Source organism: Bacillus cereus group sp. RP29 (assembly GCF_040459765.1).
GTDB classification, from domain to species: Bacteria; Bacillota; Bacilli; order Bacillales; family Bacillaceae_G; genus Bacillus_A; species Bacillus_A paranthracis.
Map to the genome: position 1 here is coordinate 2,306,339 of NZ_JARVHN010000001.1, position 115,343 is coordinate 2,421,681.

The following is a 115,343-nucleotide window of genomic DNA, read 5'->3' on the forward strand; positions in this document are numbered from 1 at the left end:
TTTTATCATTAGTACAAAACTGGATTATTGGTCCGGTACTTATGTTTGTGTTAGCAATTATTTTTCTTCCTGATAAACCAGAATACATGGTTGGTCTCATTATGATTGGATTAGCACGTTGCATTGCGATGGTCATTGTTTGGAACGATCTTGCCGATGGGGATAAAGAGTATGCGGCAGGTTTAGTGGCTTTTAACTCGGTATTTCAAATGTTATTCTTCTCCATTTATGCATACGTGTTTGTAACAGTCATTCCAGAATGGTTAGGGATTGAAGGTGCTATTGTCGATATTACAATGATAGAAGTAGCAAAATCAGTGTTTATTTATTTGGGAATTCCTTTTATAGCAGGTATGTTGACGCGCTTTGTACTAGTTAAGTTAAAAGGAAGACAGTGGTATGAAAAGGTGTTTATACCTAAGATTAGTCCACTTACATTGATTGCATTGCTATTTACGATCATTATTATGTTTTCTTTAAAAGGAGAGATGATTGTTAGCGTACCACTAGATGTAGTAAGAATAGCAATTCCATTACTCATTTATTTTATTGTAATGTTTTTTGTTTCTTTCTTTATGGGAAGAAAGATTGGTGCAAACTATCCGGTGACGACAACGTTAGCATTTACAGCAGGTAGCAATAATTTCGAGTTAGCGATTGCTGTAGCAGTTGGTGTGTTTGGTATTCATTCGGGCGCAGCATTTGCAGCTGTTATCGGTCCTTTAGTTGAAGTACCTGTCATGATTGCACTTGTAAACGTTGCTTTTTGGTTTAAACGTAAATATTTTAATGATCAATCAGTCTAAATTTAAAAATAAAGGTGGAAAACAACATGGAGAACAAAAAGACAATCTACTTTTTATGTACAGGAAATTCATGCCGAAGCCAAATGGCAGAAGCATGGGGAAAGAAATATTTAGGAGATAAGTGGAATGTGTATTCTGCAGGAATCGAAGCACATGGAGTAAATCCAAACGCAATTAAAGCAATGAACGAAGTAAATGTCGACATAACAAATCAAACATCAGATATAATTGATGCAAACATTTTAAATCGTGCTGATTTAGTCGTTACGCTTTGTAGCCATGCAGATTCTGTTTGTCCATCTACTCCGCCGGATGTGCATCGTGTTTATTGGGGATTTGATGATCCAGCAGGAAAAGAGTGGTCCGAATTTCAACGTGTTCGTGATGAAATTGGTGAACGTATAAAGCGATTTTCTGAAACAGGGGAATAAATAAAGGAAAGAGTCAATCTTCTATTGTGTTGGAGATTGGCTTTTTCCTTTATTATATATTTCATTGATTTAAAACAACTATTAAAAAGAATAGAGAATATTCTGTCATAGTGTTAAAGTTATAATAAAGCGATTTCAAAAAGGTGGTTTAACTTATGATTTCTGAATTAAGCAAGAATGATTTTTATAAATGTAGTAGTTTAATAAATGAACGAGGTCAATTAGAAGTCAAAGCTGTAATTGCAGGGGTGAATCCTGGTCGAATATTTGTAGATAACGAGACTTCTCCTAATTCGGGACTCATTTGGTTAGGTAATAATGATGGCTTCTTTTTTATTGGAAATGCTGAAAATGAAGAGTTTAATAAAGAAATGAATCATCTTATTAATAATGTAATAAAACCTGAGGCGAAAAAGGTTGGACTAAATTGTTTTGAAGGAATCGGTAATCATTCAAAGTGGAACAAAACAATTGAAAGAATATTTCAGCACCGTAACTTAAAGAGTTGGAATCAAAGAGTGTATATGCTAAGAAAAGAGGATTATGAAAATCATCATGAGCCTAAATTTGAACAGGGATATACTGTGCTAAAAATGAGTAAAGCTCTCTATGAAAATAATAATAACACATTTAAGAACATTGATTTTTTACAATCAAAAATTTTAGAGTTTTGGTCTTCACCAGATTGTTTTTTCAATGAAGGAATCGGTTATTGCATTGTTTATGGTGATCTAATTGTGAGTGTTTGTTTTTCAGGATTTGTATTTGAAAATATACACTGTATAGATATTGAAACAATAGAAGAGCACCAGGGGAGAAAATTAGCTCAAACGATAGCTCATAGTTTTGTGAAAGATTGTTTGGAGAATGACATTACTCCATATTGGGACTGTATGGAATTGAACAAGTCTTCTGTCGCAGTTGTGGAAAATGTAGGATTTATAAATGTATGTAACTATGTAGGATATTATTTTCTATTTGATGAATAATTTGTTGATGCGATGAAACGATAGACATGAGTTAGTTCTATAAGTTTACGAGCCGCAAATGCGGCTTTTTTATTTGTGGCGTAATTCGTTTTAGAATTCTTTTTCGAAAAACTGAATGATTTTTTTAGAATTATCTTCACTTAAATCATAACCTTCACCGTGTGTTTCATCGCTCGTTTTTGCTATTACGATGTCACCATCAGACTCTATCCAAACAAAGAATTCTTGTATAGAATTATCTTGATAAGTAACCTTCATTTTTGAATGTATATAGTTTTTGGCCTCTTGATCTAGAAGGAGTGTTTTTTTCTCTGCGCTTTCCATACTTGTGAAAATTGTTTTCATATTTTCTTTATTTACTACTTGATTACTACTTTTTGAATTTACAGGACTAATCTCAAGTTTTCTCACTTCTTTTTGTTCAAACATAACGTTTTCATATGCAAATTCTTTTTCTTTCACTGCTGTGGGTGCTTCTTTATTGGAAGCTTTCGTCTCATTTGAATTACTTGTACATCCAATTAATAAAGTGATACTTAATGCTCCAATTATACCAAATGTTAATCTCTTCAATAATAGGCCTCCCATCTACTATTTTCTATAATTCTATTTCCTATTTGAAATATCCTAGCTATGCTTAATGAAGTGAAATACATTTTGTTATGGGAAGCGCAATGAATTACATGTACCCTAATTTTTTGTATGGAAGGAGAGAACGTGGTGAAACACATAATAAGAAATGTAGTAATGAATTATTTTAAAGAAATTCATACATTAGCAGTGGAAGAAGAATTACATAAGAACAGTTGGCATACAGATTTACACTATAAAATCATCGTAAATGGAAAGCGATATTCTGCAAGATTTATAAATAGCAAGCGAACAATCAATCCAGCTTTTGGAACGTTATCAAACGAACACCTGAAAGAGCAAGTACGGTTTACGTATTATGTACGCGAACATGGAATTCCTTTTATGCAGATAAACAAGAATAGGGCAGGAGAGCCATTTACACTTGTCGCTTGGAATGAGAAACAATACCGATTTGTCTTGTCTAATTGGATTGAGGGAGAACATATTACACATTGTACAGAAGCTATCGCAAAAGCCTTTGGAAAGGAAGCAAGAAAGATTCATGACATATCTTGCGCATTTCAAAGTTTGATTTTTCAAAAGAAATCACATTTGGATGGGTATGCCCAGTTTATTCATATGTTAGAAAGTAAGGCAAGCGCATGCAAAGAATTACGGGAGTATATAAATCTAGCTACATATCATATAGAGTGTGCATATACGAGTGAATTAAAGTTTATCGTACAGACAGATTTAAATCCTTTGAATGTTTTATGGGACTCAAGTGAGCAGGTAAAAGGAATTGTAGATGTCGAATCGATTGGATATGTTGATCGTATTGAAGGACTAGCCTTTTTACTAAAGTGGTATTCTCGAACAGAAGGAATACATTCGCATGAAGTATGTTCAAGTGTTGCTAGTGCATTTTTAGAAGGGTATAAGGCTCATAAGATTGTAACATCAAATGATTACAAAAGACTTTCTTCGTTACTATGGTTATCCGGTAGTTTAAATTGGAATTTTGTGAAGAAAACACTAAGTGTAATAAGTGATAAGAGGAAATTAGAAGAACATTTGGAAGTTTATAGAGTGAGGGGAGAAAGACTATCTTCATTATTAATTTGTACATAACATGTATTCTCCTAATTTGGGATTCAAATAAGAAACCATAGGAGGTGTTCTAAAAATGAAAATACAAATTGTATTGTTTGACGGTTTTGGAGAACTTGTCTCCTTTGCACCTTTTGAGGTACTGAAAAGAGCGATAGAAGAAGGGGCTCCGTTTACAGTTGAATTCGTTTCAAGTGAACCAAAACAAGAAGTTACTACTTCGTTTGGGGTTACGGTTCAATCACATGAATTTTTACGAATGGATAATCGTCCAGATATGTTCATTTTCTATGTTTAATAATTTGGCTGAATATAACCTAACTTTATTCCCTTTGTGACACCTCCCCAAATCCCATCAGCCTATAAAATAAGGAAAGTTCCACATAATGGACATAAACGATGCTTATAAATATAAAGTAGTATGTTATGAAAATGAATAAAGATTGCAGAGCCTACATAAAAAGGGCCTTAGCTAAACCCAGAATATAAAGTGCTTTTTTGAGGATGAGAAAATATGTATAGGAGGAAGTGACATGAAAGACAATACTCCTAAGAAAATTTTATTTATTCAATCAGGAATTCCTTTTTATTATCCAATGATCGAAGCAGCAATTTTGAATAGTTTACAAAAGATAAACAGCGATACAAGTATGGTGAGTCCAGAAAAAGCTATAAAAACCGCATTGAAAGTGAAACCAGATTTTATTTTGGTATTAAGCGGTTTAAGTGAAGAATTTAATCATATTATGCCATTCTTAAAAAAGGCAGGGTTTACTACTGGACTTTGGCTGACAGATGATCCTTATTATACGGATGTAACACAACATCTTGTGCCGTATTATGATTACATATTTACGCAAGATTTAAATTGTATCAAATTTTATAGAGGGTTAGGATGTAACAATGTGTTTCATCTTCCGTTAGCAGCAAATCAAGATGTGTTTAAACCTTCTCAGAAAGAAGATACATATAAGTATGATCTTAGTTTTATAGGTACAGCATTTGAAAATAGACTTACCTTTGTTGATTCTATTTCAGAGTATTTAGCAGAAAAAAATATAAAAATTGTAGGTTTCGGTTGGGAGAATTTAAAGAGTTATGAAAGGTTAAAGGATAAAATACAAATCTTGCCACTTGCAAAGTATGAAGATGCGTTATATTTTTACGTATCTACTAAAATCAATATAAATTTGCATCGTTCACTAATTGATCAGGAATTGAATTGTAACTCTGCAAATATTCAAGCGTATTCCGTAAATAATAGGACGTTTGAAATTAATGCCGTAGGTTCTTTTCAATTAACTGATATACGTCCAGATGTAGCAAAACATTACATACCAGGTGTTGAAATAGAAACTTTTAATAGTGCATCGGAGTTTATACAAAAAGCAGAGTATTATTTGGAACATGTACAAGAAAGAAAACGTATAGCAAAAAATGGACTGGATAGAACTTTGAAACATCACACATATGATAAACGAATCATACAATTATTAAACTATATTAATTTGAGGGGCGTGAAGGTGTAATCTAGTCATTAACTTACATGAAATAGCATCGATTATACTTGAAGATAAGCATTTAATGCACTGGGATAGACCAGAAGAGATTGCTGAGGACGTTTTAAATTGGTTCATATAAAAAGGTCCGTTGTTCGCATTTGAGCAACGGATTTTCTTTTGAAAAACTGAATCTAAGAGAGATAAGCAAGAGCATTACAGTTCTATCACCAATTCATTTTTTGGTATAATAGATGCGTGGCAGAAAACAGATAGAAAGATACTGCTAGGAATTTATACTTAAATGTTGGGAGATTGAACAGAGTTATGGGGACAGAAAAAGAAATTAGTTCCGCTAAATTAATATGGAAGATGACGCGCCCGCATACGTTAACGGCGACATTTTCTCCTGTAATTTTAGGAACAGTGGCATCACTTTATGTTGCCGAAATTGATTGGCTTTTATTTATTGCGATGATGGTTGCATGTTTAGCATTGCAAATAGCGACGAACTTATTTAATGAGTACTATGATTTCAAACGTGGATTAGATACAGCTGATTCTGTTGGAATTGGTGGCGGAATTGTCCGTCATGGATTGAAACCAAAAAATGTGTTAACAGTCGCACTTTTATTGTATGTAGTAGCAGCAATTATTGGAGTTTATATTTGTATGAATAGTAGCTGGTGGTTAGTCGTTATCGGTTTAATCGGAATGGCGGTTGGCTATTTATATACAGGTGGTCCATTACCAATTGCGTACACTCCGTTTGGAGAATTAGTTTCTGGCTTGTTAATGGGGACATGCTTTGTACTTATTGCTTTCTTTATTCAAACGAATACGATAACGACTGAAAGTGTATTAATTTCAATTCCAATTGGAATTTTAGTCGGTGCAATCAACATGTCAAATAACATCCGAGATATTGAAGAAGATATTAAAGGTGGAAGAAAGACATTAGTAATCCTCCTTGGGAGAGAAAAAGCAATAGTAACACTAGCTGTAGCCTTTTTCATTGCTTATTTATGGATTGCGGTAATTGTATTAATGGGTTATATAAGCCCTTGGGCATTAGTGATGTTCCTAGGTTTAAGAAAACCAATCTCTGCCATTCAAAGTTTCCAAAAAGGAGCAAAGGATCCCGGATATATGCGCATCGCAATGAAATCAACAGCGATGACAAATACGATTTTCGGCTTCTTATTATCAGCAGGATTACTAATAAGTTACTTGTTTTAAATAAAAACCCCCAGTTTCTCAATTTTAATTTAGAGAGATTGGGGGTTTTATTTTGACTTTGCTTCATGTTAAAAACAGTTTCATTTGAAATGAAAATACCAATACATTGCAACTTCATCATTTGTCATATCCAAACCTTTATAAATAAGAAAATCAAATCCACCAATTACAAATCCACATTTTTCATAAAATTTACATGCTGCGACATTATTATTTTGCGTTTCAAGCATAATACCTGGCATATTGCCTTCTTTTGCCCACTGCTTTGCTTGATCAACTAATCTTTTACCAACTCCGAGTGTACGATATTTTTTATCCACTGTTATATCTTCTATGTAAGCATAGTGATTCCAATTCTTTTTCAATACTATGAATCCGATGATTTGGTTATGTAACAGTGCTATGTAAATTACTTGATTCGGTTTATTTATATACTCATTGTACGCCAGTTCTTCATTATCACATTGATTTTGTAAATAACTTTTTTCATAACTTGGAACGTCTTCTACTGTATATTCTATGCGTCTATTTACTTTGGAAAGAGAAAGAATTAACCGAGCATTCACTATAAAACTATCATCAATCTCCGGGAAATTGCCTACATCATTTTTTTCTAACTTTCTAATTAAAAGGTTCATCGGAGTACCTCCCAATAATATTATTTCTTCTGATTTTTTATTTGATTCAAATGAATTGCGATTACAAAATTATAATAGAATTTCAATGGTAAGGCTATCTCTGTATTTTATCTTTATACTAGCATGCTAGTATGAAAATATTGTTTGAAATGAAGCGGATTATTTTCAATTAAACTTCCAAAAAAATCAACGTCTATAGTATCAACAGGTTACTAAAAAATGAGATGATTTCATTAAAGAGTATTTTAGTGAAAGAAGGATTAAAGAAATGATCCTAGTTTTTTCTAAAAGAGTGATTCCATTAAATCAATTCAGAGCATGTTCTGATTTATCTTTCTTCAGAGCATGCTTTTTGGGCTCGTTTCCATAAGTGTATTAGTACCAATTTAACAACTCATCAGTTACAAGTTACTTTTTGGATACCACATTTTAGAATAACTAACTTATAGAAAAAATTGAATAATTTTCATGTGTAAGGAGATTTTAAGAAGGATATAGAGGGGATATTTTCCTGTTGTTTTCTAGCCAAATGATTACTGACCCAAAAACCATGTGGTGGAAAGGTTTCTAAAGCTTTTCTGTCAAGAAATCACTAACACTAAAGTTCAAGTATAAAAACATAAACCATTCGATAAATGGGGTAGTATGATGAAAAAACTTAGTAGAAATCGTTTGAGAAAAGATATTCAGGAACTTGAGAGTGCAAGTATGCAGATCCAACATGATCAAGAGTGTGAACTCAAGCAGAGTGTATGTGCGAATGAAGAAGTTTTGAGACAAGTTTTTGAGAATTGTTCCGATATTGTATTTCGTCCACTTCTCATAAATAGTCAAACTGAAATTCTTTTTATTTATATAGATGGATTAGTTGACACTAAGATTGTGGAACAAGTTGTTTTCAAACCAATGATGTTTGAAGGTTTGCCTAGTGGAGTAAAGAGTGAGGATTCGGTAGGAGAAATTATACAAAAACAGCTTATTGCGGTTTCTCAAGTAAAGACGATTTCAAAAGTTCATGAGGTTATAGAAGCGATATTGAAAGCGAATATCGTCATTTTAACAGAAGGAGAGAGTCAAGCTCTAGTCGCTGATTTAAAAGGGTTTGAAAAACGAGGTATTGAAGAACCGGCTGCCGAGATTTCTGTTCGTGGCCCTCGGGACGGATTTACCGAAACGTTAAGGGTGAATACGAGCCTAATTCGCCGAAGGATTCGGAGTCAAAGACTAAAAATGGAACCTTATTCGATTGGGGAATTATCACAGACAGATGTGGTAATGACCTATATTGAGGGCATTGCACCCGATTCGGTTTTGGATGAAGTTCGCCAAAGGGTAAAGCGAATTCAAATTGATGGGGTGTTGGAGTCAGCTTTTATTGAAGAGTTTATCGAGGATCAACCCTTTTCTCCCTTTCCGCAAATTCAAAATACCGAGCGACCAGACGCGGTTTGTGCAAGTTTATTAGAAGGGAAAGTCGCCATTTTAGTCGATAATACACCTTTCGTTTTAATCGTTCCTATGACATTTTGGACGGGTTTGCAAGCAGCGGAGGATTATTATGAGCGCTCCATCTATACGACTTTTGTTCGATGGATACGTTTAATATTAATTAATATTTCATTATTTCTTCCGTCTCTCTATGTTGCTATTACAACTTTTCATCCGAAATTAATTCCGACAAATTTGCTTATTAGTATTGCAGCTGCGCGAGAAGGTATTCCTTTTCCTGCTGTTATAGAAGCACTAATGATGGAATTTTTATTTGAAGGTTTGAGGGAAGCGGGCGTTCGGTTACCAAAACCCGTTGGATCAGCAGTTAGTATTGTGGGGGCACTTGTTATCGGGCAAGCTGCTGTGCAAGCAGGTATTATTTCCGCACCTTTAGTTATTGTTGTGGCGACAACCGGTATTGCGTCATTTGCGTTCCCGCGCTACAACTTAGGAACAGCTTACCGGATGTTACGCTTTCCTATGCTGTTATTGGCAGGAATGCTTGGGCTATACGGTATAGCAATAAGTACCCTTGCGATTTTGATTCATTTAACTAATATTCGTTCTTTTGGTATTCCGTATTTAAGTCCAGTTGCGCCTCAGACTCCGCGTGATTTAAAGGATGTTTTTCTCCGAACGCCTCGTTGGAATATGACACACCGCCCAATAATGGTATCTGGTGAAGAGAAAGTTCGTTTTCCAGATGGACAAAAGCCAGATGAGAAACGGGGAGGGGAAACAGAATGAGTCTGCACAAGGCGCTCTCTATGATACTGGTCGTTTCATTATGCTTCTTGACGGGATGTTGGGATCGTACGGAGCTAAATGATCTGGCAATTGAATTAGGGTGGGGACTTGATCAAGCGAAGAATAATAAGGTTGAAATTAGTGCGCAGTTTATTATCCCATCAAAAATGGGAATGGGACAGAGCGGAAGAAGTAATACAGGAAAATCGGTTTTTATAGAATCAGGAATTGGAAAGGATACACATGAAGCTGTACAAATGATGCAAACAAAAATGTCGAGAGAAATCTTTCGAGGGCACCAGCGTGTAATATTGATTGGAGAAAAAATGGCTAAAAATGGCCTCGCTTCAGTTTTAGATGCATATAGCCGCGATCCTGATATTCGATTACGAGCAGATGCGTTTGTAATAAAGGGGCATACTGCAAAAGAGTTTTTGAAAGCATCCATCCCCTTAGAATCTATCCCGGCACTTGGGGCACTGAAAGAGCATATGCAAATAGAGGCGTTAGGAGATATGTCTTTATTACATTTTCTTATTGCTAGTACGAGTGATGGAATCACTCCGATTTTACCCGTTATTAAACTAAATGTGTCTCATAAAAAAGGAAAAACTGAGGTCAAAGGGTTTCAAATTGTAGGCGGTGCTATATTTAACAACGATTTCAAATTGGTAGGGTATTTAAACATGCAGGAATGGTTAACTACTCTTTGGATAGTGAATCGTTTAAGTAAACAGACGGTTACAGCAAGCGCCTCTAAAGGAAATGGTAGTGCAAGTTTATATATGACAAAAATCAATAGAAAAATTATACCTACTATACAAGGGAACACAATTAAGTGTGATATTGTTTTTTCTGGTGAAGGAACAATTCAGGAAAATAATACGAATTTAGATCTTACGCAGCCAAAAAATATCACTCTTTTAGAACATGTATTGGAAAAACAATCTGAAAAGCAAGCTCTCCAAACTATTAAAAAGGTTCAAAAACAATACGGAACCGATATCTTTGGATTTGGGGAAGCCATTCATCGAAAATATCCATCCGAATGGAAAGGGCTAAAAAAGAATTGGAGTAAACAATTTCGAAAAGTGCAAGTTTCTGTTCATACAAAGCTTACTATTCGGCGAGTAGGACTGACTGGACCACCGTTGCAGTTAAAGAAAAATGAAATGAAAAAATAAGGAGGAATATAGAGTGTGAGAAATTCAATGAAAATCTCTGGCAGGCAAATCTTTTGGATGATGTTCACATTTGAAGTGGGACAATCACTCCTTCTAGTTATTCCAGCGACGATTCGCACTGCCAAACAAGATGCGTGGATTTCGATCTTGATTGCAGGGGGGATAGGGGTTGTTCTTACTTTTTTGGCAACTACACTTGGTTCGCTCTATCCGAAACAAACGCTAATTGAATTTAGTCAAACCATTCTTGGTAAATGGCTAGGAAAGCTGCTGCTGATTCCTTACTTCTTTGGATGGTACATGATAATTTGGATAACCGTCCGTGAATTTGGTGAGTTCATTATTATCGCTTTGTTTCATAATACACCTTTGTGGGTTATTGTCTTGACTGCGATGTTATTGCTCATTTTTATTATTTACCAAGGCGGGGTGGAGGGGATTGGACGTTTAAGTGAAATTATAGGGCCAATTGTACTTTTAATGATAACGTTTGTAATCATTTTGAATATTGGCAATATGAATTGGGATTATATGCGGCCTATTTATCATGATTCTGGATGGCTTCCCATACTTAAAGGCTCCTATACTCCTGTAGCTGCATTTTTCGGGGAGGCTGTCATGATGATGATGTTCGTTTTCTTTATGGACAAACCAGAACAAGCGTCATCGCGGGCAATGTGGGGAGTAGGACTGGCCGTTTTCATGGTAACGATCGGAACATTAGCGGTCATTTTAACATTCGGTCCGAATCTATCTTCAAGTTTTTTGTATCCGGTTTACGATTTGAGCCGGTACATATCCGTCATGGAGTTCATTCAAAATGTAGATATTTTGATAGTGATTATTTGGTTTTTTAGTATTTTTGTTAAACTGGCGTTATACATGTTTATCGCTTGTTATGGAACAGCACAAATATTTCATTTAAAGGATTGGCGAAAAGTAGCTTTGGTTCTTGCTCCTATTTCTTTCATCATAGCTGTATCAGTTAAAAATATCCAAACATTTACTCATTATTACTACCTATTTTTTGTGATTCCAGTTGCATTTCCGGTTTACATGTTTGGAATTCCCTTTCTGTTATTGGTGGTTGGGAAAATTCGAAGGAAATATGCATAAACCTAATCTGGTAATGTGTTCGAATGAAGGTATGTATAGCTTTTTGACTAAAATAAAAAGAGAACGAGCCTACTCACCAGCGTAGGCTTTTTTTATTTGTATATTACGTTATAAGAGATATCTTATTTTCTCCGGAATGTCCTTTTTAGAAATGTATGCAACAGAGTCCTTATAGTAAGAGTAGCTTATTTGGGATAATCAAAAAAACGTATATTGCAATATAAAAACTTAGTTTAATCCTAAAGGATACCCTACAACGATTCCTATAAATTGTTCTCAATAATTGAAAATAAAATCAATCCAGATTATTATATTGTTATTGTAAATTTATTTTATTGAAGGAGGATACATAAATGAAAAACTCAAAAGGCTCTATTGAGTCAGAGATAAGTAAAGCAATTACGCACTGGGAAAAGGACTACCTAGGACGCGGGTCTATATCCGTTAAGACAGATATATTACGAGATATGATTATCGTAAATTTACAAGGGATTTTAACGCCGGCTGAATATACTGTTTGCGAAACGAAAGACGGTATGCTAACGATAAAGAAAAATCGTTCGGAGTTAGTTGAATCTGGAATTGACGATTTGAAAGAGATTATACTCGAATTAACTGGAGAAAAAGTGAAAAGCTTTCATACGGATATAAGTTCGCGTACAGGTGAGCGAGTAATGATTTTTAAGTTGTTTCATAATCTTGAGGAGAAATTTTAAAAATTAAAATCACCGTAGTGTTAGTGGGAGATAATTAAGAAACCTAAAAGTTTTGCACTTTATTTATAATTATTAACATGATAATAATTAAAAACTTGAAATTATTTACGTATAATGAATTTTGATTGAAATAACGCTTGAAAAAATGGATAAATAAATTGACAAACTGCTTAATATGGTTTATCTTATAATTGTTTTAAAAATTAATAGATGCTTATTTTAACTGTTTGCTATAATTAAGGCTTTAGCATTTTTTTAATATGTAATATTGACTAAATGAAAAAGTTTCTTAATTAAAAGATAGCGCATAACATAAATTGATATATTGATTGCATAATCTAGGAGATCAGAGATATACTGTTATTTTTCATAGGAGTAATACATATATTACTATCCTCTATAAAATGGGAGCTCTTCAAAAAACTTTATTGAAGTTAGTTGAAGTGAAACCGACAATCTCCATAATTCAATGATGATATAAAATCATTGAATTATGGAAGTTGTCGGTTTTTTTTATGGAAAAAACGATGTACGAAAAAGAGTGAATAAAAATTGAAATTAAAAAAACTATCGTAATGAAAAGGAATTTTTATAGGTTATTTTCGTTTGGAAGGGAGTATTTTACATGTTAATTTCGCTAAGTTCATCAACACTGTTAACATTATTTTTTATCGCGCTTAGTGCTTCTTGGCTAAGTGGATTATTGTTTTTACATGCAAGGATGCCTTTACGTTTTGTTCATATCCATATTGGTATCGCTGCTTTGCCTTCATTGGTTTCTTTACTTGCACTTGTTAATCACAATGGAGATAGAGTTGTGGGGCCTTGGCATCTAGATACTTTAGCTTGGTTCATGGCTTTCTTCGTTCTTACAATTGGTTTAATCATTCAGCGTTTCTCTGTACGTTACTTAATGGGAGATCGCTCATATCGAAAATACTTTGCACTTTTTACATTTACTACAGGTGTATCTTCGGTCGCATGGTTAAGTGATGATCTTCGCTTCATGATTATGTGTTGGGGAGCAACTCTTATAGGATTGGTTCTACTCATCGGGCTAAATAAAGAGTGGAAGGTAGTTAGTGAAGCAACAAAAATCTCAGGCTATTTATTTACAATAAGTTGGATTGCCTTGCTATCAGCTATCATTTGGCTGTTTCAAATAACTGGACAGTGGCAGTTAACATCAGTTGTAACGAATGAAAATGTAGCTCAATTTGGAACATTGGAGAAAACAGGAATTAACTTATTGATTATAGTAGCTGTGATGATTCCAGCAGCACAATGGCCTTTCCAAAGATGGTTAATTGAATCAGCTGTTGCTCCGACGCCTGTTTCGGCTATTATGCATGCGGGTTTAGTAAATGCTGGTGGTATCATGTTAACTAGATTTTCACCTCTTTTTCATGATGATATTGCACAAATCATTTTACTCATTTTCTCTAGTATTTCTGTCTTAATAGGAACAGGAATTAGTTTAGTCCAAGTTGATTATAAACGTCAGCTAGTAGGATCCACTATTGCACAAATGGGGTTTATGCTGATTCAATGCGCATTAGGAGCGTATTTAGCAGCTGTTATACATTTAATGTTACATGGTTTATTTAAAGCCACACTGTTTTTACAAGCTGGTTCTTCCGTACAACGTTTTGAGGGAGTGAAGCAATCTAATGAAAAGATGTCCAATTTATGGATGATAGTCGGACGTGTTTTCGGATTATTTATAGCAATTGCTTTCTGGTTTATGACTTCTGGAGAGGGGTATCAATTCGTTAGTGCGTTCATCTTAGGTTGGTCATTATACGTTTCATGGAAACAGCTTGTTGTTTTTGGAGAGGGAAGAATGGGAAGAATTGCTGGCTTAATTGTTTTGAGTGGATTTTCTCTCATTTACTTTACCGTTCATAACTCTCTTTATAAATGGTTGCATACTGACATGTATCAAAATGTTCAACCTTCAGCTCCAGCCGTTATTTTTGTTATAAGTCTCTTATTATTTGGTAGTGTTATTAGTACTCTCGTTACTCGTAATCAATCTTCTACAATATTTGCTGTAATGTATCTTTGGTTCGTTCGAGTAGGTGAAGCGAGACAAAAGTCAGTAGAAAGTCATCCAAGCTATCTGAAACATGATGTATCAAAGGGAGGTAATCAGTGATGAGCATACAGTCAATCGTAACGAAAGAAACTTTAAAAAAGAAAGATACAAATATTGAAATACAAGAAAAGAATATGAATGATTTAGTTGAATCTGCTAGCCGAGTGATTGCACCACTTTGGCCTATCTCAACCTTTGCAGCTCATCACCCTTGGATGGGACTTGAAAAACAATCATTTGAACAAGTTGCAGATTGGTTAAAAGAAGCTCGTAATGTAGATATATATCCTAGTGCCTCCATGATTCATTCGGCAAAGGTGAAAGGGGAGATTGAGGAATCATTTTTACAAATAGGCTTGTCTCGTTGGCTTGATTCACAATCTTTTCATATGCCGCGAGAGACAGCAGAGCGTTTTTGCCAAGAAGCTTTAAAGTTAGAGAGATTACCTTCTAGTTTATTATCATCGCCAGAATTAAATAAATTAGCAGAAGAAATAAGTTATATAAATACAGGGAGTATGGAAGACTCTTCTATGCAACCAATCAGTTCACTTATAGAGAATCAAAAGGGTGACAACCTATCAGATGTTCTTAATTACCATATTATTAAATGGTGTAAATTATATCTTGATGACTCCGGATCAAGTTGGACGATGCCAAACCGAGAGAAAGGTTTGTATCGTGCGTGGCACCACCTTATTACATTTGATCCAGCGCTCAGTAAAAATGAGCGTAAAGTTTTAAAAGATTGGCCAGAAGATGCCCTTATAGCTTTAACAAAAGCATTATCTGAACTAGGAATTTCTGAATCTAACAGGCAAGCTTACCTTGAAGGGCACTTACTTTCTTTGCCTGGATGGGCAGGAATGATACGATGGCGCTCGCAACAATCAATTGAGGAACAGGAACTTCTCATACAATATTTAGCAGTTCGAATTTCTATGGAGCTAGCCATTGTAAAACCGTATTTACCTTTAAAAAATCAAAAGGTTGAGAAAAAAGTTGAGGTTGTCCCACTTATAGCTTCTTGGATCTATTGGGGGGATATTTCAATACGGGAATGGTTACAAATGTCTGCCACTGAACAAAGCGAATTATTAGCATTTGCTTATCGTTTTGATGAAAATATTCGCAGGAAACTTTGGCTGGAAGCTTGGGAACAGACGCATGCTGAGCAATTAAGGGAGAAGATCGCTTCTAAACAACATGCAACGAATGATAAAAAACATGTATTAGCTCAATTAGCATTTTGTATTGATGTACGTTCAGAACCGTTTCGTCGCCACCTTGAAAAATTAGGTCCGTTTGAAACGTTTGGAATAGCTGGTTTCTTTGGGTTACCAATTGCGACTACTGAACTAGGCAGTAATAACAGCCATCCTTCTTTGCCAGTTATATTAAAACCGAAACATCAAATAAAAGAACTCGCGGATGAAAATGAATATAAATCTTATGAGCAACGTAAGAAGATAGACAGCTCAGTAAGTTATACGTTTAAGACGATGAAAAAAAATGTACTGACAAGTATGCTATTACCTGAGGTAAGTGGCCCTTTACTTGGTTTACAAATGATAACAAGGAGTTTTGTGCCAAGAAGAGTAGGCGGCTTCATTCGTAACCTTCGTAAAAATATGTTACAAAAACCTAATACAACATTCTCACTTAATCATGTCCATGATACAAAATGTGAGATACCTATCGGTTTTACGAAAGAAGAAAAAGTGAACTATGTACGTCAAGCTTTAAAAATGGTGGGACTGACAGAAAAATTTGCTCCTTTAGTTGTAATGTGCGGACACAGTAGTCAAAGTACGAACAATCCTTATGCTGCAGCGCTTGAGTGTGGTGCTTGTGGCGGAGCAGCAGGAGGGTTCAATGCAAAAGTTTTCGCTACTTTATGTAATCTTCCAGAAGTAAGAGAGGCGTTGTCTGCCGAAGGCATTAACATTCCTGAGGACACCGTTTTTGCAGCAGCTGAACATAAAACAACAGTGGATGAATTGGAATGGATTTACGTCCCAGAACTTTCGGAAACTGCGCAAGAAGCATTTGATAGTATTGAGTCGATTATGCCGAATGTAAGCCAACATGCAAATAGAGAGCGTTTAATGCAATTACCTCATTTTAAAACGAAAATAAAAAATCCGAGTAAAGAGGCGCACCGATTTGCAGAAGATTGGAGTGAAATACGTCCGGAATGGGGATTAGCTCGTAATGCATCTTTTATTATCGGGCAGCGTGAATTGACTCAGGATTGTGACTTAGAAGGTAGGGCTTTCCTTCATAATTATGATTGGAAACAGGATGAAAATGGCGATATCTTAGCTAGCATTATAGCGGGACCAGGAACAGTAGCGCAGTGGATCAATCTACAATATTACGCTTCAACTGTAGCTCCTCATTATTATGGTAGTGGAAACAAAACAACACAAACCGTTACGGCAGGACTCGGTGTTATGCAAGGAAATGCAAGTGATTTGTTATCAGGCTTACCTTGGCAATCCGTTATGCAGTCAGATAGTGAAACGTATCACTCACCACTTCGTTTACTCATTGTAATTCAAGCGCCTACTAAATATATAGAACGTTTGCTAAATAAGGATTTCACATTTCGAGAAAAAGTTCAAAATGGATGGGTCAGACTTGCAAGTGTTGATTCAGAGGGACGCTGGAAAAACTGGTAGCAATCATGTAATGCATATCAACTATTGTTACTAGCTTAAAAGTTTCATAAATACAATCATGAAGAAGGAGTGCTATATATGAGTTCAAAGCATAAAAAGGTTTTATTGTTAACAGAGATGGAACAAGGAATAGAGCCTATTATCCAACAAGTAACTAACATTCAACAAGAAAACATGTTGACTATACACAGCTACGATTCCGTAATTGTACATCCTTTTGGAGATATAATGAGATCTATTATTATTGCTATTTATGAAGAAAATGTGGAAGAAATTGCTGTTGTCGGAATAGAGGATAAAGAAACTAATGTAGTTAATCTACAAATTCAACGTGATTCCATAAAAAATAACAAGGAACTAGACTATCTCTTTGAAAATTGTATGCCTGAATTTTCAAGTGGTAGCCTTGAGGAATGGCTAAGTGGAAAAGAAAATGTTAGTGAAAATATTGAGAAGAGTATAGATATGATTCGTCATCATCCATTAGTACCTTCTAATGTTAAAGTTCATGGCTTCATAATTGATAAAACAGGTGGAAAAGAAACAGTTGTTAAAATTCCTGCTAACAAAGTAGTTGAACAAGTTAACTAATTTATGAAAGACAAATTAATTCTTATGTATAAATCGCTGTTGTATAATAAATTTTATGATGTTTTAAGAATCAGAAGAGGTAGCTATGCAAAATAAAATCATCGTTATGTTTCAAAAAGATTTTCGTTTATATGATAACCCAGCTCTATTTGAAGCTGCTCAGTCTGGTGAGGTTCTTCCGCTATATGTATATGATGAAACTTTTTCAATAGGAAGTGCGTCAAAGTGGTGGCTACACCATACTATAATAGATGTAAAGAGGCAACTTGAGGCATTGGGATCTACGTTAATAATCCGCAAAGGAAATACAATGGAAGAAATACTTTCTCTCATAGAACAGTTAGGTATAACGGCTGTATATTGGAATATTTGTTATAATCCGGAAAGATTACAATTTAATCAAAAAATGAAAATGATGTTAGAAGATAAAGGTATTACCTGTAAGGAATTTAATTCGCATTTATTATTAGAACCGTGGATTATTAAAAAGAAAGATAACACTGAATATAAGGTTTTTACGCCTTTTTATAATGCATTTCAAAAGCAGGTAATATCTAAACCTATTAGTAAAGTGCAGAGTATAAAATGGGGAAGTTCTTTACCAGCAAGTTTATCTGTTTCAGAATTACACTTGTTGCCGACTATACCGTGGACATCTCATATGGAATCAATATGGGAGCCTACAGAAGAAGGGGCATACAAAACATTCAAGAAATTTTTCTCTAGCAAATTAGTCTCTTATAGTGAAGGAAGGGATTTTCCAAATCAAAATGCTCATTCGATGTTGGCACCGTACCTTTCATTTGGTCAAATATCAGTAAAGCTAATGTATCATTACTTAATAAATAAAAGTAACGAAAAACAATGTAGTCTTTTTGAACAACAAGTGAATAGCTTTATACGTCAATTCATTTGGCGAGAGTTTTCTTATTATTTGCTATATCATTATCCATTTACAGTATATAAACCTCTTAATAAGAACTTTGAACATTTTCCGTGGAATAATGAAGAGGAGTTATTAAGAGTATGGCAGAAGGGCGAAACTGGTTATCCGTTTATTGATGCAGGAATGCGGGAGTTATGGCAAACAGGTTTTATGCATAACCGAGCAAGAATGGCTGTGGCTTCTTTTCTTGTAAAGCATTTGTTAATTCCGTGGCAAGAAGGGGCCAAATGGTTTATGGATACACTATTAGATGCTGATATTGCAAATAATACAATGGGGTGGCAATGGGTTGCTGGAAGTGGGGCAGATGCATCACCGTACTTTCGTATTTTTAACCCGATCACACAAGGTGAAAAGTTTGATAAAGATGGGGAGTATATAAGAAAATGGGTACCAGAATTAAGAGATATGCCTAATAAATATATACATAAACCGTGGGAAGCACCTGAGCATATTTTACAAAAAGCCAATATAAAGCTAGGAGATACATACCCTTTGCCAGTTGTTGATCATAAGGCAGCACGAGAGAGAGCCCTTTGTGCATATAAAAGTATGAAAGAATTTATATAAAATACACGAGTCAATATGAATTTGATATGTAAAGGTTATAATGTCTATTTACGTATTAAAGTTGTATTCATTGAAAGAGCATACGAATCATATAGAGTTTCTAAAACCTTCTATTAAAAAGGAGAATGTTTATGAAAAAATCTAGTATTATAGTATTTTTACTAACATATGGTTTGTTTTATGTTTCTAGTGTTTTATTTCCTATTGATCGTACTTGGTATGATGCGTTAGAAAAGCCGTCTTGGACACCTCATGGTATGACAATAGGAATGATATGGGCTGTATTATTTGGACTTATTGCATTATCAGTTGCAGCTATTTACAACAACTATGGATTCAAGCCAAAAACATTTTGGTTTTTATTCCTTTTAAATTATATATTCAATCAAGCGTTCAGCTATTTTCAATTTAGCCAAAAGAATTTGTTTTTAGCAACAGTAGATTGTTTACTAGTCGCTATTACTACGTTACTTCTCATTATGTTTTCTTCCAATTTATCTAAAGTATCGGCATGGTTGCTAATCCCGTATTTTTTATGGACTACATTTGCTACATATTTATCTTGGACCATTTATAGTATGAATTAAAGACGTAAATGAAAACTTGAGCATAATAAAAATGCTCGAGTTTTTATGTATATGAATGGTAATCTGAAATATAGAATATATACATCTTAGGGAGGTCATCTTTGTGAAGAAATGGATAAAAATTATTCTGTACTCTTTACTAGGTATTTTACTTATAGGAAGTATTAGTTTTTTTGTTTGGTCTCAGTTTAGTTACAAACCGACGAAAGAGGCTTTGTCGTTAGTGGATGATAAAAAAGATGAAGATTATATAGCTTTTGGAGAGAAAGATGCGAAAATAGGTGTTATTTTTTATCAAGGAGCGAAAGTAGAAGCCGAGGCTTATAGTTATTTAGGAGAAGCTCTTGCGAAAGATGGACATTTTGTAGTAATGCCTAAATTACCATTAAACTTAGCGATACTTGGAATCAATGAGGTAGATAGTGTAATTGAAAAGTATCCGGAAGTTCAAAAATGGTATGTTGCGGGGCATTCAATGGGCGGAGCTATGATTTCTAAGTATGCCTTTCAACATGAAGAAAAGGTAGACGGGATTATTTTCTTAGGTTCGTATCCTGCAGATGACTTTTCTACGAAATCGATCCCGATGTTATCAATTTATGGAGAAGTAGATGCGTTAGCAACTGTAGAAAAAATAGAGGACAATAAAAAGTTTATGTCAAAGAATACAACTATGCACATGATAAAAGGCGGAAACCATGCTCATTTTGGCATGTACGGTGAGCAAAAAGGTGATAATGCGAGCTTAATTACGCCAAAAGCACAACGAGATGAAACAGTGAAAGTAATGAAAGAATGGCTATTGAAACAATGATAATCAGTTTAATAAATCGATGGAGATTATATAAAAAAGATTCTTACTATGTAAGAGTCTTTTTTTAGTAATTGCTAGCATTTTTGATGTATATCCAGATCTTGAATGGATCAATTCGCATGAAATAACCTTATTTGGGTATAAATATTAAAAAATTGAAGGAGTTTAATATGAAAAAAATGATAGCGGTTTTGTTTACTTGTAGCTTTCTTTTACTAAGTGTACAAGGGATGGCAAATGCAGAGGATTCTTCAAAAGAGATTTCCTATACAGAAAACAATACAAGTAAAATCTTTGAAAATCCAAAAGTTTTTTATAGTAAGGTTAAAAATCATACGTATCGTTCTTTTTATGTCCCTTTTCATGACGCTGAAAATCATATACAGAAAACAGTTCTATATAAAGATTTACAATCGACTATGAAATCCGAAATAGGACCGTGGATAAGTAAGACAGCGGGTACACAAGAAAATCCTAAAATTAATCCGAATAGACAAATTTACTTAATAGCATCATGGATAGAAACAGAAAAAAAATTCCGAGTAAAATATCTTATCGCTGATGCTGAAACAAAGACGACTCTTTGGACTGGAGAAGATAAGGGAATGAAAAAAATAAGCCGATAAAAAATCAGCTTATTTTTTATTTGTTTACTATTTTTAATTGATCTCTTATTTTCTCCGGAATATCCTTTTCTGCAATAATATCGTAAGAATAAACATATTTTCCTTTTACATGAATCTTTAAGAAAGTTTTTCTAATAAAATCATTAGGGGTGTTCGTTCCAACTTTATATTCTTTTTCATTGTTTAACTCATCAACACCTTTTAGGGCATACATAGCTCGTCCTTTATGATGATAATCCGGAACACCATATCCTTTTGCAACCGCATATACATTTTTTTCTTCAGCAATCGGATTAAATCTGTCTAAATCCCCGCGTAATATGAAAGGTAGTAAGTATATAGGAAGACCTATTCCTATTATGCAAATTACAAATTTCTTCATGATCGTTTCTCCTCTTGTTAAATTACTTATTTTAAGTATAGGAAAAAATTCTTATGAATTTAGAAGTGAATTTCTTAAGTTTTTCTTAAATAGGTGTTTAAAGGAGGGATAACAGTGTATGGTTATTCTTTCATGCAAATCGTATTATTTTTTATCCCGCGAAAATGTTTTTTTCATTAGATAATTACTTTACCAAGAATCGGGATGTTTGCGGATACATTTATTTTTGGGATACATAATTATATTTAGAGAATACCCAGTTACAGTATTTGAACTTTTAATAAGAAGGGATGCGAAGGAATGAACTCACAGAGACAAGGCTATGCAGGCTGGTGGCAAGGCGGACATGGTGGTTGGCCGGGTGGACACGGCGGTTGGCAAGGTGGACACGGTGGTTGGCAAGGTGGACACGGTGGTTGGCAAGGCGGGCACGGTGGTTGGCAAGGTGGACATGGTGGTTGGCAAGGTGGACACGGTGGTTGGCCGGGCGGACATGGTGGTTGGCCGGGCGGACACGGTGGTTGGCAAGGCGGACACGGCGGTTGGCAAGGCGGACATGGTGGTTGGCCGGGCGGACACGGTGGTTGGCAAGGCGGACATGGTGGCTGGCAAGGCGGACATGGATATTAAAAAGATACTATAAAATCATTTTTTTATGCAAAGTTTGTATATTTAGTATGATTGTATATTTTCATTTGTATAGTAAGGATATAATGAAAACAGCAAAAAAATCCTGTGAAGTAAGGATTCTATACGTAAAATGAAAGCAGTGGAAATGTCAAAAGAACAAAAGACACCGCTTTTTATTATTCAAGGAGAACGAGACTATCAAGTTCAATCGAAAATCGAAATCCCTCTTTGGAAAGAACAACTAAAAGAACGAGGTAACGTTGATTATCGACTATATCCAAAGTTAAATCATTTCTTTACAGAGGGTGATGGGGAAATAAGTAAACTAGATGAATATTATGTCCTGCTAATATCCCCGAGTATGTTATAAATGATATTGCTGCTTGGGTGCAAGGAAGATTGCAATTAAATTAGCAACCATATGTTTTAATAAAGACTTTCTTTCTGCGATTAAAATAGAAACATTACTATTAGGTTATATTTTTTAAAAACACTCTTTGAAAAGGAGTGTTTTTTTATTTTTCTAAATAGAAATTTTCTATAAAATAAGGGACATGCCTTTTACACAAATCGTTATTTGTAACACCGCTATCAAAGGAAAGTGCTCGTGACATCTCGTTAATATTGAAAAACATTAATAACCTATTGTGTGAAGTTTTTTGAAAATTTAGGTTTAACATCTTTAAAATAGGTGTATTACATATTACATAACAACTAAATAAGAAAATAAAAAATCTAAAGGGGGAAAAATACAATGCATAAGAATGAAAGAAAACCGGTGGTTCATGAATATGATAATGAACATGAAGTAGTTATGAAAGTAAAAGAGCTAGAATTACAAGGGATTCACCAAGATGACATTTACGTCTTAACACATGAAAAACATCTAACAAAAAAGATTGCGGATGATACAAATATAAATACGATTGGAGTAAAAGAACAAGGATTGGGCACAAGTATTATCAACTTTTTCTCCAAAAAAGGGGACGAGCTCCGAAATCAAATGGAGGAAATGGGGTTGTCGAAGGAGGAAGCTAACTTATATGAAGAAAAACTAGATCAAGGGAGAATCTTACTCCTAGTAACAGCTGAAACACCAACGGCGAGTGATAGGCAACCGCAAAACTATCATTCTCTCTAATAGATTGCAATAGGTAAGGTAATTATTTTAGCTTGTAGCATGAAAGAAAATAAAAGTGGAGAAGGGTGAGAAAAAATGAAACATACAATATTTAAATACGCTATGATTGGGATTACGACTGGAGTTATAGTCTCCTTATTAAAAAAGGAAAATCGGAAAGCGATACAAACAAAAGGAAAAAGCGTAAAAGAAAAATTGCAAGAAGGAAACATAAAGGAAACATTGGAGAAGGTAACCGAAACAAGTAAACAATTCTCTGTAACTGCAGCTAATGTTGCAAAACAAACATTACCACAACTGCTTACAGCCACACCAGTTGTCATTTCTACCATTAAAGATTTAACAGAAAATGAAAATAACAAAAAGAAAAAAGATGAAAAGGATTACGAAATAAATGAAAATAGTAAGGACTTAGACGGAGAGAAAACGAAAAATGAAAAGAAATATAGGAAAGAAGGGAAAGAAGAGAGTGCCTAAATTTAACTCTAAAAATAGAAAGTGAGGAAAAAGGTATGAAATCTCTGTATGCAATTGATGTAGGAATTGGCTTTACCAAGCGGGCATATCGACAGGATGTAGATTCTGAGGTGACGATTAAGAGTGAGGCTTCTACACTAGCCCCTGTACCCAATCATGCTGAAAGTGAAGATTTAACAAAGGTAAGTTTTATAGACTTAGACTTTGCATACTACATGGGAAATGAAGCGCATCAATCTGACGCTTCATTTCTTCCTCCATTTGACGAAGAAATAGAAAATTATTATGAAAGCGAACAGTTTAAACAACAAATATTTGGTTGCATTGCAAAGGATTATAAAGAAAATGTCGTGTTACCTTTAGTTGTTACTGGGCTTCCCGTTACTTGTTTTGGTAGTCAGCATGAGCAATTACAACGTGCACTAAAAAAAGAAACTTCTGTGCAAATTGATGGAAAATTTATTACTATTACGGTGGAAAATGCTTTGATTCTTCAGCAACCGGTCGCTTTACATGCTTATTTCTTAAAAGAGGGAATCATTCAGGAGCGAGATCGTATTTTAATTATTGATGGTGGATTTCGTACATTAGAAATGACAGATATGAAACAGAATGTCATTTTAAATCATTATGAGACAGAGCTAGGATGTAGCAAGCCTTTGAAAAATATTAAGAATATCGTGCAGAATCATGCGGGGGAAAGTAATCAATTGCATATTAACGATATGCCAAACATATTAGAAAAAGGATATGGAGGTCGAGAAGAAGATCCTCAGACAAGTCAGGTTCATACTTTAATTCAAAAAGAGTTGGATGCACACTTCCAAGACGTTATGCGTGTATTACAAGAACAATTTAAATTAGAACAGTACGATACTATTATTTGGACAGGAGGAATAGTAGATCTCCACAAAAAACGAATTGAAAAAATACAAGGTGAAATTTCTTCTTTCCGTATGGTAGACGCTTCGAAAGAGGCTGCACTTCATGGATACTACATGATTGGAAGTCAAGTATTTGACGACATCACCAATCAATCTGTATATGAATCTAAATTATAATAACGACTGAAATGGAGTTCGTTGAATAGACGTGCCAAATTATGTAGCTTCTTTTCCATATATAAAAAATGCTTTATAAGAAAAGATAAAAAGTGCTTGTATAGAGGAAATGTTTAAATTTGAGAATAAAAATAGCTAATATATAGGGGGTCTTCCTTTTAATAGAATAAGACCTCCTATGCCATTTGTTTTGTAATTTAGTTGATCTAAAAACTTTTCCTCCAAGACATGAATACCTACATACAAATTTCATATTACGGATATGATTCGATTAAACATAAAACTGTTCAGAAAGGAAGAATAATATGGAATGCATAAAAATGCCGAAATGGAGTTGGTATCATGTGAAAACTAGTGAGCTTGAAAAACTTTCTTCTATAATTCCTCGTGATGTAACATCTTATTTCTCTCAATTTATAAAGAAAATAAGTTCTCCTTGTGAAAATGGATTATATGTTTATACGTTATCATCAAGTCAAACTTGTGTATATGGTTCGTTTTTATTTGATCAAGATAAAAAGGACGCCAAAATTCAAAAATTTCTTCATTATTTCGTAGCTCATGGAATACTCATAACGGTCCAGGAAAAAGAGGAAGAGGATTTCCAAAAATTAATACATAATTCCTCTTTTAGTGTGAAAAATTGTAATAGTTCCGCTGAAGGATTATGTGCTATCTTATCAATCTTTATATCTCACTACTTGCGAAAGGTTGACTATTTCGAAAACAATTTTAGGAATGTATTATGGGATTTTTATCATCATAATAACATAGCAGTTTTAGAAAGAATTTATCATATTCGTCATGAACTATTTATGAACACACATGTGTTTCGCTTAATACAAGAAGTGTTACAAGGCCTGAAAGAAGCTTGGTTAGAAAACTTAACAAACACTCTTTGTTATAAACAAACAAACGTAAAATTAGAGCGTGGATTACAACTTGTTAAAGAGTACCAAGAAGAATTGGACACGATGATTCATTTACAAGAAGTTGTTTCTTCACATCGTGGGAATGAGATTATGAAAGCTCTTACTGTATTAACTGCTGTAAGTACGCCTTTGACGGCCTTAGGAGCATTGTGGGGGATGAATTTTAAATATATGCCTGAACTAGAATGGAAATATAGCTATTTAATTGCTCTCTTATTTATTATTTTCACAACAGGAGGTATGTATTTGTATATGAGAGTGAAAGGATGGACAGGTGACTTATTACGAGTAAAGAAAAAGAAATCCTTTTTTAAATCTAATTAATCTTGTTTATAAAATATATGATAGATATACGGTTAGTAATATTTATTAATTGGGGTAGTATCATTTCGACTTTACAATAGGGATATCGCTGCTTTCAGCAAAACAGACTTCAGAGGCGATTTAGCCAAGATTAATATACCTACCCTTGTTATTCATGATGATTCAGATGCAACTGTACCATTTGAATATAGTGGGAAATTAACACATGAAGCACTCCTATTATTCTTAAAGGACTGATTAAAACTATATCATTGTTAATTGATACATGATAAATAATTTGCAATTCCATCATATTTTTTCTAATAAATGGAAATACCTAAAGGTGAATAATTTTGAGGAGGTTTTCAATTATGGAAGAAAACCAGGACATGAATTCTCTAGATGAACAAGACGTGAAACGTGAGACATTGACAACACGACAGGGGCACCCTGTGAAGGATAATCAAAATATCCGAACAATTGGGAATCGTGGTCCAGCAACACTTGAAAATTATCATTTCATCGAAAAAATTTCTCATTTTGATCGAGAAGAGGTTCCAGAACGTGTAGTACATGCGCGAGGAGCTGGAGCATTTGGGTATTTTGAAACGTATGGAAAAGTTGGAGATGAGCCGGTAGAAAAATATACTCGTGCGAAAGTGTTTTCGGGGGCTGGCAAAAAAACACCGTTAATGGTTCGTTTTTCTACAGTAGCTGGAGCTAAGGACTCACCAGAAACAGCAAGGGATCCACGAGGCTTTGCAGTGAAAATGTATACGGAAGATGGTAACTGGGATTTAGTAGGGAATAATTTAAAAATTTTCTTTATTCGTGATGCGATGAAGTTCCCAGATATGATTCATGCGTTTAAGGTTGATCCGGTTTCGAATGTGGCGAATCCTCAGAGAATGTTTGATTTTGTTTCTCGTACCCCGGAGGCAACGCATATGATTACATTTTTATTTTCTCCATGGGGTATTCCAGCAACATATCGCCATATGCAGGGATCTGGTGTAAACACTTATAAATGGGTAAATGAAAAAGGCGAAGCGGTATTGGTGAAATATCACTGGGAGCCGAAGCAGGGAATTCGAAATTTAACACAAGAAGATGCAAACAGTATTCAAGCAATGAATGTTAGTCATGCAACACAAGATTTATATGAAGCAATTGAGCGCAAAGATTATCCAGAGTGGGAGCTATTTGTACAAATTATGGAGGATGATTATCATCCAGAACTCGATTTTGATCCTCTTGATGATACGAAGCTTTGGCCAGAGGAGCAGTTCCCCTGGTTACCAGTAGGACGTATGGTTCTTGATCGTAATCCAGTTGATTACCATTCAGAGATTGAACAAGCTGCTTTTGGTACAGGAGTACTTGTTGATGGCATGGACTTCTCAGACGATAAAATGCTACAAGGTCGTACTTTCTCTTATTCAGATACGCAACGTTACCGCGTTGGTGCAAACTATCTACAATTACCTGTTAATGCACCTAAAGCACCTGTTCGTACAAATCAACATCGTGGTCAAATGGATATGCGTAATCCGAAAGAGTCTGGAGAAAATCCGCATATTAACTATGAGCCATCTATGCTGGGTGGTTATAAAGATGCAAAACAAGAAAAGCACCATCCACACCAACCAACTTACAATGCGGCTGCTATGAGTGCACCAATCGATCGTCCTAATAATTATGGTCAAGCAGGTCACACGTATCGTAGTTTTGAGGAGTGGGAACGAAATGAGTTGGTTAAAAATCTATCTGAAGCACTTGCAGTATGTGACAAAAGAATTCAGAATGCGATGATTGAACACTTCACACAAGCTGATGAAGATTATGGCCGTCGTGTTAAAGAAGGTATTGAAAAGAAAATGAAAGAAGCTAAAACGGAAAACAAACTTCCAGGCCGCGAAGTAAGTAAATCAAAATATGGCCAAGGTTCATTAGCTGCAAACGAAGCAACAAAAGATGCAGTAAAGAAAAGCCATGAATCAGATCCTTATTAATTAGACGTAAGCACAATAGGCTTATACTTAGAGGTGCCGTTAAAACGGTTAGGCAGCCTTTCATACGATTACTAAGTAGTTTTGTTTAAAAATATGAGGGGTATTAAATATCATAAGATAGTTGAGAAACAAGTGAAAAATAAAGCTTTATAAAAGATGCTCTTGGATAAATCCAGGAGCATCTTTTTGAATGCGGCGTAGTGCACCACTGTAACCAATTTAAAGAATCGAAATCTTCTATAACGAAATTTTTGCTCATTTTTAAATGTTGATATTGAAATGTTAGGTTGATAAATCTCTATTAGTTTCGAGTTGAATATTTTTCTTAACGGCTAAAATTTATGGATTAGAGTTTTTTTTGTCTCTTAGGTGGATTGCTATATTACTATCAAGATAATATTTTGAATAATCCTCAAAATAAAGAAATGTTTTTGTCAGAAAACGATAAAATCTTATTAATTTTTATAATTAGTAGAATTTTTATAGAAATAATCCTCTTAATATATTAAAATAACATCGTGTTATGTAAGATTTTAATTATTAGGGGAGAGAAATTTTATGTTGAAAAAAATCATTCCAGTTGCTTTAGCATTAAGTACAGTTACTTTTACTAGTGTATTCGCTGTGCCTTCAGCCCAAGCAAGTACAGAACCAAACCGCTACATAGATGTGCAAATGCTCGGTATTAACGATTTTCATGGGCAACTAGACACAGTAAAAAAAATTAACAATAAAGATGCAGGGGGAATCGAGTACTTAGGGGCTTATTTACGCGATCGTGAAAAACAAAATCCGAATACATTAAAAGTACATGCTGGCGATGTTGTTGGAGCAAGTACTCCTGTTTCAGCATTATTACAAGACGAACCTACCATTGAATTTCTAAATGATTTAAAATTCGATGTTGGAACGATAGGAAATCATGAATTTGATGAAGGTGTTGAAGAAATGAACCGCCTTATTTATGGTGGATACCATGAGAAAACAGGGAAATTTAAAGGAGCAAAATTCCCATATGTTGCCGCAAATTTCTATAATAAATCCACCGGTCGTTTATTTTTACCACCATTCACTATAAAAAAGGTACAAGGAGTTCCTGTTGGATTTATCGGAGTCGTAACAACGGATGTGCCTAATCTTGTTATGCCTACTATGCTAAAAAATGTAGAAATTACAGATGAAGTTGAAGCTATTAACAAATCCGTAAAGCAATTAAAAAAACTAGGTGTTAAATCTATCGTTGTTCTTGCACATAACGGGGGGACAACAGATGGGAACGGCGTAACAAATGGTGATATCGTCCGATTAGCAAATGAGACTGATCCAGAAGTCGATGTTATTTTTGGTGGGCATAGCCACACTTATGTAAATGGAACTGTTAATAATAAACTTGTCGTACAAGCAAATTCTTACGGTATGGCTTTTGCTGATGTTGATGTAAAGATTGATCGTAAAACACAAGATATTGTTGAGAAAAAAGCAGAAATTGTTACAACTTACCATGAAGGCATGGAGCCTGATAAAAAAATAAAGAAGAAGATGGAGAAATATCAAGCAAAAATCGCACCTCTTGTTAATGAAGTTGTAGGTAAGTCTATTGCTCCGCTAGATCGCAAACTAAATACGGCTGGTGAATCTACTCTTGGAAATTTAGTTGCTGATGCCCAGCGTGCAACAATGCAATCTCAAATTGCACTTATGAATCCTGGTGGTATTCGTAATGACTTAGATGCTGGTGATATTACATGGGGAGAGATATATGGTATTCAACCATTCGGAAATCAATTAATAAAAGTAAATTTAACGGGTCAAGATATTTGTGATATTTTAAATCAACAATGGCAAAAAGATATAACAAGAATGCTTCAAATTTCAGGGATCCAATACACTTGGGATGCAAACAAACCTAATGGAGAAAAAGTAACAAATATGCGCCTAACTAATGGAGAAGAAATTATTTCTTCTAAAACTTACAGCGTCGTTGCAAACGCATTTCTAGCTTCAGGTGGAGATGGATTTGTATCCTTTAAAAACGGTAAAGATGCTGAAACAGGACCAACTGATTTTGAAGCATTAGTAGATTACATAAAAAAATCAAAAGAACCAATTCAGTCTATTATTGATGGAAGAATTCAAAAAATAAATTAGGTTTTTATTAATCTCAAAAAATAGATTACCTATGCACTATACTTTTTCGTGTGCAGGTAATCTATTTTTTTGATTTGAAATAGAGTTTTACCGTGGCTAATAGGTATACCGTCTAGATGCAGAATGCCGAAAAAAATGAAATTCGTATAATTGCTAATTCATCCGTAACTATCATTGTTTTGTTTGATAGCAATGGAGTACGGCCACACATCCATCAACTTAAGAGTTGGGACTATTCTAGAGATTAAAAGCACGTTAGCATTTTCTTAATTAATGAGAAAGAGTGACATACTTTTTAGGAATATGCATAAAAAACAAGGGGTTTCATTATTTGCCGAAGATTTATCTCAATAAAAGTCTCCCAATACACTTAATCAATTCACTAAATTAGAGTTGAGTTTTTGGTAAGAAGGGAGCCATATGTTTCGAAAGAAATGTAGAAATTTCTATAATAGTTTCCTTCAGTTCCTTATCTAGCTTGAGTGCATCTGGGAGTAGTATCGCCTATCAAATTAAGACCATAGACAAGATGAACTTTCGTCTATTAGAACTGAAATATTCTTAATATAGAGGCATACTAGATTATGATGTTTTTCCGTAACAAATATAGTTAAAAATTTCAGGTTTAGAGAGAATTATAAAGGGTATATATACAATATAAAGAGTTGATTGGAGATGAATTTTATGGTGAATGAGTCTATAAAATTTGTATTCTTACTTTAAATAAAAAGGGGGCTAGTATACATGAATAAATGGTTAATAAATAAAAAAATCCTATTTATTTTGTAAACGAGGGGCGTGTGGAAAATGAAAAATATGAAACGCAAGCTAGGAACCTTTGCACTCACAATGACTGGGATTGGCTCGATTTTAGGGTCTGGCTGGTTATTTGGTGCATGGAAGGCTGCTAAAATATCAGGAGGGGCCGCTATCTTTTCTTGGCTCTTAGGAATGATTGTAATATTATTTATTGCCTTACCATATAGCGAGTTAGGAGCTATGATTCCGGAGGCTGGCGGAATGGTAAAATATACCCAATACTCACATGGAGATTTCGTAGGATTTATTGCTGCATGGGCGAATTGGATAGCCATCGTCTCAGTTATTCCAGTTGAAGCTATAGCCTCAATACAATATATGAGTTCATGGCCTTGGGAGTGGGCAAGTTGGGCCAAGGATTTAGTAGACAATGGGATGTTGACTTCAAAAGGTCTTGCAGCTGCTTCTTTACTTATTATTATATATTTCTTTTTAAACTATTGGACTGTTAGTCTATTTGCAAAAGTAAATTCTCTAATTACTATATTTAAAATCGTAATTCCTGGTCTTACAATTGGTGCATTGCTATTCGTTGGATTTCATGGAGAAAACTTTACTAGTCATCAGGACTTTCATGTATCTAATTGGTCAAATGTATTAACTGCTATGGCAACATCCGGTGTTATTTTTGCATTCAATGGTTTTCAGAGTCCAATTAATATGGCTGGTGAAGCAAAGAACCCAGGGAAATCCATTCCTCGGGCAGTTGTAGGATCTATTTTAATTTCAACTATAATATATGTATTATTACAAATTGCGTTTATCGGCGCTGTAAATCCTAATATGATAATTAACGGATGGTTAAATTTAAATTTCAATTCACCATTTGCTGATTTAGCAATAGCACTAAATATTAATTGGTTAGTTATTGTATTATATTTAGATGCTTTTGTATCTCCTTCGGGGACAGGTACTACTTATATGGCAACCACATCACGCATGCTGTACGGAATGGAGAAGAATGGATATTTCCCTAAAGTTTTTGGGAAATTACATCCTATATATGGTGTGCCTAGATTTGCCATGATGTTTAATTTAATGATTTGTTTTGTTTTTTTATTTTTATTTAAAGGATGGGGTGTTTTAGCTGAAGTGATTTCAGTGGCTACATTAATTTCATATGTTACTGGACCAATAACAGTAATGACCCTGAGAAAAACTGCACCTAATTTTCATCGTTCTTTCTATATAAAAGGATTAAACATTATCGCGCCTTTAGGGTTCATTTTTGCATCATTAACATTATATTGGGCAAGGTGGCCGTTAACAGGAGAAGTAATGTTTATTATACTTATGGGCTTACCTATATATTTTTATTATCAATTAAAAACAAAATGGGTTGGATTTAAGAAGAATTTTTTAGCTGGATTATGGATTGTAGGGTATTTATTATTTATGATTTGTATATCGTACATTGGAAGTGAAAAATTTGGTGGGTTAAATATTATAACTTATGGATGGGATATGGTACTTATTTCAATTGTTTCATTTCTATTTTATAGATGGGCTATAAATAGTGGATTTAAAACAAAAGATCTACAGGTAGCACAGAAGATTAATGGTAGAATTAGTTGAATAATATACATAAATTAGAAAAAATGATTTATTTGAGGAATAAAGAATTTGTATTTATTTAGAAAGTATAGTTAAATGATTTCTTTAAGTAACAGGAGCAGCTAGCAAAGGCTAACTGCTCAACTCTCGACCAAGGGAGCTAGAGTTGGGAAAATATTCAAAGCTGACTTTTAAAAGTCTTATATAGTATCGAGAAAACGTGGGTCGTATTTGTATGAAACATAAAAGAGTAGCTAATAAAAGTTAATTGCTAAGCCTTTGAGTAAGAAGGGAAAACAAAAACTGTATTTGCATTACTAACAGAATGTTGCGTTTTATTTATAGAGAAAATGCATGAAATTCTATATTACATGGGATGAGCGATGTAGCTCTGTTGGAAGAAAGAGTGAATGAATCCCAAAAAATCTAGACAACTTTCTGAACAAACGTTTATCCCGCTTTAATGGACAGTAAGACCCCCACCTGAAAATGCAGCGAAAGCAAAGAATTTAGGTGGGGATTGGGCTGCCCATTAAAGTCCGATTGGTTCAACTAATAATCAGTGGGGGATGAAGAAAATCCCCACTGATTAAAGTTTCACTTTATTAGCGCTTCAAGTACTTTAACGGAATTTGAAATAAAAATTATGGGTTAATGGTATGAATGTATACCAAAAACTATTACGTGAAAAGTATGTATTAAATAGTGAAGGTAAATTAAATGAAAATATATCTTGAACAGAAGACACTATATAGTGTAATACTTATACAAAAACAGTTCATTTAACTAAAAAGGACAGTTAAATGAAATATAACCGTTCCTAATTATAGGAACGGTTATAAATTTATCATGTGCTGGAGGTCAATCCGAATGGCATGGACTACCGTTGCTAAATAGTATGGACATGGAATTTAATGAGTATACGTAATAATAGCAAACAATAATAGTGGAAGCCGTAACGAATTATTAGTTCGTGATGCTGAAAGTGCAATCGATCAAATGAAATATAAAATCGCACAAAACTTCAATATATAACTTGATGGTCGATTCACTCGCTAATTATATAGTGTATGGATTAGAAGGAGGGATTATAATCTCTCCTTTTTTATTGGGAAAAATCTATGCTCAAATGGTTTTCAAGAAATTTTAAGTAAAAGTACAAACTACTCTTCTGGATAGGAAGAACTGAGCTAATAGTTAGAAATTCATTATTTTGATAAGAACATATTTAATAATAAAAAGTAGTTAGCAAAAGCTAACTACTCGGTAACCAATTTGTTCTAAAACAGGTTAGTTATATTTTGGACACATCTTTAAAAAAATATACAACATAAGTGAAAACAGTAATCTATGTTAATTGCTCTAACAAATAAAGCAAAAAGGGTCTAATATTAATTATTAAGTATTCATGATGTTAAAAACATAACAAAAGACATGTTTTATACCAATTTCGCTTCCTAATTGTTTATTACATTTAATAATATAAATAATTTTATTAAAATAAATGATGCAACGCAAATTAATTTAACTGCCGTAGATGTTGAAGAGTTAACTTGAAGGGGTAGGGAAGCTGTTTACTATTGCTTAGAAGAAATATCAGAATAGGTTTTTATAAGGGAAAAGCTTCATTTCGTTTATATCAAAATTTTTTGGGGAAAGAGATAAATGGTAGAAAGAATGAATAGATAAACAAATTCTCAAAAATCATTATTACGTAGGGGGAAATCTATGGATAAGATAATAACGTTAATTTAAAAATTTCTTTTTTTATTTTTAACGTATTATTCTCGGAATAACATAATTCCTCCAAATAAAAGGGGAAATCAAATGTGAAATCATCGATAGATAGTATTCAAAAAAGTAAAAAATTAAAAAATCAAGAAAAGGGAGAGAGAGCAACATGGAAATCAATGTCTATGTTTCTAGTTCCCTTGCTTTTAAGTAACATATTACAATCAGTTGGACAATTATTTGGTATGGTGGTAGTTGGACGATGGCTTGGTGTGAATGAATTAGCTGCCATTTCAGCATTTTTTCCATTATTCTTTTTACTTGTTTCGTTTGTAATTGGGATTGGATCGGGTAGTTCGATTTTAATTGGTCAGGCATTTGGAGCCCGTAATGAAGATCGTTTAAAAGCCATTGTTGGTACGACGTTAACATTTACCTTTATAATAGGCGTTATTTTGGCAATAGCGGGAAATGTATTTGCTCTGAACATTATGCGTTTTATGGGTACGCCAGAGAATATAATTGATATGAGTGTGCATTATGCGCGTATTTTATTTATTTCTATGCCAGTTTTATTTCTATATTTCTCCTATACAACGTTTATACGAGGTACAGGAGATTCTAAGACACCGTTTTATTTCTTAATTGTTAGTACAGTCTTAAATATAATTCTATTACCTATTCTAATTTTTGGTTGGCTAGGAATACCCAAACTTGGTGTGTACGGAGCTGCCTATGCTTCTGTTATCTCGACCGTTGTAACATTTATTGTTATGCTTATGTATTTGAAGAAGAAGAATCATCCACTGCAATTAGATGAGACTGTACGGAAATATCTTCGTATGGATTGGGATTTATTAAAACTATTATTACGCCTTGGAATTCCAGCGAGTATTAATATGATTCTCGTTTCGTTATCTGAGATTGCGGTAATCGCATTTGTGAATCGTTTCGGTTCTGATGCGACTGCTGCATATGGGGTTGTAAACCAGGTTGCAAGTTATGTTCAGATGCCTGCGGTTAGTCTTGGAATTACGGTATCTATTTTTGCTGCGCAATCTATTGGTGGGAAACAATTTAACCGATTAGAGGAAGTTATTCGTGCTGGAATTATTATGAATTATATAATTGGTGGTATATTAATTGCTTTTATTTACTTGTTTTCAAGAGAAATCTTATCATTATTCTTAACGAACACGAATACAGTTGAAATTGCGCATAGTTTGGTGATGATTACACTTTGGAGTTACTTAATTTTCGGTCATGCTCAAATTATTGGTGCGACAATGCGAGCAAGTGGAACTGTATTATGGCCCACTATTATCGGTGTCGTATCAATATGGCTTGTAGAAGTCCCTGTTGCTTATTATCTTTCTTATCATACAAATCTTGGTATAAAAGGAATATGGATTGGATATCCAGCAGCATTTATTGCAAGTTTACTTTTGCAATATGGATATTATAAACTTTCATGGAAGAAGAAACGAATTTCAAGACTTGTTAGTTAGAATGGAAGGTGAAAAATGATATTCTCTTATAAGTTGTCAGTTTTAGGAGTATGACTATAGCATCATCAAACGAATAAAACCGAGTTACCCTCAAACGGGAGTATGTTGGTTGTAATTGTAAATTCAATTTCATCCTTTCATAGTTATCTTTAGAAGTTCAACTCAATTTTTCATGTTGGGGAAGAATATATTTCTTGAATTAATAGGAATAGGACAGATTATATTTCGATTTGAGATTACGGACAATAAGGAGTTAAAAAAGTCAAAACAGCTACATGCTATGTAGCTGTTTTGGCTTACATAAATTTAATTAGTAACCAGAGTCTTCTGAAGTAAGGTTATCTATCATTTTATAATCGTATTTTTGTAATGGTTTCTCAGCAGGCCCTTCAAGTACTTCTCCTGTATATGAGAATCGCGAACCATGGCACGGACAATCCCAAGAACGTTCTCCATTGTTCCATTCAACTTCACATCCAATATGGGTACAAGTTGTATCTACAATATGAAGCTTACCTTCTGCATCTTTATAAGCTCCTTTTCTATGTCCATCAATATCAACGACAGCCCCTTCATCGTTAGATAAATCACGAATACATTTTTGTGGAATCTCTAACTTTCCTTTAATTAAGTGACCAACAACATTGGCATTTTCGACTAAGAAGTTCTTTAAACTTGGATTCATATGGAAACGGGAGGGAGTATATAATTCCCGAAATTTGTTCTTTTCTTTTAATATGATATCTCGGAATAAAAGAGCAGCTGCAGTTCCATTAGTCATACCCCATTTTCTGTATCCAGTGGCAATTAATATGTTTTTTTGATCAGATGTGATTTCACCGATATAAGGAATTTTGTCTAGTGTAATTAAATCTTGTGCTGACCAACGATATGGGATATTTTCAAGGCCGAAAACTTGTTGTCCGAATATTTCTAGTGCTTCATAATGTTTTAATGTTTCGCCGCCTTGTCCCGTTTTATGACTTTCTCCAGAGATAAGAATGAATTCTTCTCCATTAATTGTTGTGGAACGGAGAGAACGTGTCGGTTCATCTACACTAATATACATACCACCTGAATAATTTGTTCTTGTCTTAGCAGCAATTATATAAGATCGGTCTGCATGCATTCTTGTAGAGTAAAGTCCTGCACCTTCATAAAAAGGGAAATGGGAACAAGAGAGAATATACTTCCCTGTAATTTGAGCTCCTCCACGGGTAAGAACCACAGGTTGCTCGCCTGTTTTTATATTTACTGCTGTGGTATTTTCAAAGATGTATCCACCTTTTTCTGTAATTATATTTGAAAGATGGGCTAAATATTTAAGTGGATGGAATTGTGCCTGATTTCTCATAACAAGTGCATTATGTATTTTTAAATCAATAGGAAGTTTGTTTACAAGCTCGCCTTCAATATGAAGCTCTTTATAAGCTTCTGCTTCTTTTTCTAACTTATATGCATATTCTTCTGTTGTGGCATACAGATAAGCATCTTGTTGAGTGAAATCGCAATCGATTTGATGTTTATTAATTGTAGTTTGAATGAATTTTAAAGCATCGATGTTTGCTTCGTAATACAATCTTGCGGTAGTTCTTCCGGTATATCTGATAAGCTCTTCATAAATCATATCATGTTGAGCAGTAATTTTAGCTGTCGTATGTCCAGTCGTTCCATTTAATAATTTGTCTGCCTCTATAACAGCGACTTTTAGACCTTCATTTACTAAAAGATAGGCAGAAGTAATGCCAGTAATTCCTCCTCCTACAATAATAACATCGACCTGCATGTCATTTTCTAAGGAAGGGTATTTTGGCAAATCGATACTGCTCGTCCAATAAGATTCGACATTATGGGGTAATATTCCATCGTAATTATTGTTATTTGTCACTATAAATCCTCCATCTAATGGTTTATAGATCTATTATTTCCATTTATTAGAGAGGTAAACTTTGAGTTTAGAAAACAGCAAATTGTGGTTGGATGGCATGTTCAATTTAGATGTAATTTTGTGTGAATAAAAGTAATTTGTCTATAGCAAATATCTTTAATTAATTATCATGTTCAGAAGGATAAAAAGTAGAAGATCTACATGGTGAAACAAGATACTTCTTGTGTTTGCTTTATAACTCAGAGGGTATTTCTTCTCTATTCTAGACATTGTGTTGCCCTTAAATAAAGTTTAATCAAATTAATACTACATAATCTTGATAAACAATCATAGAAAAGAGTGTGTTTTGAAAAAGGTAAATCAAAACACGCTCTTAATACTTTCAGTTGTTTTATTCTTTTATAAAAAAGTTTGATCATTTCCTATCTGCATGACTACACTATTAGATTCTTTTCTTTAATAAGTTTAAAAGTTAATGTGGAGAATTCAAATGCTCATAAAGAATACTTAGCTAACTGTTCACCCCAAGATGATAATTCAGTTTCAATAAATCCTACTTTTTTATATAAAAATTTAGCTGTAAAGTTTTCAGGAGCATATCCAATCATTATTATAGAAATGTTTGCGTTATTATTTCTTCTTATCTCATCAATAACTAGATGTATAGCTTGCTTACCTATACCTTTCCCTTGAAATTTTTTATCAATCATAAGTCTATAAATCCAATAATTATTATCATCAGAATCTATCCCAAACATAGTAAATCCTATCATTGTTTCATCAAGATAAATACCTTTTGCATAGAAATCATCCAGAAATTGAACTTCTGCGATAGAATAAAGGTTGGATGCAATCAATGTTTGTTGTTCTTTTTTAACAGATAATCTAATTGCTTCTTCCCAATTATTTTTGTCAATTGGCTTTAAATAAATTTTTTTCAATCTGATACTCTCCTTCTAATATTAAAGGGGAACCATGTAGTTTATGTGCTATTGGAACGTTATCCCCTTATTTTTTCGCCCAACCAAATAGAAATAATTTCTCATCGACAACGCCTCCTTAAAGGTATAGTTAAAAACACTATACTCAATATAATTATATTCTTTCCTCTATATTTTTTTGAAGACCTTATTATCCATATCCAATTTCACTGTTAACTTAGTAACGGTTATTCCATTAAATGGCTCTTTAACGGAATAGTTTATTGTCATTTAACGGTTCCTTAATTGCTCTTTCACTATCAGAAGATGTTTTTTTCATTATAAATATGCCCTTTATATCATCAAAAAGGGGAGATAAGGTACAATCATAATTCTAAATAACTGTTAATATAGCAATATTTGACACATTTAAAATGATTAAGGTTTCTTCAAAAAAGTGCTCTTTTTAACTTTTAAACCTTATCTCAAGCTTAAAATTGTTTTGGATTATGAAAAATGTATCTTTAATAGCAACATGTTTTTATATTAGTTAATTGCGTTTGATATACTGCTTTGGCTCAGTGCAACGGATAATGGATTCAATTAAAGGGTATTATCAAAAAGAATACTATAAAACAAAACAATTTCAGAAATAGATAAGGGGTGAACAAGTGGTGGAAAACATGATAAATGAGGATAACTCTGGTTTACAAAGGCAACCTTCTCAAAAAACGGTTGGTCAATATTTATTCGATTGTTTAAAATTGGAGGGAATTACCGAGATTTTTGGTATTGCAGGGGACTATAATTTTACACTTCTTGATACTTTAGAGTGTTATAAAGGTATCCGCTTTATAGAAGGGCGGAACGAACTAAACGCGGGCTATTCTGCAGATGGCTATGCAAGAATTAAAGGGATGTCCGCACTTATTACAACTTTTGGAGTTGGAGAACTCAGCGCTTGTAATGCTATAGCTGGGGCTAATAGTGAGCATGTACCAATCATTCATATAGTGGGTGCGCCTCCCGAAAATGATCAAAAAGAGCATAAGCTGATGCATCACACTTTAATGGATGGGAATTTTGATGTTTTTCGCAACATGTATGTGCAAATTACTGCATACAGCGCGGTGCTTACGCCTGAAAACGCTAAAATTGAAATTCCAGCCGCAATTCAAATTGCTAAAGAAAAGAAAAAGCCTGTATATCTTGTTGTGGCCGATGATTTAGTGACCAAGCCGATTAAAAATCGTGTAGAGCCAACAGAAGAGCGCTCAACATCTAATTTAAAAACCCTTCATGCTGCGGTCAATCATGTCCATAAGCTACTAGATCGTGCGCATCGACCAGTTATACTGGTGGATGTAAAAACCATGCGTTTCGGTCTTCAAGCGGCTGTTCAACAACTGGCAGACACCATGAATGTTCCTGTTGCAACGATGATGTACGGAAAGGGAGGATTCGACGAAAACCATCCAAATTATGTGGGAATGTACTTGGGATCTTTTGGAGATTCTGAAGTTCAAAGTAAGGTGGAAAATGCAGATTGTATCATCGCAATTGGTATGGTATTAGCGGATACTAATACTGCAAGTTTTACTGCAAAACTAAACCAGCTGATAACCGTCAATATTCAACCGGATATGGTTAAAATTGCTGAGGCAGAGTATCCGAATGTTTTTGCAACTGACATGTTACTCGCACTACAGAATGTGGGTTATAAGGGACAAGGTTTGGTAGAAAAAATGTCATTCCCTTACGACCAATTAAATACTAACACCGATGCCCTTCTAATAGCAGCGAACTATTATCCACGTTTTCAGCAGATGCTGAAAGAGGAAGACATTGTAGTTGTCGAGACCGGTACATTCTATTACGGAATGGCAGAGGTGAGACTACCGAGCGATGTAGTATATATTGGGCAAGGTGGTTGGCAGTCCATCGGTTACGCAACCCCCTCGGCGTTCGGTGCTATTATGGCTGTGCCTGAACGCCGAGTGTTTCTGTTTACAGGGGATGGAGCCTTACAACTGACAGCTCAAGAAATCAGCACCATGCTTTATTATGGATGCAAGCCTATAATTTTTGTCTTAAACAATGATGGTTATACGATTGAAAAATATTTGAATGTAAAAACAAAAAATCAAAAGTACAACAAAATTCCTCAATGGTCTTATACTAAGCTAGCGGAAGTTTTTGGAGGCGATGCGCTTACAGCTACAGTCCGTACCTACGGAGAGCTTGATCAGGCAATAAAACAAGCTGAAATAGAAAGTACTGAAAAACTTTGTATTATTGAAATGATTGTAAAAGATCCAATGGATGCATCTAGATATATGAAAAAGATGCGCAATTATATGGAAAAGCAGGAAATGCAGCGTACTCAGCCAATAGTCTTGAATAGACCGGGAAGATAAGTCTAATTTTTTGATAGGAATTATGCAGTAGATAACTCGTTTCCTCACGAATATACAATTCTATTTTTGGGATTTGTTTTTCATTTTGTTTGTTCGGAAAAAGACTGGATGCGTATGGACTATATTTACATTCTGTGTAGCTATTTCTCGTATCTGAGTAGGAGTTCATTATCCTTTCGATGGCGTAACAGGAGTTCTAATAGGGATTTTTTCAGCACTATTTTCGTATTGGGTAACATACAAAATTACACTTATTAAACAATTGTTTAATCTGTACGGAAAAATAGAGCAGAATGTAATATCCTCTAAAAACAAATGGAAAAACTTTTGATTATGCAACACAATAAAAAAGATTACATATACTAATGAATATTTTGTTTCAATATCGTCTATATTAAAGAGCGCTTTTAAAAGCGCTCTTTAATTCTTAAATAAGAATTTTGTTTAATTTTATTAGTTGACCAAGAAATATAGACAAATTTATCAGGAGTGTTAGTGTAAATGTACTTGAAGAGATGATGTTCTAAAAGATGTTAACAAAAATTAGGATTTTTTAGTGGTGATTTATTTATTGATTCTGTTTATATAAAAATTACATAACAGTAGCTGAAATAAAGCCATTAAATAAGACTAAAGGATTAAGGATTGGATTCAGTATGGCTGGAATCCATATAAAGGTTGATGGCCAACCATGAATAAATAGTTGGCCATAATAATCTTAAAGATCCATATCTTTTAATCCGGGACTATGCTCATTTGGCATTTCAGGAAGTTCTGGTACAGGAAAACCTTTTGGCGGTTCCGTTACTGTTAATGTTCCTTTGTTTCTACTTGGTGATTCACCTTGGAATATTTCTCCCATTCTTGTTGGATCTAAGCTGAAATTAAATTGTGCGTTATGGAATCCCATATCTACATACTTTCTGCACTCTGGATATTTATTAATATCATAGTTCGGCACTGGGAAGAGTTTGCCCCATTCAACCCCTAATGTTTCTAAAGCTTTTGCGAAAGCATTTTGATGTGCATTATCACGTACAATTAAAAATGCAAGTGTTTCTCTAAAGGTTTGATTAGAACTCATTTCATAAATTCTAGTTTTTTGAAGTACACCTGTAGATTCAAGTACAACATTATCTAGTAAATCGCTAATTAAGTTTCCATGACTATATACCCAAGATCCATTCCATGGGTTGCCAGCTGCATCAACAGGTAATGAACTTTGAGCCCCTACAATAAAGTGATGAGGATTTGCATGTTTAACCGCTTCGTCAAGTGGTGCTGTGTCAATACCAGCATTTCCAGGCGTAGGTTCACCAGATCCAGTTAATAGTTGATTAATTGTATGTTGTACAAGTTCTACGTGACTTATTTCCTCTAAAAAAACACCTCGAAGTAAATCACGATATTGCTTCTCTTTACCTCTAAAATTTGAACTTTGGAAGAAGTATTGCATCATTGTACGCATTTCACCATAATGCCCACCTAATATTTCTTGTAAAACTTTTGCAGCAGCAGGATCTGGTTTGTCCGGCTTAATCATATTAATTATTTCCTCTTTATAATAAAACATGAAGTACACCTCTTTTAAGTTAGTTAACATTGTTATCGTGTCCGGTAATTGGTTACTTAATACTGGAATTCATTTTTTTACCAAAAACTTTTACCTTAAAATGCAAAGTCTTTTTGAAATAACTATTTTCGATGTGAGATGAAAATGGGGGAAATACTTAGTGTTTTAATAAAAAAGATAAGATTACGAAATGTAATCTTATCTTTTCATTAAGAATAATGAATTATATTTTCAAGGCTTTAAAATGACTTTTATACAATCATCTTCACGATTATTAAAAATTTGATAACCGTAGCTTGCTTCTTCAAGGGGGATTTTGTGTGTAATAATCTCTTTTGGATCAAATTCTTTGTTTGTTATTTTCTTAAATAACTCCGGCATAAAATGAATGACAGGTGCTTGTCCCATTTTCAGATTAATATTTCTAACCCAAAATGCCCCGAGTGGAAAGGCATTATAATTACCACCATAAACACCGGTCATTTGAACTGTTCCATATTTTCTTACGGCTTTCGTAGCGATTTGAATAGGACCGAGGGTACCGCCTTGTAATTTTAATTTTTGTTCCAGAAATTCTAGTGGTGATTTTTTCCCATCCATGCCCACGCAATCAATAACTACATCCGCACCGCCATGCGTAATTTCCTTTAAATGTTCTCCCATATCAGGAAATTTTGTAAACTCAAATACCTCAACATTGTTAATCTTTTTTGCATAATGTATTCGATAATCTAAGTAATCGACTGCGATTACTCGTTTAGCACCTTGCATCCAAGCAAATTTTTGTGTCATTAATCCAACAGGTCCACAACCAAGGACAATAACAGTATCACCTCGTTTAACACCTGCATTTATTACACTCCAATAGGCTGTTGGCAAAACATCAGATAAAAAGAGTAGGGATTCATCTTCAAGTTCGCATGATTCTGGTATAACAAATGGAGTGAAATTTCCGAAAGGAACTTTTAAATATTCAGCTTGTCCGCCCGGATGATTACCAAATTTCTCTGTATAACCAAAGTACCCGCCAGAATCATAATGAGGGTTGGAGTTGTCACATTGACTCTCCATTTCATGTTGGCAATAGAAACAATGTCCACAAGCAATGTTAAAGGGGACCACAACACGGTCTCCTTTTTTTACTTTAGTAACATCTGGACCAACTTCTTCAACAATTCCCATTGGTTCATGACCAATAATGTACCCTGGAGGTAAAGGCATGTTGCCTTGATATAAATGTAAATCAGAACCGCAAATAGCGGTTGAAGTAATTTTTACAATAATATCATCTTTTTTCTCTAACTTTGCATCATCCACTTGTTTAACTTGTACTTTGTTTGGTCCTTGATAGGTTACAGCTTTCATCTCATATCTCCTTAGGAATCATTTTTCATAATTTATATGTATCCTCTTGGCAACACAGAAATCTTTAGTAAAGAGGAATCTATACATAGTGTTGTTATGACAGTATGTTATAGTAACTCTTCTTTCTTATGTCTTCTGCCCTATTTTAAGAAGAAACTCAATATTTATTCATGATCTAATTCCCATAAAAAGGATAATTATTATTTCATAACTTGAAGCATATTAAAAACATCGGAGGTGAAATAATATGGCAAACAATAATAGTGGAAGTCGTAATGAATTGTTAGTTCGAGGTGCTGAACAAGCTCTTGATCAAATGAAATATGAAATTGCACAAGAGTTTGGTGTACAACTTGGTGCGGATACAACAGCTCGTTCAAACGGATCTGTTGGTGGTGAAATTACAAAACGTTTAGTAGCAATGGCTGAACAACAACTTGGTGGTAGAACTAACCGTTAAGTGAATTGACATAAAATATAGTAGATATGTAAATCAATTTCTTTTGTATATGTATAAAAAACAAACCCTTATAGTAAATGAATTCTCACTCAAAGATTATTGATAATCTTCTTTCATAATCTTTGGGTATTTTATTTGTAAACTACTTTCCTAAACAATAAACACGCAGTGTTGGAAAGGTGTTTTCCATGCATAGTAGAAAAGCTTTTGCAGGAAAAAGCATACTTAAAAATTTGATTTTAATATTGAAATCAATATTTATTATTATCTTTTCGAAAGGGAGGAATTTAAAAATGGGTATATTAAGTGGAAATCCTCAAAATGAACCGTTACATTACGGAGAAGTATTTGATATTTGGAGTTATCTTCTTGCTGCACAGGGTGCGATTGCAAGTCATCAAGTATTTATGAATCATACAGGTGATGAAGACTTGAAGAAGTTTTTAGAAAGCTTAATTGAAAATGATATGAATTCGGAAATAGAAGAGTTAAAAACTCTTTTAAAGGTTAATGGTGTAGCTTTACCGCCTGCTCCTCCAGAACGACCAGTTGCATCTATCGAAGACATTCCTCCTGGAGCACGTATTAATGATGCAGAAATTGCTGCTGCTGTTTCAACAGGATTAGCAGCTGGACTTGTCACATGTAGTCAAGTAATGGGAAAATGCCTTCGAGAAGATGTAGGTATGTTATTTGGACAATTTCATATGAAAAAAGCGCAGGCAGGTGTAACGTTGCTACGTTTAAGTAAGAAAAAAGGGTGGGTAGTTCCACCTCCGTTACATGTAAGAAATTCAGATCAAGCTTAATAAACAAAAATAAAAAAGTGGCGTTGGCCACTTTTTTATTTTTTAGATGTATCCTCAAGCTTGGATTTATTTATTGTGGAAGAATCTATATATTCATCTGACATTTCCATAGCATATTTATCATGACGAATATGATTGTGATTTCTTAAATTATCATCGTTACGCAGTACTAGCTTCTTCATATAAATGTGGAAGAAAATTTCTGTTCCACCAATAATTAAAGCGGCTATAAATGAAGAAAGTCCAATATTACGAGTAGCATCTAAATCAGTAAACAAGGATGTTAGTAACCAAGTGCCAAAGAAGTTTAAGCCTAAATCTGCTATTGTAGCAATCATATTTCCGTACTTAGGTAAAATGAAGAGATCTCCGATTAAATAGGCAGCTCCTGTAAGGAAAAGAGAAATGAGTAATACTTTAGGAATTGAAATGCCTTTAAAGATACTAAGTATAATTAGTAATACTGCAGTTATCAATGTGTATTTAATTAATAAAGCAACAATATGTTTCATTATTTTCCTCCATTGTCTAAACGTATATGGAATAAAATATTTCATTAAAAACGGGTTATGCTGTTAAATAGCTTAACCCGTTTTATGTTGTAATGGAGGTCTATTTATGATATCCCATGGCACGTAAGATGTATTTCGTTCTCCTATACATGATTATTTTTAGTTTAAAGAAGATTAACTATACCTTTGAATTCACGGTCGTAATTACCAATTAATTAGCTATATATTTTAGCATGTAATTTAACATATTAAAGAAAGAAGGAGGTGAATGAACATGTCAAACAATAACAGTGGAAGCAGTAATCAATTATTAGTACGTGGCGCTGAACAAGCTCTTGATCAAATGAAATATGAAATTGCTCAAGAATTTGGCGTACAACTTGGTGCAGATGCAACAGCTCGTGCAAACGGATCTGTTGGTGGTGAAATTACGAAACGTCTTGTATCATTAGCTGAGCAACAACTTGGCGGTGGCGTTACTCGTTAATTTTATATATGAAATGGATATAGAGGAGAGGCATGCCGTCTCTCCTTTCTCATACATTTTTTTTATAAATAAGCTTAGTAGCGTTACAATCGTTTCGACTTTATTTGTTTAACTTTTAGACTCTCGAGGTTTTACATACATAATGAATTTTTGTGAAATAAAGGATAAAAGATAAGAGATTATATTTGATGCGAAAGGGGCAGAGAAAATGAAATATGAAGCGTTATTTACAGTTGAGATTTCTGTAGGAAGTGAACTAGTAGCAAACCATAAAATAAAGGCTCATAATGTCACTGATGTTATTGAAAAGCTTGCCGAGAAGTATTTAAGTGATCATGAGGGACATTCTCGAAATGAATAAAGGAGAATAGTAATATGACCTGTCATGATGTTAATAATGAAACGAAAGAAAAAAAAGATTTAAAATGGTGGCAGCTCTCACTTATTGGGATTGGTTGTACGATAGGAACCGGCTTCTTTTTAGGATCCAGTATAGGAATTAAAATAGGTGGTTCGTCAATTATTCTTATTCTTATTTTAACTGGATTTACTACTTATATTGTATTTGAAGCATTGGCAAAAATGGCTGTAGAAGATCCACAAAAAGGATCTTTTCGCATATACTCAAAAAAAGCTTTTGGAAATTGGGCAGGTTTTAGTCATGGATGGACATACTGGTGTTCTGAACTGCTTATTATGGGCAGCCAGTTAAGTGCGTTAGGAATCTTTTCACGCTACTGGTTTCCTAAAATACCATTATGGATATTTGCTGCTATATACGGAGTAGCAGCTATATTAATTATTTTTATAGGGGTAAAGATATTTGAACGCCTAGAAAAATGGATGGCTATTATAAAAATTGCGGCTATTATAGGATTCATCGTAATTGCTATTTTAGTTATTTTAGGATTTATAAAGGGTGGTTTATATAAAGCGCAAATCCCGCGTAATTTTAAAGACTGGTTCCCAAATGGATTAAAAGGCACTTGGTCCTCTCTAATTTATGCATTTTATGCATTTGGAGGAATCGAAATTATGGGGTTAATGACAATAAGACTGAAAGACCCTAAAGATGCACAAAAATCAGGAAGAGTAATGTTAATGATTTTAACGATTATTTACGTAGTCTCTTTAGGGTTGGCAATTATGATGGTTCCATTAAACCAGTTTAATACGAAAGAAAGCCCTTTTGTAATAGCATTACAAGACTATAATTTGCCGTATGTGCCATTTATTTTAAATGTAGTGTTAATTTTAGCGGGTTTTTCAACATTAGTTGGTTCATTATTTGCAGTGACAAGTGTACTAATGAACTTAGCTGAAGAAGGTGATGCACCTGCAATGTTTGCGAAAAAAAATAAGAAAAATATCTCTTTTCCAGCCCTAATTCTTATTATAATTGGACTTGGTGCTTCTATCCTTAGTGCTTTATTACTACCAAAAAATATATATGAATATGTAACAACTGCAGCTGGATTAATGTTGTTATATACATGGAGTCTCATTCTTCTTTCATTTTGGAGATTAATGAATCCAAAAGGTTGGATGCAGATAAAAAGTATTATTGGTCTTATTATGATTGCACTAGCTGTTAGTGGAACACTATTGCAAAAAACAACGCGTTTTGGTTTCCTTGTGAGCTTGTTGTTTTTAGGAATAGTTATTATTGTTACTATAATTGTTCATTTTGTCTCAAGGAAAAGGAATACAGCTATATGAAGAATCTATTTTTACACAATATGAGTAGTATGTAACAACTAAATAATAGAAGCTATTGAAAAATGATTTGGTAAGTTTGAAAACCAAAATATAATCCATAAATAATAAGTGATATTCCAGATATTACTGTTATAAGAGATAATATACGCGTATTTAAAATTTTACGAAATATACTAGAAGTACTTGCCATCGTAATATCCCAAATAAAAATACCTAAAATAGTACCAAAGCTATATAACAAAAGCTGCTCTTTATTATAGGAAGAAGCGGCTTTTGCTAATATAGAGCCGAAAATGCCAAGCCAAAATAGAATTGTTAATGGATTCGATAAAGACATAAAAAAACCAGAAAAAAAGCTTTTAATAATTGAATCGTCATTTCTAGTATTACTAATGCTAATTTGATTCGCATTTTTTACACTTTCAATGCCTGTATAGATTAAAACAAAAGCGCCGAAAGACCATAAGAAAAGTTTGATAATATCTTTTTCGAGGAAATGAATGACACCTAAATAAATAAGTGCCATGTAGATAACATCTGCAAGTAAGGCTCCTATACCAAGGATCCAAGCATGAAAAAACCCACTCCTAATACCTTTTTCTAGCTGCGCAGCATTTATAGGTCCCATTGGAGCAGATAATGATAAACCTAAAAAAACATAGCTTAAAAATATGCCCACGTATGATATGCTCCTCCCACTAAATTTAATTTATATTAAATCTATTCAGTGGTTAAAGTTTGTACAACTAAATAATAAAAAGTAGAGTGGATTACTTATTTTTATGCAAGTATTTTATGATTCGAGAAAACGGACACTTAGATGGAATTGTTTCATCATCACGTAAAAAATATTGTTGCCATTCATAATTATCTTTTTCACCATAATCTTTAAGAAAAGGGTGAATAGGGGCTTTGTCATAAGCGGCTAGACGTTGACGTATTAAGTTTTTTAGTTTTCTACTGCGTTTCTCAGAATTCATAATTCCCTGTAAAACCCACCTAGGAGTTAAAGCAAGCATCATACATGAAAAATGTCTACTTTGTCTATTGACATGGGCAGGTGTAGCACAGTAGACGAAATATGATTCATTATGAAAGCAAAATTCCCAAGTATTTTCCATAGGGTCATTGGGGATATGCGTAGGCCATTCCATCTCGTCCAAACGACTAGTTGTATTAAGTAGAGACCAATACATATGTTCAAAATCTTTAACTGTAGTTTCTCTCATTAAATCTATTGGTGTATGAATAAAAACAATAAGTGAGGCATATTGACCTGTATCTCTAGAACATTCAGTATATTCTTTAAGTAATGTAGCAAAGTCCTCGCTAGTATTCGTATCTCTAGGATCACCAATGAATCCGTACCGGAGGTGATTCGCTGTAAAGCCGTGTTGAGCCGGGATACAAGGAAAAGGTTTATTTTTATCTGTCATTTTTAATTTAAAAGAACAGAAAGCTTCTTGTTGCCAATGTGGAAGGTTAATAATATGTTTTTGTAAAGAGTCTTTATCATAAAGTATAGTCATCTTTTTATCCCTCCTAGGTCATAATATATAACCTATTAATTATTTAAGAATAGGTGACTAACACGGATAGAATAATTATTTTTTAATCTATAAAAATAAAATGATTTAATGAAGAATCCCCTTCAATGTAGTTACTTTAATAGTTGATCTTTAATAACGTATAAATTTTAAGTAGCTATAAAATTTGAAAAATATATAAGGAATATGTAGGTACAATGTTCACATTTATATTTTCTAACTAATATGGTTTATAACGAAACAAGAAGGGATGTATTATGATGGAGATTTTTAAGGAAGAAAAAATTAAATTTATAGATTGTAAAGGCGAGGAAGTCATTTTGAAAATCAAAATTAAGGATATAAAAAATTAGGGAAGAGGAATTAAGGATACTTTATTGTGATTAACATAGAAGGATGCAAAGTAATCATGAATTAGATTGAAATGAATTCATGTAGTATAGGCCCTTTTTGAATTTTTTTGCATAATGTAGCATGAGTGAATATTAAGGGGGAACATACATGTCTTATCCTAATCAGTTAGCTTGGCATGAAACATTGGATTTACATGAATTAGTAGCATTCCAAGCGAACGGCTTAATCAAATTAAAAAAGTCAGTTAGAAATGTACCTGATCAAGCACTTCAATCGTTATATATTAAAGCTATAAATGTCATCCAAAACAATCTGCAAGAGTTAGTACAGTTTTATCCGTATGCTCCTGGATTTCAATCGCAGCAGCATCGTGATGACACTGGATTTTACGCTGGAGATTTACTTGGATTAGCAAAGACATCTGTTCGAAATTATGCAATCGCGATTACCGAAACTGCAACACCCCGACTGAGAGAAGTTTTAACTCGTCAAATAAATGGTGCTATACAATTACATGCGCAGGTTTTTAACTTTATGTACGAACGTGGTTACTATCCAGCTTACGATTTAAAACAACTATTAAAAAATGATATTCAAAATGTGCAAAAGGCAATACAAATGCAATATTAAAATGAAGATATGGAAATTATCTTTAATAGTTAAGACTAAATGGTAATTTCCATTGTTAATAAATTGATTAAAAGCTAAAAATATAGATTGATTCGAAAATATTAAAGAAAATATACTAACGCTACTTTAGAATCTGTGAACCCCTTAAAGTTATTTTAGTGAGTTGTCATCAAATATTAAATATGCTTAGAGAATAAGTATCTATATAATATTTCTAACTGAACATTAGTTTCCTTTGGCGCTAAGTATGTTTAGCACTTTTTTCTTTTGGGGAAAATAATAATATACATTAGTGGAAAGGATGGGGTTTAATGGTAAACAAAACTGAAAATACAAGCTATTTAACCTCTTCTGTTTATTTGACCCGTAATCTATGGTCAGGTATCTTGTTTGGACTAGGATTAGTAGCTTTTATAGATGAAACTATTTTTCATCAACTGCTGCATTGGCACCATTTCTATGATAAATCTACAACAGATATTGGACTCATTTCAGATGGTCTTTTTCATGCTTTTAGTTGGTTTGCAACGATTGGTTCCTTGTTCATAGTTGCTGATCTTCGTCGTAGAGATGCATTTTGGTTGAAAAGGTGGTGGAGCGGATTAATGCTTGGTAGTGGTGGGTTTCAATTATATGACGGTATAATTCAACATAAACTAATGAAAATACACCAGATTCGATATGTAGAGAATGTTCTTATCTACGATGTAATATGGAATATAATTGCGACTGTAATGCTCTTATTTGGCATTCTGCTAGTTTTTCAGACAAGAACTGATGAAAGATTATTGAGAGGTAAAAGCTTAAATGAACAATAACCATCTTCATCATGAAATATGGAATGCACTGGATATTTTACTATTCGTATTCATTTTAATTATGTTAATCATTTATATAGTAGCCACGATTTTATCAAATCGCCATTACAAACGATGGCCGTTATATCGAATTGTCTTCTGGGTTTTAGGGCTTATTTGTGCGGCAATAGCAGTTGTTGGGCCATTAGCTTATCGTGCTCATAATGACTTCACAATACATATGCTTGTGCATTTACTCCTTGGGATGCTTGCTCCAATTTTTATAGCATTAGCAGCTCCGATGACTCTTTTTTTACGAACGCTCAATGTGAAAGCAGCGCGACGTCTTTCAAGTGTATTAAAGAGTAAGCCGCTACAAATCCTTACTCATCCCATTATCGCAACCTTGCTTAATCTAGGAGGGCTATGGATTCTCTATACTACTAATTTATACTCGATGATGCACAAAAGTATACTTCTTCATTTGTTCATACATTTCCACGTTTTTATTGCAGGATATCTGTTTACCACATCAATGATTTATATTGATCCAATATCCCATAGATATAGTTACAAATACCGATCAATTATTTTAATAGTTGCATCAGCTGGTCATGGGATATTATCAAAATACATATATGCTCATCCGCCTGCTGGTGTAGTCACTGAACAAGCTGAAATCGGGGGCGTGCTGATGTATTATGGTGGGGATTGCGTTGATATCGTTCTTATTTTTATACTTTGTTTGCAATGGTCTAGGGGCAGCAGATCGAGAACAAAAGGTAATAATGTATTAAGTTCATGGTAATTATTAGATTTTTTGAAATTAAAAACTTTGAAATGCAATTTGGTCATACTGTACTTAAAAGAAACTTTGATAAAAATCAGTATTTTATTTTCATTTTTAAAATTTATAAATAAAAAGCAGCTAGCAAAAGCTAACTGCAGCGAGAAAATTACATCCATGAATTTAAGGAGTATAACTATATCATGGTTAAATATAGTATGAACAAAAAATGTAAGCTTATACTATGAAATTAAAAAGAGCAGTTATTTATTATGACTGCTCTTTAATGGTAAGAAATAAAGCCTGGGTAAGAAGCAGACTTTATTATAAATAGTGTGTGTGAAAGATCGATTTTTATTCCAAAAGGGTAGTTCTATTCTTAGGATAGAGATGTTAATTAAGTACAGTGTATTTTCATATTAAACGTAATATTTTTTGACGTGTTAATTTTGTATCATATGTTAATTCTTTAATATAAAAGCCAAAGTTTCTTGTGCTTAATGTATCTTTTTATCTACATATTTTCCGTAATCAGGTACAGCAATTTTATCAAATTCCTTAACGAGTGTGTTGAGGCTTGTTGATAGCAATTCACCTGACATTGGTATTCCGTGTCCAGTAACAGTGACTAGAGGCTTTAATTTTTCTAATTTAATAACGGATTCTTTAGCAGCGTTCCAGTCTGTTGTTAAATAACGAGGCGGACCGCTTATTTCCTGTTCTTGAGTAATTACCTTATATAGATATTCCTGTTTCACTGTAACAAAAGCGTCCCCTGCAATTAATGTTCGGTCTTTTTCTCGGAATAATGAAATATGACCTGGAGTGTGTCCTGGTGTATGCACCCATCTAAACTCTGGCATATGAGGAACAGTTCCATCTGCAGGTAGTACTTTTACGTTATTTCCTAAATCAATCGGTTCATTAGGGAACAGAGGTGACATTTTCGCTACCATACCACCTTCAACTGTTGGATCTGGTTCAGGATAGCTTTGTAGTCCAGTCAGGAAAGGTATTTCCAATTGATGGGCATAGACTGGAACATCCCAATACTTGATAAGTTCAATTATTCCCCCAACATGATCAAAATGCCCATGAGTTAAAATAATTGCTTTTGGGCGACTATTTGTACCAAATCGCTTCTCAGTGACAGAGATAATTTCATTTGCACATTTAGGCATTCCAGCATCAACTAAAATAAAATCATTGGTATGCGGATGTCCAACAAAACAGATGTTGACGATTTGAATCGTGTAACAGAATAAATCAGGCAATACTTCAATGCCATGGCCACTTTCAATTGAAGTTGCCGGAATAAACTTGTAATCACTTCCATAATTCATTTCATTGTCCAATTTTTCTCCCCCTTAATTTATTCCAATATGACATTATAGTTCCCTAATTTTGAAAATCCATTTTGGAGCATTTGAGAAAAGAATGAGTGGGGGATTACAAAAAAACAATAACTTAGTCTTAGAATTAAGGGGGAGATATGTCAATTTATATAAAATGTAAACAAAGAATATTGATTTTAAAGTCGTAGTTTATATTATTTTTTTGAGTTTAAGTGTATATCTTTTAAGAGGACATACCAAGTTCTTTTGTTTTGATAATTACTTGAAACTTGAACGGGAAAAACATGATCAAGCGCCCATTCTAATTTGTTTATTTCATTTTCAAGTCCTGTTGGATAGAGTAAAAGGATCTTAAAATTATTTTTAACAATATTTGACAAAACGGTTTGTAATTCAAGCGCTTCAGTCAAGCTTCCGCCCCATCTAACAAATAAAATGGATTGTGAATTATGCATTCTTTCGTAAAGGTTATCAATTCTTTGATCTAATTTTTGTTTGAAATCATGGTATGTGATGAACCAATCTTCATTCGGAATAACAGGGAAATCATGATAAGATGTTACGTTATATTTTGTATCTTTTATAATATGAGAAAAAACAGGTTGTATCACGCCATCATTAAACACAATATTTTGCTCCGGCATTGATTGCATGTTTTTTAAATCCATAAAGTCTACGAAATTATTTTTCAATAATGTGTTGATAGAAGAAAGATTCGGTGATACAAACCAATCTAGAGGACCTGAATATTTCCGCAGCTTATATTTTTTTAGATGAATAGCAGTATAACAATTTTCCCCTAAACTAATAACATCATCATACATTCCTTGAAGCTTTTTCATTTCCAATACAATCATCCTTTTTTAGAAAAATTAGAAGGTATATATAAATTCTAAAAAGCGTTATTATGACACAAAATATGCTTTTGAAAAATAGGAGAACGAGTTAATTATAAATAATATATGTATGTATAAAACCTCCTGTGAAAAGGCTCACAGGAGGTTAAACTAAGGCGTATTTCGAGTTATGTACCATTTGTTGAGGTAAGAATTGTGAGTGATAATTCATGGCGTTCCTATAATAAAGGGGGAAAACAGAAATACATTGAAGTTAGTTGTGAACAAATTGTAATTTAAAATTGAGAGGAAATAAGAAGCCCTAGTTGCTTCATTATGCAACTAGGGCATTATTTAATCTCTTCCTAACTTAATTATATCATGTAAATCAAATTCGAAATAGACTGTTTCTTCTCATTTACTCCTGCTACAATCAAGAACACATGCATAGTAAGGAGAGATGTTATATGAGTTCTTTCGTTCTCGATTTTCAGGAAATAGAAAAGGGGCAGCTTTCACTCGTCGGCGGAAAAGGGTTGAATTTAGGGGAGTTATCTAACATTCAAGGTATACAGGTGCCAGAAGGATTTTGTGTGACAACGGTAGGATATGAAAAGGCCATCGAGCAAAATGAAGAGCTTCAAACTTTGTTGCAGCAGCTGACCAAGTTGAAACTTGAAGACCGAGCTCAAATTGGTGAAATGAGTAAGGAAATTAGAGAAGTCATTATGGCAGTACAAATCCCTACTGATGTAGTGGAAGCAGTAACTCAGTATCTCTCACGTTTTGGAAATGAACACGCGTATGCCGTGCGTTCTAGTGCTACGGCTGAAGATTTACCGTATGCCTCGTTTGCAGGTCAACAAGATACGTATTTAAATATTATCGGAAAAGAAGCGATTTTACAGCATGTAAGAAAGTGCTGGGCTTCTTTATTTACAGAGCGAGCAGTCATGTACCGTATGCAAAATGGTTTTGAACATAATCAAGTTTCTATATGTGTTGTCGTTCAAAAAATGGTTTTCCCTGAGGCTTCGGGCATTCTATTTACTGCTGATCCGATTACATCTAGCCGAAAGATATTATCAATTGATGCCAGTTTTGGACTTGGTGAGGCGTTAGTATCAGGACTCGTCTCTGCTGATAATTATAAAGTAAAAGAGGGGGAAATCGTCGATAAGGTGATTTCAACTAAAAAAGTAGCTATCTATGCCTTAAAAGAGGGCGGAACAGAGACGAAACAGATTAATTCGGCTCAGCAAAAGATTCAAACATTGTCTGAACGCCAAATATTACAACTCGCACAGATTGGGAGACAGATTGAAGCTTATTTTGGCTGTCCGCAAGATATTGAATGGTGTTTAGCCCGTAATACATTTTATATTGTTCAAAGCAGGCCGATAACGACTTTATATCCAATTCCGGAAGAAAATGATGGGGAAAATCATGTGTATATATCAGTTGGTCATCAACAAATGATGACTGATGCGATGAAACCACTAGGGTTATCTTTTTTCTTGTTAACGACTAATGCTCCTATGCGTAAAGCGGGAGGACGGCTGTTTGTTGATGCTACGCAACAATTAGCTTCACCTGCTAGCAGAGATTATTTAATAAATACTTTAGGAAAATCAGATCCACTCGTAAGAGATGCATTAACGACTATAATCGAGCGAGATAATTTTATTACATTGTTACCGGATGAAGAAACGGAAAAGAGTGCTAGTAAAAGTAAGCCACCAGTAAGTTTGCAACCAGAAATCGAAAATGATCCAGTAATCGTTACGGAATTAATAAAGAATAGTGAAGCATCACTTGAAGAGTTAAAAGAAAATATGCAACTGAAATCAGGAGTGGACGTACTTGATTTTATTTTGGAAGATATTCAGCAATTAAAGAAAGTATTGTTTAATCCACAAAGTATAGCAGTTATTATGGCAGGTATGAATGCTTCAACATGGATCAATGAAAAAATGGAGCAATGGCTGGGCGAAAAGAATGCAGCGGACACCCTTTCTCAATCGGTGCAAAATAATATTACGTCGGAAATGGGTTTAGCATTAATGGAAGTTGCTGATGTGATTCGGCCGTACGAAGAAGTTATTGCGTATTTACAACATGTAGAAAATGATAGCTTTTTAGATGAACTCGTTCAGTTTAAAGACGGGGAAAAAGCTCGAGAGGCAATAGATGCTTTTCTAAATAAATACGGAATGAGATGTAGCGGAGAAATCGACATTACGAAAACGCGCTGGAGTGAGAAGCCAACAACCATTATCCCGATGATTTTAAATAATGTAAGAGATTTTGAATATGGTGCAAGTAAACGGAAATTTGAAGAAGGACTGCAAGAAGCTTTGAAAAAAGAAGAAGAGTTAGTAGATCGATTGCAGCAATTGCCGGATGGAAAACAAAAAGTAGAAGAAACGAAGCGAATGATTTGCAATATCCGTAATTTTATCGGCTATCGTGAATATCCGAAATACGGTATGATTAATCGTTATTTCATATATAAGCAGGCGTTACTAAAAGAAGCTGAGCAACTTGTGCAGAGCGGTGTCATTCATGAAGTTGATGATATATACTATTTAACTTTTGAAGAGCTTCACGAAGTTGTTCGCACGAAGAAACTAAATTATGAGCTTATTCATAAACAAAAAAATGATTATAAATTATATGAAAAACTAACGCCTCCTCGTATAATGACGTCTGATGGAGAAATCATTACAGGTAAATATAAACGAGAAAACCTCCCAGCTGACGCGATTGCAGGTCTGCCTGTTTCTTCTGGAGTAGTTGAGGGGAGAGCTCGCGTTATTTTAAACATGGAAGAAGCGAATTTAGAAGAGGGAGATATATTAGTTACAGCTTTTACTGACCCTGGCTGGACGCCATTATTTGTATCTATAAAAGGACTAGTCACTGAAGTCGGCGGACTTATGACTCACGGGGCGGTTATTGCACGGGAATATGGATTACCGGCAGTCGTTGGAGTAGAGAATGCTACGAAATTAATAAAAGATGGGCAACGAATACGAGTACATGGAACAGAAGGGTATATTGAAGTGTTGTAATGAAGTAAAAGATCATCCGCTATAAATAGTGGATGATCTTTTTATTTTGCAATAACTCACTTCTTTAAGCCAGCTGCATAAAAAGGTCCATGAACTGCGATTGTTGATAAAATACGAGCAATTTCCTCTGGTGTTTCTTTTTGGCCACTATTTAACCATTGCTGAATGACACCAATATGAGCAGATGCCATATAAGAAGCTAAATATTGGCTTGGTGCGGTAAGTATCGTTATTATTTTAGCGACTGCTTTAAAACGTAGTGCAGTAAAGGGACATAAAACGGAATTACAGGCATAAAAGATAAAAACGTTTCACTATGAGTGAAGCGTTTTTTTGTTTAGATGTAAGCTAAGTAGCATAGAAGAGATATTTAAAAGTAGGAATTAATGGTGTTATATAATGAATGTATAACACAAAAACGAAAATATAGAGGAAAGGAGAAAATAAATGAAAAGAGGAATTACGGTAGATATTCTAGATGGACATGCAAATGACAATCTACTTTGGAAAGTGTTAAAGCCAATCAATATTGCTTCATTTAATTGGCGAGTGGGGAATGAGGAGTCCTACTTAATAGCGCGTGGTGGATTGGATGAGGCATTATTTCCAGAGGAACCAAGTGTAGTGGAAGGATTAGAGTTAAAAAGGTTAGTTAAAGATAACATATATTATCTTATTTTTGCAGATTTAAAAGCATATCCCAAAGGAGAAATAGTACTAGATATTGAAACATATGAAGAGTTTATGGAAAGTAAGTGTGAGATAGTCGTATTAGTGGCGGACGGTCAATACATACAAATTTATGCGAAAGACCAAAAAGCGATTGAACTGATGTATGAAAACGCACGAAATCAGGGGTTTTATGTAGAATATGTTACAGACGAAAATGACGGTAGAACACGTTTGTCAGTATAGTAGGAATTTGAAAGGGGAAACGCAATATGGAGAGAACTATAAGTAAAGAATATACAATTCGAACCGCTACTGAAGAGGAAAGCGATAACATTATTACTCTATTAAAAGAAGTAGCACAATGGCTACAACATAAAGAAGTGGATCAGTGGCAGTACCTTTTAGGAGGAGAAGCTACGGCTGAAATATTAGAAGGTATAAGAGAGAAATATACATATGTGGTTACGAAAGAAGATGAAATTATCGGTACAGTCACAGTATCTCCTAAACAAAATGAATGGGATGAATATATTTTTGGTAAAGAGGAAGTTTCTAATTCATTATATATTCATAGATTTGCGGTGAATCGGAAGTATAAGGGGAACGGAATCGGAGAATGGATGTTACGGTGGATAGAAGAGAATGTACAACATGACAAAGAGTTTTTAAAACTAGATTGTGTAGGGCATAATGTTACGTTGAATGATTTCTATAAGCGATGTGGTTTTGAATATGTCGGTAGTACGGATGGACATAGTATGTTTCAGAAGAGCATAATATAGTTGAAAAGAAATAAGAAAAAGCGTAGGAATTTCTACGCTTTTTCTTATTTCTTCTCACTGTCTTTTAAAACTTGATTTATTTTTAAGTTAACTACTTGGGCAGCTAGATATCCAAGACCTCTAGCAGCTTGCAGTTGAGTTTTTTTTACAATTTTCTTTTTGAGCAATGTTTTTTCATGATTAATATTTATTTTTTTCATAGTTTATATGCCCCTTTGAAATATCCTTATTATGGTTATTTTAATTCTTTTATTCAGATAAAACAATCGATGTCTAAAATCTGTTTACATATTTGAATATGAAAGAAGGAATTCAATATAATTATACAGAATATTCAGATAAATAGGAGGTGTCGAATTTTGAGTGAAATTGAAGTAAAAAGGAATGTAATTAAGACAGGGAGTGAGAAGAGCATCATTCTTCGGTTTATACTTGCTAGTCTCGTTGGGGTGTTTATGTTTTTCGTACCGGTTACGATAAACGGTGCTTCTTCCATAATGATTGATCATATCGTGTCGTGGATTAGAGCTTCGGTTCCGAGCGCCGTACCTTATTACGCACTACTCGTTATGGTAATGGGTGCAATTTATCCGTTTTATACGAAAAAATGGAATACATCTATCGTAGATATTTGCTTTTCGATTTTAAAAGTGGTTGGCGTCGTTTTCGGTGTATTATATTGTTTGAAAGTAGGGCCAGCTTGGTTCTTTGCGCCAGATGTTGGGCCGTTTTTGTATGAGAAACTAGTAATATCGGTAAGTTTACTCGTTCCGATTGGTTCGGCTTTTTTAGCATTATTAGTCGGGTATGGATTACTTGAATTTATCGGTACGTTTTGCCGTCCGATTATGAGGCCGTTATGGAAAACGCCTGGACGATCAGCAATTGATGCGGTTGCATCCTTTGTGGGAAGTTATTCACTGGCTTTATTAATTACGAATCGCGTATATAAAGAAGGAAAATATACGACAAAAGAAGCGGCCATTATCGCTACAGGATTTTCTACAGTATCCGCAACATTTATGATCATCATCGCAAAAACATTAGACATCATGCATTTATGGAATGTTTATTTTTGGACGACTCTCGTTGTAACATTCATCGTAACTGCTATCACCGTAAGACTTCCACCCCTTAGTAGAAAACCAGATACATATGTAACAGAAGAAGGGTTCCCAGAGCCCGTTTATAAGGAGAAAATGCTAGAGCGTGCTTGGGAAGATGCGCTAGAAGTATCGAAATCTGCACCGAGTATTATAAAAAATATTGCAGTGAACTTAAAAGACGGTTTTATCATGACGATGGGAATTTTACCATCTATTATGTCTGTAGGGTTAATTGGTATTGTCTTAGCGAAGTTCACACCAATATTTGATTGGGTCAGCTATATTTTTTATCCTTTTACATGGGCTTTACAACTGCCAGAAGCAGACTTAGCTGCTAAAGCGGCATCCGTCGGTATTGCGGAAATGTTTTTACCATCATTATTAGTAGTTAGTGCACCACTTGTGACAAAGTTTGTCATTGCGGTTGTTTCGGTATCATCTATATTGTTTTTCTCAGCATCCATCCCATGTATTTTATCGACAGATATTCCGTTAAAAGTATCAGAACTTATTATTCTGTACGTACAAAGAACGATATTAACATTGCTTATCATTACGCCGATTGCTTATTTGTTACTTTAAAAAGGGGAAAAGTATAAAAAAGAATCCTTCTATAAAAGGAAGGATTCTTTTGTTTAGTGTTTTTATCAAGTAAATACTTTAAAATGTACACTGTTTTGATGTTTTATTTGTTTTTCGAATATGACGTAATACTTCTTAAGAAAATTCCTAATCCTGCAAAAAAGAATCCTAAGCATAATAAGCTGCCTGGCGTTCCCCAAGTAATTTGATCTAGCATTTTTATATCCTCCCATTTACCCCATATGAATTAACTGTAAAACTTTCACTTTATTATTATATAGTATTTTTCGGTTGTAATCCAAAATTATCCATACTACCAAATTGAAAAAATAATCTTTTTGTAGAAATAATAGCGTTTTTGGTGTGCAAATCTTTCAATAATGCACACTAGACCTTTAGAAAAAGAAAAACCTTACATGAAATGAAACCAATATAAATGTAGCTTGATATAATGGGATGGACACGGTATTTGTTACAGGCTTTTACGGATTATTATGTAAGAAGGTATTAAAACTTGAATTTTAAGTGCATTTAAAAGTTAGTGTTAATGTTTTAATATCTATATAATTAAATGTTTATTTCTGTGATATAGTAAGAAAAAGGGGGCTTACAAATGGAAATCATTCACGAAAGAGCAAAGCTACGGTTAATGGATGGTAATGATGTCGAAACTTTGTTTTCGATTGTAGAAGGAAATCGGGAAATTTGGGCGTATTTAATCTCTAAAATGGATAGTGTGCAAGATATGCAGCAATATGTTCAAAAAGCGATACAAGGTTATGGAAAAGGTACGCAAATACCTTTCGTTGTAGTGGATCAACAGACGAATAAGATTGTAGGAAGTACACGTCTATATAATATTTCGGTAGAAGATAAAACAGTCGAGTTAGGACAAACGTGGTATCATCCAAGTGTCCAGCGTACGAGTATAAATACAGAGTGTAAGTATATGCTTCTCCAGTATGCTTTTGAAAAACTCCATATGCTCAGGGTACAAATTAAGACGGATGCAAGAAATGAAAAAGCACAACGAGCAATTGAAAGGTTAGGCGCAGTAAAAGAGGGTGTGCTTAGAAATGAAAGAAAATTACCGAATGGTTATGTGAGAGATGCAGTTGTGTACAGTATTATCTCAAGTGAATGGCCAGACGTGAAAGAACAATTGTTAGAAAAATTAGAGTTGTATAAAGAAAAGCTATAATTCGTGTTTTGAAAGGTATATTGTTCGTAAGGCATGAAAAATATACCTTTTTTCTTACAAAATGCTACTTTATTTTAATTCCTTTTGTTTCATCGTTCCCTTCTGAGAAAAAATTCGTTACAATGTAGTTGTATGGTAATAAACTTATGAATTTAAAACATGTAATGAAAACCGCAAATGAAAATGAATTGATAACCCTCAATTTTAAATGAAAACCCTTTTATACATAAATAACAAGTAAAGTTCCTTCTTTTAAATAAACTCAAACAAAACGATTTGATATAAATGTTTTTTTATAGAAGTATGGATGATGTACGGAGGCAATTACAAATGAAAGAAAATAAGAAGAGTAAGAAAAGACGAATCTTTCAAGTATTTTTACTAATGATTTGTTCTGCTATTTTATATGTAAGTTATGCAGCTTACGATATTTGGAGTTATCGTTTTAAAACAGATGATAGCGTGAAAACGGATGCTGGTATCGTACTAGGAGCAGCTTCTTGGAACGGAAAACCATCTCCTGTATTTAAAGAAAGAATTAATCATGCGATTTCTTTATATAAGAACGGAAATATTAAAAAGATTATTTTTACAGGTGGTACAAAGTTCGAGGCAGAGCTTGAGGAAGCGCGTACTGCAAGAGTATATGCAATGAAACAAGGTGTAAAAGACGAAGATATTTTAATTGAAACAAAATCCCTTTTCACTGAAGAAAATTTAAAGAATGCGAAGGAAGTTGGAATAGAGAACGGAATACGCACATACACGATTGTAAGTGATCCACTTCATATGAAACGCGCAATGAGAATCGCAAAACATATTAATATTGAAGCGTATGCTTCACCAACGCCGACATCAGCATATAAAACGTTAGATACAGAAATACCATTCTTCTTTAAAGAATTATTCTCGTATATTGGATATGTAACCTCGTTGCCATTAAAGGCATTGAAGGGAGACTAATAAGAAAAGAACCTATCTTTAAATAGGAACTTTTCTTATTAGTCAAAAACATTGTATTTTTATCGGAATAGTGAAACAATAGAGAGGTAGCTTCATATAATCATAATGACAAAATGAACGGTTTATGAATCGAACATAAAGGAGATTATACTATGGCACTCTCATTTGTTGAAACAGAAAAACAATCTTTCATTATTGAACAAATAAATAAATTGATTCCGAAGTTCATGGAAAGGGAGCATCAACTAAGTGAATTAGGATCATTTCCGTATGAAAATATAAATGATTTGAAACATATCGGATATACGAAATTAACGTTACCGAAGGAATTTGGTGGTAGTGCGATTTCTTTATATGACTTCGTTCTATTTCAAGAGAAAATTGCGGAAGGCTGCGGGGCTACTGCATTATCGATTGGCTGGCATCTTGGCATTGTGAAAGAACTAGCGGAAAATCGCTCTTGGAATGATGAGATGTTTAAATGGTTTTGCGAAGAAGTGCGAAATGGGGCGCTCTTTAATAGGGCAGCAACAGAACCGAAAACAGGGAGCCCGACGCGTGGCGGTAAACCAGAAACAATAGCGGTTCAACAAGGCGAGAAGTGGGTTATAAATGGAAGGAAAACTTTTACAACGATGGCGCCAGTACTTGATTATTTTATTATTTCAGCAAGTATGGAGGGCAAAGAAGAAGTTGGTGAGTTTGTCATTCCAAGAAATACAATCGGTGTATCCATTGAAGAAACGTGGGATAGCGTTGCAATGCGAGGGACTGCTAGCCACGACCTTGTCTTACAAAATGTAGAGATAGAAAGTCGCTTTTTTACGGATGTAAAAGGCGGGAAAGTGAAACAAAAGGGTATTGGCTGGTTGCTACATATACCAGCATGCTATTTAGGAATTGCACAATCAGCAAGAAATTATGCAGTTCAGTTTGCGGGATCATACAAACCAAATAGTTTAAACCATTCTATTAGTTTATTACCGAATGTTAGAAGATTAGTTGGAGAATTAGAACTCGAGCTTATGCAAGCTCGCGTCTTTTTATATCAAATTGCGAAAAAATACGATGAGGCAGAAGATAAACTGTCACTGCAAGCAGAATTAGCGGCAGTGAAATACGCCGTAACAAATGCGGCGATATCGATAGTGGATAAATCAATGCGCATCGTAGGAGCAAAAAGTTTATCAGAAAAAAATCCGCTTCATCGTTACTATTTAAACGTAAGAGCAGGATTACACAATCCGCCGATGGAAGATGCAACACTGTCTATGCTTGCGGATGCGGCGTTTCGATCGTAGTTTTTTTAACTTGAATTTTATTGTTTATGTACAATATAGTTGTTTTGAAAGCACGTGTTTGATTAGTAATCGAACACGTGCTTTTTATTCGTTGGATATACTAGTTTAAAAAGCACGCGTTTTAATATAAATGCTTATCATGATTTTGTAAGTGTTCCTTGTTGGAAAAACATTTGCCATCTTCCCTCTATTAGTTTCCAAATGGAGCTTCACAAAGTATTCTGCATTCTAGTTTCATCTCTTACACGATATGTTGCCAATACAGTATCCTTCGATAAAGGGTATATTTCAAAATTAGAAAGAGTCATTTCTCTCACACTAAGTCCGTCTCCACCAACAGAATCCTTCTTATACCAAACGTTTCCCGAACTTCCAAACTCAAAAAAGTCGTCTGCAAGTAATTTGTCCAGTTCTGCTGGATTTGTACGAGTTTTAGGTTCTGATAGTTTTTCTTCCAGTTCACATAAATGCTTTTTTAATTCAGAGTGCTTTTTCACGTGATCATCCCCATATATTAATTATCGTACAACAACTAAAAACTGCTCTTTTTAACTAACGAAAAGAATTTTGACTAGTTAGATAATTGGTTGCGTATTATTATAATGCCAGTTTGGAAGCTTTGTAAACATTTGTTATATTTAATCCCAAATTAAAGGTCTTTCCAAATCTACCATGCGTAAATATTGTAAAAATTGACCTGCATGGACCGCATCATGATAGGCAATTCGTAATAGCATATCGCCTAAATATCGTTGATAGCCAACATCGCTTCGATCAATAAGTCTTGCATCTAGCTCTGCTATGCTTATTGATTGAACATATTCTATGAAATCGGCAAAACATGATTGTGCTAATTCAATTTCTTTTTTAACACAAGTAATTGGCTCATCATCATACGGGATATGTATGTCGTTTATTGAGCCGTTGTTTTTTAAAATCATATGATAGTAAAAAGTTGAGGTCCATACGTGACGAATCATTTCACCAAAGGACATAGCCTCGTGATCAGGCTTCCAATTAAGAAAATTATCGGGAAGAGAATTCCATAATTTTTCTGAGCGCCTTCTCGTTTCTTTCAAATTTAATATACTAAGATCAATTGCATTCATAATACATTCTCCTTTACTATTAAACTTAAAATAATTGTATCAATTTAATAGTTAGGGTATCATCGAAATATGAATGTATATCCGAATATCTCATATATAGCTAAACTAATTGCTGAACCTACAAGAGCAATTATCTTAGAGTGTTTAATGAATAATCAGGCACTACCTGCTAGTGAATTAGCTTATATGGCAAAGGTGTCACATCCAACAATTAGTTCTCATCTTTCTAAATTAGTAGAGGGGAATCTACTGACAGTTGAACAACATGGTAGACATCGTTACTATCGACTTGCTAATCAAGAGGTAGCAGAGGTTCTTGAAAAGTTAGGAACAATCGCACCAACAGTTCAAGTTCGGTCTTTAAAACAATCAGATCAACTAAAACAAATTCGTTATGCTCGAACTTGTTACGATCATCTTGCAGGTAGACTCGGTGTAGAGATAACCGAAAAATTATTAGATAAGGAATTTATCATTTTAGAGAAAGGAGAATACATTGTAACGGAACAAGGTAAGCGGTGGTTTCTGAATTTTGGAATAAATATTGAAACGGCAAATATAAAGAGAAGAATATTTGCAAAACCTTGTCTTGATTGGAGTGAACGACGCTACCATATTTCTGGTTGGTTAGGATCTGCAATAGCAAAACTATTTTTTGAACAGGAATGGATTACAAAAACGGATAAGAATCGGGCTGTCCATCTTACAAGAAAAGGTATGAAGTTCTTGAAAGACGAATTAGGCATTGACATGGAAAATAAAGAAATGAAATAACCTGAGTCTATACAAATGTAGACTCAGGTTATTTCATTTCTTTTCTTTTAAAAATCTTTAGTGATATTTGCGCACGACAAATTAACCTCACTTGCTTTACGGAAAGAGATTAGCTGAAAAAATAGTAGTTGAGACGATTCTATTAAATTAGTAATCATATTCATTGAAAATTATGCGTAAGAATATAGTAAATGAAGGGAGATATAAAATGAATAAAGTGAAACTGAAAGTATTTAATATAAAGTATGTCATGATATGTCTTTTATTCACAATTATATGTATTCTCACTTCATTCTTCATTTCTAGTAATTCGAACGTATTTAAATCTTATTATATTAATCAATTATTAGGAACGAATTCTACGAAAGGCCTTATGTATATGATAGGCAGTGAAAATCGTTATTTTGCCGAAGAATTTCATAAAGAAAAAGGACGAGCGTCTTTGGAATCTTTTTTACTTTCACTTTCTACAAATATTAATGTAAATGACCTCCGGAGCTTATTAACTCGAGAACTTCCAAATATGAATCAATTTTATTCAGAAATATTAATTGCCGGGGAAGGAACAGATTATACGAACATTCCTGAAGAATCCAGCATTCCTTTAGAGAATATTCAAGATAAAGGTACTGCTGTTAAACACCCAAAGAGTGAGAAAGAAAACAATTCAAATACACAAAATAACGGTGAAAATAAAGTTTTTATTTATCATACACATAGTTGGGAGTCGTTTATTCCTCTCATTCCAGGTGCTACTAAACCTGATGATGCCTCTAGTACAAATAATGAAGTGAATATTACGTTTGTTGGAATTTATTTAAAACAAAAGTTAGAAGAAAAAGGAATAGGTGTTTCACATGATACGACAAATATGAGGGACTTTCTACGAAATAAAAATTTAAACTGGGCCCAATCTTACAAAGGGTCCCGTCAAATATTACAAGATAAATTAGCACAAGATAAAAATATTATGTTTCCCATTGATCTTCATAGGGACGATGCACGAAAAAATATTACGAAGAAAACGATTAATGGAAAGGATTATGCACGACTCTATTTTATTTTAGGTCGAGAAAATCCTAACTATGAAAAAAATAAAAAAATAGTAACAGCAATCAATTCATATTTAGACGAGAAGTATTACGGTTTAAGCCGAGGCATTTTTATTAAAGATCGTAAAAGCGGGAATGGAGTATATAATCAAGACCTTTCTCCAAATGCATTACTTATTGAAATGGGAGGGGTAGATAATACACCAGAAGAACTGTATGCTTCCGTAGACGCATTAGTAGAAGCGTTTAGCCATTATTATAATGAAGTAACTAAGAAAAATAACTAAAATAAAAAAGGAGTGACACCTAGTCGGAAGTGCTAGGAGGTTACTCCTTTTTTGTAGAAAATAAAATTACCAATAGATGTTAGTAGTTAAAAAATCTTTCTTTTCATTCTTCTTTTTATCGTTTTATAGGAGAATGCTATGCTTCTTATTTCACCTACTGTATAATAAGAAAAAAGCACGAAAAGAGGTTATCTCATGCTAGAGGTTATTGCAACATGTTTAGAAGATGTAAAACGAATTGAACGAGCTGGCGGAAAACGAATCGAATTAATTTCATCTTATACAGAAGGCGGTTTAACGCCGAGTTATGCATTTATTAAAAAAGCGGTAGAAGCAGTACATATACCAATTCACGTTATGATTCGTCCGCATGCGAAGTCTTTTACATATACGGAAGAAGAAATTGAAATGATGAAAGAAGATATTGTAGTTGCTCAGAAATTAGGAGTAGCTGGTGTTGTATTAGGTGTATTAAATGAAAAGAATGAAGTGGATGAAGAGAAACTAGCGAATTTATTATCTGTGGTAGATGGGATAAATGTCACATATCATCGTGCAATAGACGACACGGAAAATCCAGTAGAAGCAATGAGAACGTTAAAGAAGTTTCATAAAGTGACTCACGTCTTAACTTCAGGTGGACAAGGGAATATAGTTGATAATATTCCGGTGCTTACAGATATGCAAAAGGTAAGCGATGGTCAAATTCAGCTTGTAGCTGGAGCTGGTGTGACGAAAGAAAATATAAAACGATTGCTAGATGAAACTGGAATTTCGCAAGCTCATGTCGGTACAGCTGTAAGAGAAGGGAAATCATGTTTTGCTGAAATTGATCCTAATTTCGTACAAGAATTAGTTCAAATCATACAATAAACAATTAAGAAAGAGGAGAAACGATGAAGGAAAATACGAAGAAAGAATTATTCTCATGGGCGAAAACGATAGGATTTACCCTTGTATTAATCGCAATTATTCGCGGTGTTTTATTTACACCGTCATTAGTACAAGGCGAATCGATGATGCCCACTTTAGAAAATAACGAACGAGTTCTCGTGAACAAGATTGGTTACAGTATAAGTGGATTAGAACGTTTTGATATTATCGTCTTTCATGGAAAAGAAGGATACGATTTAGTAAAACGAGTAATTGGTTTACCAGGTGATACAGTTGAGTATAAAAATGATGTTTTATATGTAAACGGAAAAGCGATGGAAGAACCATATTTAAAAGAGTTTAAAGAAAAAGCAGCAGGCCGTGTATTAACTCCAGACTTTACGTTAGAACAAATCACAGGAAAAACGAAAGTGCCAGAAGGCCAAGTATTTGTTTTAGGGGATAATCGTGAAGTTTCTAAAGACGGTCGTATGTTTGGGTTTATTTCAGAAGATGAAATTGTCGGAAAAGGACAAGCTGTTTTCTGGCCGTTGAAACAAGTAAGAGCGTTATAAAGAAAAAGTATGGGGGAATATATATTCTTCCATACTTTTTTTATGCCTATTTAAACGTTTGGTTCTGCTATAACTTGAGCTTTTGAAAGAGAACCATCATTATTTCTAAATTTTATTTTGTATTGACCTTACATAAAGGTTAAGTAGCTGAAAAATATATTGATAGAATTGAAAGAATATTTTATAATTTTTAATTATATGTTTGTTTCAGAAAATGGAATTTAAGTTCCGAAATTCGGAATAAGAGGGAGAGAGAATGACTATAAATAAAACGGCAGTTAAGACAATGGATATTTTACAGTTGTTTTATGAGCATGAAGAGCTAAGTTTAACAGAAATGGTTCAGCTTACAAGTATGCCGAAAACATCTGTTTATCGTTTAATTGGTTCGTTAGAAGAAATGGAATTTTTACAAAAAAATGAGAAGGGGAAATATCGTCTAGGAGTCGTTTTTTTACGGTTTGGTCAACTTGTTTCACAAAGACTATCCGTAAGAAATATTGCGATTCCATATATGAAAGAGCTTAGAGATAGTTTAGGGCAGGCAGTTAATTTAATTATTCAAGATGGTAATGATGCGATTTATGTGGAAAAGATGGAAGGCGTTCAGCCTGTACGTGTGTATACGGCGGTTGGAAGAAGAGCGCCACTTTATGCTGGTGCATGTCCGAGAATTTTACTATCGTATTTTTCTGAGGAAAAGAAACGGAAATACATAGAGGAAACGAATTTAAAACAATTTGCAGATGGAACAATCGTAGATAAGAAACAATTACTAGAAGTGTTACAAATGGCGAAAAAGGAAGGACACACCATTAGCTATTCTGAGTTAGAAAATCATACAGCAGCTATAGCAGCGCCCATTTTCGCAAATGATGGAACGGTTGTAGCAGGCATTAGCATTTCAGGATTAGCAATTGAGTACAGCGAAAGTAACATTTCATATTTTATCGCGAAGGTGAAAGAGACAGCGAATCGCATTTCGAAAGAACTTGGCTTTTTGGCATAGAAAGAGGGAGTAGGATGAAATTTTCTGCGTTAGGGGATCAAGCAATTATTGTTACATTTGGTGCAGAAATCGGGATGGATGTATACGAAAAAGTACAACGACTATTTCAAGCGTTGCAGCAACATCCGTTTGTAGGGATGGTTGAATGTGTTCCGTCGTTTACTTCATTAGCCGTTTACTACAATTTGTATGAAGTATGGAAGGGAAATGATAGAAAGATAAGACCATATGATTGCGTATGCCAATACATAGCTAGAATGTTAGATACGTATAAGGAAGAGCTGAAACGAGATGTGAAACATATTTCTATACCCGTTTGTTACGGGGGAGAATATGGACCTGATTTAGAAGAGGTGGCATATTATCACGGTTTACAAGTAGAAGATGTGATCCGAATACATAGTGAAACAACGTATTTTGTGTATATGTTAGGCTTTACACCAGGATTCCCGTATTTAGGAGGACTATCAAAAAAACTAGAAACGCCTAGAAAAGAAATACCACGGTTACAAATCTCTCCTGGTTCAGTAGGAATCGGCGGAAATCAAACAGGTATTTATCCGCTTGAAACACCGGGTGGATGGAATATTATTGGCCGAACACCAATCTCCTTATTTAATCCGGAAGAAGAAACACCAACCTTTATTCAAAGCGGCATGTATTTACGATTTATCCCAATAACGAAGGAAGAGTACGTATCACTTGAGGGGGCTAAAGAATGGATGTAGAGGTTTTGCATGCAGGGATGTTTACAACAGTCCAAGATTTAGGACGATCTCATTATCAACAATACGGTGTGCCAGTTGGCGGGGCGATGGATCAAAGTGCACTTCGGACGATCAATATGTTAGTTGGTAATGAAGAGAATGAAGCGGCACTCGAAATGACGATTATGGGACCGAAATTGTTAATAAAGAAAACGACGTTACTTGCGATTGGCGGTGCGGATATGGAACCGTTACTAAATGGGGAGCGTATACCATTATGGCGTCCCATTTTAGCGGAAGAAGGTAGTATGCTTTGCTTTGGAAAAGTGAAAAGTGGTTGCAGAACGTATGTGACTTTTGCAGGTGGTATCCATATTGATCGTACGATGGGAAGCAAAAGTACTTACATACGTGCTGCGATTGGAGGTATAGAAGGAAGAATGTTGAAAAAGGGTGACTACTTCCAAATTGGTGTACAACCAGAAATGGCGAATCGTTTCGTTCAAGACTTACAAAAAGATAAGAGAATAAAAACGAAATGGGCAATTAGCAACAGCGTACTACCAAAGTATAAGAAACATCCTAAGCTTCGTGTCATAGCTGACTTTGAATATAATCAATTTACAGAAGAAAGCAAAAAGGCATTTTTTACGAAAGAGTATAAAGTATCTAATTACGCTGACCGTATGGGTTATAGGGTTGAAGGAGAAATTTTAAATAGAGCCGTTGAAAAAGAGATTTTATCGAGTCCTGTTACATTTGGAACCATTCAAGTTCCTAATGGTGGACAGCCGATTATATTAATGGCAGATAGGCAAACGACAGGTGGCTATCCGAGAATGGGAAATATCATTTCAGTAGATTTACCTCTTCTTGCCCAGCTAAAGCCGGGGGACTATGTTTCTTTTGAGAAAATTTCGCTTGAAGAAGCGGAACAATTGTACATAGAACAAGAAGTAAATATGAATCTATTAAAGAAATTCATTGCTTTACGAAGCTGAAATTAGGAGGGAAACAGTGTGACTACAATTGATTTAAATTGTGATTTAGGAGAAAGTTTTGGCGCTTATAAAATGGGGAATGATGATGAAATTCTCCCGTTCGTTTCCTCAATAAACGTTGCTTGCGGTTTTCATGCAGGTGATCCGTCCGTTATGCGTCAAACAGTTGAAAAGGCAATGCAACATAACGTTGCGATAGGGGCACACCCCGGATTTCCAGATTTAATTGGATTTGGTAGAAGGAATATGAACGTTCCAGCAAGTGAAGTATACGATTATGTTCTATATCAAATTGGTGCATTAGACGGTTTTGTAAAAGCAGCTGGCGGGAAGATGCATCATGTGAAACCCCACGGTGCTCTATATAATATGGCGGCAACTAATCCGGAAATTGCAGATGCAATTGCAAAGGCAATATATCATATAAATCCAAGTCTATTACTTTACGGATTAGCAAATAGCGAGGCGTTTATACAGGCTGCAGAAAAATACAATATAACTCTCGTACAAGAAGCTTTCGCAGATCGTACGTATAAGCAAGATGGAACATTAACGAGTCGTACGGAAGAAAATGCGCTTATAAAAAATGAAGAAGAAGCGATAAAGCAAGTGCTTCAAATGGTGAAAGAAGGCTATGTAAATTCGGTGAACGGCCAGAAAGTAGCCGTTCAGGCGCAGACGATTTGTTTACACGGTGATGGAGAAAAAGCAGTACAATTTGCGAAAAGAATATACAGAACATTCGAACATAATGGTATTTCTATTTGTGCACCGAAATAAAAAAATGTGGGGAAGTGTTGGAATTGGTGAAATTAATCGGTATATTACTAGTTGCAGTGGGCTTTTTATTTAGATTAAATACACTTTTAGTCGTTATGGTTGCAGGTATTGTTACTGGCATGGTTTCAGGATTAAGCTTTTATGATGTGATTAGCATGTTCGGTAAATTTTTCATAGAAAATAGATATATGTCTATGCCTATCATACTAACTTTACCGGTAATCGGAATTTTAGAGCGTTACGGTTTGAAAGAAAGAGCAGAAGCACTTATAACGAAATCAAAAGGTGCAACAACTGGAAGAGTATTAATGTCATATTTTACGATAAGAGAATCATCAGCAGCACTAGGGCTTAATATTGGTGGTCATGCACAAACAGTAAGACCACTCGTTGCACCGATGGCAGAAGGGGCTGCGCAAGGTAAATACGGTAAGCTCCCTGAAAAATTAAGAGAAAAGATTAAAGCAAATGCAGCAGCTGCGGAAAATACAGCTTGGTTTTTCGGAGAAGACATTTTTATCGCAACGGGTGCTATTTTATTAATGAAAGGATTCTTTGATTCAGTAGGTATGCATGTCGGAGTATGGGATATGGCGCTTTGGGGTATTCCAACTGCAATATCTGCACTTATCGTAAGCTGGATTAGATTTAAAAGGTTTGATAAATATATAGCAAAAACGATGACATCAAAAGAAAAAGAAGAGAAGGAGGCGATATAAAATGTACATCATCACAATGGATACAATCTACTATGTATTAGGTATAATCGTTGCCTTTATCGCCGTTCGTATCGCATTCGATCGTGAACATCCAAATCGATTTGGTTCTAGTCTATTTTGGGCGTTATTTGCAGTTACATTTTTATTCGGAAATGTAATCCCTTCGTTTTACGTTGGCTGTATTGTACTCGCTATGGTTGTGTTAGCTTCACTAAATAAAGTAACAAAATCAGAGGAGAAAGAAGTTCCAGTACAAGAACGTGTAAAACATGCGGAGAAATTAAAAAATAAAATCTTTATGCCTGCACTATTAATTCCTATTTTTACAATTATCGGTACGTTAACGTTAGGAAAAATCAAATGGGGAAATGTTTCTCTTGTTGATCCGGATAAAATAACGCTAGTAGCATTAGCATTAGGAGCATTACTTGCATTCGTTGCGGCAATGCGTATTACAAAATCGAAAATAACAACGCCTGTACAAGAAGGAAGCAGACTATTACAAGCTGTCGGCTGGGCTGTTATTTTACCACAAATGTTAGCAGCACTTGGTGGTATTTTCGCGAAATCTGGCGTTGGACAAGTCGTTTCTGATTTAGTCGGACAAGTGTTACCGACAGAGTATCCGTTCGTTGCTGTTATGGCGTACTGTTTAGGAATGATGCTTTTCACAGTTGTAATGGGAAATGCTTTCGCAGCGTTTGCCGTTATTACTGGCGGAATTGGTTTACCTTTAATTGTACAAATGCACGGCGGGAATCCAGCGATTATGGCAGCGCTTGGTATGTTTGCGGGATATTGCGGAACGCTGCTTACGCCAATGGCAGCAAACTTTAATATCGTTCCGGCAATGCTTTTAGAACTGAAAGATAAAAATGCCGTTATTAAAGCGCAAGTACCAATTGCTCTTTCAATCTTCATCATAAATATGTTTATCATGTACGGCCTAGTATATCGTTTCTAATTAGGAGGATAAAACTATGAAAACAGTATTATTAACAGGATTTGATCCGTTCGGTGGAGAAAGTATCAATCCAGCTTGGGAAGTCGCAAAAAGTTTGCATGAAAAAACAATCGGAGAATACAAGATTATTAGTAAACAAGTACCCACTGTATTTCATAAATCAATCAGTGTATTAAAAGAGTATATAGAAGAACTAGCACCGGAATTTATTATATGCATTGGACAAGCTGGGGGTAGACCAGATATTACGATAGAGCGTGTCGCAATTAATATTGATGATGCTAGAATTGCTGACAATGAAGGAAATCAGCCAGTAGATGTACCGGTTGTAGAAGAAGGCCCAGCTGCTTATTGGTCTACACTTCCGATGAAAGCAATTGTAAAAAAACTTCAAGAAGAAGGTATACCGGCTTCCGTTTCACAAACAGCAGGTACGTTCGTTTGTAATCATTTATTCTATGGTCTCATGCATGAACTAGAAAAACATGATACAAAAATGAAAGGCGGATTTATTCATATTCCGTTTTTACCAGAGCAAGCGAGTAATTATCCAGGGCAACCGAGTATGTCACTTTCTACTATTCGTAAAGGGATAGAGTTGGCAGTTGAAGTAACGACGACCGTTGAGGTAGATATTGTAGAGGTTGGTGGCACGACACATTAAGTAGAATGAATTGCACGACACCTCCTGTAAACAACTGGTATAATAAGTATAGCAATATACATAGAGGTGATTTTTGTGCAACAATTTGAAGAAGTACGTTTGATTTTAGAAAAAGCGAAGAAAATGACAGTATTAACAGGCGCTGGTGCAAGTACGGAAAGTGGTATCCCAGATTTTCGTTCAGCAAATGGATTATATGCTGATGCGAATGTCGAGATGTATTTATCAAGAGGGTACTATAACCGAAGTCCGAAAGAATTTTGGAAGCATTATAAAGAAATCTTTCAAATCAATACGTTTCATCAATATAAACCAAATCGTGGGCATCGCTTTTTAGCGGAGCTAGAAGAGCAAGGGAAAGATATTACGATTTTAACGCAAAATATTGACGGTTTACATCAATTAGGTGGTAGTAAACATGTTATTGATTTACACGGCACACTGCAAACAGCACATTGTCCGAAGTGTAAAACGGGATATGATTTGCAGTATATGATTGATCATGAGGTGCCGCGCTGTCAGAAGTGTAATTTCATTTTAAATCCAGACGTTGTTTTATACGGAGATACATTGCCGCAATATCAAAATGCGGTCAAACGTTTATATGAAACAGATGTGCTTATCGTTATGGGGACGTCACTCAAAGTACAACCTGTTGCTTCATTCCCGCAAATCGCAAAGAGGGAAGTAGGAGCAACAACGATTTTAGTAAATGAAGAGTTAACAGGACAAGAATATAACTTTGATTATGTTTTTCAAAATAAGATTGGTGAATTTGTTGACGGATTGTCTTCAAGGAAATAAGTTATCGAAAAAACTGAGGTATCCGCCTCAGTTTTTTATTTGAGTAATCGTTATACTAAGCAGCGTGAAAACATGTCGATAATGTAGTAACAACATCTCTATAATTAATAAAAAAGTGTTTCGTAGGTAAAATAGCAGAGTAAGAAGTAGTATTATTTTTAACGAATACACAATCGTCATAAAGTAAGCTAATATGTAGCTGTTGTAAAGGTTTTATTTGGTGTTGTTTTATATATAAAACTAAGTCTTCGTAAAGTTGTCTACTAAAATCACTTACAGACCATTCTAATGAAAGCTGACCTGCTATGCTAGTCCACCAAACTTTAAAACTACATATTAATTCTTTGAATAATTCTTCATTACATAAATGATTATCAAAAAGATTCTCATAAAAGATATGGTTTTCATCATAAAAAATTTGCGAATCATACTTGTCATTAGCCATTTGTTTGCGAAGTGAATGCCATAATTCTTTGAATTTTGCTTCAAAGTTAGTAGAAAAATTGAATTGTCTTGCTATGTAAGGAAATTTTAAATTTTCCTTTTTCTCTTTTTGGTTGAGATAAATATTTTGAATATAAATCATAAAGTTTAAACAATGGGGCGCATTAGTATGTATTGTAAATGAATCTGTCATTTTCGTTCTCTCCTTAAGTAATGTCTTTTATGAATTTATTTCTTTAGTATACAAATAAATGTAAACTAATGGTATAAAAATAAATTTGTACCATTTTTCTTTTAGAATAATATTCATGTTATTGTGCATTAAGGGAATGGTAATAAATAGGATATAAAATAAAAAAACTGAAAATTAAATCTTTTATTTCTTTTATAATTAATATAAAATTCTATATATATCATATAAATAAATTTGATACATAATGGTTCCATGTAGAAATGTTAATAGAATGAAGCGAGGGAGCGAAATGAGACAGAAAAAGGAGCAGAAGAAACAATCGAAAAAGAAAAAGACTCATATTCCTTTTCGGTTAAATGTACTATTTTTTATCGTCTTTCTTTTATTTTCAGCTATTATAATTCAATTAGGTAAAGTACAAATCATTGATGGAGAAACGTATAGAAATGAAGTGAACAAAAAGGAAGATGTAACGGTAAGTACACCTGTTCCTAGAGGGAAAATGTTTGATCGACAAGGTCAGGTGATTGTAAATAACAAACCACTACGAACCGTTACATATACGAAAATGAAAGGAGTAGATTCGAAAGAAGTTTTACAAGTAGCAAGACAGTTAGCCCAGTTAATTGAAATGTCGCCAGAGGATATAGACAAGTTAACAGAAACAGATAAAAAGGATTTTTGGATGCAGTTAAATGAAAAGCGGGCAGCAGAAAAAGTAACGAAAGAAGATGAGAGTAAATTTAGGAAGCAGGAGATAGAAGGGAAAGAATTAGATAAAAAAGTGGAAGAGTTACGTAGGGAAAGAATTACACAAGAAGAATTAAGCGAACTTTCAAAAGAAGACCTAGAAGTACTAGCTATTAAAAGCAAAATGAATGCGGGATATAAAATGACGCCGCAAATCGTTAAAAAAGATGTAAGTCAAAATGAATATGCAGTCGTAAGTGAAAGATTGGCAAGCTTGCCCGGAGTAGATACGACAGTAGACTGGGAACGTGAATACCCAAATGATAAAATACTTCGTTCTATTCTTGGTAGCGTTTCTACTGAAAATGAAGGATTGCCAAGGGAACAATTAGATTATTATTTAGTGCGTGATTATAACCGAAATGACCGCATTGGTAAGAGTTACATCGAAAAGCAATATGAAGACGCATTACATGGAACGAAAGAGCAATCTAAAAGCATTACAGATAAAGCAGGAAATATAATCCGGACAGAAAAAGTGACCGAAGGAAAAAGTGGAAATAATTTAATGTTAACAGTAGATATGGAGTTACAGAAAAAAGTAGAGGAAAGTCTTGAAAAGAATTTACGAGCATTTCATTCTGCAGAGCCGATGATGGATCGTGCATTCGTTGTAATGATGAATCCGAAAAACGGTCAAATTTTATCGATGGCAGGAAAGAAAATTGTAAATAAAGATGGCGGGATGCAAATAGAGGACTATGCTTTAGGGACGATGACAAGTTCTTATGAGTTAGGGTCAACTGTGAAAGGGGCTACATTATTAGCCGGCTATCAAACTGACACAATTAAGCCGTATACACATTTCTTTGATGCACCTATGTATTTTAAAGGAAGCTCTAAGCCGAAGAAATCGTGGAAAGACTTTGGTGATATTGATGATTTAAGAGCTTTACAAGTTTCATCAAACGTATATATGTTTAATACAGCATTAAAGATGGCAGGTATAAATTATGTGCCAAACAATCCATTAGATATTAAACAAGAGACATTTAATAAAATGCGCTACTATTTTAGACAATTTGGTTTAGGTGTACCGACTGGTATTGACTTGCCGAATGAATCGATTGGTCAAATGGGTAGAACGGATAACGTACCTGGTTTTTTACTTGATTATGCGATTGGACAGTACGATACATATACGCCGCTTCAACTTGCTCAATATATTTCAACCATTGCAAACGGTGGTTACAGAATGAAACCGCAAATTGTGCAAGAAGTGAGAGAACAACCACATAGACCAGAGGATGTTGGAAAAGTTATTCGATCTATTGAACCAGTTATTTTAAATCGAGTGGATATGAACACTTCATACATTAATCATGTAAAAGAAGGATTTAGAAGGGTTTTTCAAGAGAATGACGGAACAGGTACTGCAACGTTTAAAGGATTACCGTATAAACCAGCTGGAAAAACAGGGACAGCTGAAACTGTGTATGGTGGAGAAAGTGAAATTGGAAGAGATGAAAACAATAATCGAAAAAAATGTTATAATTTAACTCTTGCCGGTTATGCGCCGTATGATGCTGATCCGGAAGTAGCTTTTTCAGTTGTTGTACCATGGGTAAATGATGACAAATCAGGAATTAATTCCGCGATTGGTAAAGAAATTTTGGATGCGTATTTTGAATTGAAAGCGAAAAGAGCAGGTGGAAATCCAGTCCCAGTAGAGCAGCCGAACAAGGCCCAGTAAAAATAATATCACTGCATTGAGACATATGGTGCAGTGATATATTTTTTGATTTAAAAAGCGTTTGAATAAGGTGGGAATGGATATGAAACAGGAGATTAAAAGAGGTTGGGGGAAATACATACTCTTCGTGTTTGTTTTGGTAATAGCCTATCATTCTTTTACTTTATGTAAAGTGGAAGGGAAATCGATGCAACCGACTTTATATGAAGAAGACTACGTATTTGTAAATAAAGCAGCCGTACACTTTTCTGATTTAGAGCATGGAGAAATTGTCATTATAAAGGAAGAGGATGAGTCAAAATATTATGTAAAACGAGTAATAGGGCTTCCTGGTGACGTAATTAACATAACGAATGGATCTGTATATGTGAATGATAAAAAACAAGAAGAACCGTATACAAATAAAGATTTATTCAATAATACGCAAGTGTTTTATAACTTTCAAAAGACAAAAATCCCACCAAATAAATTATTTGTAATGGGAGATAATCGTGAACTTAGTAGAGATAGTCGAAACGGTTTAGGATATATTGAAGAAGATAATATAATAGGCAAAGTGGAATTTGTATATTATCCTTTTTCAAAAATGAAGATCATAGAATAAGTGGGGGTTTCTCTATCCCCACTTATTAACGTTTCACTTTATCTTCTTTAAAAAACCTTTTGGGTTAAACGATATGAAAAACTTATGCTTAGATTCATCGATTATGAAATTGTTGTTTGTAGCTAAAAACTCTTCAACAGCTTCCATTGGGCCAGGTCCCCAATCAGGAGAAACAGGATTTCCATTAATAGATGTATCTTCTACTATAATATAACTGCCTTTAGTAACGATAGATTTATAAAGCAACAATTCTTTTGCTACATGCTCTTTACTATGATCTGAATCTAAAATAACTAAAATCACATCATCAGGTTTGCGCATACTTAATATTGTTTGCACAGCGGTTACTGAAACAGAAGAAGCTGTTAAATACGTAATACGATCATGGGATGGACGATTTGGTTGTGGAAATATATCAATAGTAAGAACATGACCTTTTCCAATTAAATCTAAAATGGAAGCTAAATACAGTGCGCTACCACCATAACAAGTGCCACATTCAATAATTAAATCGGGTTTTAATTCGTAAATCATTTCTTGATACAAAAAAAGATCAGAAGGAAGTTTGAGAATGGGGACTCCAAGCCAATGTGTATCATATAACCAGACGCGACTATCGTAAAATTGTTTTAAAAATTCGCTGCTTATGTTATCGATTTTGAACACTCCTTTCTGGAAACGAAAGTTGTACAATATATTATGTGAGATATGATTGTAAGGAGAATGTTTTTGAATAAAAATGAGCAAAATACCTCATTAAAAAAACAGTTGTTTGTATAATAAGAATTTTTTTATGCAGCAAGTCTAATCAAAATGCTGTTTAAATTTTTAGATGAGGGGAAAAAGAAAGGAAAGAAAGGAAAGAAAGGAAAGAAACGTATGTATAAGTACACAATTTGTTTCATTAGAAAAGGAAATAAAATACTCTTATTGAATAGAAATAAAAAGCCAAATATGGGAATGTGGAATGGTGTTGGTGGAAAAATTGAAGATAATGAAACGCCATATGAAGGAATAATTAGAGAAACGCTTGAAGAAACAGGCATAGATCTTCCAAGTGTAACGTATAAAGGGAATGTCGTTTTTAAAAGTAAGGACGAGTCTCAGGGGCGTGAAGGAATGTATGTATTCCTTGCTGATCTGCCAGATGGGGTACATATGGACACGCCAGTAAGTATGGCGGAAGGATTATTAGAATGGAAAGAAATTGATTGGATATTAAATAAGGATAATAGAGGTGTAGTGAGCAATTTACCAAAATACTTACCAATAGTATTAACAGAAGAAAATAAGTTAGAGCATATATTCACGTACGATAACGGGAATATTATTCATTACACAACTTCATTTTTGACAGATGATAATGCGAACACACGATATGTAAAAAAAAATCTTTCATACTCAAGTTAATAAAATCTTTCAAAGAGCAATTAGCATTTGTATGTTGATTGCTCTCATTATATATAAGGGGGAAAGATATGTTTCAGAAATACAATTCATTGGCCATAATCGTTATATGTACGATGTTCCTCTTGGTAGCTTGTTCTAAAAGTGATAAAGAACTTAAAAACATTCAACAAGCGGACTATCTAGTATCCTATTCAAATGCAATGAAAGATGGTGGTTACATATATGCATATGATAAGAAAGGAAATACGATTAGTAAAATGGAAGTAGATGGTCAAAGTATGATGAGCAATGCAAAAGATGAAAAGGGATACTACTTTTCATCAAATAGAAATAACAATCATTATGCAATTGATAAGACTGGTAAGATGCAAGAAATCAGTAGACCGAAACAATTACAAGATGTAAACGCAGGGGCATATTTTATACATGCAGAGCAAGGTTATAAATTTTATGATGTGAACATTGGGCTGGTAGACGAAAAGAAAGGATATACAAGTGAACTCGTATATTGGAAAGAGAATGATAAAAGGCAAGAAAGTGTAGAACTAAAGGGAACGATTCAAGGTGCGCATATTATTGAGAATCATATATACGCATTTTCACAAACGCTAGACAAAGTATATATTTCAGAAATAGATTTGGTCACAAATAAAAAAACAAACGAATTTGAAATTCCTAATGAAAATGTATATTTTGCAACAACTCCTCAAAAAGTAATTTTTCAAAAGTATAAAGATAAATTATTGTTCGTACTAAGTGATAATGTAAATCAAAAGTTACCACCTAAATTAATTATGGTAAATACAAAGACTAGAGTAGTAGAAAAAGAAACAATATTAGACGAAAAGCAATTCATACCTGTTCTAGTGCAGGTGATTGAAGATAAGGTGTATATTTTAAATAATGATGAAAAAGTGAAAGAGCTAGATGAGAACTTGAATATCATACGTACATATTCATTACAAAGTGACAAAAATACAAAAATCACTAGAGAGGACAAAGGGATTTCTGATATACAAGTACATGGTAATAAGTTATACATCTTATACAAAGATATGAATCCAAAGAGTAAAAAGAAACAATTGGTAGCTGAGATTGAAGGATATGATTTGTTAACAGGGGCTAGTATTGAAAAGACTACTTTACAATTAGATAAGAAGTGGGATGATATAACTTTTCTTATTATGAAAGAGTAGAGAACATACGTAAACGGAGCAAAAAGGAGGGGCTTTGCCACCTCCTTTTTGTTAGCTGTGAATCGCCTTAATGATAAATCGATGTTGCTTCACATCAAAATATCCTTTTTGCAAGATGATTTCATGTATACGATATAGTTCCTCATAATACCTTTCGACAGTAAAATCAGGGATTTGCCACGGAATCGCTTTTAAATAATAGACAATAGCGCCAATATCATAAAAGCGTTGGAAAGGGAATTCTTCTTTTGCATCTAAGATAGTAAATCCATTTTCCTCTAACTCACTATATGCTGCTTCGAGTGACCAACTTGCAAATTCGCTATTTAGTGGTGAGCCAAACTGCTCATTAAGTACCGCGCAATCAAGACCGCCAACTTGCTGTGTAAGAAATATTCCATTAGGAGAAAGTATTCTATTTACCTCAGAAGCAGCATAGGATTCATGTTGATTTATAATTAAATCAAACTGCCCATCTTGAAATGGTAATGCAGTATCATCGCTCACCTCTACAACAGTAATCCCTAAAGGTTCTAATTTCTTCTGAGCAATTGGCACGTTTGGAGCATAACCCTCAGTCGCATAAATAGTTGGTGGGAACGGTTGTAACATAGATAAAAACTCTCCGCCGCCAGTACCCATATCGAGCATTGCTTTAGCACGTTGCATAAGCTGATAAGCAGTGCTACCGTACGACCATGATAAAGGCTCGCTCTTCATTCGGCCCGTTTCTGAAATAAAAGAAAAATCCCAACCGCTAAAATGTGTATTTGCACTTTCTAATAAAGTTAAAAATAATAGATTACGTTTCATAATTATGTCCTCCTATTTTTCAATGAATGATATGATGAAAAAAGAAAAAGGAGGACCTCTTATGAAAGAGAAGCGGTTTTACGTTTCGTGTTCGAATAGATTCATATAAATTCGCTCCTTGTAAGAATGGTTATTTATATATTCGGGATAAGTAAGTGAAAGTCCTTTGAATTTGTGAGGGAAGGTTATGCTCTTCAATAATTGGGCCATTAAATGAAATAGTGCAATACGTATTGATTACATGCATTTTAACGTTTTTGAATTTTCTTGAATTATCCTCTTGAACCTCTAGTTACTTTAGGTTTTATAATGAATTTATATTTTTAATAGGGGGATTTACATGAATACGGATAAAAAGTTTTCTATTGGAGAATTCTCGAAAAAAACGGGCATACCAATTCCTACTTTGCATTACTATGATGAAATTGGATTGTTACAACCAGAAAAGAATCCTTCTTCAGGGCACCGCATTTATAAATATCAAGATATTATAACCTTACAAAAAATTATAAGTTTAAAATTTCTAGGCTATAGTCTAGATAAAGTCGCTAATTTGTTACATGAATCAAGCTTTAGCGTTGATCTGAATGAAAGCTTGTCTCTCCATTTGCAAGTGTTAGAAAGAGAACAAGAACAAATTGAGCAATCAATGCAAGTGATTAAAAGAGTAATGAAGTTAGTCGAAGAGGAAGAAGAAGTAGATAGTACTGTATTATTTAGTCTTATTTACGGTATGAATACTGAACATACACACAAAGAATGGACGGAACGCCATAAGTTAACGGATATCGTGGAAGAAATATCAAAGAAATCAGAAGAAGATAAAATTGCTTTGGATAAAACGTTTATTCAATTGTCTAAAAAGGTTAAGCAATTATATGGTAAACCAGTCGAGGATTCGAAAGTACAAGAGATGATTAAGGAATATATTGAAGAGTCTTTTTCATTTCTTAATGAGGATCTGATACAAAAGTTAGCTAATACTAGTGTGGAAGAACTGGATATGCAAGAACTTGAAAATATGATACCTTCGCCTTTCGCAGAAGATGAACAAAAATGGCTTAATGAAGCGATGGAATATTATATGAAGCAAGTAGAAATGGAATAGGGATAGATTTTATGAGCAATGGTAGGTGGTTTAGCTTTATCGAAATAATGCTATAGACCTTTCATTGAAGAAGTGGAATGTTGGAAAAATACGTTTGTTATTGCTGTATTTAAAAGAAAGAAATGCGTATGCTTTATTTTTGAAGCATACGCGTTTTTGTTTAAAATACTCAAAAACAAAAATCTTTTGATAAAGTACCATTTTTAATCACCGTTCGTAACCCATGTTTTATAATCCAAGGATTAACTGGATGCTGTTTATCACGTAATTGCTGCAACCATTGAAAAACGAGTTCTTTATCTTCTTTCGTAATATCGTTAATATGATTGGCTACAGATTTTTGAACATATTTAGAAGGGTCATTCATTAAAGGCTCAAGAAGCTGTAAATTGTACTGAAAGTCACCTTTCAGAGCTCCTATTTTTTTAGCCCAAGGAAGTCTTGGTCTTGTACCTTCGGAAACTAATCTTCTAATGTGGCTGTTTTCGTCATGAATCCACTGTTGTAATATGTTTAGTGTGTCTTCATGGTATGTTTCAAGAAAAGGCCGAATGGCATATTCAGCAGTATTTCTTTTCGTTATTTCATACATGGCGTTGAATGAGGTTTCAAAGTCGTTAAGTCCATATTTTTCAACGTATTTTGCAATAGGCATGTACATATATCCGTTTGTAAATGTGCCTACTTCTGTTGTATTTTCTGGTCCTAATGTTTTCAGTAATATATGTATTGCTTCATTAAAATCTTTTTGTAAAGCATTGTGTAATTCATCTGCAATTACTTCAATACGCTGCTTTAGCTCTAAATTTTCAACGTTACATGTTACGGAAGATACAAAGTTTCTTTTAGAGAAAGTAGGATCGTGTTTACAAATAGAATCAGCCATTTTTTCTGCTAATTCTTCGTTAAATAAAAATTTTAGCGGAACATATTTACCCATTTTTTCACCTCAGTGGTCAGTTGAAAACAAGTTTTATTTTTTAATCGACAATCCATAAACTAAAGTCTCATTCGGAGTCGTAATACTAAAACCTGTCGTTTTATAATCAAGCTTCACCGTATCACCAGTGTAGTCTTTCGTAAATGAATCCATTTGTACGATAAGGTCTGCATCTTCATATACAACATCATCTGCAACATATGTATCCCAAATTAAATCGACATCAACGAAAATACTACAAGAGTTTGTCATTGTCCCTCTAATGCGAATGATTTTTTTATCTTCACGTTCTAATCTATGTATAGCTGCTATTGCTTCATCAGTAATGCGAATGTTCATTGTATCCCAACCTTTATTTATATTTCCTTTATTATTGCAAAAACAGAAGAAATAGGGAAGTAAAGAGGTTTGTAATAAAAAACGAGCAAACAAATTTGTTTGCTCGTCTCCTTTTATTTCAGTTCACATTTATCAAGTGGAATGACTTTTGTTTTTTTCGTAAATTTGTATCCTAACCAAAGTACTAAGAAGAGTGGTAAACCGATGTAAGAAACGAGTACGCCGTTCCAATCGATTGATTCACCCATAAATGCGCCGTAGTTTTGACCTAAAATTACGATGACGCAAAGTGCAAATGCGAAGATTGGTCCGAATGGGAACCATTTTGCTCTATAAGGTAAGTCATTTAAATCTTTTCCTTGTGCGATATATGCTTTACGGAAACGGTAATGACTAATTGCGATTCCAACCCATGCGATAAAGCCAGACATTCCTGATGCATTTAATAACCAAATGTATACAACACCGTCACCGAATAAAGAAGCAATGAAAGCGATACTACCGACAATCGATGTTACGATTAATGCGTTAACAGGTACGCCGCGGCTATCTAATTTACCAAGAAACTTCAGTGCTTTCCCTTGGCGAGCTAAATCCCAAAGCATACGAGTTGATGCATACATACCAGAGTTACCAGCAGATAGTACTGCCGTTAAAATAACAGCGTTCATAACAGAAGCAGCGAAGGCAACGCCCGCTTTTTCAAAAATAAGTGTAAATGGACTTACTGTTACATCACTTGCGGCAAGACTTTCAGTTGTATAAGGAATTAATAAACCGATAACGAGAATGGCAAGGATATAGAATAAAAGGATACGCCAAAAGATCGAGCGAATTGCTTTCGGAATATTACGCTCTGGATCAGATGTTTCACCAGCAGCTACACCTAATAATTCAGTACCTTGGAATGAGAAACCAGCTGCCATAAATACACCGATAATTGCCATGATGCCGCCATTAAATGGTGCATCTGCAACAGTGAAGTTTTTAAATCCAACAGTTTCGCCGCCCATAATTCCGAAAATCATCATAAACCCGACAATTAAAAAGATAATAATTGTAGCTACTTTAATAAGTGCGAACCAATATTCAGATTCACCAAATCCTTTAACAGATAAGTAGTTTAAAAGGAAAATAATAGCTAAACATAATCCGCTCCAAATGAGGGAAGGAGTATCTGGAAACCAAAATTTCATAATTAATGTTACAGCCGCTAGTTCAGCAGCGATAGTAATTGCCCAGTTATACCAATAGTTCCATCCAAGTGCAAAGCCAAGTGATGGATCAACAAATTTTGTTGCGTACGTGCTAAAAGAGCCAGTAACAGGCATGTAAGCTGCGAGTTCAGCTAAGCTTGTCATTAAAAAGTAAACCATAATTCCAATTGCGGCGTATGCAATTAATGCACCGCCAGGTCCAGCTGAATGGATGACACCACCGCTGGCAAGAAATAGTCCGGTACCAATTGTACCGCCGAGAGAAATCATCGTAAGGTGCCTTGATTTTAGACCGCGTCTTAATTCACCTTTTCCTTTTGTAGCTTCTGTTTTAGAGGTAGCTTGATTCGTTGCGCTATTCATGTTCAACACTCCTTTTCTTGTAAGATAGGAAGGAGCGGGGGAGAAAAATACAAAAAACCGCCAAAGGAATTTGGCGGAACGTTTCACAAATAACCACCCCATCATACCCTTCCGTTAAGATAGCACCCCACGTTTACACGGTAATTTTGTAAACGTGACAGTTCTGTTCCTTTCGGAGACAGCCCCAGCTCATATTTCCAGAGAAGAAATATAAACTTCGGCAACTTTTCCTTTCAAACGGAGTCGGTGACTTTCTCTGTGTCTCGTCCGTTTTACTCTTAAAAGTCGCAACCTCTACCTCATCGGATTGATGAGGATTTGATATATTGCTAAGATTTTTAATATATGGCAATTGTAATGAGTTTCTGAATATATTGCAAGATATTTTGTAGGAAAAAATCAAAAAATATCGGTTATTGTATAGGAAACGCTTGCAAAACTCCACCCGAACCTACTATTATGTAACAATAAGCAAAGAAAAAATTGTTATACAAATGTTTCGCAAAAAATATTGAAAAACCCTTCAAAAATTAAAAGAAAATTCAGAAAATATAATTCGACATTCATAATCAGGTCATATTTTTTGATATAATTAGAGTAACGTGTAAGCAAAAAAGGGGAAATCAAAATGAAATTAGAAACAGAAAGGCTCTATATAGTGCCGTGTACAGAAGAGAGTATTCACGTTGCTAACGAGCAAGGATATAATAGTGGCCCACATATTGTAGGGCATGTAGAAAATGTAAAACAAAATAAGGAGGTATTACCTTGGGGCGCGTGGTATGTCATTCGAAAAGAAGATGACATCGTTCTAGGTGATATAGGTTTTAAAGGGAAACTAAATGAGGAACACACAGTAGAAGTTGGTTACGGATTTATTGAGAAATACTGGAATAAAGGGTATGCGACAGAAGCTGTACAAGAACTAATAGATTGGGCTTTTCAGACAGGAGAGGTAGAAACGATTATTGCAGAGACGCTCCTTGATAACTATGGTTCGATTCGTGTGTTAGAGAAGTTACATATGAAAAGGGTAGATTCGACAGAAACAATGATGAATTGGAAAATAGAAAAAAACCGCTCGAAGTAAGTTGAGCGGTTTTTAGTAATTAAGGTAGCATCTGTTTTTGATCATTCGGATATTGGGCTGTTGATGCGTTAGAACGATTGGAATGATTGCGAACAGCAATGAAAATAGAAATAATAACGACAAGACCAATTGCCACGTAAGAAAGTGAAATAATAGTTGGATCCACTTTAAATGTAGTAAGTAGTGTACGAATGTTTGTAAAGATAATAAGGCCACCAACTAATACGCCAAGTAAATGAGAAGGAACGATGCGCACTAACCATGCAGCGATTGGAGCTGCGACAATACCGCCAAGCATTAACGAAAATACCCAAACCCAACTTACTTGTTCCCAGCCGAGTGAGATGAAGAAACCAATTGTTGCAGCAAGTGAAACAGGAAATTCACTCGTATCTACAGATCCGATAACTTTTCTAGCTTCATTTCCTCTTGCTAGAAGTACAGGTGTCGTAATCGGACCCCAGCCCCCACCACCAGTTGAATCAACGAATCCAGCGAATAAGCCAAGCGGAACAAGTTGTTTAGCCGACATACGTTTATTTGAAGTAACAATCTGTTTTTGAATAATGAATCGTAATAAAATATAAACCCCTAAAGTAAATAAAAATACAGAAATGTACGGTTTAATTACATCCCCAGGTAAATTGCTTAAAAAACATGCTCCAACAAATGCGCCAATTGCTCCTGGTAATGTAAGCCTGGAAACGGTGTATTTATCAACGTTCCCAAATTTGAGGTGAGATGCACCAGAAGCGGCGGTTGTAACAACTTCAGCTAAATGAACAGATGCGGAAGCTACAGCCGGTGCGATACCAAACATTAGTAAAAGTGAGGTAGACGTTACCCCGTACGCCATTCCAAGTGCTCCATCGATCAATTGAGCGAAAAATCCAATAATAGCAAAGACAATTAATTTCTGCATAAAAAATCCCCCTGTAATAGTAAATGAAAAAGGCACTTTTCCCGTGTGAGAAAAGTGCCTTTGGTTTTTCCAATCAGCAATATTGAAATTTGTTTCATTATAATACATATTAATCGTATAAATCAACTGGGTTTTAAAGTTTTTTGAATTGAATGAAAGAAAAATAAAATATACAATAAAAGGATGGAGAGAAAGGGGAGAAAGACATGTTACGATTTGATCATCTCGTTCACGCAGTTCATGGCACACCGGAGGAAGCGGTAAAACAAATGCAGGCACTTGGATTTCATACTGTACTAGGCGGAGAGCATACTACTTGGGGTACTTGGAATAGTTTAAGTTATTTTGATTTATCATACATAGAATTTTTAGCAGTTCAACATGAAGAAAAAGCGAAAGAAGCAGAAAATCCGTTAGTACAAGAAACGGTAGTGAAATTACAAGATGGCGATGGGATGCTGCAAATCGCAATTCGAACAGATACCATTGAAGAATTAGCAGATAAGTTTAGTAAATACGGTTTACAAACAATAGGACCTTTTGAAGGGAAACGTATGAGAAAAGATGGCCGCCTTTTAGAATGGAAAATGTTATTTGTAAAGCAAGAAGAGAACGGGCCGAAATTACCTTTCTTTATACAGTGGAATGAAACAGATGAAGAAAGAAGAAAAGATTTACGTAACATTGGAACAATCACGGAACATAAAAACAAAGTACAACAAATTGAAACAATCCATTACGCAGTAAAAAATGTTCGAGAAACAGTACGGAAATGGAAAGCAGTCATGGAGCTAACTGCAACTCCAGTCATGAAAAATGAAGAATGGAATGCGGAGTGTCAAAGTGTATCGTTTGGTGACATTCAAGTACAGTTTTGTGAACCAATTGGGAAAGGGCTAGTACTAGAATATTTGAAGAATCATGGCGAATATCCATTTGCAGTAGAATTTAAAGGGGAAAATAAACGAGAGTATGAAGTGTTAGGTAGTTTGTACATATATTGATAGAGGTGAACGCTTTGGAAGAAATACTTAGAGAGATAGAGAGAAAACTAGAATGGCCTCGTATTATAAAGTGTACAGCTATTTCAAAAGGTTTCTCACATGAAGAGAAATATAAAATAAAATTAGAAAATAGAGTAACATATTTTGTAAAAGTATGTGATGCTGTTTATTTTGAACGTAAACAAGAAGAATATACGTATATGAAACAATTAGAGTTATTACATATTCCAACGCCGAAGTTAATTCATTTCATAAAACTTGAGGAATTAAATAAATGTGTTCAAGTATTTGAATGGGTCCAAGGTGTAAATGGTCAAGAAGGTTTAAGGAAGCTATCGGCGGAAGAACAGTATCATGCAGGAAGAAAAGCAGGAGAAGTATTAAAGAGGATTCACTCGATAGAAAAAGAAAGTGCAAGTAATAAATGGAAAACATCTAGATGGAATAAATACGAAAGATACATAGAGGCATTAGCAAATTACGAAGTGAATTTTATAGATTTGAAGCCAGTATTAACCTTTGTAGAAAATCATAAAGACTTATTAAAAAATCGTCCAATCACATTTTTACACGATGACTTCCATCCAGCAAATAGTATGATTCATAATAAGGAATTTATCGTTATCGATTTTGGTGGATATGATTTTGGCGATCCTATACACGATTTTTATAACGTAGCGATTTTTACTACAAGAATAAGCAAACCATTTGCGGTTGGACAAGTCCATGGTTATTGCGGAGGGGAACCATCACTTCATTTTTGGAAACTGTACTCATTATATGCAGCAATGACATTCCCAGCGGATATCGTTTGGACAAACCGAAGCACGCCGCATTTAGTAGATGATATGAAGGGAAGATTGAACCAAATTTTAGAAGGTCATAATCAATTTTCATTCTATATTCCCAAATGGTATCAATCAAGTGAATTTAATAAATAAAGGAGGAATTCATATGGACAAAATAGCAGTAATTTCAGATATACATGGTAATATTCCGGCTTTAGAATCTGTGCTACAAGACATTAAATTGAGAGGAATCAAACGCATAATTTGTCTTGGAGATTTAGTAGGGAAAGGTCCTCATTCTAGCGAAGTAATTGAAATCATTCGTAAAGAATGTGAAGTAGTCGTAATGGGAAACTGGGATGATTTTATTACAAAGCCGACTGAATTTGAAGCATTAAAATGGTATCAAAAACAACTATCGGAAGAACAAAATGACTATTTAAGAAGCTTGCCATTTTCAATCGAGTTTTATATGAGTGGAAAACTCATTCGAATGTTTCACGCTTCACCGAGAAGTTTATATGAAAGAATACAACCACACGCTTCAAGAGAAGAGCGTATTAGTATGTTCGAAAACAGTGAGCTTACGGAGAATATAGAAGGAGAAAAGAAACCAGATGTCGTTTGCTACGGTGATGTTCACCAAGCGTTCGTTCAAAATTTCAGAGGGAAAACGTTATGTAACGCTGGTAGCGTAGGAAATCCGCTTGAAATTACACAAGCTTCTTATTTAATATTCGAAGGAACTTACAATAAAAAAGAAGCAGCAAGTTTTTCCATCCAGCTTGTACGTGTACCGTACGATATTGAATTAGCTATAAGGCTGGCAGAAGAGCTCGATATGCCAGAAATTGAAGAATACAAACAAGAATTACGGACTGCTTTATATCGAGGGTTTAAGGGAAAGTAAGTCAATCATAATATATCAACGATTCGACAAAGGATATCGACTTACCGACAAATAGTGACATAAAAGTTAATTATAATTTTATTATGTAAACTAAATGAAGGGAGAAATATCATGAACCGAAAACAAAGTATAAAAGAAATTGCTAATCATATTTTAACGTTAAATGTAACGCATCCAACAAGAGTTGGAGTAAGCGGTATTACAGCATCAGGAAAAACAACATTTGCAAACGAAGTAGCGGAAGAAATAAAAAAACGAGGGTTACCAGTAACGCGCGCTAGCATTGACGATTTTCATAACCCAAAAGTGATTCGTTATACACAAGGTAAAGAATCTGCAAGAGGGTATTATGAAGACGCACACGATTATACAGCTTTCAAAGAAAGACTATTAAAACCTTTAGGACCTAATGGGAATTTACAGTATGAAACGATCTCTCATAATTTAAAAACGGATATTCCTGTACATAATGAGCCGTTAATGGCTCAAACCAATATGGTACTCATAGTAGATGGAACATTTCTATTAAAAAAAGACGTTGAGCATTTATTTGATTACAAAATTTTTGTAGATACAGATTTTGAGATTGCGAGAAAACGTGGTGCTAAGCGGGAAACTGAAGCTTTTGGAAGTTATGAAGAAGCAGAGAAGATGTTTTTGAGCAGGTATCATGCGGCCTGTAAGATGTATATGGATGAGCATAATCCGAAAGAGTGTGCGGATGTTGTATTTCGGAATAGTGATTTAGCAAATCCAGAACTTATATTTCAAGAGCGAATGTAATACACAATCAAAAGTATATGTATAGCCTTTTATTAATAGTTATAATTCTCGTATAATTATATTAGCTTTAGAAAGTGAAAAACGGGGGATAAGGCAATAAGAAACGCAAAAAGGGGAGAAAAAATATAATGAATGAAGTACTAGAACTAAAAGAAGAACTACTACAAATTAAAAATAATAATTATGCTGTACCAGAAGACGTAGATGCATATCCATATGCGCAGTGGATGCTAGATTATATCGGATCACCTGATGCTGAATTACGTGATGATTTAATTTATAGTACGCTTCACACATGGATTACAAATGATGTATTTAGACAAAAAGAATTACGGGGATTAATGCTACAAGCAATTAGTCCTGATTATTTATTTTATAAAATTGGTGAAAAGGGAACAGACTCTGTTTTTAAACGTGCATTCTCTGTATTAATTCCACCACTTATTTTATCTGTTCATGAAAGAGAACCGTTGTTATCAGAAGAACAACTATACAGCGTAGCAGAACAAGTGCTGGAATATGTATATTTAGAAGAAGATGTAAGAGGTTATGTAGAAGGAAAAGGATGGGCACACTCTACTGCACATGCAGCAGATGCGCTCGATGCGTTAGCACGTACAATACAAAATCGTGAGTTTTCATATGCGATTCTTGCAGCTGTTCGTCAGAAAGTTCGCCTAAATGACTATGTTTACATACACTTTGAGGATGAGAGATTAGTAACGCCAATTATGTCGTTACGTAATCAAAATCTTTTAACAGAAGAAGAGTGGAGCAACTGGTTACATAGTATAGCAATTGTTGAAGACATCCCGCATCCTCAGTATGATATTTTAGTACAAAATATTAGAGCTTTCTTAAGAAGTTTATATTTTAGAGTTTTAGAGACAGAGGGTAGTACAGCCTTTACAGATGATATTTTGGAAACTTTGAAGGATTTGCGTAGGTATTAAAAATCCATTTTGCTAAAAGGAAATTACATAAAACCAGCACCTCCCAACCATACTAATAAAATGTGTTGGAGGTGAGTTTAATGGACAAAAAAGATTTTGAAAAAGTGTATAATGATTATTTATATCAAGGAGAAGAACAAGCTCAATTCGAAGTAGACCATGAAGTTAATACAGGAGCAGAACAAATAGTTGCAGTTCGTAAAAATGATGATGGGGATTTAATTGCTTTTAAAACAAGTAGCGGGAGAGAGTTAGATTATATGACTGCTCTTAGTGAAGCAAAATCAGGGAAGTTAGCTCATGTGGACGTATTTCATAAGTATGGCAGAGATATTATACGTAGCGAACCTGATGGAATAAAAGAAAATAACTTAGATAATTTACCTTCATTTTAAACGGGTAAACCCCAAGAAGAGAATGTTCATTTGGATATTCTCTTCTTTATTTTACGAAGTTTTTCTTGCAAATAGACGGTTCATTTTTAACGTGCGATAAAACTTTTAAAGAGTGCTCTAAATTTTTCTTTATCTTCTGCTGTAAATGGTTTCGGTCCCTTTGTACGTTTACCACTTTTTCGAACCATTGCACTTAAATATCGTGTTTGTAACAATTGTTCAATGTTATCATTCGTATACTTATAGCCTTTATGGTGTAGTACGATACAACCTTTTGCTAAAGCAAGCGAAGCAAGACCGTAATCTTGTGTTATGATTAAATCTTCTTTTTGGGCTAACTGCATAATTCGGTAATCCGCAGCATCTGCTCCAGAATCAACATAAATTGTTTCCACGCCTTTTGGTTGCTCTGCATTAGAATAATGAGAAAAGCTTGTAACGAGGGTAACAGGAATTTCTGCCTTCGTAGCTTCAAAAATAATTACATCTTTTACAGGGCAAGCATCTGCATCAACATAGATTTTCATTGGTATCACTCCTATAACTAGGTTCGTGTTGATGATAATGGTAGATTTAGGTTTTGTCAAACGAGGGTTTGTATCTAAAGTTACTTTTCACAAACCAAAATAGCCTCACGCAAGCGAGAAATACCTTCCTCAATTTGATCAATATCCACTTTTCCATAAGATAAACGTATATAACCATCTTTCGCGCCGAAAATACTACCAGGCATAAAAGCAATTTCTTGTTTTAAGCTTTGCATAATGAGTTGTTTTTCGTTGATCGGTTCTTTTAATTTCCCCCATATGTATATACCACCGGTCGGATTTGAAAAAGAGATTTTATCGTGAAGTTGCTCGTTTAGAGCGCGGACGATAACGTCTCTTTTTTCTGCTAGTTGTTTTCGTAACGGTACGATATGAGACTGAAATGGTACGGTTTCAAAAAACTGCTGCATAAGCCACTGCGGGAAAATGCTCATCCCTAATTCCATTTGGTGTCTTGCATCGGATAACCTTTCTACTACAGACTGCGGAGCGACAAGCCAACCAACTCGTAATCCTGGTGCAATCATTTTTGATAAAGAATGCACGTAAATGACAGTTCCATTTTCATCAATCGATTTCAAAGTGGGGCAAGGTTGTTTCTTTTCTAACGTAAGTAAACTAGACGGATCATCTTCAACAATCGCAATTCGTAAGTCTGCACAAAGCGATAATAGTTTTTTTCTACGGTTTGGATGCAGCATTGTGCCCGTAGGATTTTGGAAATTTGGATTTAAAAAGATCATTTTAATACGATGCTTTCTATATAGCTCTTGCACATCATCCGGATTAATACCGTGTTCATCGACAGGTAATGGGAAAATACGAATACCTGCTGATTGGAATAACGGTAAGGAATAACAGTGTGATGGACTTTCGAAAGCGACAGCATCACCTGGGTTTAATAAACATTGTACGATAAGGTGAAGTGCTTGCTGTGCACCAGATGTAATCATTATGGATTGCTCAGTCGCTTCAACTTTTAAATGTTCTTTCATATATTTTACTACCGCTTGTCTAAGCGGGAGATAGCCTTGCGGATGATCGTAACTTAATGAATGTGTTAACGGTTGTTCCCGTAAAATCGTTTGTAGTTGATCGTGAGGATAGAGATTACAACCGAGTTCTCCGTTTGCAAAATCAATAATGTTTTCATTTTGTTGTACTTCTGCCCGAATATGGCGAAGTAACGGCAAGTTTGGTAAGAACGTACCGCCTTCTACGAAATTTCTCCAGTTCGGCGTTAATGTTGGAGAAACGCCCCACATATGTGTACTCACACGTGTTCCTTTACCAGTCGTACTTTCTACAATTCCCATAGCACGTAGTTCATTATAAGCAGTCGTTACTGTACTTCGGTTTACATTTAACTGCGTAGCTAATTTCCGTTCGGAAGGTAGGAAGCTACCTGGAGGAAGTTCTCCGTATGTAATACGTTTTTCAATAAAGTCAACAACTTGCTGATAAATAGGGATTTTACTGTCACTATCTAGCTTCCATTCCATAAAAAACGCCTCCGTATCTCTTATATACATCCAGTATAGCAAATTGGCTGGGTAAAAAAACAGCCAATTGGACGGTGTTTTATCCAGCCAATTTTACTATGCTAAATAGGGAAGGGGAGATTCGGATGAAACGATGGCAAATGGAATGGCTCCTAGTATCAGTTGCATTAGTATGGGGAGCAAATTATACAATAGGAAAGTATGGTGTGGCATTTATGTCATCCATTCAATTTAATAGTTTACGATTTTTAGTAGCATCACCGGTATTATTACTTATTACTTTTATGATGGAACGCTCATTACGTATTGAAAGAAAAGATTGGCTACGATTAGTAGCAGTCGGCATCGTTGGAACGACAATGTATCAAACGATGTTTATGCTATCTGTGAAATATACTTCAGCAACGAACGCCTCATTATTAATTGCGATGTCACCTATATTTACAGGGATATTAGCAGTATTACACAAACAAGAACGTTTTTCGATGAAAGTACAAATTGGTTCAATAGTAGCGTTTATTGGTGCAGCATTCGTTTTATTAACAGGACATACAGGAGGAGCTACTTACGAGTATGCGTGGCTTGGAAATGTAATTGGATTAGTCGCAGCAATTGCTTGGGGATGGTATCCAATATTAGCACAACCTCTTATTACAAAATACTCCGCAATGAGAGTCACATCTTGGTCTACTTTAATTGGAATTGTACCTCTCGTTATATATTGTTTATTCAACGTAAATACATTAACGTGGCCAGTAGATACGCCAAGCTGGGGATCACTAGCATATTCAATTGTCTTTGCGACCATCTTCGGACTTGCAATGTGGTATGTCGGTATTAGTCAAATAGGCTCAACGAAAGTAATGGTTTATATGTATCTTGTACCGTTGTTCGCAGTTATTTTTGCGGCAGTAACAATAGGAGAGCAAATCAATATGATGCAACTGGTTGGCGGACTTATTATCTTTGTGGGTCTATATGTTGTAAAAAAAGGTGGAATCAAAAAGCCAGCTCTCAATTTGAAAAAGGTAAGCTAACAGTAAAAAGGATCTCTTTCATATAGAAGGAGATCCTTTTTTGTTTCGTAATAAAAGCGCTTGTTCAACAGCCCATTTTTGATGATCATGAAGTAAATATTCTATAGCATGTAATGGAGACATCCACCTTAAAACATGATCCTCCTCACAGTTTCCAGTTCGTTTCTGCACCATGTTCGCAATATAAAAGAACCCATCGTTTAAATAATAAGTATCTTCTTTTTCCGCATAAAAATATCGCATTGCATTACCGATATATTGATTAATTTCAATTGCCCATCCTAATTCCTCTAGTAGTTCACGATGTAAGCATTCATCTTTTGTTTCGGTACCTTCCATACCGCCACCAGGTAAAAAATAACGGTCTCCTTTTTGGATAATAGCAATGTTTGAAGAAGTTGAGTTAAAAATAATTGCATAACAACTAGGGCGTAATACATATTGCTCAGTAGGCTTTTTATAACCAAAAGTAAGTTTAGATATCATAAAACACGTCACCTCTCTATAAAATACATAAAAGGAATAATAAGGTAAGGTTAGAATTATATAAGTACAATCTTAATAGATTGGAGTGATAACAAAATGATAAATCGAAAGTGTTCGCGCTGTAAAGAAATAACAGGTACATTGCACGGTGGTAAAAAAATTAAGGAAGAATTTTTATGTGAAGACTGTTTGCAAAAAGGAATTGCGAGTGGGGAAATCGAATTATCACAAGTGGAAGAAAAACAAACTTCATATCTTTCTATAAAAATATTAAAAATAATGAGTGTGATTTATTTAATAGGATCTATTTTTATGGCTTTTTCAACTGGTCCATTTATACATAATCTTGGGTTTGATGAAATATCTATTTCGGGATCGGAATTAGGTTTAATAAGTATTGTTATGTTAGGTTCTATATTTCAGTCAGTTCTTGTATTTTGCGGGATATGGGTATTTATCCTTTTAGTAGAAACAGTCATTAAAATTTATGAAAAAATGAAGTGAGTGAGAGGGAGAAACGTATGCGAGTAAGAAACATCCAAGGGGAAGATTATGTAAAGATTCATTCTGTTTTAAATGATTGGTGGGGCGGGAGAGACATGGCTGCTATGTTGCCAAAATTGTTTTTCGTTCACTTTCAAGAAACGAGTTTTATCATTGAAGAAGATGGCGAAACGTTAGGTTTCTTATGCGGATTCTTTTCGCAAACGCATAAAGAGGAAGCGTACGTTCATTTTATCGGGGTAAATCCGAAGTATAGAAGAAGAGGAATTGCATCGACATTGTATTCGTATTTCTTTGATGTCGCACGTGCAAATAATCGTAAAGTTGTAAAAGCAATTACGTCACCAGTTAATAAAAAATCGATACAGTTTCATCAAGAAATCGGTTTTCGAATTGAGGATGGGGATGATGAGGTAGAGGGTGTATCGGTACATACAAATTATGATGGGAACGGCGGGAGTAGAGTTTTATTTTTGAAACATGTGTAAAAGTAGGCTAGCGAAAAGTTAGCCTTTTTGTTGTGAGGAGCTAGAAGTATGGAGAGTAAACAAAGTAGAAATGAGTATGTAAGACGGATACATAAGGTTCAAGATTATATAGAATCCAACATCGATAGTTCACTATCTATTGAAGAGCTAGCCGATGTAGCAGGATTTTCAAAGTATCATTTTCATAGAATTTTTAAAGGGATAGTAGATGAACCATTATCTCGGTATGTAAACCGATTGAAACTGGAAAGGGCAACAAACCTTCTTACATACCGTTCGGATATGACGATTACTGACATCGCTTACCATTTTGGTTTCACAGATTCGGCAGTTTTCTCCCGTACATTTAAAAATTATTACGGAGTAAGTCCGTCTCAATATCGAAACTATAATAGCAAGAATTGCAAAGACGTAAGAAGAACTTCTCAATACAATGAATGTAAGAAGGTTCGAGGGAATGTTGAAATTGTAACAGTAGACAATATAAACGTCGCATACATAAGGCATATCGGTACATATGACGAGTTAACTATAGCTTTTCCGAAAATGATAGAGAAACTATTTCAATACGCAACCAAGCAAAACTATCATGTATTTGAGGATACGAAAGTATTAACCATTTACCACGATCATCATGAATTTACGGAGGACAATCATTTAAGAACAAGTTTATGTATAACAATTCCAGGTGAATCTGCAATAGAAACGAACGACATTGGAATAATGGTAATACCTTCAGGCAAGTATGCAGTAGGACATTTTGAAATATTCCAAGATGAATATAAAAGAGCATGGGACTTTATATATGGTGAGTGGCTGCCAAATAGCGGATATAAACCGAGAGACTCATATCCTTTTGAAGTATATAGAAATGATCCAAAGCAGCATCCAAAGCATAAACATATAGTTGATATATATGTACCTATCGAACCTTTTTAATTATAGGTTAAAGGGGAAGGAATAATGAAAACTGCTGAAAAGTTAGATCAGATTATAAAAGAAGAATATAAAAATATGAATGGTATGTTAGTAGTGCAGAAAGGTAATATTATTTTTGAAAAATATTATAACGATTACGGACCAAATGATACATTTCATGTAGCGTCAGTTACAAAAACGATAATCTCTGCGCTAATTGGGATATGTATAGATAAAGGCTATATAAAAAGCGTTGATCAAAGAGTAATAGAATTTTTCCCAGAATATAATTGTAATTCATCTGAAATAACAGTGCGGCATCTCCTTACTATGACAGCTCCATATCCTTTCGTAGACTGGCAGGAACCGTTAGAAGAATTATGTACGCAACAAGATTGGATACAGTATACGTTAGATAGGATAGGAAAAGGCGGAAACATTGGGGCTTTTAAATATTCATCTGCAGGAGCGCATGTACTATCAGCAATTATTACGAGCGTAACAGGAAAAAGCGCGCGTGAATTTGCGAATGAACAGCTATTTCAGCCACTCGACATGAGAGAAATTCCAAACTACAATATGAAAGCGTTTGGATTTGATGACTTATTCGGAAAAGATGTAAAAGGATGGGTTCATGATCCAAATGGTATTTCGACAGGCGGCTGGGGACTAACGTTAACAGTTAAAGATATGGCTAAGTTTGGACAGCTGTATTTGAATGAAGGTACTCATAATGGAAAACAAATTCTATCAACATCATGGATAAAAGAATCAACAGAAATGAACACAAATCAATATGGTTACTTATGGTGGTTACGAGAAGAAGATGGAATCTTTTCATACTGTGCTATGGGTGACGGTGGGAATATGATTTGTTGTATTCCAGAGAAGGAATTGGTTGTAGTAATGGCTTCTGAAGCTATGCCGAATGCACGGGATAGATGGGAATTGATTGTGAAATATATTCTTCCTTGTATACGATCAAATCAATAATGGTAGCAAAAAGATGGTGTGAATTGGAGTTTCATACCATCTTTTTGTTTTATGACGGAAAGTTCAGGGGAATGTAAGAATTGCGTTAGTAAATGTAAATATTAGGTTTTATCGATATTCGATTATTTTTTTTATGTATAATGAGGACAAGGCCTAAAAATACTTAAATATTTAAGTGAATATTTTAAAAAGGGAGATTAAGAATATATGAAAAGCCTACTTCAAAAAACTTTAGCTGTTACAGGATTAACTGCTTCTTTATTAGGCATGGTTTCTTCCGTTTCATTTGCTTCGATTAGTTGGGATAATGACGCAACGTGGACAGGAAGCGGAGCAAAAGCTAAGGCAACTGCCTATACTGCGAAAAAGAACGAACCTCATTTTTACAAGATGACTGTAAGAGCTAGCTTTGATGATGGGACTTCTAAAGAGTTAGCATTGTATGATGCTAAAACGTCAGATCGTATAAACGTTAGCGTTGCATCCAAAGGACCGGTGACCAGAGGTTATTCGGGTCATGAATGGATAATGGTAGGGGATAGTGCGTACACTTCTAAGGAAATGGTAATTAAATAAAAATCAACAAAAACCGTGAAAAAGGATAAATACCTTTTTCACGGTTTTTAAAATGAGGAGGATATATGAATCTAGTATTAAAAGAAATAGTGGTGAACAAAACAATATTCATTATGTTATTTATTGGATTTGTATTGACAATATGGCCAATCCTGATCGCAATGTCGACGCGAGATTATTATGATGAGAAATTTTATGATAGCAAAAATGGTTATTTTAATTATTACTATTCTGTTCAACTTACTAATATGGGGGAAATTAATTTCGAACAATTTCAGATGTTAGTAGAATCTGATTTTAAAAACGCTAGTGTTATTACAAATGATATTCGTATTACTATTCCGGATATCGGCCACGTAATAATGAATGGTCTCCTTAATAAAAATTGGTCTCCACCTTTGCTAAAAGGTTCTCAGATAGGACAAGATGAAAAAAATAGTGTAATAGTGGGGAAGAAAATTTATAAGGATATGGAAACAATAAAATTATTTAATAAGGAATATACAGTTAAAGGCGTAGCTGGAGAAAATACTGGATATGAGTATAATATTAAAATTTACGTCTCTCTAAATGACATGCCAGATGAAGTGAAACAGATGATACAAAAAGATAATACATTCCAAATGATTGTTCGTTCTAACGAAAACCCTATCAAGGAAATAGAAACTTTCATACAGCATATGAAACAGAACAATAAAGATATAAATGCCAAAGTAATTAGTGAAAAAGAGAACTATGAGAAGGAAAAAAACTCAAGTGAAGCCGTAGAAGAGTTACTCAGTTTTCCATATAGGCTTTTATGTATAGCTTTCATTACCAGTATAATAGTAAGTTATTATTGGATTTATACGAAGAAAAAAAGTTTGTCGTTAAGGAAAGCTTTGGGAGCAAGTAATGTAAATCTTTTTATTTTTATATTTAGTCAATTATTTTTATGTGCAATCACTGCATCAGCCTGTGCAATATGCATACAATGGATTTTTAGCATTTTGAGTGAAAATATTATAGAGTTTACAAGCTATAATATTAGTTTACAGTCTACTCATATTGTAATGTGTGTATTTCTTTCACTTACTATAGCTTTCATTCTCTCTGTAATACCATTTGTATATGTGCTTAAAAGTGAACCTGCTAAAGCATTAAAGGAGTAAAAACGATGAGAATAAAAAGTGCGTTCATAGCATTAAAAAAGAGGTTTCTATTTTCCGTACTTCTTCTAATACAGATTACATTTGGATTAGCAACTATAACGAGTTCAATTAATGTGTTTTATAATTTAAACTACCTAAACGATAAATCCAGCTCGGTATTAAATGGGGATAAAACATATTTAGTTACTTTTGAAATGACGACAGATAGATTACAAAGCAATCAATTTAATAAAGAGAAAATTCAAGCGGTTTATAATACAATTCATCAAAATAAAGATGTGATTTCGTATGGTACATACGAGGAGCGAGTTATTGAAATAGAGTCAAGTAATAGAACATTTCAAAACAGTATGATTACGGATTTGAAACATAAAACGTTTCACGACGAAAGACCTACTATTAAAACAATTTTTGTAGATGAAAATTACTATAAAATGTTACATTTACCTTTAAAACCTGAAGAAGGTTTCTCCTATGATGACTTTCAAAAAAATAGTGAAGAAAAAACAAAAGTTTTAATGGGTTCTTACTTTAAGAAATATTTTCAAGTTGGGGATACAATTAATAATCAATATACAATTACAGGGTTTTTGCCAGAAAATAAATTTATCGTAAATAATAATACGACGAACACATATTTGAAGTTGGATTACGCAATGATAATGCCTATGTCATTTGATAGATTTGAAAAATATGAAGCAATGTTTTTAAGACTGCATCAAAGTACAGTTTTATATTTACAAAAAGGTGCAGATGTAAAGAAACTAGAAGAATCAATTCAACTTAAAGGAAACGGCGGTACGTTTCATTTGAAAAGTTTAGGTGATGAAATAAATGAAGATGTTACTCTTAACGGCTATTCTGAAATACCTCAACTTATAGTAGGAATCTTATTCATTGTATTCTCGATTGTCGGAATTGTAGTAACGACCATTGTTTCTATCTTGATGAGAAAGCGGGAATTTGGTATAAAAATAGCTTTTGGCGAAAGTAAATTTGGTATGTTTATTCAAATTGTTTTAGAGAACATTATTGTAGCAATAACTGGCTTAGGAATGTCAATAGCTTACTTTTCATGGAGGTATGGGGTTCTATTACAAATGTCGAAGGATTTAAAGGAAGCAACGGTATTAGACTTTAAATTGGATATGCCTATATTGTTTTTAGTATTTCTTTTCTTATTATTGATTATCATTGTCTCGAATGTAACTGTCTTCTTGTTTATTAGAAAGCTTGAACCGAAAACATTAATAGGTGGGATGGAATAATGGGGTTAATTGAACTAAAAGATATTAAGAAGGTGTATAGTAATAAGAATCACAATACGTTCGCGTTAAACGGTATAAATTTAACGATATATAAGGGCGAAATTATAGCGGTAATGGGGCGATCAGGCTCAGGGAAGAGTACATTACTAAATGTTATCGGGTTAATTGATATGCCAAATGAGGGTGAATATACGTTAAATGGAAAATCATTAACTGAAATTAGAGCAAATAAAGTTCATAAAACAAGAAATGAAATGATCGGATTTATTTTTCAATATTTTGCATTGTTAAAAGAACATACTGTACTGGATAATGTAGTGCTACCACTCACATATAGAAAGCTAAAGCAACGAGAAAGAGAAAATAAGGCGAAGTTCTATTTAGAAAAAGTAGGTTTAAAAGAACATATGTATAAAACACCCGACGAGCTATCAGGTGGACAACAGCAGCGCGTCGCAATTGCAAGAGCGTTAGTAGGTGAACCAGAATTAATATTGGCAGATGAACCGACCGGAAATTTAGATAGAAAAACAGGAGAAGAAATTATGAATTTGCTATTACAATTGAATGAAGAAGGACGAACAATTATTATTGTAACGCATGATATGGAAGTAGCGAATAAGTGTAATAGAATTATTGAGTTAGTTGATGGGGAAATTGTGCAGAGTTAACAATTAAACTAAGATACATCAAAAAAATTGCTTTTTATTTAAGAATCCATGTTGATTGATTTTTCAAAATGGATTCTATTTTTGTTTCTAGAATTAAAGTTAAATAACAAATCCACCGTAACTTTTTACGACTGAAATTCGTTTAACAAAAGAAAGGATTTTTCAATGATGAATGGGGGAGAACCATGAAAATTTTAATACTAGGTGGTACACGTTTTTTAGGGAGAGCTTTTGTAGAAGAGGCTTTACAGAGAGGGCATGAAGTTACATCATTTAACCGCGGAACAAACAAAGAAATTTTTCCTGAAGTGGAGCAGCTTATCGGTGACAGAAATGGTGATGTATCAAGTTTAGAAAATCGTAAATGGGACGTTGTCATAGATACATGTGGATTTTCTCCACATCACATAAGAAATGTTGGAGAAGTACTTAAAGATAATATTGAACACTATATATTCATCTCAAGCCTTTCCGTATATAAAGATTGGATTCCGCATCATATAAAAGAAGACTATATATTACAACCTGAACCGACGGGTGAGCAAATAAAGGCTGTAGAAAATGGTGAAATATCTCCTTATGAGTATTACGGTGCGCTGAAAGTATTATGTGAAAAAGAAGCAGAGAAGTATTGGCCTCGGCGTGTTTTACACGTAAGAGCAGGACTTCTTTCAGGAATGTTTGATTATACAGATCGGCTTCCATATTGGATTCAGCGTGTAGCAAAAGGAGATAAGGTATTAGTTCCAGGAAGAAAAGACCGTCCAGTGCAGATAGTTGATATAAAAGACGTCGCAAATTGGGGACTAAACATGGCAGAAAACAAAAATGCAGGTATATTCAATGTAACAGGTCCAAATTATGATTTGACGATGGAAGAACTATTAAATACGTGTAAAAAGATTACGTATAGTGATGCTGAATTCGTTTGGGTAGACGAATCGTTTATGAGTGAACATAATGTGCAGCCTTGGACAGAGATGCCTTTATGGATTCCAGAAACTTTTTCATTAGAAGGTGAAACGAAGCCGTGGAAAGGTGGTTTTTCTATTAGTATAGATAGTGCTGTGAAAGAAGGGCTTACTTTTAAAAGGTTAGAACATACAGTTACAGACGTGTATGAGTGGATGAAGAGTGTGGACGAATGGGAATTAAAAGCAGGTATTTCAGGAGAGAGGGAGAAAGAGTTGTTAGAAAAGTGGTATCAATAAATTTAGATGAGCTCTTTGAATATACTTGATTGCACATAAGGAGGAGAAAAGGTGATGTGGAAAAACACCATTCACAGTATCTCACCAAACTTAAGTTTGAAACAACCAGCTATGACGGATGAACTAACTGATATACAAAACTGTTTACATGTGGAGTTGCCGAATGATTTACATCAATTATTACAGGAAACAAACGGTGTAGAAGGTGAATACGGGGACTTTATATGGTCTGCTTCAAAAATTAAAACTGAAAATATAAATATGAGAAATATAGTTGATTTCAAGGATTTATATATGCCTTTTGACTGTTTATTATTTTTTGCTGATGGCGGAAATGGTGATTTGTTTGGTTATTCTATTTTGAACGGAATCGTGCAAAGAGATGATATATATGTATGGAATCATGAAAATGATAGCAGAACGTGGGTTGCGCCTTCTTTAAAGATTTTTATGGTGTGGTGGGAGAGTGGAAAGATAACAATTTAAACATAGTATCAAGAAAAAACGCCTTGTTAATAAAGAAACAAGGCGTTTTTCGTATATAAATCTACCACTCAATCGGTTTTTCTCCATACATTTCCCATAGCATAGGAAACATCTTTTTCAATCCTTCCTCGTCATCTTCATACCAGTCTAACTTGATATCAACTTCCTCAGAATGTTCTTCTGTTTCAAACTCTTTTGCTTTCACAATACCAACTGTGCCAATTTCTCCGTAAAACACAACGTAGTCTTTATACCGTATTAGATAGCAGTAAGACATCCACCTCAAAATCGAGCAAATACGAGGAAGACCCGTAAAAATAAGTTGTATGAATTACATTTATTATTAGATTGTGTTTGCGACTATATTTTGGAAATTTTCTGTTGATTTACAATGTACGATAGTATATATTGTATATAAAGTATATATACAATATTTTCAAAAAGAGGTATTTGCATGCAAATCACTATTACGAACACTTCAAAGGAACCTATTTATGAACAAATTAGTGCCCAAATAAAAAAGCTTATTTTACTAGGTGATTTAAAACAAGGAGATGCTCTTCCTTCAATGCGTCAGTTAGCAAAAGATTTACGAGTAAGTATTATTACAACGAAAAGAGCATATGAAGAACTGGAAAAAGACGGTTTTATTAATTCAATTGTCGGAAGAGGGTCCTTTGTAGCAGAACAAAACATTGAAACTATGAAAGAAGAAAAATTAAAAACAGTTGAAGAAAAGTTATGTGAAGCGATTCAAAATGCTAAGCAAATGGATGTTTCTTTAAATGAGCTAAAAGAAATGCTTACAATTTTATACGAGGAGGAAAACTCTTGGAAAACGTAATAGAACTTCAAAATGTCAGTAAATCTTTTAAAGGGTTTCAAATAAACAATTTTTCGATGGAAGTAAAAAAAGGATTTGTTACGGGTTTTATTGGAGGAAATGGATCAGGTAAATCTACAACAATTAAAATGATTATGAATCTAATAAACCCGGATAGTGGAAACGTCTCCTTATTTGGCATGAACTATTCGACTGATGCGAAACGAATTAAAGAAAGAATTGGCTTCGTTTATGACGATAATGTGTTTTATGATGAACTCACATTAAAGGAAATTACTAAAATTATTGCACCTGCTTATAAAAAATGGGATTTTAACCAATTTACATATTATAAAGAGCTGTTCGAATTACCATTAAACAAAAAAATGAAAACATTCTCCAAAGGAATGAAAATGAAAGCCTCTCTCGCAATTGCCCTTTCACATCATGCTGAACTAATTATTATGGATGAACCTACATCTGGACTTGATCCTGTATTCAGAAGAGAATTATTGGATGTTCTACAAAATATTATGCAGGATGGAGAGAAAACTATCTTTTTCTCATCACATATTACAACGGATTTAGACCGCATTGCCGATTATATTACATTTATTCAAAATGGGAAGCATATTTTCACAAAAGATATTTATGCCATTGCAGAGGATTATGTTTTAGTCAAAGGACCACTAGATTTGTTAAAGTTTGATACTGAGCGTGAATTTATTTCTGTACGTAAGGCAAATACAGGTTTCGAGGGATTGATTGAAAATGCACATTCTATCGAAAATTTATTTGATAAGGATGTGGTGATTGAAAAACCGAGTTTAGAGGATATTATGTATTTCATGAAAAAGGGGGATTCAAGATGCTTAATTTAATTAAAAAGGATTTGATTTTACAAAAAACTTTCTTGCCTGCTTATCTCTTATTTCTAGTTACCTATTTGTGGGCCGGCATGGATGTAGCATATGTCATAATCATTTGTAGTGCCGTTTTTGTAATTAACACATATCAATCTGATGATAAAGATAATGCTAATATTTTAGTAAACTCATTACCGTATACTAGGAAGGAAATTATAAGTTCAAAATACGTTGGAACTTTACTTTTTACAATAGTAATCATCCCATTTTGTTTAGTTGGAAAATATTTCATTTTAGACAGCATGGAATTTCAACTTTCCATAGAAAGTTACATACTAGGCTTCTTGGCAGTCATGCTGATAACAGCATTTTACATCCCATTTTTTGTTGCATTTAAAGTGAAAACACTTGTACCAGTTTTTATATTTTTATCTATTGGAGTTATATATTTAATGAAAAATACTCCATATTTATTAAATAAATATGCTAATGGCGTACTGACCTTTTTAAAAGAGATTTCAGATTTGAAATTATTTCTTTTATTTGCTGTCATAGCAGTGGGGTGCTATGGGGTTTCATGGATATTATCTATTCGTATCTATCAGAACAAGGCTCTTTAATAGCAAGTTCTAAAAGGAGGATGGTTTAAATGAAATTAAAAAAAGAGCGTCCTAGTCGAATACGAAATTGGCTGAAAACTATTGGAGCATTTTTCGTTATGCAACTAATTTTTATCATCCTTGACATGAATTCGTGGATACCGAACTTCAAGGAAGGAGGAGTTGGGGATCGTCTCGTTAATTCAGAGTTCTTTACGGAATGGTTCGCTCCTTATAAAACAAAGCAATTTAATGTACTAACGACAGTTATGGCTATTTTATTATTCCTAAATGTAGTAACAAGTGCAATAAAAGACGCTTTTTCTAGAAAAAGAATTAATTAGCACATAAGTTGACCTTGCGTCTTTTTAATAATGTCTTAACTATATTTAAAAACAACAGGAAAAAGATAAAAACTCCACTTATTGATGTTTCACTTTATCTTTTACAATGATTTCTTGAAAATTATTTGATTCTTCAATTTTGTATATTGATAGAGATAGATGCATTCGTCCCCCATACTGCTTCCAAAGTGTGCGCAGTAATTGTGACATATGTATTTATACTTGTGATGACAAATGATGTGTATAATTTTTGGAAAGTTCGAAAATTATTGAACGAACTAGAAAAATTTAGTAATCTTATTTGTACGATACATACATAATAGTTTTATAGCGATTTTTAAATGAAGTATAGGGGACAATCGTTGTGGATCTTACGTTCAAAGTTGAGAAAACATGTTTTAACTACCGCGGCGGAGCAATTTGTAAACATGATAATAAAATACTTATTCTGCAAGGTGACAGTGAAGATTTTTGGTACGTACCAGGCGGTAGAGTGAAAATGCTAGAAAATAGAGAAGATGCATTAAAACGAGAGCTTGCGGAAGAGATAGGTGTTCCTATTAAAAGGAAAAGATTAATATGGTCAGTAGAAAATTTCTTTACACTTTCTGAGCGAAAGTTTCATGAGATTAGTTTTTATTATGAAGTAGAGCTACATGAATTACCTGCAAATGGAGCGGATCAATATATTTTGGAAGAAGAGGGTAGAACGTATTTGTTTAGATGGGTGCCAGTAGAAGAACTGCATACATATAACTTACAGCCTGCATTTATAAAAGAGAAAGTAAAGGATGTATCAGTTCACACAGAACATATCGTACTACAAAAGTAAATGTATTCGGAGGGAGAAACGATGAAGGGGACTAAAAAAGAGGTACATATAAATGACAAAGTAATTCGTTACACACATATCGAAAAAGGTTCTAGTACGGTTTGCTTTATGTTCTCAGGTTCAGGATATAATTACGATAAGCCGTTATTTTATTACGCGACGATGCTTATGCTTGAACATAAAATTGATGTTGTACATATTCATTACTCTTACGATGAACAGGTAATGAATAAACCAATAGAAGAACTAACGAAAGTAATGATGGATGATATTAATCCCGTAATAAATGAAGTGTTGAAAAATGAACAATACAGCAAATCGATGTTTTTAGGGAAGTCACTCGGAACAATTCCGATTGCAAATGATTTAATGAAGAGAGAAGAATTCACGCAGTCAAAAATGATAGTGCTTACACCTTTACTAACTTTTGAATCTATTTTTGATTCTATTTTACATAGTAGTCACGAAGGGCTTTTAGTTATTGGGGATAAAGATCATCAATATAATGCAGATCAAGTTAAGCAGTTATATAAAACGAATTTAACGATTGATGTTATCAAAAATGCAAATCATTCTGTAAATGTTGGGGAATTTGAAACAGAGAATTCAATTGAAGCGATAGCGAAAATAATAGAAAAGCTTAAAGAAATTGTTAGGGAAAACTAACTTATCAATACATGCAAAAAGAGGTGCGAATTGCACCTCTTTTATTTTAATAAGCCTTCAACACATGAAGCAAATAATCTTTCCGGTTCAGCGGATTATAATCAACACGTTTTCGAGTAGGGAAGGGAGGTTTCAGTTTTGTGAAACCAGCTGGCTTCGTTGTAAATATGCCTTCTCCTTCAGTGAATGAATGAAGCATTCGCTGAAAATTCTCTGTTTTCGCAACAGGTAACGATCCTGTTAAATGGTATGAGTCATTATTGAATATCGGCTCGCTAAAAGTTGCTGGAATAGCAGCGAGCTTATACATTGCGGTACTAATTGCCTGCTCCGGTACAGTTAATTCAAACGCATTTACTGGTTCATATACATATGTTTCAGCTTTCTTTAAAGCATCCATTAAAACGAGTGGCGTTACGTTTCTAAAGTCACTCGCTGTTGTAACAGGGCTTGCATAACCTGTATGCGTTAACGTGACAGAAATATCCGTAACTTCCCAACCGTATAAACCTTGTTTTAACGTTTGAAATACAGTATCTTCAATCGCTTTATGAAATGCTAAAGGTAGTGAGCCAAGTTCAACGCCTAATTTATATGTTATGCCAGAATTAAGTTCACCACGTTCGACTTTGAATCCAACTGTTGCGTAAAATGGATTCGTTTTTTCGCCCATTACTTCAACGGAAATCCCAATGCCAATTGGCTTCTCAATACATACAACTCGCGTATTTGAAAAAGTAACCTGCAAATTATATTTCTCAAAAAGAGTCGTTTCAATTACTTCTTTTTGTACTTGACCGAAAAGGCGAATGTATAGTTCATTATGAACATCATCTTTCCACACTTTAATGAGTGGATCTTCTTCACATAGTTCCATAAGAGCAGCGTATAAATCATGAATTCGTTCTTTAGGTACTGCATCGATGGCAGCTTCCATTTGTGGTTCGGCAAAGTGAATATCTTTTATATAATCAGTCCGTGCACCGATAATATCACCAATTTTAATATCACTTAGTCCCCACACTTTGCAAAATTCTCCGCTAGGAACGGTAGAAGTTTGAACAGCATCTCCATTATGAAACATGCACATTTTTTTAATCTTTTCCTTATGTGGTAGAGACTGATCGCGCTGTATATCAACATATTTTCTAACGTGTAAGTTACCAGAAAAAACTCTTACATATGCAATCTTTTCTCCAGAAGGTTCACGTTCAATTTTAAAAACAATACCGGACAATTTTTCGTCTTGAGACAGATTATTAGCTGGAAGTAAGGTTGAAATATTTTCAAGTAGTTCAGATACTCCTATACCCGTCATTGCGGAACCGAAGAAAATCGGATACACATTTGCTTGCGCTATTTGTTTAATGAGTTCTTCTCTTAACATTGTGTCCGTTACGATTTCGTTATTTACATATGACTCAAGTAACGATTCATTATATGGTGCTAATCGTTCTATACAATCATCATATGATTTATATTCAATAATACGAGCTTCCTTTGTTCCTTCGTTTAGGACAGAGTAAAAGGGGAATGCTTCATTTGAAAGAATCGTTTTTATTTGCTTTACAACAATTTCACTATTTGCACCACGACGATCAATTTTATTTACAAATAAAATAGTCGGTATGTTTAGTTTCTGTAACGTTCGCATTAAAATCTTCGTTTGTGCTTGCACACCTTCAACGGCAGAAATAACTAAGATTGCACCGTCTAAAACGCGGAATGATCGCTCCACTTCAGCGATAAAATCAGCGTGTCCCGGTGTATCGATGACATTTACTTTTAAGTCATCAATAAAGAAAGAAACGACGGATGCTTTAATCGTAATTCCGCGCTGCCTTTCTAATTCCATTGAGTCTGTTTGCGTACTTCCGCCATCAACTCGGCCAATTTCTTTAATCACATTCGTTTCATAAAGAATACGTTCAGTCAAACTCGTCTTGCCAGCGTCTACGTGCGCGACAATCCCTATATTTATTGTTGTCATATATCAATATCCTCATTTCATTTTCCATTTTCATTTCCTCATTTCTATTTGTGTATTGCCGCATTACAATCACTCTCCAGTCATTTAAATTATTACTATTATAATGTAATTTACATTTTTTGTAACGCTACAAAGCGCCTTAATTTGGAAAAAATAAAATGAAAACAAAATGCTTGCATTCTAAATCGATATAGATTATATTAATTGACGTATCAACTATTGATATATCAAATGATTTTTAAAATTGGATGTAAAGGAGGGGTAATTTGACAAGTTCATGCTCAAAAGAAGCGATTATTTTATATAAATTACACTTTCTAAATAAAGAAGTAAGTTCGAAATTTGAAGGGTGTACGGGTATGAGCCAGTCTCGATTAGAGCTTATACTTCAGTTATTTGAAGTAGGTGAAATTAGTCAAAAAGCACTTCAGCAAGAAGTGAACATTGATAATGCCGCGATAACGAGGCATTTAAAACAGTTAGAAGCAAACGGAATGATTGTAAGACGTAAAAATCCAGACGATAACAGAATTACGTTAGTTTCTCTTACTGAAGAGGGACGAAATAAAATTCAGGCGTTTCAAGAGGAAAAAGAACGTTTTGCAGCATCGGCATTTAAAGGATTAAGTGAAGAAGAACGCGACAATCTTTTAAATATGTTAATTCATATTCAAGAAAACATAAAAGAACTTTAAAAAAGGGAGAATACAACTATGACTAACTCAGTAAAAACAAATGATTTTAACGAAATTTTAACAGGACGTCGTTCGATTCGTAAATACGACCCATCAGTGAAAATTAGCAAAGAAGAAATGACAGAAATTCTTACAGAAGCAACACTTGCACCATCTTCAGTAAACATGCAGCCATGGAGATTCGTAGTGATTGAAAGTGACGAAGCGAAAGCAACACTTGCGCCACTTGCGAAATTTAATCAATCTCAAGTAGAAACTTCTTCAGCAATGATCGCTTTATTTGGTGATTTAAACAACTTTGATAACGCAGAAGAAATTTACGGTACAGCAGTAGAGCGCGGTTTCATGCCAGCAGAAGTAAAAGAAGACCAGATGAAAAAACTTTCAGCTTACTTCTCAATGGTTACACCAGAAGTAATGAAAGATACTGTACTTATTGATGGTGGTCTTGTAGCAATGCAATTTATGCTAGCAGCTCGTGCTCACGGTTATGATACTTGTCCAATTGGTGGTTTTGAAAAAGACCAAATCGCTGAAGCGTTCGGATTAGATAAAGAACGTTACGTACCAGTTATGTTAATTTCAGTCGGAAAAGCGGCTGACAGTGGTTACCAATCAGTACGTCTTCCAATTGAAAAAGTTGCAGAGTGGAAGTAATTTTAAAGAAATAAGTGAGATATGAGAGGGGAAACACCATGATTATTATTCACGCAATATTTCAAGTAGATCCAGCGAAACAACAATCATTTTTAGAAGAAATTCATCCGCTAATTCATAGTTCAAGAGAAGAAAGTGGAAATGTGTCTTATGATTTATATAAAGATACAGAAAAAGAAAATGTGTATACGATGGTAGAAGTATGGAAAGATGAAGTAGCGGTTGCGAGTCATAATACGAGTGAACACTTCACATCTTTCGTTAGCAAAGCAAAACAGTATTTAACTGCTCCTCTTGATATAAAAGCTTATAATGGAGAGTTAGTGAAATAATAAGGTAGAAAAAGATGACTTTAGCGAATGGCTGAGGTCATCTTTTTTTTGTATAAGTAGAATCCACTTTGGATCCAGTTATATTGATAGGTAAGTGTTGCTCGTATCCTCAGGAACAGTGGTTAATTGTTTATTAAATTCGAACATTCGGTTTATTAGAATATTTTTCCATGGTATAATTTTCTTGAAAATATAAGGTAGAGGGGAGTAAGTGATGGGAGAATTTCAAAGTAATTTGCATAGAGCAACGCAACTTGCAACGAAAATGAGAAATGCTTCAGATAGAATGCAAAGTGCTACTAGTCGCTCTATAAATAAGGCAACGCGTACGACACTATCTGTGAACTTCAAAGCACAAGAAGCAAATCAACAAAATTTACAGATCACGAAACAATTTTGCGTTGCTTTTCAACAAACAATTGATAATATCCATTCCGTAGCAAATGAATTTGAGAAAATGGATACCGGACTTCAAAAGACTTTTCAATAATGTAACAACCTACGTAAAGGGGAAAAGGTAGGGAGAAAAGATGAGTCAAGAAATTGAAACGAGAATCAGTCAATGTAATCAAAAATTACGAATTATATTTGAAGAACAAAATGAAAACCGAATCGCGCTGCAAAATCAAGAACGAGCTGAGGTTAGTTTTCATGAATGGAAAAATAGAAATAATCGTTTATTTAACCGAATACTAGAAACTTGGTATGGTGACAAAGATGCATTTCACCTTTTTACGAATATGCGGCAAGAGATCGGACAGTATGAAAGAAAACTTACATTCGAATTAGAAAACGAAAAAGAGACGTTGCTTAAAGAAAAACGGCATCTCAGTGAGAAAGAAAACGACCTTTCCTATGAACAGCAGCAACTACAAAGGGAGGTCAATACATGAGTTTAAACATGTATTTGGGAGAAGTACAAAGTCAAACTCAAAGTATGAACGCTATATGTAATGCTACGATTCAAAGTATGGAACAAGCCATTCAATCTATTGATGCCTTTGCGATAGACACAGTATTACAAGGACAAACATACAGTAGTGCAAAAGCCTACCTTGTCCAAACATTTCGGCCATTAGCGCAAGGGATTATATGCTTATGTGAAGAATTAATTCGCCAAAACGAAGCATTCCCAAACGATTTCCAAGCAAAAGTTGCTTCAACAGATGTTATCGAACATGAAATAAGACAACAAATACAAGAAATCAATCAATCCATTGCAAGTATAGAAGCAATAGAAGTACTTACACCAATGCCTGGAGTAGACGCAATTATTGCAGTCTTAATTGCAATGAGAAAAAAACTAGAAGAAAAACTAGAGCGTTTACAAGAATTCGATCATTCGTCCAGTAACAACTACAGCACCGCCCTCCAATTAGCAGCTAGCATCACAGCCGGACTCGCTGAAGTGCAAAGCGGGAAAGGATTTAGTCCTGTGGGTGGTACGTTTAGTACACAAGGGTTGAATATGGATTGGGTGAGTTCGATTCAGGGGATTATAGAAGAAATAGCTCGAAAAAATGATCAGTCAATTAAAGATATAGAAACAAATAACATAATTGAGAAGAAATCTCCGGTTAGAAATGCTTGGGACGATGCGACAGACAGTATAGTTGGCACGTTTGAAACAGCGAAAAAGATGTGGGAAGCTATTCAAAGAGGATCGGGGAAAGCTATTGGTGATGAAATCGAGTCCGCAATAGCTTTAAGTAATATGGACATAGGAACTTTTATTAATGTAACCTATGCACTTTTCCATTTGGATGAAACTGCAAAAAATATGTGGCATGCATTTTCAAATAAAATAAAACGAGATATGATAGAGGGAGATGCAGAGAGTCGTACAGAATTGACTACCTATGGATTAACACAAATAGCTACCACAATATTAGGCGATAGGGCACTAAATAAAGTAGGCCATATCACAAAAGGAGCAAAAGCATCAAGTGGAGTAAGTACATTTGCTAATGCAGTAAAACTAGCAAAAGAATTGAAGCCTACGCTTGAAATGTTACAATCATTTAAGAAAGAGGCTTCCTATGCATTCTCTAGTGTTGGTGGAACTGTTGTAACCAAAATACCTCAAGGTGAATTGATAGAAGCTTATTATAAGTTTGCGAAGTCTAAAGATGGTGGTAAGGGTACGGGTGATACTAGATTTGCTTATAAGAATAATC

The 115,343-nt window shown here is 34.4% G+C and carries 117 protein-coding genes, 6 pseudogenes and 1 riboswitch (2 of these 124 running past the window's edge); of the genes and pseudogenes, 93 read left to right on the forward strand and 30 right to left on the reverse strand.

Features of this window, described 5'->3' with window-relative positions; all coding sequences use genetic code 11:
* The 3 genes from arsB to QCI47_RS12245 form a co-directional block, all read left to right on the forward strand.
* Positions 1-806, forward strand: partial view of an ACR3 family arsenite efflux transporter gene (gene arsB / locus QCI47_RS12235; RefSeq protein ID WP_309423251.1) — the 3' portion only. Its footprint begins 235 nt before the window's first position; 806 of the gene's 1,041 nt are visible here — the last part of the coding sequence; the start codon falls outside the window, past its left edge; it ends in the stop codon at positions 804-806.
* Positions 807-832: 26 nt separating this feature from the next.
* Positions 833-1,237, forward strand: coding sequence for an arsenate reductase (thioredoxin) (gene arsC / locus QCI47_RS12240; protein ID WP_061130819.1), 405 nt, complete (start codon positions 833-835; stop codon positions 1,235-1,237).
* 155 nt (positions 1,238-1,392) lie between these two features.
* Positions 1,393-2,226, forward strand: coding sequence for a GNAT family N-acetyltransferase (locus QCI47_RS12245; protein ID WP_309423249.1), 834 nt, complete (start codon positions 1,393-1,395; stop codon positions 2,224-2,226).
* 90 nt (positions 2,227-2,316) lie between these two features.
* Here QCI47_RS12245 and QCI47_RS12250 read toward each other — a convergent pair whose 3' ends face one another.
* On the reverse strand, positions 2,317-2,799 hold the full coding sequence (locus QCI47_RS12250) for a YhfM domain-containing protein (RefSeq protein WP_139339178.1): 483 nt from the start codon (positions 2,797-2,799) through the stop codon (positions 2,317-2,319).
* Positions 2,800-2,946: 147 nt separating this feature from the next.
* Between QCI47_RS12250 and QCI47_RS12255 the strand changes: the two genes are divergently transcribed.
* From QCI47_RS12255 to menA, 4 genes and pseudogenes are all read left to right on the forward strand, one after another.
* A complete protein-coding gene (locus tag QCI47_RS12255; protein WP_270722206.1) occupies positions 2,947-3,930 on the forward strand; it encodes a phosphotransferase in 984 nt (327 codons plus the stop codon).
* Between the two features lie 55 nt (positions 3,931-3,985).
* Positions 3,986-4,195: pseudogene (locus QCI47_RS12260) on the forward strand (type 1 glutamine amidotransferase family protein); the annotation flags it as partial.
* Between the two features lie 247 nt (positions 4,196-4,442).
* Positions 4,443-5,438: a CgeB family protein gene (locus QCI47_RS12265; protein ID WP_061130822.1), complete on the forward strand. Its 996-nt coding sequence runs from the start codon at positions 4,443-4,445 to the stop codon at positions 5,436-5,438.
* Positions 5,439-5,735: 297 nt separating this feature from the next.
* The gene (gene menA, locus QCI47_RS12270) at positions 5,736-6,647 is read left to right on the forward strand and encodes a 1,4-dihydroxy-2-naphthoate polyprenyltransferase (protein ID WP_000536359.1); all 912 of its coding nucleotides are present in this window, start codon (positions 5,736-5,738) and stop codon (positions 6,645-6,647) included.
* 80 nt (positions 6,648-6,727) lie between these two features.
* Here menA and satA read toward each other — a convergent pair whose 3' ends face one another.
* Positions 6,728-7,285 carry a streptothricin N-acetyltransferase SatA gene (satA, locus tag QCI47_RS12275; RefSeq protein ID WP_001050473.1) on the reverse strand — a complete coding sequence of 186 codons (558 nt, stop codon included), beginning with the start codon at positions 7,283-7,285 and terminating at the stop codon, positions 6,728-6,730.
* A 645-nt stretch (positions 7,286-7,930) separates the two neighbouring features.
* Between satA and QCI47_RS12280 the strand changes: the two genes are divergently transcribed.
* The 11 genes from QCI47_RS12280 (at position 7,931) to QCI47_RS12330 (ending at position 21,455) form a co-directional block, all read left to right on the forward strand.
* Positions 7,931-9,523, forward strand: coding sequence for a spore germination protein (locus tag QCI47_RS12280; protein ID WP_061130823.1), 1,593 nt, complete (start codon positions 7,931-7,933; stop codon positions 9,521-9,523).
* Complete coding sequence (locus QCI47_RS12285; RefSeq protein ID WP_000052125.1) at positions 9,520-10,707, forward strand: Ger(x)C family spore germination protein; 1,188 nt, start codon at positions 9,520-9,522, stop codon at positions 10,705-10,707. The genes QCI47_RS12280 and QCI47_RS12285 overlap by 4 nt, the downstream gene beginning before the upstream one ends.
* Before the next feature lie 27 nt (positions 10,708-10,734).
* Positions 10,735-11,823: a GerAB/ArcD/ProY family transporter gene (locus QCI47_RS12290; protein WP_001997784.1), complete on the forward strand. Its 1,089-nt coding sequence runs from the start codon at positions 10,735-10,737 to the stop codon at positions 11,821-11,823.
* Between the two features lie 353 nt (positions 11,824-12,176).
* The gene (locus tag QCI47_RS12295; RefSeq protein WP_000798158.1) at positions 12,177-12,539 is read left to right on the forward strand and encodes a Na-translocating system protein MpsC family protein; all 363 of its coding nucleotides are present in this window, start codon (positions 12,177-12,179) and stop codon (positions 12,537-12,539) included.
* Positions 12,540-13,164: 625 nt separating this feature from the next.
* Positions 13,165-14,697, forward strand: a complete 1,533-nt coding sequence (locus QCI47_RS12300; protein WP_309423246.1) for an NADH dehydrogenase subunit 5 — start codon at positions 13,165-13,167, stop codon at positions 14,695-14,697.
* On the forward strand, positions 14,697-17,321 hold the full coding sequence (locus QCI47_RS12305) for a DUF2309 domain-containing protein (protein WP_309423245.1): 2,625 nt from the start codon (positions 14,697-14,699) through the stop codon (positions 17,319-17,321). Before QCI47_RS12300 ends, QCI47_RS12305 begins: the two co-directional genes overlap by 1 nt.
* A 78-nt stretch (positions 17,322-17,399) precedes the next feature.
* Positions 17,400-17,912 (forward strand): carbonic anhydrase, encoded by a 513-nt coding sequence (locus QCI47_RS12310; RefSeq protein WP_000095510.1) that lies wholly within the window; start codon positions 17,400-17,402, stop codon positions 17,910-17,912.
* Positions 17,913-17,997: 85 nt separating this feature from the next.
* Positions 17,998-19,428, forward strand: coding sequence for a cryptochrome/photolyase family protein (locus QCI47_RS12315; protein ID WP_309423244.1), 1,431 nt, complete (start codon positions 17,998-18,000; stop codon positions 19,426-19,428).
* Between the two features lie 131 nt (positions 19,429-19,559).
* Positions 19,560-20,015 carry a TspO/MBR family protein gene (locus QCI47_RS12320; RefSeq protein WP_000749736.1) on the forward strand — a complete coding sequence of 152 codons (456 nt, stop codon included), beginning with the start codon at positions 19,560-19,562 and terminating at the stop codon, positions 20,013-20,015.
* Positions 20,016-20,118: 103 nt separating this feature from the next.
* The gene (locus QCI47_RS12325; RefSeq protein WP_086708082.1) at positions 20,119-20,829 is read left to right on the forward strand and encodes an alpha/beta hydrolase; all 711 of its coding nucleotides are present in this window, start codon (positions 20,119-20,121) and stop codon (positions 20,827-20,829) included.
* A 170-nt stretch (positions 20,830-20,999) separates the two neighbouring features.
* Positions 21,000-21,455 carry a hypothetical protein gene (locus QCI47_RS12330; RefSeq protein WP_309423237.1) on the forward strand — a complete coding sequence of 152 codons (456 nt, stop codon included), beginning with the start codon at positions 21,000-21,002 and terminating at the stop codon, positions 21,453-21,455.
* A gap of 16 nt (positions 21,456-21,471) precedes the next feature.
* Here QCI47_RS12330 and QCI47_RS12335 read toward each other — a convergent pair whose 3' ends face one another.
* A complete protein-coding gene (locus QCI47_RS12335) occupies positions 21,472-21,837 on the reverse strand; it encodes a YxeA family protein (protein WP_000714879.1) in 366 nt (121 codons plus the stop codon).
* Positions 21,838-22,137: 300 nt separating this feature from the next.
* Between QCI47_RS12335 and QCI47_RS12340 the strand changes: the two genes are divergently transcribed.
* Complete coding sequence (locus tag QCI47_RS12340; RefSeq protein ID WP_001088219.1) at positions 22,138-22,467, forward strand: hypothetical protein; 330 nt, start codon at positions 22,138-22,140, stop codon at positions 22,465-22,467.
* Between the two features lie 115 nt (positions 22,468-22,582).
* A pseudogene (locus QCI47_RS12345) lies at positions 22,583-22,881 on the forward strand (alpha/beta hydrolase); the annotation flags it as partial.
* 101 nt (positions 22,882-22,982) lie between these two features.
* On the opposite strand, the gene QCI47_RS12350 reads toward QCI47_RS12345, so the two are convergent.
* Entirely contained in the window at positions 22,983-23,081 is a 99-nt protein-coding gene (locus QCI47_RS12350; protein ID WP_240814093.1) for an acyl dehydratase, read from the reverse strand.
* 140 nt (positions 23,082-23,221) lie between these two features.
* Here QCI47_RS12350 and QCI47_RS12355 point away from each other — a divergent pair, with 140 nt between their 5' ends.
* The 10 genes and pseudogenes from QCI47_RS12355 to QCI47_RS12400 all read left to right on the forward strand — a co-directional run bounded on the left by QCI47_RS12355 (position 23,222) and on the right by QCI47_RS12400 (position 36,153).
* The gene (locus QCI47_RS12355; RefSeq protein ID WP_000549419.1) at positions 23,222-23,608 is read left to right on the forward strand and encodes a YflT domain-containing protein; all 387 of its coding nucleotides are present in this window, start codon (positions 23,222-23,224) and stop codon (positions 23,606-23,608) included.
* Between the two features lie 75 nt (positions 23,609-23,683).
* A complete protein-coding gene (locus QCI47_RS12360; RefSeq protein ID WP_086708086.1) occupies positions 23,684-24,085 on the forward strand; it encodes a peptidase U61 in 402 nt (133 codons plus the stop codon).
* A gap of 35 nt (positions 24,086-24,120) precedes the next feature.
* The gene (locus QCI47_RS12365; RefSeq protein WP_086708088.1) at positions 24,121-25,146 is read left to right on the forward strand and encodes a ParM/StbA family protein; all 1,026 of its coding nucleotides are present in this window, start codon (positions 24,121-24,123) and stop codon (positions 25,144-25,146) included.
* Positions 25,147-25,451: 305 nt separating this feature from the next.
* A complete protein-coding gene (locus QCI47_RS12370; RefSeq protein ID WP_000388894.1) occupies positions 25,452-26,402 on the forward strand; it encodes a magnesium transporter CorA family protein in 951 nt (316 codons plus the stop codon).
* A 63-nt stretch (positions 26,403-26,465) separates the two neighbouring features.
* Positions 26,466-26,639 (forward strand): annotated as a pseudogene (locus tag QCI47_RS12375) (alpha/beta fold hydrolase); the annotation flags it as partial.
* Positions 26,640-26,752: 113 nt separating this feature from the next.
* Positions 26,753-28,393: a catalase gene (locus tag QCI47_RS12380; RefSeq protein ID WP_061536670.1), complete on the forward strand. Its 1,641-nt coding sequence runs from the start codon at positions 26,753-26,755 to the stop codon at positions 28,391-28,393.
* A 558-nt stretch (positions 28,394-28,951) separates the two neighbouring features.
* Entirely contained in the window at positions 28,952-30,541 is a 1,590-nt protein-coding gene (locus tag QCI47_RS12385) for a bifunctional metallophosphatase/5'-nucleotidase (RefSeq protein WP_073540898.1), read from the forward strand.
* An 807-nt stretch (positions 30,542-31,348) separates the two neighbouring features.
* Positions 31,349-32,935, forward strand: a complete 1,587-nt coding sequence (locus QCI47_RS12390) for a glutamate/serine transporter AimA (RefSeq protein ID WP_086708294.1) — start codon at positions 31,349-31,351, stop codon at positions 32,933-32,935.
* 909 nt (positions 32,936-33,844) lie between these two features.
* Positions 33,845-33,946, forward strand: a pseudogene (locus QCI47_RS12395) (alpha/beta-type small acid-soluble spore protein); the annotation flags it as partial.
* 878 nt (positions 33,947-34,824) lie between these two features.
* On the forward strand, positions 34,825-36,153 hold the full coding sequence (locus QCI47_RS12400) for an MATE family efflux transporter (protein ID WP_218952603.1): 1,329 nt from the start codon (positions 34,825-34,827) through the stop codon (positions 36,151-36,153).
* Positions 36,154-36,463: 310 nt separating this feature from the next.
* Here the strand turns inward: QCI47_RS12400 and QCI47_RS12405 are convergent, their stop codons facing one another.
* Together QCI47_RS12405 and QCI47_RS12410 are read right to left on the reverse strand one after the other, a co-directional pair.
* The gene (locus QCI47_RS12405) at positions 36,464-38,041 is read right to left on the reverse strand and encodes an FAD-dependent oxidoreductase (protein ID WP_309423233.1); all 1,578 of its coding nucleotides are present in this window, start codon (positions 38,039-38,041) and stop codon (positions 36,464-36,466) included.
* Between the two features lie 494 nt (positions 38,042-38,535).
* Positions 38,536-38,982 carry a GNAT family N-acetyltransferase gene (locus QCI47_RS12410; RefSeq protein WP_000725628.1) on the reverse strand — a complete coding sequence of 149 codons (447 nt, stop codon included), beginning with the start codon at positions 38,980-38,982 and terminating at the stop codon, positions 38,536-38,538.
* Between the two features lie 653 nt (positions 38,983-39,635).
* On the opposite strand from QCI47_RS12410, the gene QCI47_RS12415 reads away from it, so the two are divergent.
* The gene (locus tag QCI47_RS12415) at positions 39,636-41,378 is read left to right on the forward strand and encodes an alpha-keto acid decarboxylase family protein (protein WP_309423231.1); all 1,743 of its coding nucleotides are present in this window, start codon (positions 39,636-39,638) and stop codon (positions 41,376-41,378) included.
* Positions 41,379-42,096: 718 nt separating this feature from the next.
* Here QCI47_RS12415 and QCI47_RS12420 read toward each other — a convergent pair.
* Together QCI47_RS12420 and QCI47_RS12425 are read right to left on the reverse strand one after the other, a co-directional pair.
* A complete protein-coding gene (locus tag QCI47_RS12420; RefSeq protein WP_000500345.1) occupies positions 42,097-42,951 on the reverse strand; it encodes a manganese catalase family protein in 855 nt (284 codons plus the stop codon).
* 231 nt (positions 42,952-43,182) lie between these two features.
* Positions 43,183-44,316 (reverse strand): zinc-dependent alcohol dehydrogenase, encoded by a 1,134-nt coding sequence (locus QCI47_RS12425; RefSeq protein WP_074541019.1) that lies wholly within the window; start codon positions 44,314-44,316, stop codon positions 43,183-43,185.
* Positions 44,317-44,563: 247 nt separating this feature from the next.
* Between QCI47_RS12425 and sasP the strand changes: the two genes are divergently transcribed.
* Positions 44,564-44,776, forward strand: a complete 213-nt coding sequence (sasP, locus tag QCI47_RS12430; RefSeq protein WP_000002842.1) for a small acid-soluble spore protein, SasP family — start codon at positions 44,564-44,566, stop codon at positions 44,774-44,776.
* 293 nt (positions 44,777-45,069) lie between these two features.
* The gene (locus tag QCI47_RS12435; protein WP_000512133.1) at positions 45,070-45,585 is read left to right on the forward strand and encodes a DUF3231 family protein; all 516 of its coding nucleotides are present in this window, start codon (positions 45,070-45,072) and stop codon (positions 45,583-45,585) included.
* A gap of 35 nt (positions 45,586-45,620) precedes the next feature.
* Here QCI47_RS12435 and QCI47_RS12440 read toward each other — a convergent pair whose 3' ends face one another.
* Positions 45,621-46,097, reverse strand: coding sequence for a YndM family protein (locus QCI47_RS12440; protein ID WP_353811800.1), 477 nt, complete (start codon positions 46,095-46,097; stop codon positions 45,621-45,623).
* A gap of 274 nt (positions 46,098-46,371) precedes the next feature.
* Here QCI47_RS12440 and QCI47_RS12445 point away from each other — a divergent pair, with 274 nt between their 5' ends.
* The 3 genes from QCI47_RS12445 (at position 46,372) to QCI47_RS12455 (ending at position 48,303) form a co-directional block, all read left to right on the forward strand.
* On the forward strand, positions 46,372-46,584 hold the full coding sequence (locus tag QCI47_RS12445) for an alpha/beta-type small acid-soluble spore protein (RefSeq protein WP_000069660.1): 213 nt from the start codon (positions 46,372-46,374) through the stop codon (positions 46,582-46,584).
* Between the two features lie 208 nt (positions 46,585-46,792).
* Positions 46,793-46,945 carry a hypothetical protein gene (locus tag QCI47_RS12450; protein ID WP_071743131.1) on the forward strand — a complete coding sequence of 51 codons (153 nt, stop codon included), beginning with the start codon at positions 46,793-46,795 and terminating at the stop codon, positions 46,943-46,945.
* A 14-nt stretch (positions 46,946-46,959) separates the two neighbouring features.
* Positions 46,960-48,303, forward strand: coding sequence for an amino acid permease (locus QCI47_RS12455; RefSeq protein ID WP_071743129.1), 1,344 nt, complete (start codon positions 46,960-46,962; stop codon positions 48,301-48,303).
* A 52-nt stretch (positions 48,304-48,355) separates the two neighbouring features.
* Here the strand turns inward: QCI47_RS12455 and QCI47_RS12460 are convergent, their stop codons facing one another.
* Positions 48,356-48,982: a LysE family transporter gene (locus QCI47_RS12460; protein WP_000510853.1), complete on the reverse strand. Its 627-nt coding sequence runs from the start codon at positions 48,980-48,982 to the stop codon at positions 48,356-48,358.
* A gap of 91 nt (positions 48,983-49,073) precedes the next feature.
* Entirely contained in the window at positions 49,074-49,832 is a 759-nt protein-coding gene (locus tag QCI47_RS12465) for a YqcI/YcgG family protein (RefSeq protein ID WP_309423229.1), read from the reverse strand.
* Between the two features lie 519 nt (positions 49,833-50,351).
* On the opposite strand from QCI47_RS12465, the gene cotF reads away from it, so the two are divergent.
* The 3 genes from cotF to QCI47_RS12480 all read left to right on the forward strand — a co-directional run bounded on the left by cotF (position 50,352) and on the right by QCI47_RS12480 (position 52,439).
* The gene (gene cotF / locus QCI47_RS12470) at positions 50,352-50,834 is read left to right on the forward strand and encodes a spore coat protein CotF (protein ID WP_000121380.1); all 483 of its coding nucleotides are present in this window, start codon (positions 50,352-50,354) and stop codon (positions 50,832-50,834) included.
* 311 nt (positions 50,835-51,145) lie between these two features.
* The gene (locus QCI47_RS12475) at positions 51,146-51,652 is read left to right on the forward strand and encodes a DUF2243 domain-containing protein (protein ID WP_000247605.1); all 507 of its coding nucleotides are present in this window, start codon (positions 51,146-51,148) and stop codon (positions 51,650-51,652) included.
* Complete coding sequence (locus tag QCI47_RS12480) at positions 51,642-52,439, forward strand: cytochrome c oxidase assembly protein (protein WP_071743126.1); 798 nt, start codon at positions 51,642-51,644, stop codon at positions 52,437-52,439. The genes QCI47_RS12475 and QCI47_RS12480 overlap by 11 nt, the downstream gene beginning before the upstream one ends.
* A gap of 476 nt (positions 52,440-52,915) precedes the next feature.
* Here QCI47_RS12480 and QCI47_RS12485 read toward each other — a convergent pair whose 3' ends face one another.
* Together QCI47_RS12485 and QCI47_RS12490 are read right to left on the reverse strand one after the other, a co-directional pair.
* Entirely contained in the window at positions 52,916-53,773 is an 858-nt protein-coding gene (locus QCI47_RS12485; protein WP_076872849.1) for an MBL fold metallo-hydrolase, read from the reverse strand.
* A 194-nt stretch (positions 53,774-53,967) separates the two neighbouring features.
* Complete coding sequence (locus QCI47_RS12490; protein ID WP_001997746.1) at positions 53,968-54,630, reverse strand: DUF1796 family putative cysteine peptidase; 663 nt, start codon at positions 54,628-54,630, stop codon at positions 53,968-53,970.
* 446 nt (positions 54,631-55,076) lie between these two features.
* Between QCI47_RS12490 and ppsA the strand changes: the two genes are divergently transcribed.
* Positions 55,077-57,683 carry a phosphoenolpyruvate synthase gene (ppsA, locus tag QCI47_RS12495; protein WP_353811801.1) on the forward strand — a complete coding sequence of 869 codons (2,607 nt, stop codon included), beginning with the start codon at positions 55,077-55,079 and terminating at the stop codon, positions 57,681-57,683.
* A 56-nt stretch (positions 57,684-57,739) separates the two neighbouring features.
* Here ppsA and QCI47_RS12500 read toward each other — a convergent pair.
* Positions 57,740-57,907: pseudogene (locus QCI47_RS12500) on the reverse strand (TetR-like C-terminal domain-containing protein); the annotation flags it as partial.
* A gap of 223 nt (positions 57,908-58,130) precedes the next feature.
* Between QCI47_RS12500 and QCI47_RS12505 the strand changes: the two are divergent.
* Together QCI47_RS12505 and QCI47_RS12510 are read left to right on the forward strand one after the other, a co-directional pair.
* On the forward strand, positions 58,131-58,598 hold the full coding sequence (locus QCI47_RS12505) for a DUF2691 family protein (RefSeq protein WP_017561734.1): 468 nt from the start codon (positions 58,131-58,133) through the stop codon (positions 58,596-58,598).
* Between the two features lie 26 nt (positions 58,599-58,624).
* The gene (locus QCI47_RS12510; protein ID WP_061130659.1) at positions 58,625-59,137 is read left to right on the forward strand and encodes a GNAT family N-acetyltransferase; all 513 of its coding nucleotides are present in this window, start codon (positions 58,625-58,627) and stop codon (positions 59,135-59,137) included.
* Between the two features lie 44 nt (positions 59,138-59,181).
* Here QCI47_RS12510 and QCI47_RS12515 read toward each other — a convergent pair whose 3' ends face one another.
* Positions 59,182-59,337: a hypothetical protein gene (locus QCI47_RS12515; protein WP_002170213.1), complete on the reverse strand. Its 156-nt coding sequence runs from the start codon at positions 59,335-59,337 to the stop codon at positions 59,182-59,184.
* Positions 59,338-59,496: 159 nt separating this feature from the next.
* Between QCI47_RS12515 and QCI47_RS12520 the strand changes: the two genes are divergently transcribed.
* The 4 genes from QCI47_RS12520 (at position 59,497) to QCI47_RS12535 (ending at position 64,290) form a co-directional block, all read left to right on the forward strand.
* Positions 59,497-60,825 (forward strand): YjiH family protein, encoded by a 1,329-nt coding sequence (locus tag QCI47_RS12520; protein ID WP_061130660.1) that lies wholly within the window; start codon positions 59,497-59,499, stop codon positions 60,823-60,825.
* Between the two features lie 613 nt (positions 60,826-61,438).
* Positions 61,439-62,026 carry a GNAT family N-acetyltransferase gene (locus QCI47_RS12525; protein ID WP_000402574.1) on the forward strand — a complete coding sequence of 196 codons (588 nt, stop codon included), beginning with the start codon at positions 61,439-61,441 and terminating at the stop codon, positions 62,024-62,026.
* A 330-nt stretch (positions 62,027-62,356) separates the two neighbouring features.
* Positions 62,357-62,989, forward strand: a complete 633-nt coding sequence (locus QCI47_RS12530; protein ID WP_016717896.1) for a YdcF family protein — start codon at positions 62,357-62,359, stop codon at positions 62,987-62,989.
* 152 nt (positions 62,990-63,141) lie between these two features.
* Positions 63,142-64,290: an acyl-CoA dehydrogenase family protein gene (locus QCI47_RS12535; protein ID WP_353811803.1), complete on the forward strand. Its 1,149-nt coding sequence runs from the start codon at positions 63,142-63,144 to the stop codon at positions 64,288-64,290.
* Positions 64,291-64,427: 137 nt separating this feature from the next.
* Here the strand turns inward: QCI47_RS12535 and QCI47_RS12540 are convergent.
* Positions 64,428-64,787: pseudogene (locus QCI47_RS12540) on the reverse strand (nuclear transport factor 2 family protein).
* 141 nt (positions 64,788-64,928) lie between these two features.
* Positions 64,929-65,399, reverse strand: coding sequence for a DinB family protein (locus QCI47_RS12545; RefSeq protein ID WP_000991268.1), 471 nt, complete (start codon positions 65,397-65,399; stop codon positions 64,929-64,931).
* Positions 65,400-65,468: 69 nt separating this feature from the next.
* Here QCI47_RS12545 and QCI47_RS12550 point away from each other — a divergent pair, with 69 nt between their 5' ends.
* The 12 genes from QCI47_RS12550 to QCI47_RS12605 all read left to right on the forward strand — a co-directional run bounded on the left by QCI47_RS12550 (position 65,469) and on the right by QCI47_RS12605 (position 75,608).
* Positions 65,469-66,173 (forward strand): ArsR/SmtB family transcription factor, encoded by a 705-nt coding sequence (locus QCI47_RS12550; protein ID WP_001103830.1) that lies wholly within the window; start codon positions 65,469-65,471, stop codon positions 66,171-66,173.
* Between the two features lie 208 nt (positions 66,174-66,381).
* A complete protein-coding gene (spoIIP, locus tag QCI47_RS12555) occupies positions 66,382-67,512 on the forward strand; it encodes a stage II sporulation protein P (protein ID WP_353811804.1) in 1,131 nt (376 codons plus the stop codon).
* Between the two features lie 195 nt (positions 67,513-67,707).
* Positions 67,708-68,385, forward strand: a complete 678-nt coding sequence (locus QCI47_RS12560; RefSeq protein WP_061130661.1) for a copper homeostasis protein CutC — start codon at positions 67,708-67,710, stop codon at positions 68,383-68,385.
* A 23-nt stretch (positions 68,386-68,408) separates the two neighbouring features.
* Positions 68,409-68,960: a signal peptidase I gene (gene lepB / locus QCI47_RS12565; protein ID WP_000662493.1), complete on the forward strand. Its 552-nt coding sequence runs from the start codon at positions 68,409-68,411 to the stop codon at positions 68,958-68,960.
* Between the two features lie 256 nt (positions 68,961-69,216).
* Positions 69,217-69,969: an IclR family transcriptional regulator gene (locus tag QCI47_RS12570; RefSeq protein WP_061130662.1), complete on the forward strand. Its 753-nt coding sequence runs from the start codon at positions 69,217-69,219 to the stop codon at positions 69,967-69,969.
* A gap of 14 nt (positions 69,970-69,983) precedes the next feature.
* On the forward strand, positions 69,984-70,697 hold the full coding sequence (pxpB, locus tag QCI47_RS12575; RefSeq protein WP_071743110.1) for a 5-oxoprolinase subunit PxpB: 714 nt from the start codon (positions 69,984-69,986) through the stop codon (positions 70,695-70,697).
* Positions 70,688-71,677, forward strand: coding sequence for a 5-oxoprolinase subunit C family protein (locus QCI47_RS12580; protein WP_061130664.1), 990 nt, complete (start codon positions 70,688-70,690; stop codon positions 71,675-71,677). The genes pxpB and QCI47_RS12580 overlap by 10 nt, the downstream gene beginning before the upstream one ends.
* 18 nt (positions 71,678-71,695) lie before the next feature.
* Entirely contained in the window at positions 71,696-72,457 is a 762-nt protein-coding gene (gene pxpA / locus QCI47_RS12585) for a 5-oxoprolinase subunit PxpA (protein WP_000207334.1), read from the forward strand.
* A gap of 23 nt (positions 72,458-72,480) precedes the next feature.
* Positions 72,481-73,176, forward strand: a complete 696-nt coding sequence (locus tag QCI47_RS12590; protein ID WP_000239801.1) for a DUF969 domain-containing protein — start codon at positions 72,481-72,483, stop codon at positions 73,174-73,176.
* Between the two features lies 1 nt (position 73,177).
* The gene (locus QCI47_RS12595) at positions 73,178-74,140 is read left to right on the forward strand and encodes a DUF979 domain-containing protein (RefSeq protein WP_353811805.1); all 963 of its coding nucleotides are present in this window, start codon (positions 73,178-73,180) and stop codon (positions 74,138-74,140) included.
* 16 nt (positions 74,141-74,156) lie between these two features.
* Positions 74,157-74,804, forward strand: a complete 648-nt coding sequence (gene pcp / locus QCI47_RS12600; RefSeq protein ID WP_000859733.1) for a pyroglutamyl-peptidase I — start codon at positions 74,157-74,159, stop codon at positions 74,802-74,804.
* A gap of 75 nt (positions 74,805-74,879) precedes the next feature.
* Positions 74,880-75,608, forward strand: a complete 729-nt coding sequence (locus QCI47_RS12605) for an NAD-dependent protein deacylase (RefSeq protein ID WP_061130667.1) — start codon at positions 74,880-74,882, stop codon at positions 75,606-75,608.
* A 55-nt stretch (positions 75,609-75,663) separates the two neighbouring features.
* On the opposite strand, the gene QCI47_RS12610 is transcribed toward QCI47_RS12605, so the two are convergent.
* Entirely contained in the window at positions 75,664-76,245 is a 582-nt protein-coding gene (locus tag QCI47_RS12610; protein ID WP_098672094.1) for a hypothetical protein, read from the reverse strand.
* Between the two features lie 289 nt (positions 76,246-76,534).
* On the opposite strand from QCI47_RS12610, the gene QCI47_RS12615 reads away from it, so the two are divergent.
* Positions 76,535-78,688, forward strand: coding sequence for a penicillin-binding transpeptidase domain-containing protein (locus tag QCI47_RS12615; protein ID WP_353811806.1), 2,154 nt, complete (start codon positions 76,535-76,537; stop codon positions 78,686-78,688).
* 82 nt (positions 78,689-78,770) lie between these two features.
* Complete coding sequence (lepB, locus tag QCI47_RS12620; protein ID WP_000806877.1) at positions 78,771-79,292, forward strand: signal peptidase I; 522 nt, start codon at positions 78,771-78,773, stop codon at positions 79,290-79,292.
* 33 nt (positions 79,293-79,325) lie between these two features.
* Here the strand turns inward: lepB (QCI47_RS12620) and QCI47_RS12625 are convergent, their stop codons facing one another.
* Entirely contained in the window at positions 79,326-79,958 is a 633-nt protein-coding gene (locus QCI47_RS12625) for a cephalosporin hydroxylase family protein (protein ID WP_003161750.1), read from the reverse strand.
* A gap of 213 nt (positions 79,959-80,171) precedes the next feature.
* Here QCI47_RS12625 and QCI47_RS12630 point away from each other — a divergent pair, with 213 nt between their 5' ends.
* A complete protein-coding gene (locus tag QCI47_RS12630; RefSeq protein WP_025991645.1) occupies positions 80,172-80,702 on the forward strand; it encodes an NUDIX hydrolase in 531 nt (176 codons plus the stop codon).
* A 68-nt stretch (positions 80,703-80,770) separates the two neighbouring features.
* A complete protein-coding gene (locus QCI47_RS12635; RefSeq protein ID WP_309423222.1) occupies positions 80,771-81,898 on the forward strand; it encodes a hypothetical protein in 1,128 nt (375 codons plus the stop codon).
* Between the two features lie 51 nt (positions 81,899-81,949).
* On the opposite strand, the gene QCI47_RS12640 is transcribed toward QCI47_RS12635, so the two are convergent.
* Entirely contained in the window at positions 81,950-82,711 is a 762-nt protein-coding gene (locus QCI47_RS12640) for a class I SAM-dependent methyltransferase (RefSeq protein WP_309423220.1), read from the reverse strand.
* A 340-nt stretch (positions 82,712-83,051) separates the two neighbouring features.
* Between QCI47_RS12640 and QCI47_RS12645 the strand changes: the two genes are divergently transcribed.
* Positions 83,052-83,819 (forward strand): MerR family transcriptional regulator, encoded by a 768-nt coding sequence (locus tag QCI47_RS12645; protein ID WP_309423219.1) that lies wholly within the window; start codon positions 83,052-83,054, stop codon positions 83,817-83,819.
* Positions 83,820-83,988: 169 nt separating this feature from the next.
* On the opposite strand, the gene QCI47_RS12650 is transcribed toward QCI47_RS12645, so the two are convergent.
* The 3 genes from QCI47_RS12650 to QCI47_RS12660 form a co-directional block, all read right to left on the reverse strand.
* Positions 83,989-84,759 (reverse strand): DNA alkylation repair protein, encoded by a 771-nt coding sequence (locus tag QCI47_RS12650; RefSeq protein ID WP_309423218.1) that lies wholly within the window; start codon positions 84,757-84,759, stop codon positions 83,989-83,991.
* 33 nt (positions 84,760-84,792) lie between these two features.
* Positions 84,793-85,098 (reverse strand): iron-sulfur cluster biosynthesis family protein, encoded by a 306-nt coding sequence (locus tag QCI47_RS12655; protein ID WP_001026159.1) that lies wholly within the window; start codon positions 85,096-85,098, stop codon positions 84,793-84,795.
* Between the two features lie 113 nt (positions 85,099-85,211).
* Positions 85,212-86,678: an amino acid permease gene (locus tag QCI47_RS12660; protein ID WP_353811807.1), complete on the reverse strand. Its 1,467-nt coding sequence runs from the start codon at positions 86,676-86,678 to the stop codon at positions 85,212-85,214.
* 112 nt (positions 86,679-86,790) lie between these two features.
* Positions 86,791-86,983: riboswitch (Lysine riboswitch) on the reverse strand.
* A gap of 323 nt (positions 86,984-87,306) precedes the next feature.
* Here QCI47_RS12660 and QCI47_RS12665 point away from each other — a divergent pair.
* Positions 87,307-87,768: a GNAT family N-acetyltransferase gene (locus tag QCI47_RS12665; RefSeq protein ID WP_309423216.1), complete on the forward strand. Its 462-nt coding sequence runs from the start codon at positions 87,307-87,309 to the stop codon at positions 87,766-87,768.
* A gap of 19 nt (positions 87,769-87,787) precedes the next feature.
* Here the strand turns inward: QCI47_RS12665 and QCI47_RS12670 are convergent, their stop codons facing one another.
* Entirely contained in the window at positions 87,788-88,798 is a 1,011-nt protein-coding gene (locus tag QCI47_RS12670; protein ID WP_140394921.1) for a sulfite exporter TauE/SafE family protein, read from the reverse strand.
* Positions 88,799-88,896: 98 nt separating this feature from the next.
* Here QCI47_RS12670 and QCI47_RS12675 point away from each other — a divergent pair, with 98 nt between their 5' ends.
* The 6 genes from QCI47_RS12675 to QCI47_RS12700 all read left to right on the forward strand — a co-directional run bounded on the left by QCI47_RS12675 (position 88,897) and on the right by QCI47_RS12700 (position 93,523).
* A complete protein-coding gene (locus tag QCI47_RS12675) occupies positions 88,897-89,694 on the forward strand; it encodes a VOC family protein (protein WP_074543695.1) in 798 nt (265 codons plus the stop codon).
* Between the two features lie 14 nt (positions 89,695-89,708).
* Complete coding sequence (locus tag QCI47_RS12680) at positions 89,709-90,635, forward strand: aminoglycoside phosphotransferase family protein (protein WP_309423212.1); 927 nt, start codon at positions 89,709-89,711, stop codon at positions 90,633-90,635.
* 13 nt (positions 90,636-90,648) lie between these two features.
* A complete protein-coding gene (locus tag QCI47_RS12685; RefSeq protein WP_309423211.1) occupies positions 90,649-91,392 on the forward strand; it encodes a metallophosphoesterase family protein in 744 nt (247 codons plus the stop codon).
* Positions 91,393-91,503: 111 nt separating this feature from the next.
* The gene (locus QCI47_RS12690) at positions 91,504-92,175 is read left to right on the forward strand and encodes a nucleoside/nucleotide kinase family protein (RefSeq protein ID WP_061130677.1); all 672 of its coding nucleotides are present in this window, start codon (positions 91,504-91,506) and stop codon (positions 92,173-92,175) included.
* Positions 92,176-92,303: 128 nt separating this feature from the next.
* Positions 92,304-93,128, forward strand: a complete 825-nt coding sequence (locus QCI47_RS12695; RefSeq protein WP_001006678.1) for a DUF2785 domain-containing protein — start codon at positions 92,304-92,306, stop codon at positions 93,126-93,128.
* Positions 93,129-93,208: 80 nt separating this feature from the next.
* Positions 93,209-93,523, forward strand: a complete 315-nt coding sequence (locus tag QCI47_RS12700) for a DUF3892 domain-containing protein (RefSeq protein WP_000358184.1) — start codon at positions 93,209-93,211, stop codon at positions 93,521-93,523.
* Positions 93,524-93,609: 86 nt separating this feature from the next.
* Here QCI47_RS12700 and QCI47_RS12705 read toward each other — a convergent pair whose 3' ends face one another.
* Together QCI47_RS12705 and pdxR are read right to left on the reverse strand one after the other, a co-directional pair.
* Positions 93,610-94,050, reverse strand: coding sequence for a YaiI/YqxD family protein (locus QCI47_RS12705; RefSeq protein WP_000708750.1), 441 nt, complete (start codon positions 94,048-94,050; stop codon positions 93,610-93,612).
* Between the two features lie 80 nt (positions 94,051-94,130).
* A complete protein-coding gene (gene pdxR, locus QCI47_RS12710; RefSeq protein ID WP_061130679.1) occupies positions 94,131-95,573 on the reverse strand; it encodes a MocR-like pyridoxine biosynthesis transcription factor PdxR in 1,443 nt (480 codons plus the stop codon).
* Between the two features lie 125 nt (positions 95,574-95,698).
* Between pdxR and QCI47_RS12715 the strand changes: the two genes are divergently transcribed.
* On the forward strand, positions 95,699-96,610 hold the full coding sequence (locus QCI47_RS12715; RefSeq protein ID WP_061130680.1) for a DMT family transporter: 912 nt from the start codon (positions 95,699-95,701) through the stop codon (positions 96,608-96,610).
* A gap of 18 nt (positions 96,611-96,628) precedes the next feature.
* Here the strand turns inward: QCI47_RS12715 and QCI47_RS12720 are convergent, their stop codons facing one another.
* Positions 96,629-97,096, reverse strand: coding sequence for an NUDIX hydrolase (locus QCI47_RS12720; RefSeq protein ID WP_000624032.1), 468 nt, complete (start codon positions 97,094-97,096; stop codon positions 96,629-96,631).
* 96 nt (positions 97,097-97,192) lie between these two features.
* Between QCI47_RS12720 and QCI47_RS12725 the strand changes: the two genes are divergently transcribed.
* The 10 genes from QCI47_RS12725 to QCI47_RS12770 all read left to right on the forward strand — a co-directional run bounded on the left by QCI47_RS12725 (position 97,193) and on the right by QCI47_RS12770 (position 105,362).
* Complete coding sequence (locus QCI47_RS12725; RefSeq protein ID WP_074543699.1) at positions 97,193-97,600, forward strand: DUF3980 domain-containing protein; 408 nt, start codon at positions 97,193-97,195, stop codon at positions 97,598-97,600.
* A 17-nt stretch (positions 97,601-97,617) separates the two neighbouring features.
* Positions 97,618-98,088 carry a GNAT family N-acetyltransferase gene (locus QCI47_RS12730; RefSeq protein WP_074543700.1) on the forward strand — a complete coding sequence of 157 codons (471 nt, stop codon included), beginning with the start codon at positions 97,618-97,620 and terminating at the stop codon, positions 98,086-98,088.
* A 48-nt stretch (positions 98,089-98,136) separates the two neighbouring features.
* On the forward strand, positions 98,137-99,027 hold the full coding sequence (locus QCI47_RS12735) for an AraC family transcriptional regulator (RefSeq protein ID WP_309423209.1): 891 nt from the start codon (positions 98,137-98,139) through the stop codon (positions 99,025-99,027).
* 24 nt (positions 99,028-99,051) lie between these two features.
* Positions 99,052-99,999 (forward strand): serine hydrolase domain-containing protein, encoded by a 948-nt coding sequence (locus tag QCI47_RS12740; protein WP_309423208.1) that lies wholly within the window; start codon positions 99,052-99,054, stop codon positions 99,997-99,999.
* A gap of 207 nt (positions 100,000-100,206) precedes the next feature.
* Positions 100,207-100,575 (forward strand): hypothetical protein, encoded by a 369-nt coding sequence (locus QCI47_RS12745; RefSeq protein ID WP_000838690.1) that lies wholly within the window; start codon positions 100,207-100,209, stop codon positions 100,573-100,575.
* A gap of 65 nt (positions 100,576-100,640) precedes the next feature.
* Complete coding sequence (locus QCI47_RS12750) at positions 100,641-101,726, forward strand: FtsX-like permease family protein (RefSeq protein ID WP_001055054.1); 1,086 nt, start codon at positions 100,641-100,643, stop codon at positions 101,724-101,726.
* Between the two features lie 5 nt (positions 101,727-101,731).
* A complete protein-coding gene (locus tag QCI47_RS12755) occupies positions 101,732-102,994 on the forward strand; it encodes an ABC transporter permease (RefSeq protein ID WP_309423207.1) in 1,263 nt (420 codons plus the stop codon).
* On the forward strand, positions 102,994-103,665 hold the full coding sequence (locus QCI47_RS12760) for an ABC transporter ATP-binding protein (RefSeq protein ID WP_000522868.1): 672 nt from the start codon (positions 102,994-102,996) through the stop codon (positions 103,663-103,665). Before QCI47_RS12755 ends, QCI47_RS12760 begins: the two co-directional genes overlap by 1 nt.
* A 185-nt stretch (positions 103,666-103,850) precedes the next feature.
* Positions 103,851-104,876 carry an SDR family oxidoreductase gene (locus QCI47_RS12765; RefSeq protein ID WP_062921118.1) on the forward strand — a complete coding sequence of 342 codons (1,026 nt, stop codon included), beginning with the start codon at positions 103,851-103,853 and terminating at the stop codon, positions 104,874-104,876.
* Between the two features lie 54 nt (positions 104,877-104,930).
* Positions 104,931-105,362, forward strand: a complete 432-nt coding sequence (locus QCI47_RS12770; protein WP_000265813.1) for an SMI1/KNR4 family protein — start codon at positions 104,931-104,933, stop codon at positions 105,360-105,362.
* Between the two features lie 61 nt (positions 105,363-105,423).
* On the opposite strand, the gene QCI47_RS12775 is transcribed toward QCI47_RS12770, so the two are convergent.
* Entirely contained in the window at positions 105,424-105,621 is a 198-nt protein-coding gene (locus QCI47_RS12775) for a hypothetical protein (protein ID WP_061130390.1), read from the reverse strand.
* Positions 105,622-105,816: 195 nt separating this feature from the next.
* Here QCI47_RS12775 and QCI47_RS12780 point away from each other — a divergent pair, with 195 nt between their 5' ends.
* The 4 genes from QCI47_RS12780 to QCI47_RS12795 are packed head-to-tail and all read left to right on the forward strand — an operon-like array spanning position 105,817 to position 107,994.
* Complete coding sequence (locus QCI47_RS12780) at positions 105,817-106,206, forward strand: GntR family transcriptional regulator (protein ID WP_001167463.1); 390 nt, start codon at positions 105,817-105,819, stop codon at positions 106,204-106,206.
* Entirely contained in the window at positions 106,194-107,066 is an 873-nt protein-coding gene (locus tag QCI47_RS12785) for an ABC transporter ATP-binding protein (protein ID WP_000432461.1), read from the forward strand. The genes QCI47_RS12780 and QCI47_RS12785 overlap by 13 nt, the downstream gene beginning before the upstream one ends.
* Entirely contained in the window at positions 107,054-107,671 is a 618-nt protein-coding gene (locus tag QCI47_RS12790; RefSeq protein ID WP_000933347.1) for an ABC-2 transporter permease, read from the forward strand. The genes QCI47_RS12785 and QCI47_RS12790 overlap by 13 nt, the downstream gene beginning before the upstream one ends.
* A gap of 29 nt (positions 107,672-107,700) precedes the next feature.
* Positions 107,701-107,994 carry a YfzA family protein gene (locus tag QCI47_RS12795; RefSeq protein ID WP_076868711.1) on the forward strand — a complete coding sequence of 98 codons (294 nt, stop codon included), beginning with the start codon at positions 107,701-107,703 and terminating at the stop codon, positions 107,992-107,994.
* 78 nt (positions 107,995-108,072) lie between these two features.
* Here the strand turns inward: QCI47_RS12795 and QCI47_RS12800 are convergent, their stop codons facing one another.
* Entirely contained in the window at positions 108,073-108,204 is a 132-nt protein-coding gene (locus QCI47_RS12800; RefSeq protein ID WP_001992524.1) for a hypothetical protein, read from the reverse strand.
* 154 nt (positions 108,205-108,358) lie between these two features.
* Here QCI47_RS12800 and QCI47_RS12805 point away from each other — a divergent pair, with 154 nt between their 5' ends.
* Both QCI47_RS12805 and QCI47_RS12810 read left to right on the forward strand, forming a co-directional pair.
* Positions 108,359-108,826, forward strand: coding sequence for an NUDIX hydrolase (locus QCI47_RS12805; protein ID WP_000366261.1), 468 nt, complete (start codon positions 108,359-108,361; stop codon positions 108,824-108,826).
* A gap of 21 nt (positions 108,827-108,847) precedes the next feature.
* The gene (locus QCI47_RS12810; RefSeq protein WP_000679149.1) at positions 108,848-109,492 is read left to right on the forward strand and encodes an alpha/beta family hydrolase; all 645 of its coding nucleotides are present in this window, start codon (positions 108,848-108,850) and stop codon (positions 109,490-109,492) included.
* Positions 109,493-109,538: 46 nt separating this feature from the next.
* Here the strand turns inward: QCI47_RS12810 and QCI47_RS12815 are convergent, their stop codons facing one another.
* On the reverse strand, positions 109,539-111,482 hold the full coding sequence (locus tag QCI47_RS12815; protein ID WP_309423206.1) for a GTP-binding protein: 1,944 nt from the start codon (positions 111,480-111,482) through the stop codon (positions 109,539-109,541).
* Positions 111,483-111,748: 266 nt separating this feature from the next.
* Between QCI47_RS12815 and QCI47_RS12820 the strand changes: the two genes are divergently transcribed.
* The 6 genes from QCI47_RS12820 to QCI47_RS12845 form a co-directional block, all read left to right on the forward strand.
* Entirely contained in the window at positions 111,749-112,177 is a 429-nt protein-coding gene (locus QCI47_RS12820) for a MarR family winged helix-turn-helix transcriptional regulator (RefSeq protein ID WP_000204165.1), read from the forward strand.
* Between the two features lie 18 nt (positions 112,178-112,195).
* Positions 112,196-112,834, forward strand: coding sequence for a nitroreductase family protein (locus QCI47_RS12825; protein WP_000185385.1), 639 nt, complete (start codon positions 112,196-112,198; stop codon positions 112,832-112,834).
* A 38-nt stretch (positions 112,835-112,872) separates the two neighbouring features.
* Positions 112,873-113,166: a putative quinol monooxygenase gene (locus QCI47_RS12830; protein ID WP_000583810.1), complete on the forward strand. Its 294-nt coding sequence runs from the start codon at positions 112,873-112,875 to the stop codon at positions 113,164-113,166.
* A gap of 214 nt (positions 113,167-113,380) precedes the next feature.
* The gene (locus QCI47_RS12835) at positions 113,381-113,656 is read left to right on the forward strand and encodes a TIGR04197 family type VII secretion effector (RefSeq protein ID WP_000503628.1); all 276 of its coding nucleotides are present in this window, start codon (positions 113,381-113,383) and stop codon (positions 113,654-113,656) included.
* Between the two features lie 40 nt (positions 113,657-113,696).
* On the forward strand, positions 113,697-114,059 hold the full coding sequence (locus QCI47_RS12840; RefSeq protein ID WP_061130393.1) for a DUF3958 family protein: 363 nt from the start codon (positions 113,697-113,699) through the stop codon (positions 114,057-114,059).
* Positions 114,056-115,343: the 5' portion of a T7SS effector LXG polymorphic toxin gene (locus QCI47_RS12845; protein WP_353811810.1), read on the forward strand. Its footprint extends 494 nt past the window's final position; 1,288 of the gene's 1,782 nt are visible here — the first part of the coding sequence; it begins with the start codon at positions 114,056-114,058; its stop codon lies off the right edge, out of view. The genes QCI47_RS12840 and QCI47_RS12845 overlap by 4 nt, the downstream gene beginning before the upstream one ends.

What these genes read in the sequence shown, in the direction of transcription:
- QCI47_RS12750 (WP_001055054.1), top strand. Translation starts at nt 100,641, where the DNA reads ATGAATCTAGTATTAAAAGAAATAGTGGTGAACAAAACAATATTCATT.
- QCI47_RS12580 (WP_061130664.1), top strand. Translation starts at nt 70,688, where the DNA reads ATGGATGTAGAGGTTTTGCATGCAGGGATGTTTACAACAGTCCAAGAT.
- QCI47_RS12320 (WP_000749736.1), top strand. Translation starts at nt 19,560, where the DNA reads ATGAAAAAATCTAGTATTATAGTATTTTTACTAACATATGGTTTGTTT.
- cotF (WP_000121380.1), top strand. Translation starts at nt 50,352, where the DNA reads ATGTCTTATCCTAATCAGTTAGCTTGGCATGAAACATTGGATTTACAT.
- QCI47_RS12440 (WP_353811800.1), bottom strand. Translation starts at nt 46,097, where the DNA reads ATGAAACATATTGTTGCTTTATTAATTAAATACACATTGATAACTGCA.
- QCI47_RS12640 (WP_309423220.1), bottom strand. Translation starts at nt 82,711, where the DNA reads ATGAAACGTAATCTATTATTTTTAACTTTATTAGAAAGTGCAAATACA.
- QCI47_RS12505 (WP_017561734.1), top strand. Translation starts at nt 58,131, where the DNA reads ATGAAAAGAGGAATTACGGTAGATATTCTAGATGGACATGCAAATGAC.
- QCI47_RS12650 (WP_309423218.1), bottom strand. Translation starts at nt 84,759, where the DNA reads ATGGGTAAATATGTTCCGCTAAAATTTTTATTTAACGAAGAATTAGCA.
- QCI47_RS12335 (WP_000714879.1), bottom strand. Translation starts at nt 21,837, where the DNA reads ATGAAGAAATTTGTAATTTGCATAATAGGAATAGGTCTTCCTATATAC.
- QCI47_RS12420 (WP_000500345.1), bottom strand. Translation starts at nt 42,951, where the DNA reads ATGTTTTATTATAAAGAGGAAATAATTAATATGATTAAGCCGGACAAA.
- QCI47_RS12705 (WP_000708750.1), bottom strand. Translation starts at nt 94,050, where the DNA reads ATGAAAATCTATGTTGATGCAGATGCTTGCCCTGTAAAAGATGTAATT.
- QCI47_RS12695 (WP_001006678.1), top strand. Translation starts at nt 92,304, where the DNA reads ATGAATGAAGTACTAGAACTAAAAGAAGAACTACTACAAATTAAAAAT.
- QCI47_RS12630 (WP_025991645.1), top strand. Translation starts at nt 80,172, where the DNA reads ATGTATAAGTACACAATTTGTTTCATTAGAAAAGGAAATAAAATACTC.
- QCI47_RS12370 (WP_000388894.1), top strand. Translation starts at nt 25,452, where the DNA reads ATGGAATGCATAAAAATGCCGAAATGGAGTTGGTATCATGTGAAAACT.
- QCI47_RS12525 (WP_000402574.1), top strand. Translation starts at nt 61,439, where the DNA reads ATGGAAATCATTCACGAAAGAGCAAAGCTACGGTTAATGGATGGTAAT.
- QCI47_RS12365 (WP_086708088.1), top strand. Translation starts at nt 24,121, where the DNA reads ATGAAATCTCTGTATGCAATTGATGTAGGAATTGGCTTTACCAAGCGG.
- QCI47_RS12825 (WP_000185385.1), top strand. Translation starts at nt 112,196, where the DNA reads ATGACTAACTCAGTAAAAACAAATGATTTTAACGAAATTTTAACAGGA.
- QCI47_RS12570 (WP_061130662.1), top strand. Translation starts at nt 69,217, where the DNA reads ATGACTATAAATAAAACGGCAGTTAAGACAATGGATATTTTACAGTTG.
- spoIIP (WP_353811804.1), top strand. Translation starts at nt 66,382, where the DNA reads ATGAATAAAGTGAAACTGAAAGTATTTAATATAAAGTATGTCATGATA.
- QCI47_RS12645 (WP_309423219.1), top strand. Translation starts at nt 83,052, where the DNA reads ATGAATACGGATAAAAAGTTTTCTATTGGAGAATTCTCGAAAAAAACG.
- QCI47_RS12380 (WP_061536670.1), top strand. Translation starts at nt 26,753, where the DNA reads ATGGAAGAAAACCAGGACATGAATTCTCTAGATGAACAAGACGTGAAA.
- QCI47_RS12735 (WP_309423209.1), top strand. Translation starts at nt 98,137, where the DNA reads ATGGAGAGTAAACAAAGTAGAAATGAGTATGTAAGACGGATACATAAG.
- QCI47_RS12730 (WP_074543700.1), top strand. Translation starts at nt 97,618, where the DNA reads ATGCGAGTAAGAAACATCCAAGGGGAAGATTATGTAAAGATTCATTCT.
- QCI47_RS12475 (WP_000247605.1), top strand. Translation starts at nt 51,146, where the DNA reads ATGGTAAACAAAACTGAAAATACAAGCTATTTAACCTCTTCTGTTTAT.
- pcp (WP_000859733.1), top strand. Translation starts at nt 74,157, where the DNA reads ATGAAAACAGTATTATTAACAGGATTTGATCCGTTCGGTGGAGAAAGT.
- QCI47_RS12390 (WP_086708294.1), top strand. Translation starts at nt 31,349, where the DNA reads ATGAAAAATATGAAACGCAAGCTAGGAACCTTTGCACTCACAATGACT.
- QCI47_RS12350 (WP_240814093.1), bottom strand. Translation starts at nt 23,081, where the DNA reads ATGTCACGAGCACTTTCCTTTGATAGCGGTGTTACAAATAACGATTTG.
- QCI47_RS12515 (WP_002170213.1), bottom strand. Translation starts at nt 59,337, where the DNA reads ATGAAAAAAATAAATATTAATCATGAAAAAACATTGCTCAAAAAGAAA.
- QCI47_RS12340 (WP_001088219.1), top strand. Translation starts at nt 22,138, where the DNA reads ATGAACTCACAGAGACAAGGCTATGCAGGCTGGTGGCAAGGCGGACAT.
- arsC (WP_061130819.1), top strand. Translation starts at nt 833, where the DNA reads ATGGAGAACAAAAAGACAATCTACTTTTTATGTACAGGAAATTCATGC.
- QCI47_RS12245 (WP_309423249.1), top strand. Translation starts at nt 1,393, where the DNA reads ATGATTTCTGAATTAAGCAAGAATGATTTTTATAAATGTAGTAGTTTA.
- QCI47_RS12830 (WP_000583810.1), top strand. Translation starts at nt 112,873, where the DNA reads ATGATTATTATTCACGCAATATTTCAAGTAGATCCAGCGAAACAACAA.
- QCI47_RS12595 (WP_353811805.1), top strand. Translation starts at nt 73,178, where the DNA reads ATGTACATCATCACAATGGATACAATCTACTATGTATTAGGTATAATC.
- menA (WP_000536359.1), top strand. Translation starts at nt 5,736, where the DNA reads ATGGGGACAGAAAAAGAAATTAGTTCCGCTAAATTAATATGGAAGATG.
- QCI47_RS12315 (WP_309423244.1), top strand. Translation starts at nt 17,998, where the DNA reads ATGCAAAATAAAATCATCGTTATGTTTCAAAAAGATTTTCGTTTATAT.
- QCI47_RS12535 (WP_353811803.1), top strand. Translation starts at nt 63,142, where the DNA reads ATGGCACTCTCATTTGTTGAAACAGAAAAACAATCTTTCATTATTGAA.
- QCI47_RS12355 (WP_000549419.1), top strand. Translation starts at nt 23,222, where the DNA reads ATGCATAAGAATGAAAGAAAACCGGTGGTTCATGAATATGATAATGAA.
- QCI47_RS12465 (WP_309423229.1), bottom strand. Translation starts at nt 49,832, where the DNA reads ATGACTATACTTTATGATAAAGACTCTTTACAAAAACATATTATTAAC.
- QCI47_RS12265 (WP_061130822.1), top strand. Translation starts at nt 4,443, where the DNA reads ATGAAAGACAATACTCCTAAGAAAATTTTATTTATTCAATCAGGAATT.
- QCI47_RS12700 (WP_000358184.1), top strand. Translation starts at nt 93,209, where the DNA reads ATGGACAAAAAAGATTTTGAAAAAGTGTATAATGATTATTTATATCAA.
- QCI47_RS12770 (WP_000265813.1), top strand. Translation starts at nt 104,931, where the DNA reads ATGTGGAAAAACACCATTCACAGTATCTCACCAAACTTAAGTTTGAAA.
- QCI47_RS12715 (WP_061130680.1), top strand. Translation starts at nt 95,699, where the DNA reads ATGAAACGATGGCAAATGGAATGGCTCCTAGTATCAGTTGCATTAGTA.
- QCI47_RS12300 (WP_309423246.1), top strand. Translation starts at nt 13,165, where the DNA reads ATGTTAATTTCGCTAAGTTCATCAACACTGTTAACATTATTTTTTATC.
- pxpB (WP_071743110.1), top strand. Translation starts at nt 69,984, where the DNA reads ATGAAATTTTCTGCGTTAGGGGATCAAGCAATTATTGTTACATTTGGT.
- QCI47_RS12690 (WP_061130677.1), top strand. Translation starts at nt 91,504, where the DNA reads ATGAACCGAAAACAAAGTATAAAAGAAATTGCTAATCATATTTTAACG.
- QCI47_RS12665 (WP_309423216.1), top strand. Translation starts at nt 87,307, where the DNA reads ATGAAATTAGAAACAGAAAGGCTCTATATAGTGCCGTGTACAGAAGAG.
- QCI47_RS12385 (WP_073540898.1), top strand. Translation starts at nt 28,952, where the DNA reads ATGTTGAAAAAAATCATTCCAGTTGCTTTAGCATTAAGTACAGTTACT.
- QCI47_RS12795 (WP_076868711.1), top strand. Translation starts at nt 107,701, where the DNA reads ATGAAATTAAAAAAAGAGCGTCCTAGTCGAATACGAAATTGGCTGAAA.
- QCI47_RS12400 (WP_218952603.1), top strand. Translation starts at nt 34,825, where the DNA reads ATGTCTATGTTTCTAGTTCCCTTGCTTTTAAGTAACATATTACAATCA.
- QCI47_RS12530 (WP_016717896.1), top strand. Translation starts at nt 62,357, where the DNA reads ATGAAAGAAAATAAGAAGAGTAAGAAAAGACGAATCTTTCAAGTATTT.
- QCI47_RS12760 (WP_000522868.1), top strand. Translation starts at nt 102,994, where the DNA reads ATGGGGTTAATTGAACTAAAAGATATTAAGAAGGTGTATAGTAATAAG.
- QCI47_RS12290 (WP_001997784.1), top strand. Translation starts at nt 10,735, where the DNA reads ATGAAAATCTCTGGCAGGCAAATCTTTTGGATGATGTTCACATTTGAA.
- QCI47_RS12685 (WP_309423211.1), top strand. Translation starts at nt 90,649, where the DNA reads ATGGACAAAATAGCAGTAATTTCAGATATACATGGTAATATTCCGGCT.
- QCI47_RS12780 (WP_001167463.1), top strand. Translation starts at nt 105,817, where the DNA reads ATGCAAATCACTATTACGAACACTTCAAAGGAACCTATTTATGAACAA.
- QCI47_RS12670 (WP_140394921.1), bottom strand. Translation starts at nt 88,798, where the DNA reads ATGTATTATAATGAAACAAATTTCAATATTGCTGATTGGAAAAACCAA.
- QCI47_RS12835 (WP_000503628.1), top strand. Translation starts at nt 113,381, where the DNA reads ATGGGAGAATTTCAAAGTAATTTGCATAGAGCAACGCAACTTGCAACG.
- QCI47_RS12745 (WP_000838690.1), top strand. Translation starts at nt 100,207, where the DNA reads ATGAAAAGCCTACTTCAAAAAACTTTAGCTGTTACAGGATTAACTGCT.
- QCI47_RS12285 (WP_000052125.1), top strand. Translation starts at nt 9,520, where the DNA reads ATGAGTCTGCACAAGGCGCTCTCTATGATACTGGTCGTTTCATTATGC.
- QCI47_RS12660 (WP_353811807.1), bottom strand. Translation starts at nt 86,678, where the DNA reads ATGAATAGCGCAACGAATCAAGCTACCTCTAAAACAGAAGCTACAAAA.
- QCI47_RS12755 (WP_309423207.1), top strand. Translation starts at nt 101,732, where the DNA reads ATGAGAATAAAAAGTGCGTTCATAGCATTAAAAAAGAGGTTTCTATTT.
- QCI47_RS12840 (WP_061130393.1), top strand. Translation starts at nt 113,697, where the DNA reads ATGAGTCAAGAAATTGAAACGAGAATCAGTCAATGTAATCAAAAATTA.
- sasP (WP_000002842.1), top strand. Translation starts at nt 44,564, where the DNA reads ATGGCAAACAATAATAGTGGAAGTCGTAATGAATTGTTAGTTCGAGGT.
- QCI47_RS12800 (WP_001992524.1), bottom strand. Translation starts at nt 108,204, where the DNA reads ATGTCACAATTACTGCGCACACTTTGGAAGCAGTATGGGGGACGAATG.
- QCI47_RS12280 (WP_061130823.1), top strand. Translation starts at nt 7,931, where the DNA reads ATGATGAAAAAACTTAGTAGAAATCGTTTGAGAAAAGATATTCAGGAA.
- QCI47_RS12445 (WP_000069660.1), top strand. Translation starts at nt 46,372, where the DNA reads ATGTCAAACAATAACAGTGGAAGCAGTAATCAATTATTAGTACGTGGC.
- QCI47_RS12765 (WP_062921118.1), top strand. Translation starts at nt 103,851, where the DNA reads ATGAAAATTTTAATACTAGGTGGTACACGTTTTTTAGGGAGAGCTTTT.
- QCI47_RS12615 (WP_353811806.1), top strand. Translation starts at nt 76,535, where the DNA reads ATGAGACAGAAAAAGGAGCAGAAGAAACAATCGAAAAAGAAAAAGACT.
- QCI47_RS12435 (WP_000512133.1), top strand. Translation starts at nt 45,070, where the DNA reads ATGGGTATATTAAGTGGAAATCCTCAAAATGAACCGTTACATTACGGA.
- QCI47_RS12330 (WP_309423237.1), top strand. Translation starts at nt 21,000, where the DNA reads ATGAAAAAAATGATAGCGGTTTTGTTTACTTGTAGCTTTCTTTTACTA.
- satA (WP_001050473.1), bottom strand. Translation starts at nt 7,285, where the DNA reads ATGAACCTTTTAATTAGAAAGTTAGAAAAAAATGATGTAGGCAATTTC.
- QCI47_RS12560 (WP_061130661.1), top strand. Translation starts at nt 67,708, where the DNA reads ATGCTAGAGGTTATTGCAACATGTTTAGAAGATGTAAAACGAATTGAA.
- QCI47_RS12490 (WP_001997746.1), bottom strand. Translation starts at nt 54,630, where the DNA reads ATGATTGTATTGGAAATGAAAAAGCTTCAAGGAATGTATGATGATGTT.
- QCI47_RS12725 (WP_074543699.1), top strand. Translation starts at nt 97,193, where the DNA reads ATGATAAATCGAAAGTGTTCGCGCTGTAAAGAAATAACAGGTACATTG.
- QCI47_RS12310 (WP_000095510.1), top strand. Translation starts at nt 17,400, where the DNA reads ATGAGTTCAAAGCATAAAAAGGTTTTATTGTTAACAGAGATGGAACAA.
- QCI47_RS12455 (WP_071743129.1), top strand. Translation starts at nt 46,960, where the DNA reads ATGACCTGTCATGATGTTAATAATGAAACGAAAGAAAAAAAAGATTTA.
- QCI47_RS12675 (WP_074543695.1), top strand. Translation starts at nt 88,897, where the DNA reads ATGTTACGATTTGATCATCTCGTTCACGCAGTTCATGGCACACCGGAG.
- QCI47_RS12450 (WP_071743131.1), top strand. Translation starts at nt 46,793, where the DNA reads ATGAAATATGAAGCGTTATTTACAGTTGAGATTTCTGTAGGAAGTGAA.
- QCI47_RS12740 (WP_309423208.1), top strand. Translation starts at nt 99,052, where the DNA reads ATGAAAACTGCTGAAAAGTTAGATCAGATTATAAAAGAAGAATATAAA.
- QCI47_RS12655 (WP_001026159.1), bottom strand. Translation starts at nt 85,098, where the DNA reads ATGAACATTCGCATTACTGATGAAGCAATAGCAGCTATACATAGATTA.
- lepB (WP_000806877.1), top strand. Translation starts at nt 78,771, where the DNA reads ATGAAACAGGAGATTAAAAGAGGTTGGGGGAAATACATACTCTTCGTG.
- QCI47_RS12425 (WP_074541019.1), bottom strand. Translation starts at nt 44,316, where the DNA reads ATGAAAGCTGTAACCTATCAAGGACCAAACAAAGTACAAGTTAAACAA.
- QCI47_RS12610 (WP_098672094.1), bottom strand. Translation starts at nt 76,245, where the DNA reads ATGACAGATTCATTTACAATACATACTAATGCGCCCCATTGTTTAAAC.
- QCI47_RS12810 (WP_000679149.1), top strand. Translation starts at nt 108,848, where the DNA reads ATGAAGGGGACTAAAAAAGAGGTACATATAAATGACAAAGTAATTCGT.
- ppsA (WP_353811801.1), top strand. Translation starts at nt 55,077, where the DNA reads ATGAGTTCTTTCGTTCTCGATTTTCAGGAAATAGAAAAGGGGCAGCTT.
- QCI47_RS12790 (WP_000933347.1), top strand. Translation starts at nt 107,054, where the DNA reads ATGCTTAATTTAATTAAAAAGGATTTGATTTTACAAAAAACTTTCTTG.
- lepB (WP_000662493.1), top strand. Translation starts at nt 68,409, where the DNA reads ATGAAGGAAAATACGAAGAAAGAATTATTCTCATGGGCGAAAACGATA.
- QCI47_RS12815 (WP_309423206.1), bottom strand. Translation starts at nt 111,482, where the DNA reads ATGACAACAATAAATATAGGGATTGTCGCGCACGTAGACGCTGGCAAG.
- QCI47_RS12295 (WP_000798158.1), top strand. Translation starts at nt 12,177, where the DNA reads ATGAAAAACTCAAAAGGCTCTATTGAGTCAGAGATAAGTAAAGCAATT.
- QCI47_RS12510 (WP_061130659.1), top strand. Translation starts at nt 58,625, where the DNA reads ATGGAGAGAACTATAAGTAAAGAATATACAATTCGAACCGCTACTGAA.
- QCI47_RS12545 (WP_000991268.1), bottom strand. Translation starts at nt 65,399, where the DNA reads ATGAATGCAATTGATCTTAGTATATTAAATTTGAAAGAAACGAGAAGG.
- QCI47_RS12360 (WP_086708086.1), top strand. Translation starts at nt 23,684, where the DNA reads ATGAAACATACAATATTTAAATACGCTATGATTGGGATTACGACTGGA.
- QCI47_RS12480 (WP_071743126.1), top strand. Translation starts at nt 51,642, where the DNA reads ATGAACAATAACCATCTTCATCATGAAATATGGAATGCACTGGATATT.
- pdxR (WP_061130679.1), bottom strand. Translation starts at nt 95,573, where the DNA reads ATGGAATGGAAGCTAGATAGTGACAGTAAAATCCCTATTTATCAGCAA.
- QCI47_RS12720 (WP_000624032.1), bottom strand. Translation starts at nt 97,096, where the DNA reads ATGATATCTAAACTTACTTTTGGTTATAAAAAGCCTACTGAGCAATAT.
- QCI47_RS12635 (WP_309423222.1), top strand. Translation starts at nt 80,771, where the DNA reads ATGTTTCAGAAATACAATTCATTGGCCATAATCGTTATATGTACGATG.
- QCI47_RS12550 (WP_001103830.1), top strand. Translation starts at nt 65,469, where the DNA reads ATGAATGTATATCCGAATATCTCATATATAGCTAAACTAATTGCTGAA.
- QCI47_RS12305 (WP_309423245.1), top strand. Translation starts at nt 14,697, where the DNA reads ATGAGCATACAGTCAATCGTAACGAAAGAAACTTTAAAAAAGAAAGAT.